Origin of the sequence: Lysinibacillus sp. CNPSo 3705, from assembly GCF_028674935.1 — a bacterium.
Classification (GTDB): domain Bacteria; phylum Bacillota; class Bacilli; order Bacillales_A; family Planococcaceae; genus Lysinibacillus.
The window spans coordinates 1-89,805 of the sequence record NZ_JAQZSD010000011.1; the positions used below are offsets into that span (position 1 = coordinate 1).

Here is an 89,805-nt window from a genome sequence, read left to right on the forward strand (position 1 = left end):
TATAAAGGAAAGCGTGACTAAAATAATAGTGTGATACATTGCGTTGTTTGGAGAAGCATCGCTCGACTCCTGCGGGAAAGCGAGACAGACGAGACCCCGTACGAAGCGAAGCGTAGGAGGAGGCTCGGCGCTCGCCCGCGGAAAGCGAGCGGAATGCTTCGGAAAACAACAGTAGAGGCATAGTGCAAATGAAAAAAGCGAGGTATTCAACGAATTAATCGTTGAATACCTCGCAATGTGAGAAGATATAGACTTTTTCAGTGCCTTAGGGCATCCCAACTGTTTTTTTATTCACTTTATACGACCATATCCAGCAAAGTGTGATTTCCAATAAGAGCTATTTAAATTAGCAACAGAAACACCACCGTCACTTGCACTAATCATTTGACTATTTCCAATATAAATGCCTACATGAGAAATACCAGCTTTATATGTATTAGCGAAGAATACTAAATCACCTACTTGAGGTGAACTTACTTTTTTAGCTGAACTGTAAAAACCTGCTGCAGACTTACGAGCTGTAGAAATACCAGCATTATTATACACATAAGTGACGTAGCCTGAGCAATCAAAACCTGTACTCGGCTTACTTCCACCAAATGTATATTTTACGCCTAATTGTTTTTTAGCAACTTGCACTAGATTAGTAGTTGGTTTAGGTGTAACTGTTGGTTTAGGTGCAGCTGTTGGCTTAGGTGTAGGTGTTGATATTGTTGCTGATGTGAGTGGGGTATTGAGGTTTAACTTTTGTCCAACGCGAATTGTCGTAGAAGATAAGTTATTCCATTTCATCAATGTTTGATAAGTAACACCGTACTGATTGGCAATCTTCCATAAAGAATCACCAGATTTTACTGTATAAGTTGCTGCTGATGCTGTGTCAATTGTTGAAAAAAGTACAGTTGAACTTAAAGCCAATGTAGCTAATTTCCATCCCCATCTATACTTTTTATTCTTTTTCATAATATGTATCCTCCTAAAAACCTTAAAACTTAATATATATATGATATTATCATTGTAATATTACAAAAGTATGTCAATAAAATAACATTCGGGATACAAATTATACTAATAATAATTGGAAAATATATTGTTTTATGGCTCATCATCAAAAATCAGGGGGGATATTTATATATATATGCCATGTATGTAAGTTAATTGGATGATGACTTGGCGATTGCAATGTATTGCTTATGAGCACGGTATACATTTTGTTTATATATGAAGAATGATAAAAATGAAATATTGGGGGATAGTAAGTATCTGAATGAAGGAAGGGAGGAGACCGACTCTTGGCAAGGCAAGGGACAGTCCCCATTGTTTAATTTTTTTCTTTTTGAATCGCTTTACGTGCAAGTGCATCTGCCGCTTTATTTTGTGTATCTGGGACCCATTTAATGAAAAATAAATCGAAGCTATTTGCAAGTGTAAGTGCCTGCTCAAAATAAGGTTTAAATTCCTCATTTTTCACATATTCTTTTTCCATAGAGGCTACAACAATTTTTGAATCAGAGCGCACTGAGACTATGTTTGAACCAAGCTTTTGTGCTTCCTCAAGACCGCGTACTAAGGCAGTAAATTCGGCAATGTGGTTATTGGTTTGCCCTATATACTCACTGATTTGTATATGGTGGCCTTCTCCTTTAATAAATATCCCAATACCACTGGGGCCAGGATTTCCTGCACTAGCAGCATCGATATATACTTCTAACATAAAATCCCTACTTTTTGATTTAGATTATACATTAATTGTACATCAATAGTGCTTTTTCACAATATAATTATACCTTGGCATAATTTTAGTGGCATCTGCCAGAGGCTTTACTTTTTTCAGCGAGGTTTAGACACCTGCTGAAAAGAAAGTAGCTCAAATCCGCTTGTATCTTTCTACCTAAAAAGATGGGAAACGTACCTGTCGCTATGCTTTCGGTACAAAAGGCATTTTGTAACTACAAAAGCACCTGTGCCTGCCGATACAAGAGAGATTTGCAGAAAGATGTTAAATGGATAAACAAAATAGTTGCTTGTTCAAAATGTTCACTTCATAATAGTAGGAAGCGAAATTTGGACGTGAAAGGAGCGAGAGTTCGATTTGGATAAAGTGACGGTTATGAAAGATATTGACGAACTACATGATACGTATTGTGCCGATTGCTTAGTGATAAAGCAATTACGAAAAGATCGTGGTAAACCTGGAGCTCACCGCTTTTGTATTGAAGCGTGCACCGTAGGAGAGCGACTACAATTTCTTGGAGAAGAGCTCTTGAAGGTGTATAGTAAATAATGTTTTTAACCAGTACAGAAATGTCGCAAAGTAATCATAGGAACTAAACAGACTATGTTTAAATAAAATAAAGCTTATTTCATTTTTGCTCAATAAATAATCATATTTACTAATTTCGATGCATAAATAACAATATGTTCGGAAATAATAGTATTGGTTGGTTACCATAGAAAAAAAGCTACTTTGTTGTTGGCTCATTGCCGATAATAAAAGTAGCTTTTTTTTATGGTAACTAAAATGCGCCACACACTCTCTCCTCCAGAGTGTGTGGCGCTATTTTAAGCATTATTTAGTTGCAGCATAGCTACTTAAGTCTTGGTAGTATTTTGTGAGAGAGGAAGCTGAAATATCGAACGTCGCCGCAATTTCTTTTACAGTGAGTGATAACGGCTCGAATAGCTCTTTTTCTTGACCGTATCGAATCGCGCCGGCAGCAATAGCAGCCTCTTTGCGCGCAGATGGTTGTCCTTCAATTAAATAGTCCTCTAAAAGCTCTAACAAAGGAGCTGTTTCACGCTCATTTTGCTCAAGGAAATCTTTAACCTGAGTGATTACATTGCTCTCAAAGTTCGTGAACTCCTCGCCTTTATAACCGTTTGACACAAGTAGTTCCCAGAAGGATAAATGCTCTTCTTTTAGGAATGCTCCAGCCTTCTTCTCAGAAGCATCAAAAGTTTTCTTAAATTGCTCAAATACTTTAGCATGATCTTCTGGGAAGAAGATAAGCGTTGATACAGCTAAATAATGTTCTGATTTTTTTGTACCATCTGGTAAGATGAATGCAAAGACATGCATACCTTCAGGGATTGGTTTGTCATTTTCACGACGAATATGAATCTCTTCATTTGTTAACACATGTGTGGCCTTGAAATATTTTTCTTCTACAACTGACACGGAACCAATAAATAGACGGGGTTGTGACCAGCCTTCTAACACTTTTACCGTAGAAGGCCTTACCGTTTTTTTCTTTGTTTTCTTTAAGTAACCTTTCCAAATAGATGGTTCTTGATGGAAGAAGAAGTCGTCTAACGCGATCGCCTCGATCAGCTCTCTTTGTAGTACGCTCTCTAATTTAGGTTGCCATGTACCTACATGCTCTATATAGGCACGAACATCTTTACGTTCTGGATATTCTAAGTAAAATGTTTGTAGTACACGCTCTAATTCTTCGATTGCTACAGCTTCTACGGTAACCTGTTGTTTACCTTCACAACATTTTTTATATTTTTTGCCGCTACCGCATGGGCATGGATCATTACGTTTTACCATAATTAGAAACACTTCCTTTGAAAATTGTTAGTAGAATTTTGCTAAATAAATTGCATACAATTAATAATAACGGTACATTTGTACGAAGGAAAATGATTGTCTATTTAGAAATATCAAAAAACATTAGAGGGGCGGCTTGATTCTAGTATATGTATATATTTCCCTGCTTAGAACTAAAAAACCATCTACGCTTTAAAAATAGCATAGATGGTTCTTGCTTTGTTTAGCCTTTGACAGCTTCCATTTCTATCGTTAATCTTTCGAGCTCATCAATAAGGTGACCAATATAAGCAATCGTATCTCGAAGCGGCTGATCTGTTGTAACATCGACACCCGCCATTTGAGCTAGCTCCACAGGTGATTTCGTACCTCCAGCTTGAAGGACTGCTAACCATTCATCTACAGCCGTCTTCCCTTCTTTTAAGATACGCTTAGATACTTGTGTGGAAATTGTTAACCCAGCGCTATATGTGTATGGATATAGGCCCATATAATAGTGTGGTTGGCGCATCCAAGTAAGCTCTGCTCCCTCCGTGATATCGACGGTGTCACCCCAGAAATCTTCTAATACAGAGCGTTTTAAGTGATTTAAAACAGTAGCATTCACAGCTTCTCCAGCATCGATTAATTCATATACTTTTCGTTGATAAGCAGCCTCTAGTAAGTGTGTGACGAAATTATGATAATACGTTTTGGATACAATATTTGAAATTACCCAACGTTTGAAGCGAAGATCGTCGTTATGGGTTAATAAATAATTGGCTAGCAGCATTTCATTCATTGTTGATGGTGCCTCGATAAAGTATAACGACGGACGACTGTTAAAATAGGATTGATGGCTATGTGCATTCACAAAATGACCTGCGTGTCCAAGCTCATGAATTAAAGTGAATACCTCATTCATACGTTCATTCCAAGACATTAAAATATACGGATGACTACCATATGGACTTGAGCAGAATGCCCCAGTCGATTTTCCTTTGTTTGGTGCATAATCAATCCAGCGTTCGTTAAAGGCCTTTTCGAGCATCTCTTTGTAACCTTCACCCATAACGTCTAATGCTTTTTCAACATATTCTTTTGCTTCAGCCATTGTTAATTTCGGATCATAGTCTGGATCAAGGGCAATCTTTAGATCGGCAAATGTCATTTTTTCAATGCCGTTTGCTTGTTGAATAAGCTTTGCGTAACGGCGCATATGTGGAGCAAGCTCTTTCGTAATCAGATCTATTTGACGATTATAAAGCGTACGATCAACATCTTGATCAAATAATAAATAGTCAATAACAGAATCAAAACCTCGTAAATCAGCCATCGTTTTTTCCTGTTGAATATGTGTGTTATAAATTTTTGCAGTTGTGTGCTGATAATCGCGCAACTTATTCGAAAATGCTTGGAAAGCTGCACGGCGAACATTTGTATCGGCGTCAAACTCCCAATCATTCTCGTATAATACAAAACTAAGTGGATGTTTTTCGCCATTGGCATCAAATTCTCCAAAATGCATATCTACAAGCTTTGTCGTATTATACGTTTCATACGGTGCATCAAAAGTAGAGCTAAATGCAGCTAGTGCTTTTTCTACCTCTGGATGTAGCTGATGCGGCTTTTGTTTTAATAATTCCTCTATATAGACTTTATAATTAGGGCTTAATGTAGCAGCTTCCTCTAAAATTGACTCATCTAGTGCTAGTAATTCACTGCGTACAAAAGAAATTGTACTACTTATTTTTCCGACTGCCGTACCATATTTTGCAGCACGCATTTGAGCTTCGTTATTTGTATGGTCAGCCTGATTATTTAAGCTTGCATAAGTACCAATAGGAACTATGCTTTCATATAGTGCTTCATAAGCTTTTAAAACATCTATTACCTTTTGAGCACCCGTAATTGTACCTTGATACGTGCTTTCGAAATTTATTGCATCTTCCACAAGCTGCGCTAAAACACGTTCAAAATCCGCGTCATTTTTAAGTAAATCTGTTAAATCCCATGTTTGTTCTACTGGTACATCTTTTCGTAATGGTAATACCTCCATTAATGAACACCCCTTTTTAGTAAGTAATTCCATTATAACGAAACTATTTCGGAAAGTGAAATAATTATAAGGAATAGTTTCAATGTTCTTAAAAATGTAATAATAGTGTAGAAACACATGTTCGTAATAGCTATAATGTAAGGTAAGGGGGATGTAAGAGAGGATTGCTAAGTTTCAAAGCTTTCGGTGACAAAGATAAAAGAAATTCGTAAGGAACTAAAGTATACAATCTATTTTTAGTTTTTATGATGTTTAAACGTCCAATTGATGGTATCCATTTGTTTATTAGGACTGGCTATGTACGGAAAATGTTTTAGTTTTGTATTTATTATCTACAGATGACCTTAGAATTTTTTCTAATGAGAAAAATGTGTGTATAGCTAGCATACTTTGCAACGCATACTAATGACTAGAATAACTGGCACATTGGAGGAGAAATAATGTCACAAAACTTAAACAAACAATTAAATAAACTTGTCGCTACATGGTCTGTACTTTATACGAAATTGCACAATTATCATTGGTATGTGACGGGGAAAGCTTTCTTTACACTACATGCAAAATTTGAAGAATTATATAATGAAACAACGTTAAATCTAGACGAAATTGCAGAACGTATTCTTTCAAAAGATGGAAAACCAGTTGCTACGTTAAAAGAGCATCTTGAGCTATCCTTTATAGAGGAAGCTGCAGGGAATGAGACGACAGAGGAAATGGTTGCAACAATCATAGCAGATTTCCAAAAACTTATGAAGGCTTTGAATTCGACGATGGAGCTTGCGGCAGAAGAAGGAGACGATCGAACAGAGGATATACTAAATGCTATGTATCAGTCGTTAGAAAAGCATACATGGATGTTGAAGGCATTCCTTGGGCATTAAAAAACCAATTAAATGATAGGCAAAGGGGGCTATGATGTACTTCCATTGCCTATTTTTTTAATATTTCATAAAAGTATTAGACCATTGTTTCAAAAGGTGAACATGGATCACAGAGATATTTCAAATATTAAAGTTCGTTAAAAGAATGGGTAAAATGGATTTATTTCTTGAATAGGAAGGTAAGATACTTAGTAAGCCATAAAAATTAGGAGGAATTGAGCATGATAAATGAGCAAAACCCACAAATTGAAGTGGCCCATACGAGGGAAGAAATGCTCCATATTTTAGAAAGTTTGCGTTTAGAGGCATGTCAAATAGAGGACATTTATGTTATTGCAAAGGATCCAAGCAAATTTGATGGAGTAAAATGGGATGCTAATGTTAAAACCCATGAGGTAGGGAATTGGGTTGATCAAATTAAGTCTTGGTTTACTGGTGAATCGGCTGTAAAAGAAGGATTTAAGCGATTTGATCTTACGGAAGGTCAAACAGCTTACTATGCTCATCTCGTTGAACAGGGTGTTATCGTATTATTCGCTGAGCAGTCAGCTGAACCTATGACGACATAATATATACTTTGATGATAATTGCTATTTGTCTTGATTCACCTTTAACAAGGTGAGTTTTAAAAAACAGAGTGAGTGCACATGCACCACTCTGAATTAATGTATAGCTTTTTCTTGTTCATGTTTTTTAATAAAGCGTAAAACATGGAGATGCTCTAATTGGGCAACAAGATTACCAATTAGAATAAAGCTACCACCTATTACTATTTTTACTGTTATTCCTTCACCAATAAACAGCATGGCAAACATCGCTGCGAAAATTGGCTCTAAGGAAAATATTAGTCCTGTATGTGTAGCGGAGGTAAACTGTTGTGCAACAGTTTGACCTACGAAGCAAAATGCACTACAAATGACACCAAGCCCTATAATAGCGATCCAAGAAGTCATTGTATTTGGAAGTGTTGGTGTTTCGAAAATAAATGTTAATACAAGTGCATAAAGTCCAGCAAAACCGAGCTGGTAAACGCCATAAGAAATTGATTCAACGCTCCGTGTAAATGAGCTGTTTAATAGTAAGTAAAACGAATAACATAGTGCAGCAATGGCTACTAGAATATCTCCTTTTTGAAAGGTAAATGAGCCATGTGCCGTTAAAATTGTAATCCCAATCATTGTGCAAATAATCGCAAAGCTAACTGCTCTTGAAGGTAATTTCTTGTCAATAAAACTGCTGAAAATAGGTACTAAGATAACTGTTAGACTTAAAATAAAACCAGCATTTGATACCGATGTCGTTTCTAGTCCGAATAAGCTTAGAACGAACACAATGAATAATATAAACCCTTGTATAGCTGCATATTTTAGTGTCTTCACATCGACTTTAATCATGCGTTTATAAAAGATAATACCAGCTACGAAAAATGCGATGATACAACGCAATGCCACCACATTATAAACAGCCAATGTTTCAAGCCCCATTACCATAAAAGTATAAGATAAGCCCCAAAACATTGTCACAATAACCATCAATAAATTTGCTTTTCCTTGGATACTCATTATGCTCACCTACAATCTGTGTACTAAAACAGTTTTTATTCTAAAATTTACTATAAATCTTGTATTGTGATTAGTAAAACGAATGTTTATAATGGTTGGTATTAAAAAAATTCATGTATATAGAGGACAAGGCGATGAGTTTAGTCAAATATGAGATTTTGAATAAAGTGGCTGAGGTAGCTAGCTTTACAAAAGCAGCAGATGCATTGGGATTAACCCAATCTGCTGTAAGTCATGCTGTTTCAAGCTTAGAAAAGGAGTTCGGCTTTGCACTCATTCACAGAAGTCGAGCTGGTGTCACGTTAACGAGTGAAGGGAATACAATGCTGAGGGCAATGAGACATGTCCTCGATGCACAAGAACTATTACAGCAAGAAGCTGCACACATACTTGGCGTTACGAGAGGAAAAGTAAGAATTGGTGTAATTTCAAGTATTTCTTCGAACTGGATGCCGGAAATTGTTCGTATTATGGACAATCAATTTCCTGGTATACAAGTCGAATTGCGTGAGGGAGATTATTATGAAATTGAACAATGGCTATTGAGTGGAGAGGTTGATGCGGGATTTTTAAATGGTCAAAAGTCTAAACAGTATCATTTTACCGAACTTCAGCAGGATCCGTTGCTGTGTATTGTCTCCGATAAAAGTCCACTTTATCATAAAGCCGAAATTGATATTGTTGAACTAGAAAACATGCCATTTATCATGACTTCATATAAAGGGACAAATGATGTAAAAGTGCTGTTAGAGCAATATCACGTGAAGCCTAATATTCGCTTTGAACTATCGGAAGAGGTAGGGATCATTTCAATGATTGCTCACCAGCTTGGCATTAGTATTTTACCGAAATTAGTGACGTATAACTTACCTCCTACGATAAAAGCCATACCTTTAAAACAAGGTGGCTATCGCACAATCGGAATTGCGATGAAACATCATGCTTCACCAGTGACCAAGAAATTTGCTGAGATATTAAGTTCCTGGTTACAAGAGCAAAATAGGAAATAGTATTAAGTTAACGCCAACCTTATAAAAACAACATTGAAGCATAACATAGCATTACGATAAAATAGTAATTGTATATTTTCTAGAAAAAGGTGAGTGTATGGGGACATTACGAGGTAAGACCGTACTCATTACAAGTGGGGGAACACTTGAAAAATGGGATCGTGTGCGTGGACATACGAATTTATCGAAAGGGTCGATGGGCTGTTATTTAGCTGAAGCGGCACTAGAGGCTGGGGCAAACGTATTGTATATGCACGGTTATTTTGCACAGCTTCCGGCGAACAAAGACAAAATGCGTACCATTCGATTTGAAGGTATTGAAGATTTAGGCGACAAAGTTCGACATGCTGTTCAGGAAGAGCATGTGGATATCGTTATTATGGCAGCCGCAGGTTCTGATTGGCTTATTGACAAAGTGTATGACCAATCTGGGAATTTAATGGAGGAAGCAGGTAAAATGCCATCTGATGAGCCACCTATCATTCACTTTAAAAAGGCGCCTAAAGTATTAGGTCAAATAAAAGGGTGGCAGCCTAAAGTAACTTTAGTAGGCTTTAAACTCGAGGCAACAGATGACGAGGAATTTTTACTATCCCGTGCACGTCTACGGATGGAATCTGCCAACGCTCAGTTTATGGTAGCTAATAGCTCACAATCTTTATATGGTGGAGATGAGCCACACTGGATTGTACCGGCTAAAGGAAAACCGATGAAGGTTATGGGCAAGCAAAAGACAGCGACAGCACTAATGGATTGCCTACAAAATGGATAATAAAAAACTGTGTAGAGGTAAATAAATCTACACAGTTTTTGTTTTGGTGTTTTTTCGGTTTTAATTCCTTAGTAAACAAATAAGTTTTATAATATTTATGATTGACAATCGGTTTTCAGAATTATAGAATTATTCCAAAGAAGCGAAATACCTACAACTTGGCCTAAAAAGAAGCTTTGATAAATATAGTAGGTCAAATCCAAAGAGCTATATAGGATAAGTGGCTATAATTAATGTTTTGGCCTCAAATATGTTAAAAGAAGGGGTGTATCGAATGACTCAACAGGCAAAGGTAAATGACAATAAACTAGAGGCAATTGCAAAGGCAATTCAAAATTTGGAATTTGGAGAAGTACACATTACGATTCAAGATGGTGTCATTGTGCAAATTAACAGACTTGAAAAACAAAGATTTCCGCAGAAAAAATAAAAGTATAGGGGATAATTCGATTGTTTAGGTTGGCTATTTATGTTTAGGAACTGATGAGCGCTCCATAACAACAGCATAGATTATGTTAAAGAGTTAGCTATTTTAACTAATGTGTAAGGTGTATCAGTGTTAGTTACCTCTTTATAAATACCTAGTAAATATTGCAAATTGTTTTTTTCAAAGACAAAAAAGTTAAATAGTTGGTCTTCAAAATAAATTGCTTTTGTATCATCTAGAAGAGTATATTCTTTACCTTTTAAGTTTAATTTGTCTTTAAAGTTTATTTTATGCTCTATTGATCGAATCTCAATTTTATAAATATTTTCTTTTATTTCTTTATTAACAAACATAATACTCAATGCATCATTCACGTTATATTTTTTATCTTCGTAAAATTTCCCAAATTGATGTGTGAAGGAAATCGGTGGCATAAATTGAGGTAACTTTACCTTGCACTTACAATGATATTCAAATTCCTTAACGGCCTTTTCCACGGATATATATCCACCTTCAGCAAATTTTTCTTCAAACGAAGGAGGGGCGGTATGAAAATTTGCAGTTACCCATTTATTAGCCGAAAGTAAAAAAATAATAGGTAACATGTAAAGGGATTTTTTTAACATTTGTCATTCACCTCATTAATTATTGTTTCATCAATCAAACTTATTATTTCGATAAAGAGCGGAAAAATACGTCAAAAAAACAGGGTGATTACGACGAATCATCCTGTTTTTTTGCGTCTATATTTTCTTGCAATAGCCTATTCATAAAAACTATTTGGGATTTCACCAATATGCCTGCGATGATATAGTAAGGGTTCCTTCTGTGAATTCTCAATCTCTAGAACCTGCCCGATAAATATCGTATGATCTCCAGCATCGATTTGCTGAGATGTTGTGCATTGCAAAATGGCCGCAGTATCATGTAAAACCGGTAGACCTAAAGCAGAAGTTGACCATTTAGCCTGGGCGAAACGATCTGGGATTTTACTTGAAAATAGCGTACATAAGTGGTCTTGATTGCTCGCTAAAATATTGACAGCAAACTTTCGAGTCGTTGTAAAATATGGATATAACTGTGACTTTTTATCGAGCGACCATAAAATAAGGAGTGGGACTATGGAAACTGACGCAAAGGAATTGACAGTTAAGCCAATAGGTTCACCTACGTCATTACAAGCAGTAACAACGGTAACACCTGTTGGATAATTACCTAATGCCAGTTTAAAAGCAGCTACTTTGTCTGTCATTTTAATCACCTCTTTATTGTTTTTTTATGAACTACTAGATCAAAATCCTTTTGTTGCTAATATCGTAAAATAGCAGCTTTTAATAATTATAATATTCTAAATTTTATTTTAAACCAACAAAACTAACAGGTAAAGTATATAATAGAGAAAAAAAGGGGGTTCAGTCATGACTTTATATTTTGACCATCTAGTTCATCAAGTTCAATCACCAGAAAATACAAAGGTTTTTTTAAATAAACGTAATATCCATACAGTTAACGGTGGTCAACATACAATGTGGGGGACATACAATACGTTAAGCTATTTTGGATTAAACTATATTGAGCAAATAGCGATTTATGATCGTACTTTATTTGAAAATGCAGTGAAATTACCGTATTCCCTACATTATACGTTTAAACGTGCTAACGAGCGCTATGGTTTTTCAAGAATTGCATTACGGACAAAAAATATAGAAGAAGAGGCACAACGTTTACGTGCGCTTGGATTTGAAGTATATGGGCCTGATGCTTGTAGTCGTACAAGACCAGATGGCTCTGTTGTAGAATGGAAGCTATTGCATTTTGGGAAGCCAGAGCAGGCAATTGATTTTCCATTTTTGATTGAGTGGACTGATACAGATGAGGAACGTGTTGCACAATTAAAAGCAAATGGAGCCATTGATACGAATCAAACAATATCGATGGAATCTGTCCAATTTTATGTGGAAGATGTGCAAGCAACAGTGAGTTTATGGAAGGAAGTATTACAACTACCAGAGCCTGAACAACATGAGCAATTTATCTCCTTACATCTACCCAATATTCGACTGGATTTTTATGACGAAGTGACTGCGGCAGCTATGACACTAGGTCATTTACATGAAGGGGCGTTTGGGGTTACTCTTATAGATACTAATAGAACGAAGGAAACGCTAGTTTTTCCTGGAGCTTTTTATTGGATCAATCGCTGAAGTTATAATGTTATAAAGCAGCGTTAATTTCAGCATTTGAAAAAAAAGGAGCCGTTCATCCACCGAACAGCTCCTTTGAGTTTATACTTTCACTACATTTGACGCCTGTGGGCCTCTATTACCTTCCACCACTTCAAATGATACCTTTTGACCTTCATCAAGTGTACGGAAGCCTTCCTCTTGGATTCCCGTAAAATGTACAAATACATCTTCTCCATCATCACATTCAATAAAGCCATAACCTTTTTCATTATTGAACCACTTTACGATTCCCTGTTGCATAAGCATTCGCCTCCCATGCGCTTGAATGTAGAATAAAATCAATTAAGTCGTGACATAAATTGTGAAAATGTGAAAAAATGCATTTTCATTTAGAACATACATGAATTGTGCAATGTTGTCAATCGATTGTCGAAATACTTGAATAACTTACTATGATTTTTTTCACAATAAAGTCTATAATGGAATTAACTTCTTTCAGCAAATTCCTGCTGAAAAAAGTTAAGGCCTCCGGCGGATGTCCAAGAATCGGAAAAGCAGTCTTAGAGGATGTTAGCCTAAATGCGATAACGGCTAACTGACCTGCATCGGTAAAAACGCCATGTCTTGTGGCATTATCGAAATGACCGACATCGTGTCGGCCCTCATGCAGGCCTTAGCACAAAGCCGATTCAGGACGCAATTATGCCGAGGCATAATTGACCGACATAGAAAGTAGGATGCCAAATGACAACGAAAAAACAACAACCTTTGACAGATTTAGAAATCGCTAATCAAGCGGTTATGCAACCTATTACTGAAATAGCGAAAGCAGCAGGTATTCCAGAAGATTCACTTGAACAGTATGGTCGCTACAAAGCAAAAATTGATCCATTAAAAATTACAGCACATGGTGAGGATGCAAAGGTTGTATTAGTAACAGCTATTAGTCCAACGCCAGCTGGTGAAGGGAAATCAACTGTAACGGTTGGGCTTGCTGATGCACTTCATCAATTAAATAAAAAAGTTGTTGTTGCTTTACGTGAGCCATCACTTGGCCCTGTAATGGGTGTAAAAGGTGGCGCAACAGGTGGTGGATATGCACAGGTTGTACCAATGGAAGATATTAACTTGCATTTCACTGGTGACCTTCATGCGATAACGACTGCGAATAATGCATTATCAGCTTTTATTGATAATCATATCCATCAAGGAAATGCTTTAAACATTGATCCTCGCCGTATAATTTGGAAGCGTGTAATGGATTTAAATGATCGCGCCCTACGTAAAGTTGTTGTGGGTCTAGGTGGTCCTGTTCAAGGGATGCCACGTGAGGATGGCTTTGACATTACTGTTGCATCAGAAATTATGGCCGTTTTCTGTTTAGCTACAAGTATTGAAGATTTACGTGAACGTTTATCAAGTATCGTCATCGGTTATACATTTGATCGTGAGCCTGTATTCGTCCGTGATCTTCAAGTAGAAGGGGCCTTAACATTGTTATTAAAAGATGCCTTCAAACCAAACTTAGTGCAAACGCTTGAAGGGACACCTGCCATTATTCACGGTGGACCATTTGCTAACATCGCACACGGCTGTAACTCGATTATGGCGACACAAACAGCTCGTAAGCTCGCAGATATCGTTGTGACGGAAGCAGGCTTTGGTTCAGATTTAGGTGCTGAAAAATTTATGAATATTAAAGCGCGTAAAGGAGGCTTTAAGCCAAGTGCAGTTGTAATCGTAGCTACAATTCGTGCATTAAAAATGCATGGCGGTGTAGCGAAAACGGAACTAGTTGGCGAAAATGTAGAGGCACTTTTACAAGGAATTGAAAATTTAGCCAAGCACGTTGAGACGATTCGTACATTTGGCGTTGAGCCGATTATCGCTTTAAATCGTTTTATCACGGACACAGAGGCTGAGCTAGAAGCAGTCCTGAATTGGTGTCAAGAAAATCATGTTCGTATCGCACGTACAAATGTCTGGGAGGAAGGCGGAAAAGGTGGTCTAGGCTTAGCAGAACAAGTGCTAGCTGTTCTTGATGAAGACAACAATTTCTCACCTTTATATGATGTAACAGAATCTATTGAGGAAAAAGTACGTACAATTGTGCAAAAAGTTTATGGTGGGAAAGATGTGCAATTTACCGACCAAGCGAAAAAACAAATTGCCCAAATTGAAAAATTCGGTTGGGATTCTCTACCGATTTGTATGGCGAAAACGCAATACTCTTTATCAGACCAACCAAGTCTTTTAGGACGTCCAGAAGGCTTTACAATCACTATTCGCGAAGTCATTCCAAAACTTGGTGCTGGCTTCTTAGTATGCTTAACTGGAGATATTATGACAATGCCAGGTTTACCAAAAGCACCAGCCGCTTTGCGTATGAATGTTGATAATGAAGGACATGCGGTAGGGTTGTTCTAGAGTGAAAGAAGTACAAAAGACTATATAACTGAAAAAAGCTGCTCCTATAAGTTATGAAGGGCAGCTTTTTCAGTTACAACCGCTAAAAACTAAAAAAGGGAAGAGAAAATTAATAGCCCGGACTGGATATTGATTTTTTAATCTGTATAGCGAATCGAAATCCAAGAGGCAAATTCAAAATCGTGAAAATAATAACAAAAAAGGCAATAAGGCTTGTCGTGACCCTAAAATTTCCCATGTTCAAAATTTCTCCCTTAGGAATGTCTCATAGGGGGATACGGAATAGCAAGTAGAGATAGGAGATATATGTGTTTAAAATGGGCATTGAAGAAACAATAAAAGCTGCCAGCATCTACAAGAAATAAGATGGGCAGCTTTTATTGTTTCTTCAGCGGGTTGGTATTACATAACATAACTATCGTTCCTACTTCCTTCTAATACTTACGGCTTCAATAAAACTCATAAAAATCGTTGCCTAAAAAAGAATTCTCTAGTCTTGTTAGCACAACTCTGATGATTTGACTTTTCGCAAAATGTTGGCAAGAAACTGGTATGCTATTTGCCATTAATGGGAGGAGTTACGTTCACACATATTCAAGATAATGAATAGAAGAAGGTAACGTCGATTAATGATAAAAATATCACACGCTTGCTACATATGCTCAAAGCTTTCTCGGTTGTGAAAATAAAATAATTGTTTGTTCACTTATCTCGTCATGTACATTCACTATGCGGGTTAAAACAAAGAATTTCTAAGGGAAAGTGTTCACTTTTATTTGTTTAGATGATTGGTTTTCACTATACGCACGTCATCTTTCAACACAGTATTCAATTGTAAAGCCCGCTGAAGTTGTTTAATCTGTTCAAAACATAGTTGTTGTACATCACTGAAATAGTAAACCTACAGAACAAAAATAGTTGTTCTGTTCATTTATCATACAATATTCTGTAAAATCAGTCAATTGAAAACAACTTCCCAATTTTTTTAAGCCTAGACGTTACTTAATTACCAACTATTCTAAGAGATACCGTATAATAAAGCATGAAGGGACTGAACTAAAAATATGAACAATTTAATGGACAAAGTACGAGGGATTTACGAGCAATTTGATGCTAGTCATGATTTTCAACATATTGAACGTGTATATCAAAATGCGTTAACGATATTACAAACAGAACCAGAAGCCGATGCAGAGGTCGTGAAAATGGCTGTACTGTTGCATGATGTTAGTGATAAAAAGTATACCGATAGTAAGGAGCAAGAGAATAAGCTAATTGCTGAGCTGTCATTAAGCGAGGAGAAGAAGCAACATATTCGAGATTGCATAGCACAAGTATCGTTTAATGGTGGCAATGAGCTTGAAATAACTTCTCTAGAAGCAAAAATAGTACGAGATGCCGATCGTTTAGATGCGATTGGAGCAATCGGTATTGCGCGCACATTTGCTTATGGTGGAGCTAAGGGTCGAAAGCTTTACGATCAGGAAGAGGATGCACGTAATGATATGACAGAGGATGAGTATCGCAATAAAAATACATCCTCAGTTACGCATTTTTATGAGAAGCTATTATTGCTGAAGGATTTAATGATTACCGGGAAGGGTAAACAAATGGCCAAAGAGCGCCATCAATTTATGGTACAGTTTTTAGAGCAATTACAAAATGAAATAGGTGAGTAATACCTCACGTTACTAAAAAATCCGTTGTCTATTTCAATAGATAACGGGTTTTTTTAGGGCTAATAGGTTGATTCATTTACTTGGGAAGGAGAAAAAACATGTAAGTTATTGCGATATATTCAAATGTGAAAGTTAGGTTACCTTTACTACATAAAAAGTAGAGCATCATTATACCCTCATGCTTGAAAAAATTGTATAAGACATTTTACATTTTGAATAATCTTTCGTTTGTTTGGATACCATATTATTATCATAATATTATAATTAGTAGAAGAAGTAGCGAACATAGTCGAAAAGATTAAAAAATCACGAATGGCAGTGCTTATTATGACCAGTAGTTCCTGTTGTAATTAGGCGAGGAGACTTAGGAGTTAAAAGTGCCATTTATAATTTTAAGAGGAGGAAAATGATGACAAACGATTTTTACACTACACTTAAAGAAAGACGTACCTACTATGGAATTAATAAAGAGGTAAAAATATCGGATGAAAAAATTAAAGAAATTGTAGAATTTGCTGTGAAATATACCCCGTCAGCATTCAACTCTCAAACTGCACGTATTGTTGTATTATCAGGTGAGCCACATAATAAACTGTGGGATATTACGACTGAAGTATTAAGAAAAGTCGTTGGAGATAGAGATTTTTCTGGTACTCAACAAAAAATGGATTCCTTTAAAGCAGGTTATGGCACAGTTTTATTCTTAGAAGATGAGGCTGTAGTTAAATCGCTTCAAGAGCAATTTGCTGCATATGCTGAGAACTTTCCAATTTGGTCAAATCAAGCATCAGGTATGCACCAATTAGTTGTGTGGGCAGCATTGGAAGCAGAGGGATTAGGAGCTTCTTTACAACATTATAATCCATTAATTGATGATGAAGTGAAACAAGAATGGAATATCCCTGAAAATTGGAAGCTCATTGCGCAAATGCCCTTTGGCAATCCAACGGTAACACCAGGCGAAAAAGAATTCCAACCACTTGAAGATCGAGTGAAATTTTACAAATAATTATCTGCATTTTTTAACAGTAAGAAAATACTATTTATAGCCAGTTACGGTATTGAACCAGTGACTGGTTATTGTTTAATTCGTTTTATCTAGATTTCTAAGCGTTGTTAGAAATGGGGAAATTATCTCGGAAACGGGCAGTGCGCTGCAAATTTGCATTTTCCTGACGGTACCTTTATAGCATCATATTTAGAATCCATTTTGAACGAATGTTCACATGGATTCTTCTTTATTTTAAAGTAACGTTTTTCAATGGTATAAAAGTTTTGCTTCGTTCCATATTATTATTATGTTTTAAGAAAGTGGAAACCCGGTGGGCAGATTTTTTCATAGGTGAGAAAAAAACAAAACGACAACTTATAGTAATTTTCATTGGGATTAATGTTATGTCGCTGTTGGATTTATGGTAGGAATGGCGAAAGTATAAGGAGGAGAACTTTAGATGTATCCAGATTTAGAGGGAAAAGTTATTGTTATTACAGGTGCTTCAACAGGATTGGGAAAAGCAATGGCATTACGCTTTGGCGAGGAGAAAGCAAAAGTTATCGTAAATTTTCGCTCAAATGAAAAAGAGGCAAATGCTGTTGTTGAAGGAGTGAAAAAAGCAGGAGGGGAAGCGATAGCTGTAAAAGGAGATGTGTCTATCGAAAGTGATGTTATCAATCTCGTCCAGACAGCCGTGAGTAAGTTCGGAACACTCGATGTGATGATTAATAACGCTGGTATAGAAAATCCAGTACCCTCACATGAAATGCCACTTGAAGATTGGACTAAAGTAATCAATACGAATTTAACAGGTGCATTTTTAGGCAGTAGGGAAGCAATTAAGTATTTCGTCGAACATGATATTAAAGGTACCGTGATCAATATGTCCAGTGTTCACGAAGTTATTCCATGGCCTTTGTTTGTTCACTATGCTGCTAGTAAAGGAGGCATTAAACTAATGACACAAACATTAGCATTAGAATATGCCCCAAAAGGAATTCGTGTCAATAATATCGGGCCTGGTGCGATTAATACCCCTATTAATGCTGAGAAATTTGCCGATCCTGAAAAACGTGCAGATGTTGAAAGTATGGTTCCGATGGGTTATATCGGAAAACCAGAGGAAATTGCAGCAACAGCAGCATGGCTTGCTTCATCCCAGGCTAGTTACGTAACAGGAATCACTCTATTTGCTGATGGTGGAATGACTTTATATCCTTCTTTTCAAGCAGGTCGTGGGTAACGGCAACGAAAATATAATTAATTCCCGCATTCAGTACAGTTAAATTCATGGATTGCACTTGCTGATTTAATTAAAAACTAGCGTAAATAAAAACTGGCATTGGAAGCTATCAGATATTTTCCCCTTCCCGATGCCTTTTTTTATGTTCTAGGAAAAAGAGAAATAATAGGAGTATCACCCACTTTAAACCTGGTCTTTGTTCTTGAATGAATGGTGATATCAAATTAGCGAAAGTCATAAACTTAAATGTCAAAGACTAACACGAAAGGACGTGTATTATGTGGGTTTATCCAAATAATTGGATCCCGACTAAATCGCTGGAGGATATGGCCAATACGAACTATGATGTTCTAATCGTCGGAAGTGGAGCAGGTGGTGGGGCAACGCTTTACCGTTTATGCGAAATGTGGAAGCATCAAGGGGCTAAGCGAATCGGTATTTTAGAGAAAGGAACGAAACTATTTCATTCACATGCGCTGAATATTCCCACAATGAATGTCGATCGAATGCGCGATCAGCTATGGCCTGACAATTCTACTCCTGTAGGAGAAAGTTTACCAGAATTTTCAGGTGCAAGATTAACATTTGCACTGGGTGGCAGGACATTGTTTTGGAATGCTGCCTGTCCGAGACCTGCTCAGTTTCATCTTCAGAATTGGCCTGTGCATCCAGATGAATTAGATGTATATTTCAGAATGGCAGAGCGTGTCTTGAATTGTACAACATCCTATGCAGATGGATCTTCAATGCAACGGATTCTTATGAATCGGCTTCACGCTGGTGGTATTCTAGAGGCCACGAATATGCCTCTTGCCATTGATATGAGAGGACCACGCATGGGGGAAATTTACTCTAACGCATGGTTTAGTTCAATCAAATTTCTTGCGTATGCCTTCAATGATAGACCATTTGATCTTGCGTTAAATGCTTATACGACGCGAGTATTGGTTCAAAACGGAAGAACTGTTGGGGTAAGTGTTGCATCAACACAAGACAAAAAAACTTACACTATTCGGGCCAAAAATGTGGTTGTTTCTGCAAGTACATTAGAGACACCTCGAATTTTGCTAAATTCCGGTATTGATGGTCCAGCTATAGGGCGCTATTTAACTAATCATTCATTTGTATTAGGTACGGGAAAAATAAGTCGCAAGCAGTTCTCAGAGAATATCGGTAATTTAGCAATTTTGAAACGTGAAACAAGGCAATTTCCTTATCAAATACAAATATTAGGTCCTAATCAATATTTTTCTTACCAACAGTTTGAAGATAAGGTACTTCCTAACCAAGTTAGTGTTGTCTATGCAACTTTCGGTTTGGTAGAGCCTCGAAGAGAGAACAGGGTTTTCTTAGATCCTAACCAACGAGACGAATATGGTGTTCCACTAGGGCAAGTAAACTTTTCTTATAGTGAAAGGGATAAGGTTGTTATTAATCAAATGCGTGAGGGAATCATTCAATCTGCTACTGCGATGGGAGTTACATTAGATGGTGAGCCTACCTTAATGCCACCAGGAAGTGACGTTCATGAATCCTGTACATGTCGGATGGGTACCGACCCATCTACTTCGGCAACCAATTCCTATGGAGAAATTCATGGTGTCTCAGGTCTGTATGTAGCAGACAACAGTGTAATACCTTTTCTTGCTGCAGCAAACCCGACAAACTCAACGGTTGCACTTGCGATACGAATGGCAGATAATATTATTCGTAGAAACCCATAAACCCATAATGGGTAGCGATAACTGGAAAAAATCCAAAGGAAGACCGGGGGAAAATGCGGATGTAGCAGCATGGTTTGCTTCATCCCAAGCTAGTTATGGAACAGGGATCATTCTAATTGCTCATGGTGTAATGACTTTAAACCTTTCTTTCCAAACAGGCTGTGGATAAGTAACGCGACGAAAATATTAAATAAATAAATAAATAAATAAAAACTGGCATTGGAAGCTAATGGGCATTGCAACCACTTCCATGCCTTTTGAATTATATTAATCGATACTTGGTTAATCTGCTGGTCTTGGACCTCTATCGTCCTGTGTATTTTCTAGTGTTAAAATTGGCCGAACAGTAATGTCTCCTATTACACGAATTTGACAAGATAGCCTTAAACAGTCTTCATATAAATTCTCATCAATATTTTTTATAGCGAAGGCGTGTTTTTCTATTTTTGAAATGTCCTTATATTCACCCGCTAATACCTCCACTCTACAAGTTGTACATTTTGCTATTCCGCCACACTTATGCAAAATGTTTATATTATTATCTTCAAGAGCTAATACTAATTTTTTTCCTTCTTCTACTTCAAAAGTTTTTCCTCCAAATATGGTGACAAATGGCATCTATGAATACTCCTTTTATAATTTTCTAATTGATAAATACTATCAGTTTGTAATAATCCAGCAATTCTTATACGAAGAAATCTTAAAAAATTTTACATAACGAGGACTTATTCAAAGTACAGCATTTTTATTAAGCTTGCATATTATCTGGGAGAACCTCAAAATAAGCTTTTGAGAAAATAGTCATTCTATCATCAGGAGCTTACGAGATAATTGAGCCTTGTAGAATATTACATTGTATTCTAATGACAGGCCGTGAGATGATTAATTTTTTTACTGTATGAAATGAAAGAGGATTGATCCCCGACATATAAGTTGATATAAACATTGTGTGTATCTTTTTAATGGATTGTGCACATGCTAATTTTAATGAATTGATAAAAAGTAACTTTTTCCCAATAATATTAACAAAAAGGGAAATATTTCTGAAGCGAGATCATTTTTTTCTTAGTAATGAGTTAAAAATCTTTTCATTCATTACATAAAGCATATATAATTACTTATGTTTTTCGACAAAGGGAATCTTGAATTAGGTCTATTTTTCATTATAATTAGTAGATCGTGGGAGAAATCTCCTTTTAAATACATTGGGGTAATAGTCAAAGGAGTTTTAACATCATGAAAGAAGCAAAAAGCGCAGTCAAATGGATTCCTTTCTTCATATCCCTTGCTGTTGGTGTGGCTATCTGGTTTTGTCCAGTACCTTCAGGAGTAGATGAAAAAGCGTGGCACTTGTTCGCTATTTTTGTTGCGACCATTATAGGTTTTATAACGAAACCGTTGCCAATGGGAGCAATATCATTTATTGCTATGGCTATGATTGCCATAACAAATACATTAACGATTGAAGAGACATTAAGCGGTTTTGGTAATTCAACGATTTGGCTAATTGTTATTGCCTTCTTTATTTCTCGTGGATTTATAAAAACGGGACTAGGGGAACGCATTGCCTATGTATTTGTTCGTCTTTTTGGGAAAAAAACATTGAGTCTGTCTTATTCTTTACTAGCGAGTGATCTAATATTGGCACCTGCTATTCCTAGTAATACAGCTCGTGCAGGTGGTGTTATATTCCCGATTATCCAGTCATTATCTCATACTTTCGGATCTAAACCAGATGACGGGACAGAGCGTAAGATGGGGGCCTTTCTTTTAAAGGTAGGCTTTCAAGGTAATTTAATAACATCAGCTATGTTTATGACAGCCATGGCAGCGAATCCTTTAATTGTTAAGCTAGCAAGTGATTCAGCTGGAGTAACTATTACTTGGTTTGGTTGGGCAATGGCTATGATTGTCCCTGGATTAACGGCTTTAATCGTTGTTCCTTATGTTATTTATAAAATCTATCCACCTCAAATCAAAGAAACACCAGAGGCAGCAGCGATCGCTAAAAAGAAGCTGGATGAATTTGGTCCACTGAAAAGTTCTGAAAAACGAATGATCGTTGTATTTGTTGCTGTGTTGTCATTATGGATTGGTGGAGATTACTTAGGCATTAGTGCAACAACGGCAGCTCTTATAGGTCTTTCATTGCTGTTATTGTTAGATGTATTAACATGGGCAGATATTAAAAAGGAAGAAGGAGCATGGGATACACTAATCTGGTTTGCAACGCTATTTATGATGGCATCTTTTATGAACAAACTAGGGCTGATTCCATGGTTTAGTAATGAAGTAGGTGGACTTGTATCTGGGTATAGTTGGATATGGGCTGTTGTCATATTAGCTTTAGTCTATTTCTATTCTCATTATTTCTTTGCGAGTTCCACTGCACATATTAGTGCGATGTATGCAGCATTTTTATCTGTTATGTTGCAAGCGGGTGCACCTGCTATGTTGGCAGCTATATTATTAGCGGCATTTAGTAATTTATTTGGCGCCACTACTCATTACGGTTCTGGTCCAGCACCGGTCTTCTTTGGTGCAGGTTATATTGATCAAAAAAAATGGTGGACAGTTGGATTTGTCGTTTCCATTGTTACCATCCTGATTTTTGTCATAGTAGGAGGACTATGGTGGAAGGCTCTTGGTTATTGGTAAAATAATTAGCGTCTGTATCCGGATAGAAATATTTCTATCCGGATATTTTTTTTGGATTTTTAAGAAGTTTTTTTACATGGTTTTTTTACATACTCTCTCTCTTCTTCAATTTACAATTCATGAGAGAGCGTTTTTTGTTTATCACCAAAAGTTGTGGATGACTTAACGTCTACTATGTGAATAAGTTGATTGGAGTGGAGGCTAGGCGACTCCTTGGGGATTAGCAATAGAGGAACGAAGGCTAAAAGCATCACATCCTGTGATAACGCCTTCGTGACCAACATCGGTGCTGCTGCCGCTTCGCTTTCGCGCAAAAAACATCTGTTGGCCCGAGACCCTGGAGCGAGCATCGCGAGTGAAACGGCTCATCGGACGCCCGCTGGTAAGCGCCCAGCCGGAACGGAGATCAACCACACGTTTCGGTGAGGATCCGTTTTTTAGATAGGTCAGAAGAGTTTGTTGTCCTTTGTTTACCTGTCATTTGGTGTTATGATAAAAATGGATATCTATAATAAACTACATATTAAAAGTAGTATGGACATTAAACAACCCTTAAATGAAAGAGATGGACAAGTGTAATGAGTCATTTAATAGTACAAAATTTAACGAAAACAGTGGGCGATAAAACGCTCTTTCAAAATATTGAATTTACGATTTATGAAGGGGAGCGAGCTGGGTTAATTGGTATTAATGGTACTGGTAAATCCACATTGCTTTCTATGTTAGCTGGTGAAATCGAAGCGGATTCAATGGAAGTAGACCGCCCAAATAAATATCGTGTTGCCTATTTACCACAGGAGCCTACTTTTCAAAGTGGAGAAACAGTGTTACAAGCAGTGTTTGCAGGGGATTCCCCTATATTAAAACTGAATCGTGAATATGAAGAAACCGTTGCTGCACTTGCGTTAAATCCGACTTCAGAAAGTTTACAAAAAACGCTATTTAGCTTGCAGCATCGTATGGATGAGGAGCAGGCGTGGGATGTCAATGCACTTGCTAAGACGGCGCTTACGAAGCTTGGCATTGAAATGTTTGATAAAGAGGTTTTAACATTGTCAGGCGGTCAGCAAAAGCGTGTTGCTTTAGCTAAAGTATTAATTGAGCCGGCAGATTTATATTTATTGGACGAGCCTACCAACCATTTAGATGTGCAGTCTACAGAGTGGCTGCAGGAAATGGTGTTACGATTAAAGGGAGCAGTTATATTTATTACCCATGATCGTTACTTCTTAGATGAGCTCTCTACTCATATTTACGAGCTAGCTGATCAAACCTTATACCGACATACTGGGAATTATGGGGATTATTTAGAAGCACGTGCTATTCGTGAGGAAATGAAAGCAGCCTCCGCACAAAAGGACCGCAACCGCTATCGCTCAGAATTAAAATGGATTCGTCGTGGAGCGAAAGCGCGTTCTACGAAGCAAAAGGCACGTATCCAGCGCTTCGAGCAGTTAGAGGATAACTTAGAGCGTAAATCGGAGGATATTTCTCTTGACATGGGCCTAGCAACAACTCGTCTTGGCCGGAAAGTTTTAGAGGCTGAAAATATTTCAAAGGCTTTTGGCCATCAAAAAATTCTCGAAAGCTTTTCATTTTTACTGCAACAGGGCGACCGTATTGGCATTATCGGAGCAAATGGTGTAGGAAAATCAACATTAATGAACATGTTATCAGGAGAGCTTACACCAGATGTTGGTGAAATTCTTGTTGGATCGACAGTGAAGTTAGCGCATTTTAAACAAACTTTACCAAAAATGAATGAAAACGAGCGCATGATTGAATATATCCGAGAAGCTTCCAATGATATCACAGATGCGGAGGGTGTACGTTATTCGGCAGCACAAATGCTGGAGCGTTTCTTATTCCCACTTCATGCACACGGTACACCTATCGGTAAACTATCGGGTGGTGAGCGTAAACGTCTGCATTTATTACGATTATTAATGGAGCAACCAAACGTACTGTTACTGGATGAGCCTACAAATGATTTGGATATTGAAACATTAGGTGTACTCGAGGATTTCATTGAGCATTTCCCTGGAGTTGTTATCACTATATCTCACGATCGCTTTTTCTTAGATCGTATTGCGAAAAAGCTATGGATTTTAGATGGTCTTGGGCATGTTAATGAGACGCTTGATATTTACAGTGAATATTTACAAAAGCGTAACCAGGAATCCGCTGTAAAGGTAGAATCGCCAAAAGTCGAAAAAACTAAGGTCGAAAAGCCTAAATCGGACAAGAAAAAGTTATCCTTTAAAGAGCAGAAAGAATGGGAAACAATTGCTGATGAAATAGAAAAGACAGAAACAGCGATTATGGAGACGGAAGAAGGTATCGCCAACGCTGGTGCTGATTTTACAAAACTACAGGAATTAACGGCGAAGCTAGATGAGCTAAATGCACAATATGAACACCTTATTGAAAGATGGTCCTATTTAGATGAAATCGTAAATGGATAAGGAGCGATAGACATGAAGATTATGACAATTGAACCGACACCAAGTCCTAATTCTATGAAGATTGTCGTTGATACAGAGTTACCTTTTGGCAAAAGCTATAATTTTACAAAAGATAATAAAGATGAAGCAACTGGTGAAGTAGCAGCGATTTTAGCAATCGAAGGTGTTAAAGGTGTTTACCATGTAGCGGATTTCTTCGCTGTTGAGCGTAACGCAAAGTATGCATGGGAAGGTATTTTAGCAAGCATTCGCCAAGCGCTAGGTGAAGATATACAGGAAGAGAACAAAGAACAAGTAGCCAATGAATTTTATGGGGAAGTGTACGTTCATGTGCAATTTTATAAGCAAGTACCACTGCAAGTAAAGGTATTTGATAATCAACGAGAGTACCGTGTAAGCTGTGGTGAGCGCTTTGTGGAAGCTTTCAATAAAATTCTTGAAACAGCAGTGGATGAGAATTATATTTTCCAACGTAAATGGATCGATTATGGCGTACGTTACGGAGAGCTTGAGGAAATTGCGGAAGCAGTAAAACAAGAAATCGATGTGACATATTCTGAGGAACGTTTAACGGAGATTGTTGCAACGATTAATGATTCAGAGAAAACTATTCAGAAGCCAGCTAAACTAAAAATTACTGTTGAACAGTTTAAGCGACCAGAATGGGAAAAACGTTTCCAATTGCTTGACCAAATGGCAGATCCAGAGCTAGAGGATTTACCGCTTTTAGATTTGGCGTTACAAGATGAGCAAATGTCTATCCGTCGACTGGCAACCGTTTATTTAGGAATGATTGAAGATGTGGCAGTCGTGCCATATTTGGAAAAGGCATTACAGGACAAAAGTGCAGCGGTCCGTCGAACTGCCGGAGATTGTATGAGTGACCTCGGCTTTGTGGAATTTGAAGACGTGATGCAACAAGCATTACAGGATAAAAACAAACTTGTTCGTTGGCGTGCAGCTATGTACTTATATGAGGTTGGCACTGATAATTCATTAGCAGCATTAAAGGCTGCTGCAGAAGATAAAGAGTTTGAAGTGAAGCTACAAGTAAAAATGGCGATTGCCCGCATCGAACAGGGTGAGGAAGCAAAAGGTTCTGTTTGGAAGCAAATGACAGAATCTCGCCAGCAATAAAGAGTTTTAATAGTGACCCGATAATGTGGATAAAAGAAATAAACCAGCTCTCTGTTATGAATGTAGTTCAACAGAGACGCTGGTTTTTTATTACCATTTCACACTTTTCCAGCTGGCCAAATGACGAACAGGAAGTCTCTAGCATGACTATTCTTTTGGAAGTTCCAATTTGTCTTAAGTCTTCCGATGTCGAAGCGCAATGTTTTTAAAACTAGGCTGTTTTCTCCAAGTTGGTTATCAAACCAAAAATTAATAAATTACGGTAAGTTGTTTTTCGTTTGAAAGTTCTACTTTTTTATTAAATTACTAGGAAGATAGATTTAATCTATATTTGATAAACTGATACTAATTATCAATATTTCGGAATATTCAAATATCGGGATACTCGGAATAGTTTTCTTGTGATAAATTGGAAATATCACACTAAACTGAAAAGTGTGACAATTAAAGGCAGGGGAGGAATTGAGATTTGAAAAAGTTTAAGTTTACGAAGTTCTTAAGTAGTATTCTAGCTTTCTTTATGGTGCTTTCTCTATTGGTTCCATTGTCGAGTGCTCATGCTGAAGAATCAAAACTATTCAAGCAGGATAGTCAAAGTGAAAGTATCATGCAACTAAAGGCGGCTATCGCTGAACAGCTAAGCTTGTCTAAAGATGGACCAACTCTTCACGAAAGCTTACAAAATGTATCAGGCAATCAAGATATTGCAGTCATCGTTCATTTATCTGAAAAGCCTGTGGCACTTGAGCAAGGAATAAGCCAAGTCAAAGGCCAAAAATTCTCTAATGCCCAAGCAAATGAAGTTCGTTCAAATGTAAAAGCACAGCAAGCAGAAGTTAAAAAAGAGTTAGCTGCTAAAAAAGTTCAGATGACTCAAGGATACTCATTTGACACTGTCTTAAACGGTTTTGCGGCAACTGTGAAAGCAAACGATCTCCCGAAATTGCTTACAGTGGAAGGAATTACATTAATCGAACCTGATGCAATTGTTTACGCATCAGAAGATAAGCCGATGAAATCATCGGAACTTAAGAAGGAAGATCCATTAGAAGCACGAATGAATACAAGTAATTCTTTCCTTGGCATCGAACAGCTTTGGAAGGAAGGAATTGAAGGACAAGGAATAAAAGTAGCAGTATTAGATACTGGTATTGATGCAGATCATCCTGAGTTCGCTGGAATTTACAAAGGTGGGAAAAACTTCATTCCGAATTCAGCAACTTACACGAAGCCTCGGGCAGATGACGACGCATCGGAAACATTGCCTTCGGAGCGTCCTGCCGGAACACCTGAAATTAATGAAAAAGGAAGCTCGTTCTACACTTCTCACGGTACACATGTTGCTGGAATAATTGCAGCAATCGGAGCTAACGAATTCGGTATAAAAGGAATTGCTCCAAAAGTAGACCTTTATGCTTACCGTGTTCTTGGGGCGTACGGAAGTGGAGCTACATCTGGTATTATTAAAGCAATTGAAACTGCTGTAAAAGAAAAAATGGACGTTATCAACCTTTCACTTGGCGGGGGCGCAAACTCTGAAACGGATGCAGGCTCATTTGCTATTAATAATGCAATGATGGCTGGAACAATCGGAGTAATTGCAACAGGGAACGAAGGTCCAAATCGCGGAACAATAGGCACGCCTGCAACGGCCCGTTTAGGAATTGCTGTTGGTAACACAACAAATCCTGAAACAATGTATAACGGGGAAGTGAATGTTACAGTTGGCAACTACAATTTAACAAAGCAGCTTCCGTTAATGGGCACGACTTTTGGGAAAAATTTAGCAACACAGCTTCAAGGAGAATTTGACCTAGTTGCTGTTCCTGGGAACGGGGAAGTAAAAGACTTCGAAGGAATTAATGTAAAAGGTAAAGTGGCATTGATTTCCCGTGGCAGTATCGCATTCGTTGATAAAATTGCGAATGCAAAGGCAAATGGAGCAGTCGCAACAATTATTCATAACTTTGCTGGTGGAACGAATGCACCGAACATTTCAGGCACATTCCTTGGTGATGCATTTGATTTTCTGCCAACATTTGATATGTCACAAACGGATGGCGATGCAATTCGCGCTGCATTAGCAGGTGGAACTGGAAAAGTAAGCTTTAGTAAATTTGCATCCTCAAAGACACTGGGAGATGATGTAAACTCTTCAAGTTCACGTGGACCATCTACACCAAATTTTGATATTAAACCAGATGTAAGTGCACCTGGAACAAACATTATGTCAACGATTCCGATGTATAAAAAAGATTTCCCTGCTGTTGATTATAGGGAAGCATATGCTCGTAAAACAGGAACTTCTATGGCAACACCGCATATTACAGGTATTGTTGCATTAGTTAAACAAGCAAATCCTGATTGGAACGCCTTCGATGTAAAAGTGGCGCTTTCTAATACAGCAATGGTTTTAGATAAAACAAAATACGATGTGTTTTCTCAAGGTGCAGGGCGTGTAAATGCTTATGCAGCAGCTCATCCGGAAATTCTTGCCTATGCACTTGATAGCGCAATTTTAGATGGAACTGGTGCAGTTGCAGAAAACTTGAAAGGTACAGTTACTTTCGGTCCCCAATCTCTTAAAGACCGGGATATTTCTGTAACGAAACAAGTTTTAGTAAAAGATATTAAAGGGAACGGCGGCAATTATAACGTATCAATTGATGTGACAAAAACATTTGGTGATGCAACTGTTACTGTCGATCAGCCGACATTTAATCTAGTCGGAGAGCAAGTTTTAAATATTACATTAACTGCTTCGCAAGCTACGGCACCAAAAGGCTCTGAAATACTAGGGTATATTTATATCAGCAGTGGAGATACAGAAATTTCATTGCCATTCGCAGCTGACTTTGGTAGCGCGGCAGCAACTGAAATTAAAGATTTTAAGATTACAGAAACAGACCTATCCTTTAACGGAGATGGGGTAAAAGATTCAGCTGTACTGTCATTCACATTAACTGGAGATGTAACAACTAACTATATCGAGCTTTGGGATATTATGAATCCTAAAGGTGGAGAATACGGAGACGGCTACATTGGTTATCTACATGCTGGTACTGCACTAGGAAAAGGCTCTTATACGCTAAATATTGCTGGGCAGTACAAACCATGGGGAACAGCACCTGCCACAAAGATTCCAGATGGTCTGTATACAATTGACTTCACCGGTCTTGCAGCATCAGGAGTAGTTTCCGATTATGTTGGACCAATTATCGTGAAAACGACTAAACCAGAAATTACTGGTTCAGTAGCTAAAGGTGTCGCTACAGGACAAGTAACAGATAAATATATCGATTACAATGAAGAGCTATATTTATACGGTTTAGATTACAATTTAAATGATAAATTAAAAGCTTCCTATATTTCGACGATAAATGGCGAAGTACAAGCGCCAGTAGCTTTTGAATTAAATCAAGACGGTAGCTTCACATTCCCAGTAACAGCAGAAACAAATGCTGTTTCAGTAATCATTAAAGATGCTGCCGGGAATGTTGGTGAAGCGAAGATATATGAAAAAGAAGTAGTAGAACCAGTAATAGCACTTTCTGTAAATCCAACTAAGCTAGACTTAACAGCTGGTGAAACTGCACAACTTACGGTAACAGAAACGACAACGCCTGCAGAAGGTGCTGCAACAGAGAAAGACGTAACTTCAAAAGCTACTTATGTTGTTGGAGATGAAAATGTTGCAACAATAGTAAATGGATTAGTAACTGCTGTAGGTGAGGGCACGACGACAATAACTATTTCATATGGTGATAATGAAGTACCTATAAATGTTACAGTTAAAGCACCTGTTGTAAAAGAACCAATAGTAACACTAGAAATTGACCAAGCTCAGGTGGAAACTAGAATAGGTAAAGAAGTTCCAGTTAAAATTACTGAAGTAACTACTTTTGATGGTAAAACAACAGAAAAAGATGTTACAAAGCTTGCAACCTACGAAGTAGAGAATGATAAAATAGCTACTGTAAAAGCAGGGGCTGTAAAAGGAAAAGGTCAAGGTAATACGACGGTTAGAGTAAAGTATGGTGAGCACACACTAACATTTGATGTGTTGGTTGTGAAGCCAGGCAATGGTAACGGCAATGGCAACGGCAACGGTAATGGCAATGGTAATGGTAATAAAAATAATAATGAAGTTATCGAGGATGAGTTATAATTAATTTCAGTTTAAGCCTCAAGAGAAATTGCATAGCGCAATTTCTCTTGGTATTTATTATAAAGAAATAACTATGACATATTCTTTCTGATTTTCTTGCCATTAAGCAGTTCCTCTTTTTTATTCTTCTTGTAGTACATATTTATCATTACTTGGATGTCATTTTTTCAACTTTTCATTAAGTTTAATTATTGTTTCTTCATATCCTAAATCACTATTAGATTTATTGGAGCAATTTCTCCAAAACTTCCTCATACTTTCCAAAAAGAACAACTCTCCTTACATAATTTCTTAAAGCTTAAAAAAATATGCCCGTCTACGATTACGGCAGTACTTCCGCAATGAAGACAACCTAAATCAGACGAAAAGCGAGACTCCTTGATCATAGGAAGTAATTTTTGCATTTTATTTTCTTCTTTTGGATATAGATCTTGTTTCATTGCCTTAAATAAGGCTAGTTGATCTGCTTTTCCCAATTCTCCGACTGCTTCATACACATATCTCCACATTATTGAACAATACTCAACCGTAATTAGTATTTTCAAGAGAGCAGAATCTATATGAAAACAGCCTTTCGAAAACAGCTTAAAATGGAAAAGCTAGTTATTTTTTTATCACCTAAAAATGAGGTGGTATTTTGATAAAACCTACGACATGCGAATAGGTTGATTGTTGTGAAAATCGAACTTCCTCGGAAAGAGCTCAATAGAACGGAAATGCATCCCACATTATGGTAAATGTCTGAGCTTTTATTATCGAAAAACAACATAAGATAGATAATTTTGTTGTTTTCTAACTTTTTACTACTAAACAAAAAGTTAATAGCATTTTATGTATTATTAACAAAGTGTCTAATACTTGTCTAATAGGACAATGTTAAAGCTTCCAGCGGATGTCACGGAATCGGAAAGGAGTTCACTTAGGACGTTAGCCTAAAATGATTGCATCCATGCGATAACGGCTAACTGACCTGCATCGGTAAAAGCGCCACGTCCTGTGGCATTACGGAAATGACCGACATCGCGTCGGCCCTCGTGCAGGCCTAAGCACAAAGCCGATTCCGAACGCTATTATTTCGAGGCATCATTGATTTCTAGAATATTCTAAAAACAAGGGGGCATTTGAATGGCAGTAACAAGTTTAAAGACAACGGAATCTTATATGCGCGACCGACAAGCAGTTATCGAGCTAACACAAAAGCTAGTACGAATAGATAGCGTTTATCGAGAAGGTGATCCAAATGGCAATGAACAACAAGTTGCGAATTTTGTCGCTCAATATTTACGTGATATTGGGATAGAAACACATGTAGAGGAGGTTATGCCCGGAAGGCCGAATGTTATTGGTATTATTGATTCGGGTAAGCCAGGAAAAACACTACTCTTTGAAGGACACACAGATGTCGTTACAGAAGGAAATCGTGAGGCATGGACGTACGATCCATTCAGTGCAGAAATTATTGATGGTCGAATGTATGGCCGAGGCACAAATGATACAAAAGGAAATCTTGCTTGTATGATTACAGCTTGTCAGTCGTTGTTACTGAACCAGGAGGAATTTACAGGCAAGATTATTTTATGTATTCCATGTGATGAAGAAGGAATGATGCTTGGGATTAAACACTTTATAAAAAATGGCTGGGCAGATGATGTGGATGGGGCGATTATTTGTGAGCCAGAGGAAAACAATGTTTGTATTGCACAGCGTGGCGCAATACGTTTGAAAGTAGATATTTTCGGTAAAATGGCGCACGGTGCAATTTCTTGGAGTGGCATTAATCCGAACTGGCGCATGGCACGTTTTATTGTAGAGCTTGAAAAATTAGAAAAAGAAGAGCAAGCACGTTTAGGACGTGATCCGATGCTCCATTGGCCATCTATTACACCAACGATTTTACGAGCACCTGTAAAAGGAGATGCCCAAATTAATGTCATCCCTGATCATTGTATGACAACACTTGATATTCGTACAGTCCCTGCACAGGATCATGATGAGCTTCTCGGTAAAATTGATGCCATTATTAAACGTCTGCAAGCAGATGATCCAGATTTTAAAGTTGAGCTAACAGTGCTAGATAATCGTCCTGCAACAGCAACAGCGAAGGAGGATCCTGTTGTACAAGCCATTTATGAGGCAGTCGCTGAGGTAACGGGAAAAGAGCCAAAATATAACGGTGTTCCAGGGGCTACGGATGGAACGTTCCTTCATGTACATGGAGTACCAATCGTTACCGTTGGAGCGGGTGATCGTGATATTCCTCATCAAATTGACGAATATGTCGATATTGAAGAATTAGCAGAAACAACAGCCATTTACCGTTTGGCAGCACTAAATTTTTTAGCAGGTGATGCACAATGACTTACACAAAAATCGCAATCATTCCAGGCGATGGCATTGGAAAGGAAGTTATGGTGGAAGCATTAAAGGTACTGAATTCTCTTCAGGAACATGATTCATCTTTACAAATAGCAACAACCATTTTTCCTTGGAGCTCCGATTACTACCTCAAGCACGGTCGTATGATGCCAGACAATGCATTAGACATATTAAAAGCATACGATGCGATTTTATTCGGGGCAATTGGAGATGCTCGTGTTCCGGATAATGTGACTGTATGGGAATTAATTATGCCGATACGAAAAAGCTTCCAGCAATATGTTAATTTCCGTCCGATTAAATCATTACCTGGCATAGCCTCACCGCTTGCTAACGGAAGGGATATTGATTTTGTGATTTTCCGGGAAAATACGGAGGGGGAATATTCCGATAGTGGTGGGCGGGTTTATCATAATCAACCGCAGGAAATGACGATTCAAAATACGATTATGACACGTATCGGTATTGAAAAAATTGTCCAAGCCGCCTGTGATTATGCCTATAAAAATGGCAAAACCAAAATTACGAGTGCGACAAAATCGAATGCCATTATCCATTCCATGAAGTTTTGGGATGAGCATGCTAATAGAGTTCTAGCACAAAGCTCACCTGCGCTAGGGTTTGAATCTATCTATATCGATGCTTTAGTAGCTTATTTCGTAGAGCGACCACAAGATTTTCAGGTTGTCGTTGCCTCCAATTTATTTGGAGATATTTTATCAGATTTAGGGTCAGCTATTGTTGGTGGTCTTGGGTTGTCACCATCAGCTAATTTAAATCCGGAGAAAAAATTTCCGTCTATGTTTGAGCCTGTGCATGGGTCAGCACCAAATATCGCCGGGAAGGGCATAGCAAACCCGATCGCACAAATTTGGTCACTTGCTTTGTTACTTGGACATATTGGGAGACCAGATATAGAACAGTTAATTGTGAGTGCGATTGAGAAGGTGCTTCGAGATGGTGTTGTGAAAACTGCAGATATTGGTGGACAGGCGACAACAGCGCAAATGGGAGATGCCATTTGTCAGGAAATTATCAAAATGAATTTAGCGGCAAGGGGTGTATAGCATGGCAGTAGAACAACAGGTCATTATCGTTACAGGTGCAGGGGGTGGTATGGGGAAAGCCATTATTCAGGAACAACTTGCGCAGGGCAATATAGTAATTGGGCTAGATTTATCAATAGCTTCGTTAAGTGATTTAGCGCAGGATACTTTACAGTGCTTTGAAATCAATGTCTTACAAGAGCAGTGTGTGAACGAAGTGTTCAAGCAGGTTTTTGACAAGTATGGACGCATTGATGGACTTGTCAATGCGCTTGGTATAGCGCAAGCAGCAACACCGCTTGAGCAAGTAACGATGGACGAATGGAACCGGTTAATGGATGTCAATGTTAAAAGTTTGTTTATTACAACAAAGGCAGTCGTTCCGTACATGAAAGAGCTGCACAAAGGTTCAATTATTACGATCGCTTCCATTTCTGCTGTACGCCCACGCCCAGGGTTACAAGCTTATATTGCTTCTAAAGGGGCGGCGGAAAGTTTTACACGTGCTTTGGCTCTTGAGCTAGCACCTTGCCAAATACGTGTTAACACGATTCACCCAGGGCCAGCCGATACTCAGATGCTCGGCCAATTTACGCCACAAGGAGCAGACATCGAGCAAACAACGCAAAGTGTTTTTGTTCAATCGATCCCCCTTGGACGCTTAGTGAATCCATCAGACATTGCGGGAGCAGTAAGTTATTTACTTTCTGATGCAGCGGGTATGGTTACTGGAACGACATTACATGTAGACGGTGGTCGCGGACTTTAGGAGGGATAAAGTGAAAAAAATTCCGATGTTTATAAATGGTGAGTGGGTTTACGGTGCTATGGACGAGGCCGTATTAGATATTATGAACCCCTCTACTGGTGAAGTCATGGCTCAGATTACGAATGCGAGTAAAACGCATGTCGACGAGGCTGTACGTGCTGCACGTGTAGCGTTTGAAAGTGAAGAGTGGAGGAAAATAAAGGCATATGAACGGGGACAGCTACTTGTTGAACTTGCACGCTATATACGCAAGCATGCAGAGGAATGGAGTTTATTAGAATGTCGTGACGTTGGTAAGCCATTAACACAAGCAAGAGCCGATATTGAAGCGGCAGCTCGCTATTTTGAGTTTTATGGGGGAGCTGCTGATAAAGTAATGGGGGACACGATTCCCATTGAAGACGGCATTTTAAATGCGGTAGTGTTAGAGCCTGTTGGAATTACCGTACATATCGTGCCTTGGAATTATCCTATTCAAATCACAGCGAGAAGTGTAGCAGCTGCAATTGCTACTGGCAATGCAGTAATTGTCAAAAGTGCGGAAGATACGCCATTAACTACGCACGCTATAACGGAATGGTTTGCTGATAAATTGCCGAGAGGTATTTTTCAGCATATTACAGGCTTAGGTCGCGATGTAGGGCCGTATTTAACATCTCATCCTGATATCAATCATATTACATTTACAGGCTCTGTACCAACAGGAATTGCAGTGATGAAATCAGCTGCTGAAAATGTTGTACCTGTTACGTTAGAGCTTGGTGGGAAATCACCAAATATTGTTTTTGCGGATGCCAACATGGAGCAAGCACTTGAGGGTGTTGTACGTGCCATTATTCAGAATGCCGGGCAAACATGCTCTGCAGGAGCTAGATTACTGATTGAAGAAAGTGCTAAAGAAAAATTCATTGCTCAGTTAGTGCAGAAATTTCAAGCTTTAAGAGTTGGTCCAGGTGAGGCAGACGTTGATATGGGTCCACTTCTTAATGAACGACAATATACGAAAATTTCAACACTGCTGCAAAAGGCGAAAGAAGATGGTTACGTGATTACTGGTGGAGAGACACTGACGATTGCGGGCTATGAAAAAGGATACTATGTTGAACCAACAATACTTGCAGGAGTAGCAGCTAACGATGCACTTGCACAGGAGGAAATTTTCGGGCCGGTGTTGACGGTATTGACGTTTAATACCGTTGAGGAAGCAATTACTTTAGCGAACAGTACAGATTATGGTTTAGTTGCAGGCGTTTGGTCGAAGGATTTAGATACTACGCATTATGTTGCAAACCGTATAAAAGCAGGACAAGTATTTGTTAATAACTATGGTGCAGCAGGCGGTATTCAAATGCCGTTTGGTGGCTATAAAAAGAGCGGCATTGGCCGGGAAAAAGGTTTTGTCGCGTTGAGAAATTATACACAAATGAAAAATATCGCGATACGCTATGCACCACCAAATCAAATGTGAGATGGAGGAATGCATATGGATCAGTCAAGAGAAAATCAAGTGCTCTTAGAGGTAAATCATTTAAAAATTAAATTCCATTTAAAAAATGGTAAAGAGGCAAAAGTTGTTGATGATGTAAGCTTTACGATTCGTAAAGGAGAAACCGTTGCGCTTGTAGGGGAGTCTGGAAGCGGTAAAAGTATTACATCGTTATCGATAATGCGATTACTGCCCATACCGCCAGGAGAAATGACAGCTAGTACGATTAAATTAAATGGTAAAAATCTCTTAGACTATAAAAATAAAGAGATGAGCAATATAAGAGGCAATGAAATTAGTATGATTTTTCAAGAACCGATGACATCATTAGATCCTGTGTTTACAATCGGTAATCAAATAATAGAAGGTATTCGTAGACATCAAAGGATTTCAAAAAAAGAGGCGAGAGAGAAATCTCTCCAGTTGTTAAAAGAAGTCGGTATTGCGAATGCGGAAAAGATTATTGCTGAATATCCCCACCAATTATCAGGTGGAATGCGCCAGCGTGTCATGATTGCTATTGCCATGTCCAATAACCCTCAGCTGCTGATTGCGGATGAGCCCACAACGGCACTTGATGTAACCGTACAGGCACAAATTTTAAAGCTTATGATAAAGATGAAGGAAAAACATCGTTCGGCTATATTATTTATTACACATGATATGAGCGTCGTAGCAGAAACGGCAGACCGCGTTTTGGTTATGTATGCAGGACAAATCGTAGAAGAAGCATCTGTGCGAGAGCTTTTTATGAATCCAAAGCATCCGTATACAGCTGCTCTTTTAAAAACAATGCCTAATTTAGAGACAGTTGTTAAAAGGTTGCCGTCAATCCCTGGCGCGGTTCCACCAGCTTATGCTTTACCAGAGGGCTGTCGCTTTGCACCACGCTGTCCGTTTGCGATGGCACAATGTCATAACGTGCAGCCGGAGGTAATCCATATTCAAGACGAGCATAAAGTGCGCTGTCATTTATTTATGGAGAAAGGGGTGCTTGATCATGACGAAGAAAGAAGTTTTGCTTGAAATTAATCATTTAAAAGCCTACTTTCCTGTGAAACGTAAGTCGATGAAGGAAGAGAAAAAAGTCATTAAAGCAGTCGATGATATTTCGCTTGAAATTTTCCGCGGCGAGACGCTTGGCATTGTAGGAGAATCCGGCTCCGGAAAATCAACGTTTGGCCGAACTATTTTAAAACTCGTCGAACCAACCGAGGGAGAAATTTTATATAAAGGACAGCCCATTCAACAGTTAAAGGGGAGTAAGTTGCAAACTTTTCGCAATCAAATGCAAATGATTTTTCAGGATCCTTTTGCATCACTCAATCCTCGTATGCGAATAGGTGCCATTATCGAAGAACCGATGAAACTGCAATTAACAATAACGAAAGAGCAACGTAAAGAACGTGTCAAGGAGCTTTTACAAAAGGTAGGTCTACCAGAAGATGTTATGCAAAAGTTCCCGCATGAATTTTCTGGCGGTCAAAGACAACGAATCGGGATTGCTCGGGCTCTTGCTATTCATCCAGCGTTCATTATTGCGGATGAGCCTGTATCTGCACTAGATGTTTCGGTCCAGTCACAGGTCTTAAACTTAATGATGGATTTACAGGATGAATTTCATTTGACCTATTTATTTATTTCACATGATTTAAGCGTTGTAAAACATATTAGCGATCGAGTGGCTGTGTTGTATTTAGGGAGGGTAGTAGAAATAGGCACGAAGAAGGAGTTATATGCGAATCCTCTGCATCCATATACGCAGGCTTTACTATCAGCCATTCCAGTTATCAATTTTAATCAACCGAAACAAGAAATACCGTTACAAGGTGAATTGCCAAGCCCGATGAATCCGCCTGTAGGCTGTGCGTTTCATACACGTTGTCCCTATGTGATGAACAGATGTCATCAAGAACGGCCTGTGCTTCAGGAAGAAAATAACCATCAACGGGTAGCGTGCTTTTTATATGAAAAATAGCCGAAAAATCAGTCTACTAAGCTAAGCGAGGTGTGTACGATGTTTGGAAATATTACAGATGTGCCTGGCGTTAAAGTTGGGCATGCAGAACATAGTGATGGCATTACAGGCTGTACAGCGATTTTAGTGGAAGATGGTGCTGTTTGCGGTGTCGATGTAAGAGGCTCAGCACCAGGCACTCGAGAGACTGATGCACTTGATCCTATTAATGAAATTGATCATGCTCATGGGATTTGCTTGTCAGGAGGAAGTGCATTCGGATTGGATGCTGCTACAGGAGTTACGCGATTTTTAGAGGAGCAGGGAGTTGGAGTAAAGGTAGGTGTTGCTACGATTCCAATAGTTCCTAGTGCGGTGCTGTTCGATTTATTTATCGGTGATCCCAAGACAAGACCTACTGCTTTAATGGGCTATAAAGCGGCAAAGAGTGCGGTTGTTGGTCCATTGGCAAATGGTAATACAGGAGCTGGTTATGGTGCGACTGTAGGGAAATTGGCAGGTCCTCAATATTGTATGAAAGGGGGACTAGGTAGCGCCTCTATAGCCGGCAAAGAGGGGGTTGTAGTGGGTGCTATTGTTGCTGTTAACGCTGTTGGGGATGTAAAAGATCCTAATACAAGAGAAACGCTAGCAGGTGCAAGGAATCTACAAGCAGGAGAATGGCTTGATTGTTGTGCTTATTTAGAGAAGCATATGCAATCGGAAGGATTACCTGGTACGAATACGACAATTGGTGTTATTGCAATGAATGCCAAGCTGACAAAAGTAGAGGCAAAAAAAATAGCCCAGCTTACACAAAATGCACTCGCGCGAACAATCTATCCTGTACACACAATGCTGGATGGGGATACGATTTTCGTGCTTGGCACGGGGGATAAAAGATACCCAGTTGACTATTTGGGCCATTTGGCTACAAGAGCTATGGAGGAAGCGATCATTACTGGCATTAAAGCTGCTGATAAATTAGCTGGAGTAGAAAGCTATAAAAGCATTCAAATAAGCACATAGGGAATAGGGGGAAATAACGTGAGTCTGAAGAACAATTGGTTGAGGCTGTTGTTGACATTGATAGTAGTTTTACTCGTTAGTGCCTGTTCAAATGATGACAAAAAAGATGCAAGTTCTGGAGGAAAAACAGTAGCAGATTTACCTCAAGACATCGTAGTACGTATAAATGATGACCCAGATTTTTTAGATCCACATAAAGCAACAGCATCTATATCTTACCAAATGATACTCAATATTTTTGAGGGACTTATGGCACCAGAAACAGATGGTACTTTAAAAGAAGGGCTAGCCGAAAGCTATTCATTATCTGACGATGGTTTAACATATACATTCAAAATTCGTCCGGGTGTTAAATTTCATAATGGTGAGGATTTAACGGTTGAGGATATTCAATATTCATTTGATCGTTTAATGGGGAAAAACGGTGGCGAAAAGATGTCAAATAGTTTTGATAATGTTGCGTCAACAGAAGCACCTGATGCCAATACATTTGTGATCAAGCTAAAAGAGCCGAACTCCAACTTCTTATATTCATGTACTGCTCGACAATCAGCCATCTTACCAAAAAGTAATGATGGAAAACATAATGAAAATCCAATAGGTACTGGGCCATTTGCTTATGTTAAATATTCTCCGGGTTCTAATTTAGAATTGAAGAAAAATGAACACTATTGGCAGGAAGGGTTACCATACTTGAATAAAGTGACATTTACCTTCCAATCGGATGATCAAGCGGCGATTATGAGTTTAATGGCCAATGAAGTCGATTTAACGAGTGTACCTTGGCAGCGCGTAAGTGAAGTAGAAAATAACTATAACTTATCTCATCAAAATAATAACTCATCATTAATCGTTACATTTAATGAAATGAAAGCTCCTTTTAATAATGTAAAGGTCCGTCAAGCAATTAACTACGCTGTTAATAAGTCCGACATTATCGATTCAGTATTTGCAGGCTATGCTGTACCACTTGGTTCAAATATGAGTCCAGCGATGGGGGATTATCAAAAGAAAGGTTTGGAAAATAAGTATAAGCGAGATGTGGAAAAAGCCAAAGCATTATTAGCAGAAGCAGGCTATCCTAATGGCTTTAAAACAAAAATTACAGTATCTTCGCATAATGATATGTATTCAAATATCGCGCAAATCGTAGCGGCTAATTTAAAGGAAATTGGTATTGATGTGGAAATTGAAGTAGTAGAGTGGGGCATTTGGCTAGACCGAGTTTACTTTGGTCGCGACTATCAAATGACAACAATCGATTTAACAGGTCGTGCCTCTGCCTATGATATTTTAAATGATTACATTTCAACAAATGAAAGTGAAAACTTCTTCAAATTTAAAAATGCTGAATACGACAAAATTATGGAAAATGTTTTAAAGGAAAGAGATCCGGCAAAACAAATTGACTATTATTATCGTGCACAGGAAATTTTAGCTGAGCAGGCAGCAGCGGTTTACATCGCAGATTATCAGATTGTTTGGGGTTCTAATAAAAAAGTTACCGGATTAAAGAGCTACCCATTCTGGTACCATGATATGTCTGAGGTTAAATTTTCTAACTAGAAAGGGATGAGTGCTAGATGATGTATATAGTACGTCGATTCATTCTGTTACTAACAACCATCCTTCTAGTATCGATCATTACATTCGGTGTTTTTCAAATTTTACCTGGTGATCCGGTTCGGACAATGTTAGGCACGGAAGCGGATCCTACACAAATTGAAAATATGCGATCAGAGCTTGGCTTAAATCGCCCCCTTTACGAGCAATATACAGATTGGATGAAGGGATTATTGACAGGGGAATTAGGAAGTTCCATTCGTTTTTCGATGCCAGTAAAAGATTTACTGTTCGACAGACTACCTGTAACGATGTCATTGGCTGGGCTCACGCTCTTAATTGTGCTACTCATTTCCTTACCATTGGGGATGTTTGCAGCGAGAAGACAAAATAAGCTTAGTGATGTCTCGTTGTCGACAGTGACACAAGTTGGCATGGCCATTCCTTCTTTCTGGCTTGGGATGATTCTTATTTTGTATATTGGCATGCAATTCAGCTTCTTTAAAATAAGTGGGTATATTCCGTGGACGCAAAGTGTAACAGGAGCGTTAAGTACACTTGTTCTGCCAGCGTTAACAATAGCGATTCCACAAATTGCGGTCAATTTCCGCTATGTGCGTTCGGCTATTTTAGAGCAAAATCAGCTCGATTATGTACGTACGGTTCGTAGTAAAGGGATGTCTGAGCAAAATGTTATGTATAAGCATGTCTTAAAAAATTCGATGATTCCAATATTAACGGTATTTGGATTAATCATGGCTGAAGTTGTAGCAGGGACAATTATTGTGGAGCAAGTATTTTCACTACCGGGTGTCGGTCAACTCCTCATCACGGCTATTAGTAATCGTGACTTTCCATTAGTACAGGGAATCGTTATGTATATTACAGTAGCGGTAGTCATGATCAATTTTATGGTCGATATTTTATATTCTGTGTTAGATCCTAGAATCCGGTTACGATGAGAGGGGATACGATGAAGAATAGACAAAGGTACAGAAAAAATATCAATTTAATCATTGGTCTACTAGTCATTGTCGGTTTTCTAATTGTAATGATTATCAGCTTTTTTTATACACCACATGATGTGAACTCGATGAATATACCTCAAAAATTACGAAGTCCAAGTAGTGATTATCTTTTTGGTACGGATGAATTTGGTCGGGATATTTTTAGCCGTATGATGAAAGGAACACAAACGGCGTTTGCAGTCGGTCTACTAACTGTATCTATCGGAACAATTTTAGGTATTTTAATTGGTGGTATAGCGGGGTATGTGGGTGGCTGGATTGATGAAATCTTTATGCGCATAATGGATGCATTAATGGCTTTTCCAGGTATAATTTTAGCTTTAATGCTCGTTGCGGTATTTGGACCGGGGATTGTTAATACAGCTATTGCATTAGGCATTATCGCCATACCAGCCATTGCTAGAATTACACGTAGTGGTTTCGTCCAACATCGTAACAATGAATATGTATTAGCAGCAAAGTTAATCGGCGTAAAACCCTATAGCATCATGTTTCGCCATATACTACCCAATATTTCATCGCAAATTATCGTCGCTGCAACTGTAACATTTGCGACTGCGATGCTTGCTGAAGCGGCACTAAGTTATTTAGGGCTTGGCGTGCAGCCTCCAAATCCTAGTTGGGGACGAATGCTAAAAGATTCACAAGCTTATTTAGTTGGAGCACCTTGGTACACTTATGCACCAGGTGGAGCCATTACAATACTTGTATTAGGTTTGTATATGCTTAGTAATGCGTTACGCGATTTTTTCGATCCACGTTCAAAAGCGTAAAAATAGCAGGTGCTGTTTTTTTAATAATTCAAAAGCCTATTGAGACGATGTGGGGCCCGCAAAAGATCAGCACCTAATCAATTCAATTATAGAGTGTGTTTGAATGATTTTTTCAGCAGTATCATTTTTGGCACCAATGCATGCTAAATAAACACGTTCGATCAATCAACAGTAAAATGGTGAAAAGATGGGAGCACAATTTGACATTTATAGATCGCTAAAAAGGTATTCTTCGCAAAGGAAGGCGATCCCAAATGCTCAGAAGCGCATGGAATCGCCTTTAATAATTTCGTGTATGTCCTTTCTTTACATATTCCCAATCAGTTTCAATATTTTGACGAATACGTATTAATAAGTCATGAATACTGTCAATTTCTTTAGACGAAAAACCATTTAATGCTCTAGCATTTGAGTAGTCTTCTTCTCGCTTTAACAATGAATAAATTTTGAGACTTTTCTCTGTCGGGAAAAGCTGTTTGTTTTTCTTATTGCCCATTTCATTACGCTTTTCTATAAAACCTTTTGTCTCCAACTTTTGAATTGCTCGGGAGGCTGTTGTGCGATCTACCTTCAATAGTTCAGCTACCTTTTCCTGAATAATACCAGGGTTTTCACAGATACGAGTGACATACAAATATTGTCCCTTTGTTAAATCAAGTTCTTTAAACTCTATATTACTAATGGAATCAAGTGCCCGCGCAATCGCACCAATATCTCGCAAAATTTCCTTCATTTATTGCCTCCGAAAAAATTATTGTATTTGCAATAAAAAATGCTCTATACTATATATTATCATCCATGCAAGGAAATTTCACTTCATAATATCTACAGGTGGAGGTTCCGCACGCACAGCGTCTTTAGCGGCGGAAAAAGTGGTTTTAGCAGCGAAAATGATGTGTCTACCGGCGGAAGAAGAAGTTTTAGCGGCGCAATAGCCGAATATAGCGGCGGAAAAAGCAGTTTTACCGGAAAAGTAGACGGCTTAACTAGCGGAGGAAAACAAGGTTCTACCAACGGAGAGTACGTCCCTAACAGCAAAAAACGAGGAGGAATATAAAGATGAACACGAAAAAAATTACACATAAACAAGATTTACAAACAGCATTTGCCATTCGTCAAAAAGTTTTTATAGAGGAGCAGCAGGTACCAGAGGAAGAAGAATTTGATGAATTCGACACACTAGATGCAGCATGTGATCATATTCTTGTATACTATAACGAACAACCTGTTGGCACTGGCAGACTGCGAGTTGTAGATGGCTATGGCAAACTAGAGCGTATCTGCATATTAATAGAATTCCGCAAATTTGGTTTAGGAAAAGTAATTATCCAAAGTTTAGAGGAAATTGCACTTGAACAAGGTTTAACAAAATATAAATTAAACGCACAATCTTATGCAGAGGGTTTTTATGAAAAATTAGGCTATAAGCGTGAAGGCGAAGAATTTATGGATTGTGGCATCCCACATATTTTAATGAAAAAAACAATTTAATAGGGTGTAGTGGTGGTGGTATTTATTTTTCATTTTAAAAAATAGCAAACCAATGTTAGTTTGCTATTTTGTTTTAATGTAATAGCGCTTTTATTTTTCCCCAAAAGGGCTTAATTTTTTCTTTATTCGGCACATTTTCAAAAATCCAATCTGATTCATTGCTGAAGGCGTTCACTAATTTTTTTACTGCCAATTCATGAGTTTCAAGGCTCAAACAATTCATAATATCGACTATTTCATGCAATGGGTCAGTGGGTAATGAATTAGATAACGTTTTAAGTCCAAGTAAAGCCCGCTCAGGACAATACTTATGCAGTAGTACTTTGGCGAAGTGTTCTAAACTATTCCTCAGTAAATGAACACTCCAAATCACATTTCCACGTTGGGCACCCCAATAATATTGATACAAATACCAGACAGTATCATCTACAGCATCTTGAAATTCGAGTGGAGTTAATGACAAAGTAGTATTCTTTTGTTTAGCTGAAAGGAGTCCATTTGGATCAAATAATATTTTAATAGCATCTTTTTCACTAATTTCTGTGAGCGTTACTGTAAATAAATCGATATGAATCATATCTTCATATACGACTAATAGCTGAGGTGCAATAATATAAATATCATCAATGAAACAAGTTTTCTTATAAGCTTCAATATGTTGGACGCGATTCGGCAAAAAAGCTGCGACATTTTCTTCATTCACAACGCAATAAATATCGATATCTGAAAATTCATCATGCTCCTCTCTAGCCATCGATCCTCTTAAAAATACAGCTTCAATATATTGATCATCCTTTAGACTTTCAAGTAAAACTTCAACAACATGATCTAATTTCAAGTGTATCCTCTCCTTCAAAATAAAACAGGCTACCTAAGTTATTTTTTGAGTAGCCTGTTTTTTTGCTAGATTTCCTTAACAATAGTGCTTGAGAAGCTATCGTGGGGAAGAAATTTTCCATTATGTTATTCGATTTCTTTTGGACTTTTCAAGTAATCTAATATGCTAATTGAGTCGGTTAGTCATTCATTTTCATAATTTAAGTGGAAGTCTGCCTAGTCCCATTTTCAGCCAAAATTTTCAAAAGATCATATTGTATTTAAAAGGCAATTCACGCTTCGTAAGGTAAGATGCAATAGCACCATGCTTTTCGGTCGAAGCTCCTGCATAGCGATTTGCAAAAGTAAGAAGGGGGATAGCTTGCTCCTTACAAAATTCGACTAGATTGATCGCTGTAATCTGCTCGTTAAGAAGAATAGCTAACAATGCTCCTATAAAGGCATCGCCTGCTCCAGTAGTATCAATCGCATCAACGTTGTCAGCTGGTACCTTTACATGATGCTTTTTAGTATAAAGACTTGCACCTTCTGCGCCACGAGTAATTAGGAGTACTTGTACTTTCCCTTGAAATAATGAATGGACTGCTGTTTCTTCATCCTCACTTGCTGTTAAAAATAAAAGCTCCTCCTCGGACAATTTAACGATATGTGCCTTTGGTAAAAATTCTAAAATAGTTCGACGACATGCCTTCTCATCTTTCCATAGTGGCAAGCGAACATTGGGATCAAAGGAAACAAGACTACCTACCTGATGGGCCTGTTCAATCAATGCTACATGTGCATGTTTCATAGGGCTTTCCACTAAATTAACTGAACAAAAATGAAGAATATCGTGATCTGTTAATAAATTAGGTGGGAGTTGTTCTTTGGTGTAAAGTAAATCTGCTGCGTGGCGACGATAAAATAAGAAATCTCGACCTCCATCACTTGTCAGGGAAACAAAGGCTAGACTTGTTTCACCCTTATCTGTTTGAACAATATAGTTCGTATCGACATCGGCTTTTTTTAACGTTTCTACGAGAAAATCTCCGAAAGCATCCTGACCTACCTGTGTAATGAGGGCAGCTTGTTGCTCGAGTTTTGCACAAACAGCGGCAACATTGGCAGGAGCCCCACCAGCATTTTTAGTAAATTGCTCAACTGTAGCAAGGGAAGCATTTTGTTCAGTAGGTGTAAAATCAATTAATAATTCACCAATTGCATAAAGTTTACTCACGGGGAAATCTCCTTTAAATAAAATATTACTGTCGCTTCGCTTTCGCACAGAAAAATTGCTACAGGTCGTGGGCTTTCCTGTCGCTCTGCGCAATGCATCCGTCGTTTTGTCAGGCCGCTGCTAACAAGCTTTTTAGCGATTCAAGCAGCGATGTTCGCGGTTTTATCAGCGATGTTTGTGGTTTTATCAGCGATGTTCGCGATTCAAGCAGTGGAAGGTAGGCAGGCTATCCACGACATTGGCGGCTCTCTCCGTCACTTTGACCTTTCTATCTGTCGCTCTGCACAATGCATCCGTCGCTCAGCATGACCGTTCCGTCAAGTACTTAGACTGAGTTCCTTATTTCAGTAGATGTTTAGATATCACCTGAAAAGGAACCATACCTTCCGTCTTTTCACCTTTAGAGGTGGGTGGGGTCTGTAGCTGACGCTTCGCTTCTGCTACGAGGCACACGCTTTTTCTTCGGTACGTAAATTGTGTAAAAAATCCCACCAAAAATTAATACAATACCAGCTGTTTGCATGAAGCTCGGCATAAAATCAAGCAATAGCATATCAAGCAATATAGCCACAACTGGGTCAACAAATACTAATACTGAAACTAGAATGGTAGAAAGGCTACGAATACTATCAAAAAATAAATAGTAAACAAATCCTGTATGAATAAAGCCCGTCCCTAAAATATATAGCCAGTTTGTTGTCGTTAAGCTCTCAAATAATGAAAAATTAACAAATGGCAATAGTATGATAATTCCGACTGTGGTTTGGATATATGTTAAGGCATAGGAGCTAAGCTTTGTGATCGTTTTACTTGTGAGCATCGTAAACGCGTAAAACAATGCAGACAGTAATGCCCAAATAAAACCTGACTTCATAAATTCAGAGAGTGACATAAAATTATTTAAACCGATAATGAGCATACTGCCTATAAAGCAGGTTACTGTTGCTAGCAATGCTTGAATAGTCATCTTTTCTTTTAAAAACAATGCGCCAAATATTAATACGAATATTGGTGCTAAATTATAGATTGAAATGGCAATGGAAATTGACATTTCTTCAAAGGCTTTAAATAAAAATACCCAGTTTAAGACAATAAAGACACCGCATAGAAGTGTGCGTGATATTTCTTTTTTATCCCATATCTCTGTTTTATGACCACCTGTGATCAGCCACATTCCTCCTAAAAAGAGGGTAGCGCAAATACATCTAACAAATACTAGCTCGGTAGCAGGTACGCCAGTATGAACGGTAAAAAACCCAATAGAGCCAAAAAGGGCCATTGATACAGTTAGTTTGATAATCGCTGAAATGTTCATCCAAAACCTTCTTTCTATAAAATTATGATAGGGGGAAACTTAACGTCTCCGTTTTCAAAGTTTTCCCTTAGGTAGAGTTAGTAACTGCTCGGCTAATAGAAGATCTGCGCAGGTTTAGATTCAAACTGCCTCATCTTGGAGATTACTAGAAAGAAGGCCGACAGTTGACACACGCTGCCGACTCTTCATTAATAGTTTTGCAATTATTCCCGGATTTGGCCGTTACCGTGAATGAAATACTTTGTTGATGTTAATGCTGGTAAACCCATTGGACCCCGAGCGTGTAATTTTTGCGTACTAATGCCGATTTCTGCACCGTAGCCAAATTCAAAACCGTCTGTGAAGCGAGTGGAGGCATTGTGATAAACAGCTGCAGCATCCACGCTATTTAAGAACGTATCTGCTACTAACTGATCCTCAGTCATGATGGCTTCAGAGTGGTTCGTGCCGTATTTATTAATGTGTTCGATTGCTTCATAAACGTTTTCCACAATTTTAACGCTGATCTTTAAATCTAAATATTCAGTTGCATAGTCTTCAGCTGTTGCTAGTTGAGCGAATTCAAGAGCTTGACAAACAGTTTCATCACCAATAATTGTCACACCTGCTTGATGCATAGCATTTAGTAGCTGTTTGCCGTGCTCCTTAAACCAATCAGGATGAATAAGTAAGCTTTCCGCTGCATTACAAACCGATGGGCGTTGCGTTTTCGCATTGATACAAATTTTTTCTGTTTTTATGTAATCGGCCGAATGGTCCACATAAATATGACAGTTGCCAGCACCTGTCTCTAGCACTGGTACAGTGGCTTCATTTACTACTAAATCAATAAGTGCTTTTCCGCCACGAGGGATTAATACATCTAAGTATTCTTTTAAATGGAATAATTCTTTAACAGTTTCACGATTCGTATCCTCGATTAATTGTACAGCGTCCACAGGGATAGACGTTTTGCTAAGTGCACGATGTATACTTGCCACAAGTGCTACATTAGAAAATTTGGCAGAAGAGCTGCCACGTAAAATGACTGCATTACCTGTTTTCAATGATAATGTTGCCGCATCCACTGTCACATTAGGTCGCGCCTCGTAAATCATCCCGATAACGCCAATTGGCACTTGACGTTTTTCAATCAATAGTCCATTATCTTTTTCTATTCTCTCTAGAAGACTACCTACTGGATCATTTAATTCAACAAGTAACTGAATAGCACTTGACATAGCTTCCACTCGTTCTTTATTTAGCATGATGCGATCAAGTGTAGAAGCAGGCATTCCCTGTTTCTCACCATGAGCTAAATCCTTTGCATTTTCAACAATGATAGTGTCTTGGTCAATGATTAATTGCTCAGCAATTTTTGTGAGAGCCTCATTTTTTTCGCAAGTTGTTTTAATATTTAAAATATAGCTGGCGGCTTTTGCTAGCTTTCCTTTTTGTTGAACTTCACTTGTCATGTGAATTCCTCCTTAGTTTGTTTGAATTTTTAGCCATTTATCTCGGTGAATGACCTCAATAGGATAATTCGCTAACTCATCTGTACGTTTTCCCATCGCATGTGCTAACTCTAGGGAAGAATATAAAACCTCACCACGCCCAAGCAGTCCCTTGTCACTGTGTACCTCGACAACGTCTCCATTTTCGAAGTCGCCTTCAACACGGTATACACCAGCGGGTAACAAGCTTTTTCCATTTGCCAATAAGGCATGCTCAGCACCGCTATCTATAAAAATTTTACCAGATACTTCCGTGAGTGCAATCCACTGTTTATTATTTGTTAAAACAGCCAGCGCATCATGCTCAACGTATGTACCATCACCATGTCCTTTCAAGATGTCGACAAGCTTTTTAGCACCGTGCCCAGTCCCAATAAATACTTTGACACCTGCATTTAATGCTGCTCGGGCTGCCAGTAATTTGGATTCCATACCACCTGTACCGACCTTCGAGCCTGCACCGTCTGCAAAACCAAGCATCTCATCAGATACCTCTGTTAAACGATCAATTCGTTTGGCATGTGGGTTTTTAGTTGGATTGGCGTTATACAAACCATTGATGTCTGTTAAGATAATGAGCTGATCGGCATGAACAAGGCCACTTACTAGTGCCGATAACATGTCGTTATCTCCAAAGGTTAATTCGCTAACAGATACTGTATCGTTTTCGTTAACGATTGGTAGTATGGAGCGCTCAAATAATTCTTCAAATGTAGCATAGGCATTTTTATAGCGCTCCTTTTTTGAAAAATCAGTACGCGTTAATAAAATTTGAGCAGGTACAATATCATATATGCTAAATAGCGCATTGTAAATTTGAATAAGTAAACTTTGGCCAACTGCTGCCGCAGCCTGCTTTCCTTTTACTGTGACGGGACGAGAAGGGTACCCTAGCTGTTTAAAGCCTGCTGCAACTGCACCTGATGAAACAAGCAATACTTCATGACCGTCTTTTTTTAATTCAGCTATCGCTTGAACATGGTCCATTAAACGTATTTTATCAATTTCACCTTTTGCATTTGTTAAGGAGCTACTCCCAATTTTGACGACGATTCTTTTTCTTTCCATTGCAATACCTCCAATTCGCCATTACATTTGCATTATGATTTAAACATTAAGATTCGCTAAAAATAAAAAAACCTTTTCATCCTAATAATTAGGACGAAAAGGTTTGCTTTCCGTGGTACCACCTACATTGAACGTCATTGACATTCCACTTTACTCATAACGCTTGAGACTGCGCCTAGGTTAGCTAGGACGTATTACGAAGTAGGTTCTTTAGTCTTTCTTGTGCAATGCCTTACAGCCGATGGGCATCGCTCTCTGATCAAGTAGTTTCTAGGTACTAGTCTTCGCCGCTTTTATTTTTATAATTGAAAATCTTTTTTGAATGATGTTTCATTCCTCAAAAAGTAATTGAATAAAGAATGCACTACTTTCACAAGTCTGTCAAGCTGATTAGGAATGTTAATAAAAAGTTTCGAAAATAAGTAGGTAATACTGAACAATCGAGGGTACGTGAAGAGGGAAGCACAACTTTGTTTAATTGTACCACCAGATTGCGACTAATAGTGGGAGCATCGCTATAACAATTACGAAAAAGCTCCATAATAATTGCTTTCCTGAAGACATATTTTTAGGTTTTATACTCATTTGTTCATATAGTTCGTTGATGGCACGTTGTTCTTTAGCATATAGCATAGTTTGAAATTCATCGTAATCTTGAATATAACTTGAAGGGGTGCGAGGGCTAAAACGTAAACTTCGAATATCATCAGTAATCTCTTTGTCACCCATAAAGTAAGTAATAACTGGCGCTAACCCTGAATTTTGTGTAGCTTGTACCTCGATATCATGTGTTTTCATTTTATAATAGACATTTCCCTGCTCGTCTTCATATTGCTTTACAATATCACTTACTGCCAACGACAAACACCTCTTTCTCCAAAACGATACGACCTTTACGTAATGATAATATCCATTATAATGTATTAAAAGAGAAAAGTGTTGCATAAGCGAGCATAATTGGTTAGACATTTTTTGTGAAAATTGAGAAATAGAGAATCGTCGTGTAGTATAATGGAAATAAAACCACATTATAATAGTTCTTTTCTAAAAGTAATTGTTTATTACGGAAAGTCGGGTGTGACATTTTGGTAAAATATTATGAGCCTATTTAAAAGTAATGGAAAGAAGGGGTAGTATTGACGTTTTCAACGTTATTGGCGTTTTTAGGAGCAGCAATTATTTTAACATTAATGCCTGGGCCAGATAATTTATTTGTTCTTGCGCAAAGTATTACACAGGATAAAAAGGCTGGTATAGCAACATCACTTGGTCTTTGCACAGGTTTGCTCGTTCATATAGGAGCGGCTGTTCTAGGAATCTCAGCGATTATTTATCAATCAACAGTAATTTTTTCTATTGTTAAGTTTGCAGGAGCAGCGTATTTATTGTATTTAGCTTGGCAATCGTTTCGTGCGAAAGGTGATCCATTTACATTGGAACAGCAAAATGAACAAGCCTATATAACGTTATATCGAAAAGGCATTTTAATGAATATTTTAAATCCAAAAGTTTCTTTATTTTTCTTAGCACTATTGCCACAGTTTGTAAATCCTTCTAATGGCCATGTAGGTTTACAAATGTTAATTTTGGGTTTTGTATTTTTAGTACAAGCGCTTTTACTATTTTCATTATTTAGCATTTTTGCCGGTAAAGTAAGGGAGATGATTATTGGTAAGCCTGCAATTGCTAAACGATTAAATATGATTCAAGGCGTACTTTTCACTTTTATTGGGATACAAATAGCGCTGAGTAAACAGTAAATTGGGGGATTTTTATGGCGATTTTACATATAACGTTTAGCTTATCTACACAAGGTTCGATAAAGCATGCAATACGACAGCATCATTTACAACGAGATGAATCAGTGCTTAGTGTCCATGAGATTTTCTCGATTGGTCCACTAAGCAGCCCAGAAGAACGAAAAAACTGGTTAGAAGCCTATATCTTTAGGGACAATGAAGAACGTGAGTTGTACGAGGATCTTCAACAAGTATGGAAGAAAAAAATTGCAGCTTTACCGTGCGATGTCGATGTCTGGGTTTGGTACAGCCAAAGTACCCATGAAGCGATTGGGTTACGTCTTGTTATGAGCGAATTGATCAATAAATGTAGTATGGTATATGGGATTGATGCTACAGAGGGCCTAAAGCGTGTACAGCCAAACTTGAGGATCCGTCAATCAGGTGAACTTTCAGCAGATTTGCTCATGAAACTCCGTTCTGAGGCAAAGCGCTTTTCTATTGATGAGTGTCAGCAACTTGCAAAGGAATGGGAAGAGCTGAAACAAAACCATAGTACACTGCGAATTTGGCAAGATGGAATTGTACATGTTGCGGAAGACGCATTGGATCCAATTATTATGGAATGTGCGAAAAGAGCCCATGCCGAACTAAATGAAGAATGGCTTATACCGATGCGTATCATCGGTGAAACACTCGGCGCAATTGATGACTATTTAAGTGAAGAGTTTGTGGAGAAACGCCTGCTGACCCTTGCAAAGCAGGGGCTTTTTGAGCTTAATGGAGATACGACAGATATGTATTCGTATCAATTAAAATATGTAGTGAAATAAAGTAGCATCTTTACAGTAACCACCTTTTTATTTGGAGAAGGTGGTTTATTGTTGTGATCTTTATGGAACGCTCTTCGTAAATAAAAAAAGCGAGTAACCATTGTTACTCACTTGGGTACAAATTTAATGACTAGCCATTACTTTTCGTAAAAATTGAATACAAATTGTTGAAATTGCCTTGCTGAAGGTGGAAGATATCGATTTTCAATCCAAGCCATACCTATTATCCGTTCACAAACCATATCCTCTACACGAATTTTAGCTAATTTATTTGGATTCAAATCTTCATCCACAGGTAGCAACGAGACGCCAAGCCCAGCACCTACAAAACCAGCAACTGTTGATACCTCATCACCTTCAAAAGTAATCTTCGGTTTAATACCTGCAGCATTTAATAATTTATCAGCTGTACGGCGCAATGCGTAACCCTTTTTCATTAGAACAAAATTCTCATGCTCAAGTTCCTTCATTTTAATACTCGTCCGGTTAGCGAATGGATGGTCGATCGGCACCATAATAAAAAGCTCATCACGCCACAGCTCCTTCCAGCAAACAGGCGGCTCCGTGTCAATCGATGCAAGTAAACAAAGGTCTAACTCTCCCGCAAGTAATTGCTTAAGCTGAGAATGTGAGTAATTTTGTGTAAAGTGAAAGCGTATATGTGGATGATTCTGTCGGAAAGCGCGAATCAAGTCAGGTACGATGCTAGTCCCTAGTGTATGTAAAAAACCGAGTGATACATCTCCTAGCTCTGGATTATTGAGCTCCTGTAATTCTAAAACGGCTTTTTCATACTCTTTACGCATACGTTGGACACGGTACAAAAAAAGCTCGCCATATCGGTTAAGCATAATCGAACGTCCTTGACGGTCGAACAAGGGTACGCCTAATTCCTCTTCAAGCTTTGAAATCGAACGACTTAATGCCGGTTGAGATATCGCTAATGCTTCAGCTGCACGAGTCATATGCTCAAGCTTTGCTACTGTAGCAAAGTATTCCAATTGCTGCCATTCCATTATTTCACCTCTATTCCCGTTATTTTTGAGTTAACAGCATTATAACGGTAAAAGAGTAGGAAGTATAGGCACATAAAGTGAAACTTTTTCCCACTCAATAATTAATCTTCACCAATCGCGCTTTTTGGGCAGTTTATCCCTCACCTAACTTCTTTGAAATCACAAAATTTTGACTTCTTTTTTGCTACAGATAAGTTAGGCCAGTTAATGCTAGAAAAAAGATTTTAATAACTTTGCTCTTGAAAAATGAAATGCAAAAATAAAAGGTACAAAAAGCGTTATATAACAGTCATTAACCTCACATCGTTAATGCATGAAACACATTAATATGATAAAAACTATAAATTGTACATTATGAATAAACGGTGTTAAGATAGACACATAAATTACACAATTACAAATTTCCGTGAAGGGGATACTATAAAATGAATTTAACTAAGCCACAACCTCTAACTATTGAGGGAGGCAAAAAAGCCGTACTATTATTGCATGGATTCACAGGTAGCACAAAAGATGTGAAAAAGCTAGGAGAATTTTTATCAAAACGTGGTTATACGGTTCATGCACCGATTTATAGTGGGCATGGTGTAGAACCAGAAGCGTTACTTGAAACAAGACCAGAAGACTGGTGGAACGATGTTGTGGAAGGTTATAACTTCTTAAAAAGTAAAGGCTATGAGGAAATTGCTGTAGCAGGGATTTCACTTGGCGGTGTATTTTCTTTAAAAGTAGCGGAGACGTTTCCAGTTAAAGCAGTTGTTGCAATGTGTGCACCGATAACACGCGACAATTCTAAAGGTTTATTTACTCGACTTTATCATTACGCTCGTTTATATAAACATTTTGAAAATAAATCAAAAGATCAAATTATTTCTGAATTACATGAACTACGTATTACACCAAAGGATTCATTAGACGGTGTTACTCGTTTAACTACAGAAACACGCGATGAATTATCTACAATTAAAGCACCTACATTAGTATTACAAGGTTCATTAGATGATGAACTTTATCAAGAAAGTGCACCATTCATTTTAGATACTGTAGAAACTGATGATAAAGAGATTATTTGGTATGAAAATTCAGGTCATATTATAACTTTAGATAAAGAACGTGAAAAAGTGTATGAGGACGTATACAAGTTTTTAGATCACATAGATTGGTCTGTAGCAAACTAAGGAGCTGTCAGCAGACAGCTCTTTTTAGTTTTCTCTATTCACACCCGAAAGAAGTTCTCACTTCCACGTGAAGGTGTATGACAGCACCAGTGAAAAGTTTAAAAGGAAAAAACAACTATTGTTTTTTAAATAAATGCTATGTTAATATAGTGGAATTGTAATGAGAAATCTCTTCATATAAATTGTATGCAATGGTTAAATACATCTAAGGAGTACATCAAAATGCAACAGAAAATACCTTTTTCAACATATGCAGTCATTGGTACAATGCTTTTCGGACTGTATTTTGGAGCAGGCAATCTTATTTTTCCAATTCAGCTTGGACAATTAGCAGGGACTAACTTTTGGTTTGGCTTAATTGGATTTTTAGTAACAGCTATCGGTTTACCGTTTTTAGGCATTCTAGCTATCGGTTTATCAGGTAGTAACGGTTTGCGTGACTTAGCGAGCCGTGTTCACCCATTATTCGGCGTCATCTTTTCATTAGCCCTCTATTTAACGATTGGTCCTTTTTTTGCGATTCCACGTACAGCGACAGTTCCGTTTGTTGTTGGCTTTGAACCGTATATACAAGCGGAGCATACAACACTTTTACTTGCTTTATTTAGCTTCGTATTTTTTGCCATCGTTTTTTATTTCTCATTGAATCCAGCGAAAATTATGGATTATATCGGAAAATATTTAACACCAGCATTTTTGATTGTGTTATTTATTTTAATTATTATTAGTATTGTAAAACCGATGGGCCATTTCCAGCAGCCAATCGGAGATTATATTGATTCGGCATTTATGACAGGCTTTAAAGAAGGCTATAACACAATGGATGCTTTAGCCTCATTAGCTTTTGGTATCGTTGTAATTAACGCAATTAAAAGCGCAGGGATATCAGATAGAAAGGAAATTGCTAAAGCAACGTGGAAATCTGGTATTTTCGCCATGGCATTAATGACGTTAATATACGGTTTAATAACGTATATGGGGGCATCGAGTATTGAAGCTATTGGTACATTTGATAACGGTGGCTTAATATTTGCCGCAGTGGCCGATCACTATTTTGGATCATACGGGGCTATTTTATTAGCAGTTATAATTGTCCTTGCTTGTTTAAAGACAAGTATTGGCTTAATCACATCTTGTAGTGAATTTTTCCACGAAGTGTTCCCGAAATTAAGCTATAAATGGTTTGTTTTTTTATTGTGCGTTGTGTCATTTACAATCGCCAACTTCGGATTAACGAATATTATAAAGTTTGCTATTCCAGTGCTGATGTTCTTATATCCGCTAGCAATTGTCTTAATTGTCCTTGCATTATGCTCATCACTATTTAAAAATAAGCAAACAGTATATGCAATTACTATGATTTTCACAATTTTTATTAGTGTAATTGATGGTTATAAAGCGTTAGTGGGTAGCATTCCTGCCGCGAAATTGGGTATTTTTGATGCGATTGAAAAAGCTTATTCCAACTTATTACCTTTTTACGATATGGGCTTAGGATGGATATTACCAGCGTTAATTGGTGCTTTTATAGGATGCTTATTCCCAGCAAGAAGAGCAGATGAAAATTTAAATATAAAATAATCAAAAGCACGCACAATGGATTTTATGTGCGTGCTTTTTCGTATGGTGAAGCTTAGTAAGCTGTCCAGCCACCATCTACAGTAATTACTTGTCCGTTGACAAAACTTGCCTCTTCTGAGCCAAGGAATATAGCGAGCTGAGCAATTTCCTCAGGTTGTCCTGCACGTGGGTTAATAGCTAAACCTAGTGCTTGGCGAGCTGCACCTGTTTGACTCACATTTGTCATGGAAGAGGCTATGTTTGTGATCACTGCACCTGGAGCGATACCATTACAGCGAATATTTTTATCTGCATACATAAATGCTGTATTTTTTGTTAGACCAACAACAGCATGCTTAGAAGCAGTATAGGCAGCCCCAGCACGAGCGCCATATAAACCACCAGCAGAGATATTGTTTACAATGACTCCATGTCCTTGGGCAAGGAAAATCTCTGTTGCCATACGCATCGAACGCATTACGGCAGTTGTATTCACCGCGAATACTTTGTCCCAACGTTCATCAGAAACTTCACCGACTGGTTCCATGCCATCCATAATACCAGCATTATTCACTAGAATATCTAATTTGCCATAAGCGTTTTTTGTTTCATCAAATAAGCGTTGTAGGTCTTCTGTTGAGGTAACATTCGTTTGAATAGCGATCGCTGAGCCACCAGTTGCTTGGATACCCGCAACAACTGCTTGTGCACCTTCTAAATTTAAGTCAGAAACTACGACCTTTGCTCCTTCTTTGGCATAGCCCTCTGCAATTGCTTTACCCATACCTGACGCTGCACCTGTTACGATGGCTACTTTATCGTCTAATCTCATCTCAAAAACCTCCTATAATTTATGTTCTTGCACCAGCGTTTGTTCCAGTGAATTCGAGGATATAAAATGTTAAATATTGAACATGTGTTCATTAAAATAATATAATAATTTTGTAAGCGATTTCAATGCGCAAAATACTAGGAACTGTTCAGTAATCAACACATCTAAAAAATCTGTTTAGTAAGGGGGAAAAAATTTGGGCGCTAACGATTTAAGAGTTGTCAAAACGAAGCAAGCATTACATAATGCTTTACTAACGTTATTGAGTGAGAAGCCTTTAGAAAACATTACAATCGCAGAAATTTGTCGGGTCGCAAAGTTAAATAGGGGTACTTTCTACTTGCACTATGAGCAAAAGGAAGGCCTATTTGAGGAATACTTTCAGGAAATTATGAGGGATTTGAATAATTCCTATGAAGAACCGTACCGTGCAGTAACAACATTGGATAAAAATCAAATAGATCCAAATACTATTCGTATTTTTCATCATATTGAGCGCTTTAAAATGTTCTATCGTATTGTTTTTTCCAAGAATGTACCGCTGACATACTATTACATGTTATTTGATGGCATTTTTGCTCTACTAAAAAGAGATATCGCACTCCATAATAAAGTACATGATGAGATATCCATTGAGTATTATAGTGCGTATCAAGCAAACGCAATCATTGGCCTAATCATTCAATGGTATCGTCAAGATTTTGTAGATAGCGTAAGTACCTTAAATAAACAACTTGCCGGTATTTTGCGAATTGGTGAAAATTGATGAAGGGTTGATTAGAAGTGTAGAATAAATAGGTGAATAGCACTCATTTATCAAAACTAGTATGAATTAATTTGTCATATTAATGTACAGCTCTTTTGCAAAACGAGGGGTTGATTTCCGTTCTGACTGAGTGCTTTGGTTTTAGCCTTCGTTCATCTATATCGCTAATCTCCAAGGAGTCGCTCAGTCTCCACTCCAATCAAGCACTTCGCAAAATAGTGTCTTCTTATGTTGATGGGTAAGCCTGGAACGAAAATCATCTTCATTTTAGGTCTATAATATACATAAATATATCCTTTACCATTTTATTTTTAACTCTAAAAGCGATGTACTGATTCGTTCATTAGTACATCGCTTTTTTTTTGACCTAATTATTGAATAGTAGCAGGGACTATCTGCTCGCGTTCGCTTTGTACTTTTGATTTTTTTAAAGCAACGACGATAGTAGAAATGGTCAATGTTACAGCAATGATCATTCCTAACGAGCTACAATCACTCATTAAATTATCAGTGCTTCCACCAAAAATAATGGTGAAATAGCCATCAGCTCCATAAGTAGCTGGAAGAAGCGACGCTAGTTTATTGTAAAAATCAGATAGCATTGCTTGTGGAACTAGAGCTCCTGAAGTAACAAGCTGCATAGAAAGAGCGCAAATATTAAAAATCATACCCAGATTACCAAAAATGATGATAAAGGCTTGTGCTAGGCAGAGGAAAGCCCAGAACATTAATGCTTGCAAAAGATATACTGATAAAAAATTTACTTGACTTGAAATATTAAATAGATGCATTAAGGCAATCGTTAATAGTGGAAGGGCAAAGGCAACACCAATATTAATAAGCTGTCTCGCTCGGAACAATTGCCACTTCGAAATTGTATGTTGCACAAGTTGTGCAGCCTGCTGATGCTGCATAATCATGACCATTGCACCAACAAATGACGAAATAATAACCATCAATGGCACAAAATTTGCAGCAAACGCTTCAACATTATTCGTTTTAATAATAGTAGAATTTATCGCACGATCCTTGACACTCATAATTGTGGTAGCAACGGCTTCATTAATTTGCGCAGTATTTTGTTCCATTGGAAGCTGTGAGAACTTTTGAGAAAATGCTTCAATGGTTTTGCCCTGTTGTAAAGGGTAAATATTATGGTTAATTTCCTCGGTTACTTGTTTGGCTATTCCTTCCATCATGTTTTTTGCGATACTAGCATTCGCTTGATTAATAGCGTAAATTATTTCAGCCTCTTTACCGGCTTGTAATTGACTCGTAAAATCGCTTGGAATATGGATAATCATATGGATATCACGTCGATTTAATGCTTGCTCAGCTTTGTCAAGAGAAGTGTAATTTTCTAATGTGAAAGGTAGGGTGGCTGTTATTTCATTTACTACTTGTTGCCCCATCTCTGTATCTTCACTAATTAGTCCAATCTTTAAATTGTCTGTTCTGTCATTGATACCATCATAGGCGGTCATCCATACGGAAAAGAAAATAATCTGAAATGCAATTGTGATGACGATGCCAATATAAGTTTCTCGAACTTTAAATAAAGCTTGTAAACCATTCATAAATAGACCTCCGATATAAGTAAGTACTTACTTGCATTGATAGGAAAAATTTTTTCTAGGGAGTCAATCCCCTAGAAAAAATTGAAATACTTGTTTTTAATAAATCTTCAGATGGCATATGAGAAACATTTGTTCCTAAGCGTGCACGTGACATGAAATGACCAAAATTTACAGCAATAAGAGATAACGCTGTTGCTTCAAAGTCAATTTCTCTCATTTTCCCTCTTTCATGCATTTCCTGAAAATAATGAATAAGCTCGTTTTTAATATGCAGTGGGATGTTAGCAATCTCTTCATTAATCTCAGGAAACTGCATGGCTTCTTTAAAGCCGATCATGACAAAGTCTTTAATAGACATTAAAAAGTTAAAATGCTTGATGGAGAAGTTTAGTAAATCCGTTTCCAAATCCCACGTAACATTTTTATTGATCTCTTGCTGTAAAAGAGGGAAATAGGAAAATTGCTCAATAATGGCTTTCAAAATACCACGCTTGTTTCCGAAGTGGCGAAAAATTGTTACTTCATTGACCCCTGCTAATTCAGCGATAGCTTTCGTTGTCGCCGCAGTATAGCCCTTCTCACTAATGAGTTGTAAAGCTGCTTCAGTGATTCGTTCTACGGTGCTTTTTGTTGACAATAGCGTTCTTCCTTTCATGCAAGTAATTACTTACATGCTAGCATATAACAATTTCATACGCAATATAAATATTGAAGGACAGGCGAAATTAGGAAACGTTTAGATGACCGGATTGCCTTGTTAATGCCAAGAACTGCTGAAATGTTCGGGTATCTTAGGAAACTCAAAGAGAATCAAAATATATTGCTTCACTACGTACACGAAAAGCTAGCAGGTGTCGTGCCACACCCGCTGAATAGAGGAACTCATTCTAAGAACGTCACATCCTGTGGCAACGACTGAGTGACCAATGTCGTGTTGGCTAAAAGCTTCCGAAAGCAATTATGCCGGAGTATAATTGAATAACTTTTTATGGAAAAAATAATGTTGACAACTATATCGCCAGCTGATATATTTTAATTGTATCAGCTGACGATATATTGTTGGACGATATAAAAAAGGGGGATTTGTATGACGCAAGAGCACCCGCCATTAACAGAAGGCGTTTATTATATTTTATTAGCTTTATTTAATGCAAGACATGGTTACGGCATCATGCAATTGGTAGAGGAAATGAGTGATGGTCGTGTTCGGCTTGGAGCGGGGACGATTTATGGAGCTATTAAAACTTTACTCGAGCGAGGATGGATTGAGGCGCTTGACGGTGATGGACGAAAAAAGGAGTACATCATTACAGAGAGTGGAAAAAAAGTCGTTGAATACGAAATTTTGAGATTAAGGGAACTTTTTGACAACGGCATCCGTATAACGAGGGAGGATGGAACAAATGAATAAATATCGATTGGCTGTTAACCCGTATGATATTGAGAAATGGGTTAACGATATGGCAAGACAAGGTTGGCATTTAAAAAAGTTCGCTTGGATACGTTTCACATTCGAACGTGGGGAACCAGGTAGCTATATTTATCGGCATGATGAATTAGAGCGCTACGGTGCTTCGTATGAAGACGAATACTTTGAATTTCTGAGGTCCTCAGGAATTGAACAGGTAGATCGTTCTGGCAATCTCGTCTTCTTTAGGAAACTAGCAAATGATGGACCTTTTGAACTTTACTCTGATAAGAAAAATAAAGTTAATAAGCTGTCCCAAAGAATTTCCTTGCTACTATCGCTTATCCTTCTTAATTTGGTTATAGGACTAATTGGTCTGAGTGGGGTTTTTTCAACACACGCAATAGACTGGATGAAATTATCAATGAATATCACTAATATTCTTGTAGTCGTGTTTTTTTCAATTCCATTATTAAAACTTGTTCGTGTGCGCAATAAATTGAAGAAGGATTTAGATCTGTATACAGATTAGTATAGGAGACTGTTCCATTAATGCCAATTAGAAAGCTACATAAGTATGGGATTTCGTATTTGCCTCATAATTATTTTCTGGGAAATCAGAAAAAATAATTAATAGACGATTATCAAAGCGCATATTTAACCAGGAGTTCGCATCAGTTTTATACGATTAAAGATTGGAGGTGGGACTTTATGAAAAAAAGAGTGTATCGTTTTTTTCTCGATTATGAAAAGGAAGAAGCGTGGGTAAATGATATGGCGGAACAAGGTTGGCATCTAAAGCGTACAATGGTGGGATGTTTTATTTTTGAAAAAGGGGAACCTGGTCAATATATTTATCGCAATGAACTAGTCAAAGGCAAAAACCAGGATTACTATGATTTTTTAGATACGATGAATATTGAGTTTGTTTCAAAATTTGGCGTATGGGCTTATTACCGTAAAAAGAAATCAGAAGGTCCATTTGAATTATTTTCAGATAGTTCTTCGAAAATAAAGTATTTAAAATCAATAAGTCGTCTTTTTATATCCGTCGCATTTCTTAATCTATTAATTGGATTTATCAATCTTTATATTGGACTTGGTGAATCAACGGAAAGATTCTTAAATACGGGATTATCATTTATAAATTTTGTAGTCGTAATAATTCTGTGTATGCAAATTTTGAAGGTTGAAAGACGTAAAAAAGGACTACAACAGGAAATACATATATTCGAAGCGTAGGAGGAAAAAGGATGACATTACAATTAGAGCGTGTCACGAAGAAATACAAAGACTTCACAGCAGTGGACAACTTAAATTTCACCATTGAAAAAGGAGAGATTTTTGGGCTGATAGGACAAAACGGAGCGGGTAAAACAACGACGTTCCGAATGATTCTAGATTTACAGGAGACAACGGCGGGTACAATTACGTGGGATGGCAAACCCGTTAATGCCATCAACCGTGATGTACTTGGCTATTTACCTGAGGAACGAGGCATTTTTCCGACGATGAAGGTAGAGGATCAGCTTTACTTTTTTGGCGAGCTACGTGGCATGAAGAAGTCGATGTTAAAGAAGGAGATTGATTATTGGATTAACCGCTTTGAGCTCGAAGAAAGACGGAAAGATAAGGCTGAAACTTTGTCAAAAGGGAACCAGCAAAAAGTACAACTGATTGCTAGCTTTATTCATAAACCGCAGTTCTTAATACTAGACGAACCATTCAGTGGACTTGATCCTGTGAATAAAGATTTACTGAAAGATGCAATATTGCATTTAAAAGAACAGGGCACAACGATTTTGTTCTCTAGTCACCAGATGGATAATGTAGAGGAGCTATGCGATCATCTTTGTCTATTAAAACGAGGAGTCTCTCTGTTTTCAGGTAGTCTACTAGATTTAAAGAAACAATACGGAAAAACTAGATTGGCAGTACGTACAGAATGGTCGACAACTCAATTGTTAACGCTTGAGGGAGTCAAAGATGTTCGTGTGGAGAAAGAGCAAACAGTGCTCACTCTAGAGGATGAGAGCTATGCACAAAGCATTTTCGAGAAGCTTTCCAATGGTAAATATATAGAAAAATTCAGCTTAGATTATTTATCGTTAAATGAAATCTTTAAAGATAAGGTAGGTGGCAACGTTGTCGAAGTTTAATTTGTTAATGAAACAGCTTTACACATCAAAAATAAAATCAAAATCCTTTGTTGTAATGACATGCATTTATATACTTGGGATGTCTGTTGCAGTTTTCTGGTCAGATATTAAAGAGCTTTTTACGGGTGATGATCAAGCGCAACAAATTGCAATCGTCAATGAAACGACAGCTGATTTAAGTGGTCTCTTTGTATCGAATGGCGATATGGAATTTATACAAAATGAATCGAATATATCGAAGCTAGAGAAAAAGGTCAAAGACGAAAAGCTAGATGCAATCGTTACAATAACAGATCAAGATGGACAGCTTCATGCTGAAATTGCCACTTTCACTCCGTTGAAATTAAATGATCAAGGTGCGATAAATTCGATTCTGCAACTTGCTGGTCAAAATTATGCTGTACAACAGTTATCATTAACGCCTGAACAAGCAACTCAAGTTATGGATGCCAAAACGATTATTACTGATAAAAACTTAAATACAGAGTCTACAGGTGGTAAAAGCGAAGAAGAAAAACAATCAGGACAATTTGTATCTTATGCAGTAGGTATTTTAATTTATTTCTTTATTTCTACATTCCTATCTATGATTACAACGGAAATTGCGACTGAAAAAGGTTCACGTGCAATGGAAATGCTACTAGTAAGTGTAAAACCAGCTACCCATTTTAAAGCAAAAATTGCTGGTGTATTATTACTCGCATTAACACAGATGGGTATTATTATAGTTGTCTTCCTAATCTATGCGAAATTTGCGAAAAACGGTGTTATTTGGGATATGGCATCTAGTATCGTTAGTGAATTATCGATTAGTTATGTGATATATGCCGTGCTATTCTTACTATTAACAATTATTCTTTATTTAATTGTTGGTGCATTATTCGGCTCTTTAGTGTCTAAAGTTGAAGAAGCAGGTCAAGTATTAATGCCAGCCATGATGATTACATTAATTGGTTTCTATGTTATGTTATCGGGAATGGGAAATCCGGATACTCTTATCATTAAGATATTCTCTTATATTCCATTTACATCTGGCATGATTATGCCGATGCGTATCGGGGCTACTGATATTGGCGTAATGGTACCACTTCTATCGTTAGGTATTTTAATAGCGACAATTATTGTTGCTTATTTATTCAGTATTTCATTCTATAAACGCAGCGTACTAACATATAGTTCAGGTGGCGTTATTAAGAAAATTAAAACGGTCCTTAAAGTGACTACATGATGAAAGCAGCTATTCTCTGTAAGATTAAGTACAAGTAATTGTACATTAGGTCTTATAGTGTTTCACTTATAATGTTACACATTTAATAAAAAAGCACATTACTAAATTTAATTTTAGTGATGTGCTTTTTATGTGCGCCCGGCATGTTATTACATTTAACAAAGAAAGCCATGGTAGTAAAATCAATTTTTAACGTTCTAGTAAAGACACGGTAAAAAGATTCTTTCATTATATAGAGACTGAGAGAAAATCTTTTGATAAAAATCAGGTTCATCACCAAAAGTTGTGGATGACTTTTGTTAAAACGTCTACTATGTAAATAGTAGATTGGAGTGAGCGACTTCTCGGGGATCAGTAATAGAGGAACGAAGGCTAAAAGCATCACATCCTGTGATAATGCCTTCGTGACCAACATCGTGTTGGCCCGAGACCCCGCAGCGAAGCGGATGTTTTCTGTGCGAAAGCGTAGCGACAGCAACACCAAAAGCGGCTCATCGGACAACCCCAGGAAGCTTTGCTCTGTGCGAAAGCGAAGCGGCAGCAACAAATGTTTTTTCTGTGCGAAAGCGAAGCGGCAGCAACAAATGTTTTTTCTGTGTGAAAGCGAAGCGGCAGTAACAAATGTTTTTTCTGTGCGAAAGCGAAGCGGCAGCAACAAATGTTTTTTCTGTGCGAAAGCGAAGCGGCAGCAACAAATGTTTTTTCTGTGCGAAAGCGAAGCGGCAGTAACAAATGTTTTTTCTGTGCGAAAGCGAAGCGGCAGCAACAAAGTGCCCAGTCGGAACGGAAATCAACCACACACTTGAATTTCCAACAATTACTAAACGGTGCCTCTATTTTCTTAACAACGAATAGCATATTGTAGTTCTGATACAGATTTTAAATAATAATAGGGCATGAATATTGAATAGGAAATAAAATAAATAAGGGAAAGACAAACGTGGTTCAAATTGTCCTTTTTCTTGACATAGACTAGTATGTGCCACATTCCTTTTAAAATATTTTTTTAAAAGAAGGTTTCCATTCTGACAAATCCTGATAAACAAACGTTAAATTGTCACATATTTTATCTGCAACTTCGTACATATGTTTTATATCATTAGCTGTAAATAATATATATCCTTTGCGGTGAGTGCTGTCTACAATAGTTGGTATGGTGTCACCTTCTTTTACTAAAAGATCAATCGATACGACCTCGGATATGTTAGCTAACCCTTTAAACTTGATTTCTTTTAAGCAACCTGGTTTTGGAATTAAGCTTAAAGACATAGCTTGACATTTTGAAGGCACACATTTAAATTCATCTATATTTTTAGTAACCAATGCATCAAAATAGTATCCAAATTGAGATATACCGGTTGTTAGTTCTACCATTTTCCAAATATTACCCCCACCTATCCTAACTTGAGACTCGATGATAATAGGCCTATTTTGTTTGTCTACCTTTACTTCTGTATGAGTAATGCCATTTTCTAGTTGTATGTCGTCCAAGAATAACATTACTTTCTCAATGATTAATTTTTTTTGAGATTCATCTATAGGTGCCGGCATAATAGTATAGTTTATTAAAAACGTATCCGCTTTAAATATTTCAGCTGATATGGCTAGTATAGAATGTTTTTTGTTATAAGAAACGGCTTCGACCGTATAAACTACGTCACCTTCAACGTACTCTTCCCCTAAAATAGGTAGTTGAATATCGTTATCTTTAATAAATACCTCTACGTCATCTCCTATGTCTAGCTTTAACACCCCTTTACCACCTACGCCAATTGGAGGTTTTATTATAATACTATCTTTTTTATGCAAAAATTCATCAATGTCTTTTATGTTGTTGCAAATTATCGAATCGATCGAATAGTCTTTGCCTACTAGAAGTTCACGCATCATGTTTTTATTGCGGGTTATCATATTAGCGTTGTAAGAAAATCCTTTAACATTAAAAATCTTTCCAATAATGCTTGCAGTATCCAAGGCTACCTCGTTGAAAGATACAACTAGATCAAATGGTTTCTCCTTGAACAATTCTTCAGCATAGTAGACACACACGGGTATGTTTGTTGTATCTATTTCTTTTTTATAGAAACACTTTTCTAAGATAGTTCCATCGAAATATATGTGTTTAGTGTAAGAGCCTAAATAGGAAACATTATACCCCCTGTCTAAAGCATCTTGTATAGGCTTTGTCCATCCTCCTATAAATAAAATGTGTGGTGTATTTTCAATGTCAGTTCCTTTTGATACTTTATACATCATAATCATCTCCTCTAAATTGAACTCATATATTCAATGTTGGTTCCTTTTGATACGCCTCGCCTTAACAACACTATTAAACACAATGTTGTTCCAAAGCCCCCTATAAAGAACGTAGTTTGAAGCCCAAATATTGAAACTAAAAATGCACTAGCAAAACTTCCTAATGCCCAAGCTCCCCAATTAAGCGTACGCTGTACAGCATTTACTCTGCCCAGCATGTGATTTGGTGAGACGAGTTGTCGTATGGTTGCAGCGTAAGGACCAAATACACCTTCTCCCATACCATGTATAATACTTGCTGCTACTATACCGAATACGGTTCCCAAATATCCCATTATCGGTATTAAGGACAGACCTATAACTGATACAGTAGCGCTATAAACAAGCATTCTTGTGTTATTAATTTGTTGACTTTTTTTGACGAGTATCGTATTACCTATTAAAAATCCTATAGCTGCCGAGCCTATAACAAAGCCTATTTCAAGTTCAGATAGACCCATTATCTTATATAGGAATATTACTAAAATGCTATTTAGTATATATTTAAAAAAACCGTAAACTGCGCCACAGCTTACAATTGGTTCCAATACGGGGTGGCTTTTGAAATATATCAAGCCTTCATATATGTTTATATATATCGTTTTTATATTTACGTTTTTTAAAGAGCCTTCTGTATGCGGTTTAAACCTTGAAATAAATAGTACACACACAAAACAAACAAAATACGTTACCGCGTCAACAGTGAATATGCCTGTTAATCCAACTAGAGTAATTACGATTCCTGCTAGCATAGGACCGATTACTATAGAAAGTGACTCCGAAAGGGCTAGTTGCGCATTTCCTTTTTTTAAGTTGTCTTTATCTGTTAATATTTCAGGTAAGAAAGTAGGAATTGTAATGTTGTAAAAAGTGGTGAATATACCATTTAAGAACATGAGAAACACCAATAAAGGGAACGTTATTATATTTGATACAGTCAGTATGAATACTGATAAAAATAAAAAGCCTTGGCATATACTACAAATTAGCAAAACCTTTTTTCTATGAAGGATGTCTATCAAAGCACCTGCTACTAATCCGAAAATTAGGTAAGGTACGAATATAATCCCACGAAGCAAGGCAGCATTCGCCTCACTTGTTTCTAGCACCTCTAATGCAAAAAGAGGCAAAGCTACTATTGTAAACTGGGTACCTAACAAACTGATAGACTGTCCTAGCCAAAGCTTGTAAAAATTAAAATGATTGTTATTTTTCATAAAATACCTCCATTAATCAATTTCAGCACTCATCTTTTGTTCAGCAGACAAAACTCCTCTCTTTTCCTCGATCGCTTTGGCTTATTTTGTTTTCTCATGTCATCACCTCCACGGAAAACTAGTATAAACCCAAAATTCATTATTTGTACGGATTTGGGAATATAAGAGCAAGATTACAAAATCAACTAAAAGCAAATTATGAAAGTTACGTATGACAGAACAGGAGGAATTTCATGACTTATCTAAAAAGTAACTCTATTTTGATCAATCTTTTTTCAAAATGGAGTTTTTGCAGTTGCTAATTGTTAAGGATTGAGGGATAACACATAAAGAAGTTATGTACTTCGTTTCGAATTACAATAAAAGGTTTAACATATTTCAATGGATTTTGTTGAACGCTTGACTTTTAATAAAACAGTAAGTAGCTGCTTTTTTCATTGTTATGGCGCCCAGTTGGAGCAGGAATTAACCCTATGTCACGAGGTAAGTCCTAAAATACACTAGTGTTAGAAAACTATGTAAAATATTTCGTGGTTTCAGTCGAATTTCCAAATGAAACAAGCTATAATTTATAGAATAGGGTGTAGTTTTGTTAATCAAGAATGATTGAAGATTAAAAAAATCACCTAGTCAACGCCTAGCGATACAAGAGGAGAGAGAACAGTTCTTTGTGAAACATGAGCAGCAGCTACCTATGCGTAAATGAGTTGGCAAAAGTCTTAAATGATCTTGAGCAATTAAAGCTTTTTGTCAATAGTTCAATCACTCTTATTTTGTAAAACTTGACTAAAATGAAACTTTTTCAGCTTGGAATCGTATGTAAATAAAAGAGATAAATCGCAGGGGGTAAAACTTTTATGTCTGAATTCGACAACGACCTATTAAAATCAAAGGATCCATTTGCATCAGAAAATCCATTATTACAACCTAATCCATTATTACAGGTGGAGCAAGAGCCAAAACCCGTACTTGTTTCTGAGCAAGAGCTATCACAAATTGCACAGAATCAACTTAAATTAAAGCAAGATCCTGAGGTTCATGCATTAGCACAAAAAATTGATGTGAAAGACCAAATTGCTATGCTAGAGCTTGGAAAAGAAACTGCGAATGGTATTTCTACTTTTTCAGATAAAATGCTAGCCACGATGAAAACAAGCAAGCTTGAGGAATCGAGTGTATTATTAAATAATTTAAATAGAATTATGGATAAATTTGATCCTCAAGATTTTGAAGAGGATAAAAAAGGTGGCTTCCTTACGAAGCTGTTTAATAAAGGAAAGGAACAATTAGAAAAGTTTCTATCCAAATATGACAGCATGAACAAGGAAGTGGATGTCATTTTCCGCGAGGTTCAAAAATACGAAGGTGAAATGAAACGTAATACCATTGATCTTGAAAATTTATATGATCAAAACTTAAATTACTTCCAAACTTTAAGTAAATTTATCGCGGCAATTGAAGTGAAAACAGATGAAGTACGTTCATCCTTACCAGCACTTGAACAAAAAGCACAAACTGGTGATCAATTAGCGGCAATGGAATATGAAACGATGGTACGTGCCGTTGATTTACTAGAACAGCGTCGTTATGATTTAGAAATGGCGCAACAAGTTTCATTCCAATCTGCTCCACAAATTCGATTAATGCAGCAAGGGAATAACCATTTAATTGCTAAAATTAACTCTGCGTTTGTGACGACAATTCCTATATTTAAGCAAGGGCTTATCCATGCGGTGACGTTAAAACGCCAAAAGCTTATTTCAGATTCAATGAGTGAATTAGACCGTCGTACGAATGAAATGCTTGTACGAAATGCAGAAAATATTAGTAAAAATAGTGTTAATATCGCGCGTGCGGCTGGTAGCCCAAGCATTAAAATCGAAACAATTGAAACGACATGGCAAACAATTATGTCTGGTATTCAAGAAACGAAGCAAATTCAAGCAGAAACAGCAAGAAATCGAGAGGAAGGCCGTAAACGTATCGAACGTCTGCAGCTTGAATATGAAAAACTGAAAAAAATGTAATCGTAAAGCTTCTTGCATCTTACTTTGCAAGAAGCTTTTTTTGACAAAATAGAAATTCCTCATTATGATAAGGTAAATGAGAATGATTATCAAAGAAGAGGGAAGAGGAAAGATGCTAAACAATGCAATTCGATTACATAAAATAATCAATCATGGGGTTAAAAGATGATGAGCAAAATGAATCCTACTTCATTATCATGTGAACGTTTAAAGGATGGAGCGCTAGCAATCAATACGACAGAAAACCTAATGCTCGTGTTAAAAAGTCGCTACCAAGAATTAATGCAAATAGAAGAGCTGTACAATGCCATGAACATAGATTTAGATGAAAAGCACACTGTTTTAGAGCAAGAGAGAAAAGTGTTAAAGAAGAAAAATATGGAGCTTGTGGAAGACATGCAAAAAATAAAGCAGCAAAACACCGTCTTACAAAAAAAGCTAACAGAATATAATTGTGTCGTAAATGAGCTAAAGGAGATTCGCCGACAAAATACAGAGCTATTAATTGAATTAAGTAAATATACTGCTCTGTCAAAGGAATCTCTGTCAGGTCCTTTAAAATCTATGATTCGCGATATGCGTGAGCAGGGAGTTGGCATTAAAGAAATCCACATTCGCATAAAACGACAAATTAATCCTGATATTAGCTATAGTACGGTACGCAAATATATTTCTGAGCTTGAATCTGAAATGAAAGAGTAATTTTGTTTATGCCAATTTATTAAAACTTGGCATTTACAGTTCCCATTCAAAGTCCTATAATAAGTCTATTCTTTAAATGGTAATATTAAGTATGTCGTATAGATTTATATGGAGTAGGAGAGTTAGAGGCAATGTCAAATGAGAAAAAAGGGGTTTTGGCGGCATTTTTAGCCTATGCTTTTTGGGGTGCATTTCCGCTTTATTGGAAATTGCTTGAGCATGTCCCTAGTATGGAAATTTTATTATCGCGTGTCATTTGGTCCTTCGTCTTTACAGTACTAGCAGTAATAGTATTTGGAATGCGCAAAAATCTTATCGCAGACTTGAAATATTTGTGGTCACACCAAAAGCATTTTTGGCAGCTTGCAGGAGCTTCCTTTGTTATTTCAATGAACTGGTATTTATATATTTGGGCAGTTACCCATAATCACTTAATTGAAACGAGCTTAGGCTATTATATTAATCCTTTACTGTCAGTTATTTTTGGCGTTATTTTCTTTAAAGAAGCACTTAGTCGTGCGCAATGGGCAGCTACCGGAATTGCCTTTATCGCTGTAATTATTTTAACGATTAATTATGGGTCAATCCCATGGGTAGCACTTCTTATTGCTTTATCCTTCGCCATTTATGGTGTACTGAAAAAGAAAATTAAGCTTGATGCGACAAGAGGTCTAGCTATTGAAACGTTATTTATTGTACCGTTTGCATTAGGCTACTATATTTACCTTTTTACAACGAATCAAGCCTCATTTTTACATGTTGATGTGACAACAGACAGCCTCATGATTGTCAGTGGTATCGTGACAGCAGTGCCATTAATTTTATTTGCAAAAGGTGCACAAAATATTCCACTCTATTTATTAGGCTTTATTCAATACGTATCGCCAACAATAGTATTAATTTTAGGAATCGTGCTTTATAAAGAACCGTTTAGTCAAATAGAGCTATTAGCATTTAGCATTATTTGGGCAGCGTTACTACTATTTTCAGGCTCGAAAATCATTGAAACGAGAAGGGCTCATCAGAAATCTGCTTAAAAAAAGGGCTTGTAGAAATTTTTTACAGGTCTTTTTTTCATGGATTAATATATTTTGGGGGATTTTAAGAGGATCCTGCTAAACATTACCATATAACGATGAAATAGTTGTATGGTAATATATTTTTGGTATTTTAAACTAGGAAATCATACAAATAAAAGGAGATTAAAATGAATCACCCATATAAAAAGTATGAAACCACAGAATTATGGCACATTATTTCCGAAGCTATTGGAGAACTAGTAGCTAATCAAGATATAGAAGAAATGACAAGTAGAGAATATAGAGTTGGTTATCTTTGTGCAAAACTAAGTCATGTGGAAGAAGATGAAGCAAAGAACGGATAGTTATATAGAAAAGAAATATTCAATGACGGCTTTAGTTATATTGCTGGGAAAGATACAGGGGGTATTTTAAATAAAAAATTTACCAAAAGATAAAGCATCAAGAGCATATAATCGCATTGTCAAAAAAGCTAATCTATATGATGTTTTTTTTATGAAACATAAAGCGATTAATATTATGATGAATGCTTTGAAACTACCATTTACTCCTAAGGAAATATCAAGTGCCTATATTTATATTGGGCTATTATACTCAGAATTAAAAATGTATAAAGAGGCTTCCCATAATTTTCATAAAGGAATGACTATCGTAGAGTGTGAAGAATTTCAATACAGCCCTCATTTTAAAAAAATTATAAAAGTTTTTATGAAGAATGGTGACTTGGAAAAAGCAACTTTCTGGCTAGATAATTTAAATAATAGAATATGGTACGATAAAAAATTTAAAAAATTAGGTCATATTAGTTCTTATGTAAAGAAGGAAAAATTTTTTTGTATTAAAAATAAAGAGGTAAAAAAGCTTAGGTAGGATAGTAGTACATGAAGATGAAGGCTTTGGTCAAGTGGGTCTATTCTATGGAGCACTTTGGTTAGATAAATACCTAATTAGGTTACTAAAATAATAATTTACCAATTGCTTGGAACAGTTTGCTTAATTGTTGGTTTGTCCATTTATAGGTTAATTATTGTTAGACAAAAATAAGCAACTTTACTTTTTTGTCAACATATAGTAATATAACGTCAATCAATTAGATAACAATGATGAATATTATAAATTAATGAGAGGTGCTTTTGATGAGTGCGGTAGGTTCTAAATAGGAACAACTTAATGAAATAAATGGAATGACGACAGGGGATTTAGTCATAGAAGTGACCCCTTATTTAGTCATGGTTTTATTTCGATACCTATGAAGATACCTACAATACTTTATAAAGCGTGTAATGCTCTGAAAAATACTTCCCTGTTAATAGCGGCTAGAGGATCTCCGTCTAAAAACGCCACGTCCTATGGCAATGACGGAGTGACCAACATCGTGTTGGTCTAAAGCCTCCAAATGCAATTATGCCGACGCATAATGGATTGAAGTTTTTTTCGCGATACTTTTTTACACATGCCTTGTAATGTAAAAGCTGTGGGATCCCCACAGCTTTTTTCTCTTTTGTAATTGCATAAAAAATCATTGCTATCTATTGAGTAGGTATCTTCATGAATGATTATGGAAAAATCATAGTGAGGAGACATTAACAATGAATCATACTACTTTTGAGAAGTTACAATACAATGAATTGAAGGAAATCGTTAAATCATACTGTGTCAGTGGATTAGGTAAACAGTTATTAGATAAATTAACGCCGAGCCCAATTATGACAGTTGTTAAAAATCGTTTAAATGAAACGACTGAGGCACGAGCAATTTTAGATGCGGAAGGTCATGTTCCGTTTTTAGGAGTATCAAATATTGACAATACGATTAAAAAGCTTGAAAAGGGGATAATTTTAGACCCTAGTGAATTAGTTAGCATTTCAGACTTTTTAAGAGGCTGTAGAAAAATTAAAAAATTTATGCTGGAGAAGGAATTTTTTGCGCCCGTACTTGCATCCTATGCTAATTCGATGGCTGAATTTAAAAGTGTGGAAGAGGAGATAAACTTTGCGGTTAAAGCCAATCGTGTAGATTCAGCCGCTAGTAGAGATTTAAAGCGTATCCGCAATCATATCGAGACAACAGAGGAAAAAATTAAAGACCGCTTAGTAAAATTTTTAAATAATAGTGCCAATAAAACATATATCCAGGAGTTCTTTATTAGTAAAAAGGATGATCGATACACGATTCCCATTAAGGCTTCCTATAAAAATCATGTGCAAGGAACTATTGTAGAAATTTCATCTAAAGGTGCAACGGTCTTTATGGAGCCTAGTACAGTAGCAAAACTAAATGTGGAATTGGCTACTTTGAAAGCTGAGGAAGCGGTGGAGGAATATCAGATTTTGGCGACATTATCAGGCCTGCTCTTGGAAAATATCCGTGAAATCAATATCAACATGGAGTTAATTAGCCAATATGATATGGTCTTTGCCAAAGCTAAGTTTAGCAAGCATATTGGAGGAGTAGAACCGGGCTTAAATGATGTTGGCTATATTAAACTCGTTAATTGTACGCATCCACTGTTAACAGGTAATGCGGTGGCACTTCATTTTGAAATTGGTAAAGACTATCGTAGCTTGATCATTACAGGACCGAATGCAGGTGGTAAAACCGTTGTTCTCAAAACGATTGGCTTGTTAACATTGGCTACAATGTCAGGCTTCCATATTGTTGCAGATAAAGGTACTGAAATAGCTGTGTTTGATCAAGTTTTTGTAGACATTGGTGACAATCAAAGTATTGAAAATGCACTTAGTACGTTTTCTTCCCATATGAAAAATCTTTCGGATATTATGAGAGCATCCAATAATAATACTCTTTTACTATTTGATGAAATAGGAAGTGGTACGGAGCCAAATGAAGGAGCGGCGCTGGCGATTTCCATTTTAGAGGAGTTCTATCATATGGGCTGCATGACAGTAGCAACTACCCATTATGGAGAAATTAAGCGTTTCTCTGAAATGCATAGTGATTTTATGAATGCTGCTATGCGTTTTAATAGTGAAACATTAGAGCCGTTATATCAATTAGTCATCGGAACATCAGGAGAGAGTAATGCTTTATGGATTTCTAAGAAAATGAATATCCGTGAAAGCGTTTTGCAAAGAGCGAAGGACTATATCGACAATAAGGATTATTTCCTAGAACGAGTAGATGATAGTAAAATCAGAAAGCCGAAGTTTGAGCAAGCGAGAGCTAAAGTAAAGTATGACTTTAAAAAGGGAGATCGTGTAAAGTTGTTAGATCATGCTGACGTTGGAATCGTTTATCAAGAAATGGATAATTTCTATAATGTTGTCGTGTTTTATGAGGGAGAATTCGTAAAGGTAAATGTTAAACGACTGGCATTAGAGATACCGGCAACAGAATTATACCCAGAAGGATATGATTTAGAGACATTGTTTGTAGATTATAAAGAACGCAAGCTTCAGCATGATATAGAGCGCGGTTCGAAAAAAGCCCTTCGCAACATTCAGAAGGAAATGAAGAAAAATAAATCGAGCTAAAAGTCAAAAAGGGATTGCCCATAAATTTTAAAATGTGCAATCTCTTTTATTTATTGAACCGAATTTATTTGTGCTTTAATTGAATAATACGTTTCTTCAATTTTTTGTTTATAGGGCAGATCAATTAAATCCTGAGAATCGATATAGGCCATTTTGGCAATTTCGTAGGCGGTTGTTAACTCACCGAAATGTGCATAGCAAAGTGCTTTATAGGAAAAGCACTCATTTAAGCCTAGAATATCAAATGGATGTAAGATGAATGGGGGAACATTTGTAAAATGTTCAAAAGCTTCCTTTGCTTCTTCATAACGACCTAATAAATATAAGGATTTCCCCTTTTCAGAATAATATAGGTTTTCATCAAATTTAACCGATCCCAAATCCATAAGTGGACGAAAGTGCTCTATTTCTTCTAATGCCTTTTCATAATCATGAGTGAAATTATTATAGTAATGTGCTCGTAATGTGAAAATAAAAGCATCTACATCCACTTGTTCTGCAAAAACTCGATACTGTTCTAGCTTCTTGATCAAATGTTCTGCATGCTCAAAATCATTGTCAATCATGGCACAAAACGCTGCAATACGGTACATATCATCGATATAAGAGTAAAATTGATTTTTATGTGCGTTGGCAATGGTCTCTTTAACGAGTTGTTTACCTGCTTCATGTTCTCCTATTGCTAATTGATAAACACTAATAAAATAAGCCATTTTTCCAGCATCTCGTGAATCTAATTGATAATTTTCTTGCTCAGCCTCTTTTTTAGCCTGTAAGATACAGGAATAAGCCATTTTATAGTTTCGATCTTCCATGAATATCGCGGACTGTAATATAAACGTTTCAAACCAATGACTTAGTAAATTAATTTCTTTAAACATAAAGCGTGCTTGTTGAAGCGGCGATTCCCATGTCGTTAATCCCGCTTGATATTGAGCTACAGCATATATATAAAGTAAACGGCCAGCTTCATAGCTTAGAGGAAGCTGTTCTACATAAGGCATAATCATCTCTTTGATTTGCTGTAAATTTTCTGTATTCTTACCTAGCCCTACTTCTGCATATAATATTTCCACCTGCTCTAAAAGGTGACGTATCGTAGAAGGGGCTATTTCTTCAAGTAATTCACTTGTTTTTACATGTAAACGCTCTGCAATATATTCTAGACTCTCCATCGAAGGCTTGGCCTTATCATTTTCAATTTGGCTTAACATTCCTTTTGTTAGACGATCACCGGCAAGTGCCTCTAATGTTAATTTTTGTTCCTTCCTTAATTTGCGAATTCTTGCGCCTAAAGAGTTCATTGCCTCGCCTCCTTTTTCATTAAAAGTGGTAATATCATTTTGTTTAATTATATTAAACTTTTTCTTGCGTGAAAAGTAGGAGCTATGTTATATTTTGTTTAATTAAATTAAACTTTTTAAAATAATTAAAAATATGGAGGGGTTTTAGATGGATGAAGCGCAAAAGTATAAAAAGGCGACGTACCATTTATGGACATTCACAACTAGTAAAATGATTTCGTTGTTAGGGTCACATGTATTGTCATTTGGGATAGGTTTATATATTTTGGCACTGACAGGGTCAGCGATGAGTTTTGCTACTACTATGATATGTTCCATTTTGCCTCGTGCATTAGTCGCGCCTCTGGCAGGGTATGTAGCTGATAATTATTCAAAGAAACGCACGATTTTATTCGCACAGGCAGGTACGATATTGACCGTTTCGGGGTTACTACTCTATACAGAAATGGTCGGTTTGTCGGTTTATGCTATTTATATAGCAACTGTATTTAATACAATTTGCTCGGCCTTTTCAGGTGTAACATTTTCTTCCTCAATCGCTACTCTAGTAAATCCAGAACGCCTACAGAAAGCAATGTCATTCAATCAAATGTCAGTGTCATTGGCAGCAATTGGTGGACCAGTAATCGGCGGAATGATGTATGGATTTTTCTCTATGAAAGCCTTTTTGCTTGTACATATGGTGGCCTATGTAATTGCTTTTTGCTTAGAAGCGACAATGAATTTTACTCTCTATAGTACAAGAGAACCTATTTTAGAAAAGGAAAAGATATGGGCGGGGCTTGCTAGTGGCTTTCGTTATATTAAGCAACAAAAAGTTGTTAAAACAATCATGTGGATTTCATTATGGATTAATTTGTTTTTCTCTGCCATCGTTGTAGGGGGGACCTATATTATTATTGAATTACTAAAAGTAAAATCAACGCATTTTGGTTTTATAGAGGCTTCGGGTGCAGTTGGTATGCTTATAGCTTCCCTCGTTTTCGCAACACGTAAAGAGGTTAAGGCGCCACTACGTTTTTCTAAAATTAGCTTATTGCTGTTGGCTAGCAGTTTAGGACTGGCGGTTGTTCCATTAATAACGAATTTATCCTATCTAGCTATTGTAATCTTTTATATTGTAATCTACTTTATTTTCGCTATTTTTGAGATGGGGGTCAACATGCCAATTATGGTTTATATGCAAAAGTTAATTTCAGAAGAATATCGTGGACGCGTATTGGGATTAATGGAAACAATGGCGATGTCAATGATGCCGATTGGTATGGTCGTATACGGCATCTTGTACGATACATTCCCAGCAACGGTTATTTTACTTGTCACGAGTGTCATTATCGTGACGATAGCACTAGTAATGCTACGAACATCTGTCTTAAAAGAAGCACATCCAGAGTTTTATGAACAAAAGAAGATAGTAACTGAGGGTGTAGCAAATTAATGTAACACAGAGAATTAATCGGTGATTATTGAAAGTTTATCAGTGATTAACTTAACGAAATATTATAGAAACAGATAAAACCAGGCATTTCTTCGTGTTGAAGCATGCCTGGTTGATCGGTTTTACAAATCTTCAATCACAATATAAGTAGCTTTAATTGGTCCATGTACACCAACGATCAGAATCATTTCGATATCCGCAGAATTACTTGGTCCCGTTATAAAGTTGATACAAGAGGCAATTTGCTCGCCACGTCTGACTTTTTCATGAATAAAGCGGGCTGCTTGCGTCATGCGTGGAACAATAGTACTTTTAGGAATTAAAATTATAGACTTCTCTGGTAAAAAGCTAACTGATCTACCTTTATCCTTATCACTAAAAAGTACTGCAGTTCCTGATTCTGCTAATGTAATTTCACTTATCGTAATGCCAATGTTAGCTTTTTCAGCTTGTCGAATATTTTCCTGTGGCTGCTCAGAATGCCATTCGTACAGTTGAATCTTTTCTTGAGGCCATTGCTCAGTCATTAATGTTCCTAGGCCATAGTTTTCAAAACGCTCATCTTTCCATGTTATAACAGTTTGACCGCCATAATTTCCAACTACTTTTTGTAAATCTGCAGGAAGATTAGCTGTATTTGTAATGACAATATCCGTATGAATATTTTTGCATTGTTCAACTAAAACCTCTAGTAACTCATCTTGTGTAGCATCATTTAGGACGCGATCTTGAGGGGTATATTGCCATGTAGGTCGTACGATTTCTGTTTTTGGTGCACGTCCAAGCTGTTTTGCAATTTTCGTTAAAAATACATCTCTATTTTCAATTGTACCTGTCATTATTCATCGCCTCCTTTTTGTCGGTGTTTAAACCAGTCACGGAAATTATCTTTATTGGGGGCTGGAAAATCCCTTGCTTCCGTCCATGCTTTTAGTGGGCCAGGACCATTCGCAATTTTCTGATCCCTTGTAAATGGAGCCATCGCTGGTGAAGCTATTTTTGTCGCCATTTTATATAGGGCAGGGGAGGAAGCACCTAGACCAAAGGCCTTCATTAATAACTTTTCCGATACAGGTGCCTTTCCTTCGTTTTCGACAATTACTTGGCGATGTCTATGAATAAGCTGATGTAATGGTATTTTGACAGGACAAGCATCTGTGCAGGCACCGCATAATGTGGAGGCATATGGCAACTCTTTAAAATCCTCATAGCCACCTAATAATGGTGAAAGAACGACACCTACTGGCCCAGAATAAATAGATCCATAAGCATGACCGCCAACATGTCGATAAACAGGACATGCGTTAACACAAGCTGCACAGCGTATACATTGTAAAATAGGCTGGAATTCACTGCCTAAAATATCAGAACGTCCATTATCAACAATGACTAAATGGAATTCCTCTGGTCCATCTGTGTCACCTTCATCTTTGATCCCCGTTAATGTCGTAATATAGCTTGTTAGCTTTTGCCCAACCGCGCTTCTTGTTAATAAGCTTACAAGTACTTCCATCTCTTCAAATGTAGGCACAATTCTTTCCATTCCCATTACCGTAATTTGTGTTTTCGGTAAGGCTGTTACTAAATCTGCGTTTCCTTCATTTGTCACGAGTGTAATCGAGCCGCTCTCCGCAATAGCAAAGTTACAGCCTGTAATGCCAATGTCTGCTGTTAAATAATCATTTCTTAATTTTTCACGTACATATAGAGCTAGTTCTTCAGGCTTTTCGGTTTTTTCATAACCTTGTTTTTCTTTAAAAATGTCACGAATCTGTTCCTTATTTTTATGCAAGGCTGGAGCAATGATATGAGAGGGTGGCTCATGATCATCTACTTGTAAAATGTACTCTCCTAGATCCGTTTCAATGACCTCACACCCGAGCTTTTCTAAAGCGGCGTTTAAATCAATTTCCTCGGTCACCATAGATTTTGATTTTACAATTTTAGCAGCATTCTTCTTTTTCGCGATACTTTGAATATAGTCTGTCGCTTCTTTCGCTGTTTGCGCAAAGTAAACATGTCCACCTCTTTTAGAGACGTTTTCACTTAGCTGATATAAGTAATAATCTAAGTTCGCTAGCACATGCTTTCGAATTTCTTCGCCGTGAGAGCGCCATTCCTCCCAATGTCCGAGCTCATCAGCTTGTTGTAGCCGCCGTGTTTGTAAGCGCTCCTGTGCGCTTGATACTGCTCCGCGCATAAACATATTTTCTAATTCTTTCGTTACACGATGATCAAAGCGTTCATCACTTGTTTTCATGGACATTTCTTTTATCCCCCTCTTAGTGACAATTTAATACTTCCGCAATATGCATGACTTTAATAGGCTTACCTTGTCGATTAATTCGACCACCAATATTGATTAAGCAACCAGCATCTGCACCGATTAAAATGTCTGCTCCCGTTTCTTCAACATTTTGTACTTTCTCATTGACCATTTCTCCAGAAATATTGCCCATTTTTACTGAAAATGTTCCGCCAAACCCACAGCATCTTTCTTTTCCTGGGAGTTCTACATACTGTAAGCCTTTCACTTGATTTAATAGTTTAAACGGTGAATCTGTAACACCGAGTAGACGTGTCATATGACAGGAGGTATGATAAGTAGCCTTGCCCTCTAAATGTGCTCCTACATCCTCGACTTTTAATATATCTACAATAAACTCAGTAAATTCATATGTTTTATCTGCCAATGCTTGCGCTTTTGGCTCCCAAACTGGATCTCCCTTAAACACTTTTGGGTATTCCTTAAACATATAAGCGCAGGAACCAGAAGGGGAGACAACATATTGGGCATGTTCAAAGGCGGTAATCATTTTTTTCATAGCATTTTTAGAGTCTTTTACGTAGCCACTATTATAGGCAGGTTGTCCACAGCAAATTTGATTTTCAGGAAAATCTAGGTCGCAGCCGAGCCTTTCTAAAACTTCCACAACAGCTTTTCCTACATCCCCTTGAAACATATCAACTAAACAAGTCGCAAAAAGTGTTACTTTCATGAGAATCGCTCCTTTTTGTCTCTATTATTCTCTAAATAACTAATCAACAGGTCATCTGATGACTTAATGATAAATATATTGTTTTTATAATACTACAACTGTCCAGATGAATAAAAGATGTTTTTTGTTAATTTTCAAAAAATTCGAAGAGAGTGGGGCAAACTAAATAGTTCCTTCGTAAGCAAAATAATCTCGAAATTAACAAAACACGATAAAAAGAAAAACGAACTATTCCGCAACACTCTCATAGCCGTTTCGTTGGATAGTTCGGTATTTTAGTTGGCTAAAAACGCTTTTGTCTCAGCTTCACTGTTATTTCATAGATTTAGTTGTTTCAAAATATTGCATTAAGACCTTTTCCACATTACTTAAATGTGAAGCCATAGCATGTTTGGCAAGCTCTTCATTTTGCTGTTTAATCGCAAGGAAGATTTGCATATGTTCATCATACAGCTTTTCGCTCGTAATTTTTTTAGAGTACAACCAAATTCGACGTGTCTCTTTCATCGTTGCGATCATTAAACCTGAAACCTGGTCCAATATAGTTGTAAGTAGGGGGTTTTTAGAAGCTGCAGAAATGGCCGTGTGAAATTGAAAATCTACTTTTTCTCCTAGCTCTCCATCTCCTTGTACTCGTTTCATCTCATCTAAAATTTGCATCATTGACTGTATGTCTTCTTCTGTTCGATGAATGGCTGCGCTCGCTGCAGCGCCAACTTCGATAATTTTACGTACTTCTAACAAATGTGAGATATCTTGCTTATTTGTTAGAATCGCAGTGGATAAGGGGAAATCAAGTTGATTGGATTGATTACTTTTAACAAATGTACCTGAGCCTTGTTTTATTTCAATAAGCCCCATTGCTTTTAAAGCGGAAAGAGCTTCTCGAATGGCAGATCTGCTTACTTGTAATTGTTCAGCAAGTTGTTCTACTGAATCAAGTCGGTCACCTGGCTTCAGTTCGCCAGTTCTAATTTTTTCATATATTATTTCAGATACTTCCTCATATATTTTTTTCGGTTTAATTTTTCTTAATTCCAAGGACTACACCTCATTTATGCTATCAATGCTCTATTGTTTTTTAATTATACATGAAGAAAGTTAATTTTCGAACTATTAACAGTAAATAAAAAAGGGTACTACAACTCTGCAAGGCGGGTAATGGCTGCTTTACAATAGCCTACAAAAAGCTCTGTTGCTAATGTCTTTTGAGACAAAACTCAAAGTACAGAATTATGGTGAATTTTATTGACAGATAATATAAGGGGAGCGCATAATGCAAAAGTACATTAGCAAATACACGTTGATTTAATAAGGTCTGAAAATTAATTTGTATGATAATATGATGGAACTTCACTTTTTAAACACCTTTTTGCCATGAAACGTTCACAAACAGGAAGGGCGCAATTTACAGTGATTTTTGGTACGATGGAGACAGTAACTGTAAGGAGCGAGTGAGAAAATATGGAAACTGATATTAACGTATTTTTAGCTTTAGGTGCAGGGTTTTTAAGCTTTATTTCACCATGTACTCTACCGCTGTATCCAGCATTTTTATCATACATAACAGGTATGTCGTTAGATGAGCTAAAATCGGAACGAGGTATGATGCAAAAGCGTGCAGTTTTGCATACCCTCTTCTTTTTACTAGGATTTTCAATTATCTTTATTATGATTGGACTAGGAACATCATTAGCCGCCAAGTTCTTCCTTAATTATCACACATTATTACGTCAAGTTGGTGCCATCCTAATCGTTGTATTTGGTTTAATGATTGTGGGTTTACTACAAATTGACTTTTTAATGAAAGATCGAAAATTCCAATTTAAAAATCGACCTTCTGGTTATTTTGGATCAGTATTAATCGGTATAGCCTTTGCGGCTGGTTGGACGCCTTGTACAGGTCCAATTTTAGCATCGATTATTACATTGGCTGGTGCAAATCCAAGCGCAGGCATTAGCTATATGTTGGCTTATTATTTAGGCTTTGCGATTCCGTTTTTCGTGTTATCTTTCTTTATAGCACGTATGACTTGGATTCGTACACATAGCCAAAAAATTGTAAAAATCGGCGGTTATATTATGATTGTCGTTGGTGTAATGTTATTCTTCGACGGTTTATCGTATTTAACACGCATTTTACAGCCTATTTTTGGTGGATTTACAGGCTTCTAATCTGCTAAACTAAAGAAGCCATACTGTACTATTACGTGGGGGGAGATGAACAGGTGCCTACAGTTTTAGTAGTGGATGATACGCTCTTTATGCGTGTTGCAATCAGTAATATGTTTACTGAATGGGGTTATGAGGTAGTCGGCAATGCAGGAAATGGTAAAGAAGCTGTGGCGATGTATCGTGAGTTACAACCAGATCTAGTAACGATGGATGTAACAATGCCCGTAATGACCGGTATAGAAGCAGTAAAAGAAATCATCCCCGAATTTCCAGATGCAAAAATAATTATGATTACAGCTTTAGGACAACAAAAGTTAATCGTAGAAGCAATTGAAAGTGGCGCAAAGGATTTTATTACAAAACCTTTCGAGCCAGAAAGATTAAAGGCTGTAGTTGATCAATTACTTGGACAAAATTGTCAATGACATTAGAGGAGGAATTTTTATGTTTAGCAATATCCCTTCTCAATATTATGTAATAGGTTCGACCATAATGGCCATTTTTATGGGTACCTTTGTCATGGTTTTACGTATGCGAGCATCTAAGAAACCGACAAATGAGAAGAAAATTATCATTCCACCAATTGCAATGTCTTCAGGTGCGTTAATGTTTTTATTTGAACAATTTCGAGTACCACCTATGCAAATCCTTGAAGCGGCAGCAGTCGGAATGGTGTTCTCAACAATCTTAATTGCCACTTCTAAATTTGAAGTAAAAGGCCAAGATATTTATTTAAAGCGTTCAAAAGCATTCTTTTTTATATTAATCGGACTTTTAGTATTCCGGGTAATTGCAAAAATGATATTAAGTAGCTCCATTGACGTTGGTGAGTTAGCAGGAATGTTTTGGATTTTAGCGTTCGCTATGTTACTTCCTTGGCGAATCGCAATGCTTATTCAATTTATTAAAATCAAAAAAACAATTCCGCTGAAAAATATTTAATGGGAAAACTACACTAGAAATTTCATCTAGTGTAGTTTTTTTGTTGCGCCCAGTTTGGCTGATGGAAAGAGCGATTCGAGCTATTGAGAGGCTTGGCAGAGGTGACAGAAAGCGTCACTTGAATGGCGGAATGAAAGACAGAAGCAATGGATGGGAGCTAAAGTATAACGGATAGAAGAGTCAAAATGAAAGGATAGAACTCTGGGCGACGGATAGGATTGCTGAAGTGACGGAAAGAACTGTCCAAGCGACGGAAAGAAGAGTCGAAATGAAGGATAGAATGCAGGGCGACGGATAGAATTGCCAGAGCGACGGAAAGAGCCGTCCAAGTGACGGAAAGAAGAGACAAAATGAAGGGTAGAACTCAGAGCGACGGATAGGATTGCTGAAGTGACGGAAAGAGCTGTCCAAGCGACGGAAAGAAGAGACAAAATGAAGGATAGAACGCAGGTCGACGGATAGGATTGCAGAAGTGACGGAAAGAGCTGTCCAAGCGACGGAAAGAAGAGTCGAAATGAAGGATAGAATGCAGGGCGACGGATAGAATAGCCGGAGCGACGGAAAGAAGAGATAAAATGAAGGATAGACGCAGGTCGACGGATAGGATTGCTGAAGTGACGGAAAGAGTTGTTCAAGTGACGGATCAACTCCCCCTGTACTAGCAGAGAATATATGATGAAACTTATCTAAGGTCAGTAAAAACGCTGCACAAATCATTGTGCAGCGTACCATTAATCAAACAAATGCTCATATGGAGCAATGTCAATTTGCATTTCATCTAACTTTTTACGTAAAAATTTATGGTCGCGCTTTGGCGTTGCTTGGATATAGCCTCGAATAATTAAATCTTGGCTAATGGCAGGTGCTTTTTCCTCTAAAGCTAGTTCGCCAATTTTTCCTGCAATTTTTTCCTTTGCTACTTGTCGAAATAACTCAGGTACAGGGCTTACAAGTTCATATAAAAGCTCCTTCTCAGGTTGTCCCCATAAATGAATCGTTTTATCTAAATAATATTCTTGCCAATCTAAATCAGATTTACCGTCCTGTTTCGGTAATGCCTTTAAAAATTTACGGAACATGAAAAATCCGCCTATCGCCATAAACGAAATAAGCACAACTACCCAAAATAGGATAAACCATAAAAACCAACCAGTTAACAAATCGTTCACCTCTTTGCCTTCTCTTACTCTATTATAAAAGCTTGCAGAAAAAAATCCATCCTAAATGTCCCTTTTTTAGCAATAAGTCAGTATATATTGTAAAAGGAGGTGACGCTCATGGCAAAAGTCAATTTCATAGGTGCTTCATTGCGCTTAAAGTATATTACTGGACAGAATGCACAAAACGAGCCCATATTTACATTTAAAACGTACCGCAATTTAAACGGCTCGCATACAGCAGAGGATTTAGTAGACGTAGCAAAGGCTATTGCAAGTCTATCTTCACACGCACTAGATAGCATTGAAAAACAAGAAACAACAGATTTATCCTAAGGGGGGAGAAAGCAATGACACAAGTTTTAGAGCTGCAATTTGAGACAGCGGCAGGGAAAACGACAACGATTGCGATTGATGCACCGAAGCCAAATGTAACAGCGGAGGAAATTCAACAGGTTATGCAAACGATCATCGCTAAAAATGTTTTTGATAGACAAGCTAGTGCTTTGGTGGGAATGACTAAGGCTCGCATCGTTGATCGACAAGTAAGAGAATTTGAATTAGGGATCGAATAGTTATGAAATGGTCTTTGCGGGATTTTCTGCAAGGACCATTTTAGCAATAGTATTTATGATAACCTTAGTAAAGGAGGGGCCATATGGAACAGTGGTTAAACATGATATCGGATATCGGTTTTCCTATCTTAGTGTCGTTTTATTTACTACATCGAGTAGAAGTTAAATTAGATGCAATTCATGATGCACTTGTTTCCTTAAAGTGAAATCGATTTCACAAAGATGTACGAAAGCTGTCACTTGAGTGTCCTTGCCAATATTTACATCGTACGATAGGATGGGGATAGTGTTAGTAGGGAGCGTGTTAAAGATGAGAAATAAAATAATGGGGCTTGTTCTACTGTTTGCATTAGCTGCAGTGCTCAGTGCATGTGGAAATACAAAATTTAAAGCAGATTATAGCTTGGAGTTACCGGATTTTGAACATGTTAATCAACGCGGAGAAAAAGTTTCTTTAGAGAGTTTAAAAGGGAAACCATGGATTGGTATGTATATTTTCACAAATTGTACATCGATTTGTCCACCAATGACCTTTAATATGACGCAAGTTCAAGAAAAGCTGAAGAAAAAAGGTGTGGAAGATTATAATATTGTCGCGTTTTCAATTGATCCTGATGTAGATAAGCCGGAAATATTAGCTAATTATTTGGGCAAATATAACGTTCCGGATGAATCAAAATGGAATCTTCTTACTGGATATTCACAAAAATATATTGAGCAGTTCGCTGTAAAATCAACTAAAATATGGGTAAAAGATGATCCTAGCAGCGACCAAGTGTTACACGGAAATCAATTTTTCTTAGTTGATAAAGATGGCAAAATCGTAAAAATGTATTCTGGATTTGCAGATAATGCCGAGGATGTCCCTATTGACACAATTGCATCAGATATAGAAACATATATTGATGAAAATTTATAATAGATAGAATGAAACCGTCTCAATAGTATGAAGAGACGGTTTTTTTGTTCAAATTTAATCCTTTATAATTTTAGCCTCGTTTATAGTGTATTTGTTTGAAATAAAATATTTATAGTAGCTAATGGAACAAAGGGGGTTTTCATGAATGAGCATGGAGCAGACTTACTTAAACGTTGTTCAGAAAAGGTTTAAAAGTGTGAAAGAACAAGGTGATAAAACACTTTTACAATTGGATAATGAACAACTGCATTGGGCTTTTAATGAAGAATCCAATAGCATTGCTGTTATCGTAAAACATGTGAGCGGTAATATGCTATCGAGATGGACTGACTTTCTAACGACAGATGGTGAGAAGGAAACGAGAAATCGTGACGATGAATTTACCGATAGCCTTCAGACAAAAGAAGAGATTATGATGGTATGGGAAAAGGGCTGGCAAGTATTTTTAGATGCTTTACTAGGTTTAAAGGAAACTGATTTACAAAGGTATGTAACGATAAGAGGAGAACGGCATTCCGTCATAGACGCTATCGAAAGACAAATGTCCCACTATTCACAGCATGTCGGTCAAATCGTTTTCATCGCTAAACAACTAAAGGGCTCTGATTGGCAAACATTAAGTATTCCAAAGGGACAATCTCAGATTTTTACAGAGTCAATGATAAAAAAACAGCAACAATAATTAAGAAATAGGCTGTGACATAACTAAATGGTTCCTCCATAAGGCCATATAATCTCTAATTAACAAAACACGATAACTAGAAAAACCGAACTATTTTGAAACAACTCATTAGAGTTTCATTAGATAGTTCGGTATTTTTGTTGTCTACAACACATTTATCCCAGCCTCTTCGGATTTATCTGCTATGCAAAATAAAGCTGATACATTGAAGTTTCCTCGTCAATCGATTTTGCGAGTTCTAAGGCTTCCTGCTGTGTTCGCTTATTGGCAATGATTTCGTACATAAATCTTATAAGAAACATTAAATTTGCATTCCCATCTATATAATCATTCGGGCCTAAATATGAATGGCAACCACTTTTTAAAAAGGCATTTGCTAGCTGTTTTTCACCTAAAGTACAGCCAGAGGCAATTACCTTCACATCTTTTAATTTACAATAATTCGAGATCTCTTGAGGACCGAAAAATTCACCTCTTGGTTCATTTAACTCATAAACTTCGGGGCCTAGCTCTGGCATGCAAAAGCGTCCTTCATCCCCGTGAAAGTTTAAAATTAAATAATCTATTTGATCATTCAAATCTTCTCCTGATAAAACATCTATAAAATCATTTGGTCTTCCTATTAAATGAAGTGTTACTCGAACACCAAATGACTCAAGTACTGAGCGTAATGCAAGAGATTCGATATCACAATTAGAGCCTACTACTAAACTCACATACAAATTTGGCCTACTCATTTTCTATTATTCTCCTTTTCTTATTTTTATATTAATATTATACCTAAAATTGGGTGTTGTGCCCAAATAGATAACGAAAGCGTAGTGAATGTTTTTTCTTAAATCAAAAATATTGATCAGTTCCATAACGAGAGGGTGGCTTCCTTAACGGCTGGTAGCTTTGTGCGGACGCACAGAGATATCGAAAAACTTGTAAAAGAAATCTACTACATTAGCGAAGTATCTATGAAATCAAGTAGCAATGTTCAAAGTGTTGCGGCATCCTCTGAGGAACAAAATGCAGCGATGGAAGAAGTAGCAGCAGCCTCTACACATTTGGTAAAAATGGCGGTTGACCTACAGGAATCGATTCAAGCATTTAAATACTTACAACCATAGTCCCTATGCATCATAGTTAAAACGTGATTCATAGGGATTTTGTGTTTTACTACATATTGAAGTTGTGTCAAGAATAGAAGAATTTATGTTAAGAAAATCAAAAAAATGAAAAAAGGGGTTTGAATTTAAGTATTTCGTCCGATAAAAGTAAGTATAGGAAGAAATTTTAATCGATAAGAGAAGGGAAGGTTGCGAACCGAGGCGGTTTTCTTTTTTTGAAACCTAAAATCGGAAAAACATATTTTAAAAACTTGTGAAAACAAAGGAGAGCTAATGCATGAAACGATTATTTGGAAGCTTTAAGGGTAAGCTCTACACATTATTTGCTCTTATCTTACTAATCCCAGTTATTTCTGTAGGAAGCTTATCGTATCTTTCAGCAAAAAATTCGATAAAAGAAGAAATACTTTTTAGTGCAAATGAAAGTGTAAATATTTTAAATACGTTAATTGATAAAACAATTAGCGAAAAAGAAAACGACATCAATGTGTTTAGCGAGGAAATAGATTCTTCTATGTATGATCAGCAGGGATCTGCAGTACATACAAAATTTCAACAATATATTAAGCTACATCCGGATGTTTTGAGCATTTATATTGGAACAAATGAGGGCTCATTATTTCTAGAACCTAAATCAAATAGCGCTGATTATAATCTTTTGGAACGAGACTGGTATAAAAAGGCTACAGCATTAAAGGGAGAAGTTTTAATTACGAAACCTTATATTGATGCTGGTACTGGAGATATGGTCGTAACTATTGCTCGTCAGGTAAAAGATAAATCTGCGGTAGTTGCTATTGATATAAAATTGACTAATCTTCAAAAAATATCCAATTCTATTAATATTGGAAAAAATGGATATTCTTCTATTTTTGATGAAGATAAATTGGTTATTTCACATCCGACTATTGAACCGGGTAGCGAAATAAAAGAAAGCTTCATGGACAAAATGTACGATAGCAAATCGGGCACGTATGATTATGTCTTTGACGGTGATGACCGAATTCTGTTCTTTACAACGAATGAACTGACAAATTGGAAAATCACAGGGACAATT

General features: G+C 37.3%; 85 protein-coding genes and 1 pseudogene. 55 read left to right on the top strand and 31 right to left on the bottom strand.

Translation table 11 applies throughout. The features are described from left to right. Nucleotides 1-291 precede the first annotated feature (291 nt). Nucleotides 292-963: a C40 family peptidase gene (locus PVA17_RS06890; RefSeq protein WP_274067259.1), complete on the bottom strand. Its 672-nt coding sequence runs from the start codon at nt 961-963 to the stop codon at nt 292-294. Nucleotides 964-1,321: 358 nt separating this feature from the next. Next, nucleotides 1,322-1,714 carry a ribonuclease HI family protein gene (locus PVA17_RS06895; RefSeq protein WP_132358912.1) on the bottom strand — a complete coding sequence of 131 codons (393 nt, stop codon included), beginning with the start codon at nt 1,712-1,714 and terminating at the stop codon, nt 1,322-1,324. 378 nt (nt 1,715-2,092) lie between these two features. On the opposite strand from PVA17_RS06895, the gene PVA17_RS06900 reads away from it, so the two are divergent. Next, nucleotides 2,093-2,284, top strand: a complete 192-nt coding sequence (locus tag PVA17_RS06900; protein WP_132358910.1) for a zinc-finger domain-containing protein — start codon at nt 2,093-2,095, stop codon at nt 2,282-2,284. Nucleotides 2,285-2,569: 285 nt separating this feature from the next. Here PVA17_RS06900 and PVA17_RS06905 read toward each other — a convergent pair whose 3' ends face one another. Continuing rightward, nucleotides 2,570-3,553 carry an SEC-C domain-containing protein gene (locus PVA17_RS06905; protein WP_132358907.1) on the bottom strand — a complete coding sequence of 328 codons (984 nt, stop codon included), beginning with the start codon at nt 3,551-3,553 and terminating at the stop codon, nt 2,570-2,572. A gap of 223 nt (nt 3,554-3,776) precedes the next feature. Further along, the gene (pepF, locus tag PVA17_RS06910) at nt 3,777-5,591 is read right to left on the bottom strand and encodes an oligoendopeptidase F (protein ID WP_132358905.1); all 1,815 of its coding nucleotides are present in this window, start codon (nt 5,589-5,591) and stop codon (nt 3,777-3,779) included. Nucleotides 5,592-6,031: 440 nt separating this feature from the next. On the opposite strand from pepF, the gene PVA17_RS06915 reads away from it, so the two are divergent. Further along, nucleotides 6,032-6,472: a Dps family protein gene (locus PVA17_RS06915; RefSeq protein ID WP_248718566.1), complete on the top strand. Its 441-nt coding sequence runs from the start codon at nt 6,032-6,034 to the stop codon at nt 6,470-6,472. A gap of 221 nt (nt 6,473-6,693) precedes the next feature. Beyond that, nucleotides 6,694-7,041, top strand: coding sequence for a general stress protein (locus PVA17_RS06920; protein WP_132358900.1), 348 nt, complete (start codon nt 6,694-6,696; stop codon nt 7,039-7,041). A 93-nt stretch (nt 7,042-7,134) separates the two neighbouring features. Here the strand turns inward: PVA17_RS06920 and PVA17_RS06925 are convergent, their stop codons facing one another. Beyond that, nucleotides 7,135-8,034, bottom strand: coding sequence for a DMT family transporter (locus PVA17_RS06925; RefSeq protein WP_132358898.1), 900 nt, complete (start codon nt 8,032-8,034; stop codon nt 7,135-7,137). Between the two features lie 134 nt (nt 8,035-8,168). On the opposite strand from PVA17_RS06925, the gene PVA17_RS06930 reads away from it, so the two are divergent. The 3 genes from PVA17_RS06930 to PVA17_RS06940 all read left to right on the top strand — a co-directional run bounded on the left by PVA17_RS06930 (nt 8,169) and on the right by PVA17_RS06940 (nt 10,246). Continuing rightward, complete coding sequence (locus PVA17_RS06930) at nt 8,169-9,044, top strand: LysR family transcriptional regulator (RefSeq protein WP_132358896.1); 876 nt, start codon at nt 8,169-8,171, stop codon at nt 9,042-9,044. 97 nt (nt 9,045-9,141) lie between these two features. Then, on the top strand, nt 9,142-9,816 hold the full coding sequence (locus PVA17_RS06935) for a phosphopantothenoylcysteine decarboxylase domain-containing protein (RefSeq protein ID WP_132358894.1): 675 nt from the start codon (nt 9,142-9,144) through the stop codon (nt 9,814-9,816). 274 nt (nt 9,817-10,090) lie between these two features. Further along, nucleotides 10,091-10,246, top strand: coding sequence for a YezD family protein (locus PVA17_RS06940; RefSeq protein WP_132358892.1), 156 nt, complete (start codon nt 10,091-10,093; stop codon nt 10,244-10,246). Between the two features lie 80 nt (nt 10,247-10,326). On the opposite strand, the gene PVA17_RS06945 is transcribed toward PVA17_RS06940, so the two are convergent. Continuing rightward, nucleotides 10,327-10,869, bottom strand: a complete 543-nt coding sequence (locus PVA17_RS06945; RefSeq protein WP_274067260.1) for a carbon monoxide dehydrogenase — start codon at nt 10,867-10,869, stop codon at nt 10,327-10,329. A gap of 137 nt (nt 10,870-11,006) precedes the next feature. Next, nucleotides 11,007-11,495, bottom strand: a complete 489-nt coding sequence (locus tag PVA17_RS06950) for a flavin reductase family protein (RefSeq protein WP_274067261.1) — start codon at nt 11,493-11,495, stop codon at nt 11,007-11,009. A gap of 166 nt (nt 11,496-11,661) precedes the next feature. On the opposite strand from PVA17_RS06950, the gene PVA17_RS06955 reads away from it, so the two are divergent. Continuing rightward, a complete protein-coding gene (locus PVA17_RS06955; RefSeq protein ID WP_274067262.1) occupies nt 11,662-12,447 on the top strand; it encodes a VOC family protein in 786 nt (261 codons plus the stop codon). Nucleotides 12,448-12,528: 81 nt separating this feature from the next. Here PVA17_RS06955 and PVA17_RS06960 read toward each other — a convergent pair whose 3' ends face one another. Further along, a complete protein-coding gene (locus tag PVA17_RS06960; RefSeq protein WP_274067263.1) occupies nt 12,529-12,729 on the bottom strand; it encodes a cold-shock protein in 201 nt (66 codons plus the stop codon). Between the two features lie 444 nt (nt 12,730-13,173). Between PVA17_RS06960 and PVA17_RS06965 the strand changes: the two genes are divergently transcribed. The 6 genes and pseudogenes from PVA17_RS06965 to PVA17_RS06990 form a co-directional block, all read left to right on the top strand. Then, nucleotides 13,174-14,856 carry a formate--tetrahydrofolate ligase gene (locus tag PVA17_RS06965; RefSeq protein ID WP_274067264.1) on the top strand — a complete coding sequence of 561 codons (1,683 nt, stop codon included), beginning with the start codon at nt 13,174-13,176 and terminating at the stop codon, nt 14,854-14,856. A gap of 1,064 nt (nt 14,857-15,920) precedes the next feature. Beyond that, a complete protein-coding gene (locus PVA17_RS06970) occupies nt 15,921-16,535 on the top strand; it encodes an HD domain-containing protein (protein WP_132358880.1) in 615 nt (204 codons plus the stop codon). Between the two features lie 409 nt (nt 16,536-16,944). Further along, on the top strand, nt 16,945-17,544 hold the full coding sequence (locus PVA17_RS06975) for a nitroreductase family protein (RefSeq protein ID WP_274067303.1): 600 nt from the start codon (nt 16,945-16,947) through the stop codon (nt 17,542-17,544). Between the two features lie 442 nt (nt 17,545-17,986). Continuing rightward, nucleotides 17,987-18,772, top strand: coding sequence for a glucose 1-dehydrogenase (gdh, locus tag PVA17_RS06980; protein WP_274067265.1), 786 nt, complete (start codon nt 17,987-17,989; stop codon nt 18,770-18,772). 278 nt (nt 18,773-19,050) lie between these two features. Beyond that, nucleotides 19,051-20,496 carry a GMC oxidoreductase gene (locus PVA17_RS06985; protein WP_274067266.1) on the top strand — a complete coding sequence of 482 codons (1,446 nt, stop codon included), beginning with the start codon at nt 19,051-19,053 and terminating at the stop codon, nt 20,494-20,496. Nucleotides 20,497-20,533: 37 nt separating this feature from the next. Beyond that, a pseudogene (locus tag PVA17_RS06990) lies at nt 20,534-20,665 on the top strand (glucose-1-dehydrogenase); the annotation flags it as partial. 113 nt (nt 20,666-20,778) lie between these two features. On the opposite strand, the gene PVA17_RS06995 reads toward PVA17_RS06990, so the two are convergent. Continuing rightward, nucleotides 20,779-21,114, bottom strand: coding sequence for a 2Fe-2S iron-sulfur cluster-binding protein (locus PVA17_RS06995; protein WP_132358874.1), 336 nt, complete (start codon nt 21,112-21,114; stop codon nt 20,779-20,781). 618 nt (nt 21,115-21,732) lie between these two features. Here PVA17_RS06995 and PVA17_RS07000 point away from each other — a divergent pair. The 4 genes from PVA17_RS07000 (at nt 21,733) to PVA17_RS07015 (ending at nt 30,924) form a co-directional block, all read left to right on the top strand. Further along, entirely contained in the window at nt 21,733-23,154 is a 1,422-nt protein-coding gene (locus PVA17_RS07000) for an anion permease (RefSeq protein ID WP_132358872.1), read from the top strand. A gap of 578 nt (nt 23,155-23,732) precedes the next feature. Continuing rightward, a complete protein-coding gene (locus tag PVA17_RS07005) occupies nt 23,733-25,619 on the top strand; it encodes an ABC-F family ATP-binding cassette domain-containing protein (RefSeq protein WP_132358870.1) in 1,887 nt (628 codons plus the stop codon). 12 nt (nt 25,620-25,631) lie between these two features. Further along, nucleotides 25,632-26,756 carry a conserved virulence factor C family protein gene (locus PVA17_RS07010; RefSeq protein WP_132358868.1) on the top strand — a complete coding sequence of 375 codons (1,125 nt, stop codon included), beginning with the start codon at nt 25,632-25,634 and terminating at the stop codon, nt 26,754-26,756. Between the two features lie 469 nt (nt 26,757-27,225). Beyond that, nucleotides 27,226-30,924 (top strand): S8 family serine peptidase, encoded by a 3,699-nt coding sequence (locus PVA17_RS07015; protein WP_274067267.1) that lies wholly within the window; start codon nt 27,226-27,228, stop codon nt 30,922-30,924. Nucleotides 30,925-31,175: 251 nt separating this feature from the next. Here PVA17_RS07015 and PVA17_RS07020 read toward each other — a convergent pair whose 3' ends face one another. Then, on the bottom strand, nt 31,176-31,400 hold the full coding sequence (locus PVA17_RS07020) for a hypothetical protein (RefSeq protein ID WP_274067268.1): 225 nt from the start codon (nt 31,398-31,400) through the stop codon (nt 31,176-31,178). 649 nt (nt 31,401-32,049) lie between these two features. Here PVA17_RS07020 and PVA17_RS07025 point away from each other — a divergent pair. From PVA17_RS07025 to PVA17_RS07070, 10 genes are read left to right on the top strand one after another with little or no spacing between them, the layout of a single operon-like run. Then, nucleotides 32,050-33,282 (top strand): M20 family metallopeptidase, encoded by a 1,233-nt coding sequence (locus PVA17_RS07025; protein WP_274067269.1) that lies wholly within the window; start codon nt 32,050-32,052, stop codon nt 33,280-33,282. Next, nucleotides 33,279-34,367 carry a tartrate dehydrogenase gene (locus PVA17_RS07030; protein WP_274067270.1) on the top strand — a complete coding sequence of 363 codons (1,089 nt, stop codon included), beginning with the start codon at nt 33,279-33,281 and terminating at the stop codon, nt 34,365-34,367. Before PVA17_RS07025 ends, PVA17_RS07030 begins: the two co-directional genes overlap by 4 nt. Nucleotide 34,368: 1 nt before the next feature. Then, a complete protein-coding gene (locus PVA17_RS07035) occupies nt 34,369-35,115 on the top strand; it encodes an SDR family NAD(P)-dependent oxidoreductase (RefSeq protein ID WP_274067271.1) in 747 nt (248 codons plus the stop codon). A 10-nt stretch (nt 35,116-35,125) separates the two neighbouring features. Then, a complete protein-coding gene (locus PVA17_RS07040) occupies nt 35,126-36,583 on the top strand; it encodes an aldehyde dehydrogenase family protein (RefSeq protein ID WP_274067272.1) in 1,458 nt (485 codons plus the stop codon). A gap of 15 nt (nt 36,584-36,598) precedes the next feature. Next, complete coding sequence (locus PVA17_RS07045) at nt 36,599-37,627, top strand: ABC transporter ATP-binding protein (protein ID WP_274067273.1); 1,029 nt, start codon at nt 36,599-36,601, stop codon at nt 37,625-37,627. Continuing rightward, a complete protein-coding gene (locus tag PVA17_RS07050; RefSeq protein ID WP_274067274.1) occupies nt 37,602-38,579 on the top strand; it encodes an ABC transporter ATP-binding protein in 978 nt (325 codons plus the stop codon). Before PVA17_RS07045 ends, PVA17_RS07050 begins: the two co-directional genes overlap by 26 nt. A 39-nt stretch (nt 38,580-38,618) precedes the next feature. Further along, complete coding sequence (locus PVA17_RS07055; RefSeq protein WP_274067275.1) at nt 38,619-39,587, top strand: P1 family peptidase; 969 nt, start codon at nt 38,619-38,621, stop codon at nt 39,585-39,587. 24 nt (nt 39,588-39,611) lie between these two features. After that, on the top strand, nt 39,612-41,153 hold the full coding sequence (locus PVA17_RS07060) for an ABC transporter substrate-binding protein (protein ID WP_483308011.1): 1,542 nt from the start codon (nt 39,612-39,614) through the stop codon (nt 41,151-41,153). Between the two features lie 17 nt (nt 41,154-41,170). Continuing rightward, nucleotides 41,171-42,112 (top strand): ABC transporter permease, encoded by a 942-nt coding sequence (locus PVA17_RS07065; protein WP_274067277.1) that lies wholly within the window; start codon nt 41,171-41,173, stop codon nt 42,110-42,112. 11 nt (nt 42,113-42,123) lie between these two features. After that, the gene (locus PVA17_RS07070) at nt 42,124-42,951 is read left to right on the top strand and encodes an ABC transporter permease (RefSeq protein WP_132358844.1); all 828 of its coding nucleotides are present in this window, start codon (nt 42,124-42,126) and stop codon (nt 42,949-42,951) included. Between the two features lie 280 nt (nt 42,952-43,231). On the opposite strand, the gene PVA17_RS07075 is transcribed toward PVA17_RS07070, so the two are convergent. Continuing rightward, nucleotides 43,232-43,684, bottom strand: coding sequence for a MarR family winged helix-turn-helix transcriptional regulator (locus PVA17_RS07075; RefSeq protein ID WP_132358842.1), 453 nt, complete (start codon nt 43,682-43,684; stop codon nt 43,232-43,234). A gap of 326 nt (nt 43,685-44,010) precedes the next feature. Here PVA17_RS07075 and PVA17_RS07080 point away from each other — a divergent pair, with 326 nt between their 5' ends. After that, nucleotides 44,011-44,442 carry a GNAT family N-acetyltransferase gene (locus PVA17_RS07080; protein ID WP_132358840.1) on the top strand — a complete coding sequence of 144 codons (432 nt, stop codon included), beginning with the start codon at nt 44,011-44,013 and terminating at the stop codon, nt 44,440-44,442. Nucleotides 44,443-44,515: 73 nt separating this feature from the next. On the opposite strand, the gene PVA17_RS07085 is transcribed toward PVA17_RS07080, so the two are convergent. The 6 genes from PVA17_RS07085 to PVA17_RS07110 form a co-directional block, all read right to left on the bottom strand. Further along, the gene (locus tag PVA17_RS07085) at nt 44,516-45,280 is read right to left on the bottom strand and encodes a nucleotidyltransferase domain-containing protein (protein WP_274067278.1); all 765 of its coding nucleotides are present in this window, start codon (nt 45,278-45,280) and stop codon (nt 44,516-44,518) included. 240 nt (nt 45,281-45,520) lie between these two features. Further along, complete coding sequence (locus PVA17_RS07090) at nt 45,521-46,495, bottom strand: carbohydrate kinase family protein (RefSeq protein ID WP_274067279.1); 975 nt, start codon at nt 46,493-46,495, stop codon at nt 45,521-45,523. Between the two features lie 400 nt (nt 46,496-46,895). Beyond that, entirely contained in the window at nt 46,896-47,810 is a 915-nt protein-coding gene (locus tag PVA17_RS07095; protein WP_132358834.1) for a DMT family transporter, read from the bottom strand. A 203-nt stretch (nt 47,811-48,013) separates the two neighbouring features. Next, nucleotides 48,014-49,264: a glutamate-5-semialdehyde dehydrogenase gene (locus tag PVA17_RS07100; RefSeq protein ID WP_274067280.1), complete on the bottom strand. Its 1,251-nt coding sequence runs from the start codon at nt 49,262-49,264 to the stop codon at nt 48,014-48,016. A gap of 12 nt (nt 49,265-49,276) precedes the next feature. Continuing rightward, a complete protein-coding gene (gene proB / locus PVA17_RS07105) occupies nt 49,277-50,371 on the bottom strand; it encodes a glutamate 5-kinase (protein ID WP_132358830.1) in 1,095 nt (364 codons plus the stop codon). A 474-nt stretch (nt 50,372-50,845) separates the two neighbouring features. Beyond that, nucleotides 50,846-51,229, bottom strand: a complete 384-nt coding sequence (locus PVA17_RS07110) for a sodium:proton antiporter (RefSeq protein WP_132358828.1) — start codon at nt 51,227-51,229, stop codon at nt 50,846-50,848. Nucleotides 51,230-51,507: 278 nt separating this feature from the next. Here PVA17_RS07110 and PVA17_RS07115 point away from each other — a divergent pair, with 278 nt between their 5' ends. Together PVA17_RS07115 and PVA17_RS07120 are read left to right on the top strand one after the other, a co-directional pair. After that, a complete protein-coding gene (locus PVA17_RS07115) occupies nt 51,508-52,131 on the top strand; it encodes a LysE family translocator (protein ID WP_132358826.1) in 624 nt (207 codons plus the stop codon). A gap of 14 nt (nt 52,132-52,145) precedes the next feature. Then, nucleotides 52,146-52,943, top strand: coding sequence for a DUF1835 domain-containing protein (locus tag PVA17_RS07120; RefSeq protein ID WP_132358824.1), 798 nt, complete (start codon nt 52,146-52,148; stop codon nt 52,941-52,943). Nucleotides 52,944-53,080: 137 nt separating this feature from the next. Here the strand turns inward: PVA17_RS07120 and PVA17_RS07125 are convergent, their stop codons facing one another. Beyond that, nucleotides 53,081-53,959, bottom strand: a complete 879-nt coding sequence (locus PVA17_RS07125; RefSeq protein WP_132358822.1) for a LysR family transcriptional regulator — start codon at nt 53,957-53,959, stop codon at nt 53,081-53,083. A 425-nt stretch (nt 53,960-54,384) separates the two neighbouring features. On the opposite strand from PVA17_RS07125, the gene PVA17_RS07130 reads away from it, so the two are divergent. Next, nucleotides 54,385-55,137 (top strand): alpha/beta hydrolase, encoded by a 753-nt coding sequence (locus tag PVA17_RS07130; protein ID WP_132358820.1) that lies wholly within the window; start codon nt 54,385-54,387, stop codon nt 55,135-55,137. Between the two features lie 222 nt (nt 55,138-55,359). Further along, a complete protein-coding gene (brnQ, locus tag PVA17_RS07135) occupies nt 55,360-56,718 on the top strand; it encodes a branched-chain amino acid transport system II carrier protein (RefSeq protein WP_132358818.1) in 1,359 nt (452 codons plus the stop codon). Nucleotides 56,719-56,770: 52 nt separating this feature from the next. Here the strand turns inward: brnQ and PVA17_RS07140 are convergent, their stop codons facing one another. Further along, entirely contained in the window at nt 56,771-57,529 is a 759-nt protein-coding gene (locus PVA17_RS07140) for an SDR family oxidoreductase (RefSeq protein WP_132358816.1), read from the bottom strand. Between the two features lie 196 nt (nt 57,530-57,725). On the opposite strand from PVA17_RS07140, the gene PVA17_RS07145 reads away from it, so the two are divergent. Next, on the top strand, nt 57,726-58,295 hold the full coding sequence (locus PVA17_RS07145) for a TetR/AcrR family transcriptional regulator (protein ID WP_274067281.1): 570 nt from the start codon (nt 57,726-57,728) through the stop codon (nt 58,293-58,295). A gap of 371 nt (nt 58,296-58,666) precedes the next feature. Here the strand turns inward: PVA17_RS07145 and PVA17_RS07150 are convergent, their stop codons facing one another. Further along, nucleotides 58,667-59,872: a YhgE/Pip domain-containing protein gene (locus PVA17_RS07150; protein ID WP_132358812.1), complete on the bottom strand. Its 1,206-nt coding sequence runs from the start codon at nt 59,870-59,872 to the stop codon at nt 58,667-58,669. 55 nt (nt 59,873-59,927) lie between these two features. Next, nucleotides 59,928-60,509, bottom strand: a complete 582-nt coding sequence (locus PVA17_RS07155; RefSeq protein WP_132358810.1) for a TetR/AcrR family transcriptional regulator — start codon at nt 60,507-60,509, stop codon at nt 59,928-59,930. A gap of 450 nt (nt 60,510-60,959) precedes the next feature. On the opposite strand from PVA17_RS07155, the gene PVA17_RS07160 reads away from it, so the two are divergent. The 5 genes from PVA17_RS07160 (at nt 60,960) to PVA17_RS07180 (ending at nt 64,667) form a co-directional block, all read left to right on the top strand. Further along, on the top strand, nt 60,960-61,283 hold the full coding sequence (locus tag PVA17_RS07160; RefSeq protein ID WP_132358807.1) for a PadR family transcriptional regulator: 324 nt from the start codon (nt 60,960-60,962) through the stop codon (nt 61,281-61,283). Then, on the top strand, nt 61,276-61,812 hold the full coding sequence (locus PVA17_RS07165; protein WP_274067282.1) for a DUF2812 domain-containing protein: 537 nt from the start codon (nt 61,276-61,278) through the stop codon (nt 61,810-61,812). Before PVA17_RS07160 ends, PVA17_RS07165 begins: the two co-directional genes overlap by 8 nt. A gap of 179 nt (nt 61,813-61,991) precedes the next feature. Continuing rightward, nucleotides 61,992-62,522: a DUF2812 domain-containing protein gene (locus PVA17_RS07170; protein WP_274067283.1), complete on the top strand. Its 531-nt coding sequence runs from the start codon at nt 61,992-61,994 to the stop codon at nt 62,520-62,522. An 11-nt stretch (nt 62,523-62,533) separates the two neighbouring features. Next, on the top strand, nt 62,534-63,439 hold the full coding sequence (locus PVA17_RS07175) for an ABC transporter ATP-binding protein (RefSeq protein WP_274067284.1): 906 nt from the start codon (nt 62,534-62,536) through the stop codon (nt 63,437-63,439). After that, on the top strand, nt 63,417-64,667 hold the full coding sequence (locus PVA17_RS07180; RefSeq protein ID WP_274067285.1) for an ABC transporter permease: 1,251 nt from the start codon (nt 63,417-63,419) through the stop codon (nt 64,665-64,667). Before PVA17_RS07175 ends, PVA17_RS07180 begins: the two co-directional genes overlap by 23 nt. A gap of 82 nt (nt 64,668-64,749) precedes the next feature. Here the strand turns inward: PVA17_RS07180 and PVA17_RS07185 are convergent, their stop codons facing one another. From PVA17_RS07185 to PVA17_RS07195, 3 genes are all read right to left on the bottom strand, one after another. Then, nucleotides 64,750-65,433: a hypothetical protein gene (locus PVA17_RS07185; protein ID WP_274067286.1), complete on the bottom strand. Its 684-nt coding sequence runs from the start codon at nt 65,431-65,433 to the stop codon at nt 64,750-64,752. A gap of 227 nt (nt 65,434-65,660) precedes the next feature. Continuing rightward, nucleotides 65,661-66,920, bottom strand: coding sequence for an ATP-grasp domain-containing protein (locus tag PVA17_RS07190; protein ID WP_274067304.1), 1,260 nt, complete (start codon nt 66,918-66,920; stop codon nt 65,661-65,663). Between the two features lie 14 nt (nt 66,921-66,934). Beyond that, entirely contained in the window at nt 66,935-68,179 is a 1,245-nt protein-coding gene (locus tag PVA17_RS07195) for an MFS transporter (RefSeq protein WP_274067287.1), read from the bottom strand. Nucleotides 68,180-69,036: 857 nt separating this feature from the next. Between PVA17_RS07195 and PVA17_RS07200 the strand changes: the two genes are divergently transcribed. The 6 genes from PVA17_RS07200 (at nt 69,037) to PVA17_RS07225 (ending at nt 75,442) form a co-directional block, all read left to right on the top strand. Continuing rightward, nucleotides 69,037-70,206, top strand: a complete 1,170-nt coding sequence (locus PVA17_RS07200) for a toxic anion resistance protein (protein ID WP_274067288.1) — start codon at nt 69,037-69,039, stop codon at nt 70,204-70,206. Nucleotides 70,207-70,371: 165 nt separating this feature from the next. After that, nucleotides 70,372-70,908 (top strand): hypothetical protein, encoded by a 537-nt coding sequence (locus tag PVA17_RS07205; protein WP_274067289.1) that lies wholly within the window; start codon nt 70,372-70,374, stop codon nt 70,906-70,908. 131 nt (nt 70,909-71,039) lie between these two features. Then, on the top strand, nt 71,040-71,945 hold the full coding sequence (gene rarD, locus PVA17_RS07210) for an EamA family transporter RarD (protein ID WP_274067290.1): 906 nt from the start codon (nt 71,040-71,042) through the stop codon (nt 71,943-71,945). Between the two features lie 170 nt (nt 71,946-72,115). Further along, a complete protein-coding gene (locus PVA17_RS07215; RefSeq protein ID WP_274067291.1) occupies nt 72,116-72,292 on the top strand; it encodes a hypothetical protein in 177 nt (58 codons plus the stop codon). Nucleotides 72,293-72,443: 151 nt separating this feature from the next. After that, nucleotides 72,444-72,818 (top strand): hypothetical protein, encoded by a 375-nt coding sequence (locus tag PVA17_RS07220; RefSeq protein WP_274067292.1) that lies wholly within the window; start codon nt 72,444-72,446, stop codon nt 72,816-72,818. 719 nt (nt 72,819-73,537) lie between these two features. Continuing rightward, nucleotides 73,538-75,442, top strand: coding sequence for an endonuclease MutS2 (locus tag PVA17_RS07225; protein ID WP_274067293.1), 1,905 nt, complete (start codon nt 73,538-73,540; stop codon nt 75,440-75,442). Between the two features lie 50 nt (nt 75,443-75,492). Here PVA17_RS07225 and PVA17_RS07230 read toward each other — a convergent pair whose 3' ends face one another. After that, nucleotides 75,493-76,746, bottom strand: coding sequence for a helix-turn-helix domain-containing protein (locus PVA17_RS07230; protein ID WP_274067294.1), 1,254 nt, complete (start codon nt 76,744-76,746; stop codon nt 75,493-75,495). Between the two features lie 148 nt (nt 76,747-76,894). Here PVA17_RS07230 and PVA17_RS07235 point away from each other — a divergent pair, with 148 nt between their 5' ends. Then, on the top strand, nt 76,895-78,184 hold the full coding sequence (locus tag PVA17_RS07235; RefSeq protein WP_274067295.1) for an MFS transporter: 1,290 nt from the start codon (nt 76,895-76,897) through the stop codon (nt 78,182-78,184). A gap of 122 nt (nt 78,185-78,306) precedes the next feature. Here the strand turns inward: PVA17_RS07235 and PVA17_RS07240 are convergent, their stop codons facing one another. From PVA17_RS07240 to PVA17_RS07255, 4 genes are all read right to left on the bottom strand, one after another. After that, on the bottom strand, nt 78,307-79,023 hold the full coding sequence (locus tag PVA17_RS07240; RefSeq protein ID WP_274067296.1) for a LutC/YkgG family protein: 717 nt from the start codon (nt 79,021-79,023) through the stop codon (nt 78,307-78,309). Beyond that, nucleotides 79,023-80,450 carry a LutB/LldF family L-lactate oxidation iron-sulfur protein gene (locus PVA17_RS07245; protein WP_274067297.1) on the bottom strand — a complete coding sequence of 476 codons (1,428 nt, stop codon included), beginning with the start codon at nt 80,448-80,450 and terminating at the stop codon, nt 79,023-79,025. Before PVA17_RS07245 ends, PVA17_RS07240 begins: the two co-directional genes overlap by 1 nt. A 16-nt stretch (nt 80,451-80,466) precedes the next feature. Beyond that, a complete protein-coding gene (locus PVA17_RS07250; RefSeq protein ID WP_274067298.1) occupies nt 80,467-81,183 on the bottom strand; it encodes a (Fe-S)-binding protein in 717 nt (238 codons plus the stop codon). 312 nt (nt 81,184-81,495) lie between these two features. Next, the gene (locus tag PVA17_RS07255) at nt 81,496-82,224 is read right to left on the bottom strand and encodes a FadR/GntR family transcriptional regulator (RefSeq protein ID WP_132358781.1); all 729 of its coding nucleotides are present in this window, start codon (nt 82,222-82,224) and stop codon (nt 81,496-81,498) included. 423 nt (nt 82,225-82,647) lie between these two features. Here PVA17_RS07255 and PVA17_RS07260 point away from each other — a divergent pair, with 423 nt between their 5' ends. Genes PVA17_RS07260 through PVA17_RS07270 form a run of 3 tightly spaced genes read left to right on the top strand, consistent with a single transcriptional unit; the run spans nt 82,648 to nt 84,300 of the window. Further along, nucleotides 82,648-83,358, top strand: a complete 711-nt coding sequence (locus PVA17_RS07260) for a cytochrome c biogenesis CcdA family protein (protein ID WP_132358779.1) — start codon at nt 82,648-82,650, stop codon at nt 83,356-83,358. Between the two features lie 53 nt (nt 83,359-83,411). Continuing rightward, nucleotides 83,412-83,783, top strand: coding sequence for a response regulator (locus PVA17_RS07265; RefSeq protein ID WP_274067299.1), 372 nt, complete (start codon nt 83,412-83,414; stop codon nt 83,781-83,783). 19 nt (nt 83,784-83,802) lie between these two features. Then, a complete protein-coding gene (locus PVA17_RS07270) occupies nt 83,803-84,300 on the top strand; it encodes a CcdC family protein (protein ID WP_274067300.1) in 498 nt (165 codons plus the stop codon). 731 nt (nt 84,301-85,031) lie between these two features. Here PVA17_RS07270 and PVA17_RS07275 read toward each other — a convergent pair. Then, nucleotides 85,032-85,460, bottom strand: a complete 429-nt coding sequence (locus PVA17_RS07275; protein WP_132359427.1) for a DUF2621 domain-containing protein — start codon at nt 85,458-85,460, stop codon at nt 85,032-85,034. A gap of 117 nt (nt 85,461-85,577) precedes the next feature. Between PVA17_RS07275 and PVA17_RS07280 the strand changes: the two genes are divergently transcribed. The 5 genes from PVA17_RS07280 to PVA17_RS07300 all read left to right on the top strand — a co-directional run bounded on the left by PVA17_RS07280 (nt 85,578) and on the right by PVA17_RS07300 (nt 87,633). Continuing rightward, entirely contained in the window at nt 85,578-85,793 is a 216-nt protein-coding gene (locus tag PVA17_RS07280) for a DUF1659 domain-containing protein (protein ID WP_132358773.1), read from the top strand. Between the two features lie 14 nt (nt 85,794-85,807). Further along, nucleotides 85,808-86,032 carry a DUF2922 domain-containing protein gene (locus PVA17_RS07285; RefSeq protein ID WP_132358771.1) on the top strand — a complete coding sequence of 75 codons (225 nt, stop codon included), beginning with the start codon at nt 85,808-85,810 and terminating at the stop codon, nt 86,030-86,032. 83 nt (nt 86,033-86,115) lie between these two features. Beyond that, nucleotides 86,116-86,238: a YvrJ family protein gene (locus PVA17_RS07290; RefSeq protein ID WP_082337366.1), complete on the top strand. Its 123-nt coding sequence runs from the start codon at nt 86,116-86,118 to the stop codon at nt 86,236-86,238. A 104-nt stretch (nt 86,239-86,342) separates the two neighbouring features. Beyond that, nucleotides 86,343-86,951 (top strand): SCO family protein, encoded by a 609-nt coding sequence (locus PVA17_RS07295; protein ID WP_132358769.1) that lies wholly within the window; start codon nt 86,343-86,345, stop codon nt 86,949-86,951. Nucleotides 86,952-87,096: 145 nt separating this feature from the next. Next, on the top strand, nt 87,097-87,633 hold the full coding sequence (locus tag PVA17_RS07300) for a DUF1572 family protein (RefSeq protein WP_132358767.1): 537 nt from the start codon (nt 87,097-87,099) through the stop codon (nt 87,631-87,633). Nucleotides 87,634-87,815: 182 nt separating this feature from the next. On the opposite strand, the gene PVA17_RS07305 is transcribed toward PVA17_RS07300, so the two are convergent. Further along, nucleotides 87,816-88,370 (bottom strand): delta-aminolevulinic acid dehydratase, encoded by a 555-nt coding sequence (locus PVA17_RS07305; RefSeq protein WP_132358765.1) that lies wholly within the window; start codon nt 88,368-88,370, stop codon nt 87,816-87,818. 135 nt (nt 88,371-88,505) lie between these two features. Between PVA17_RS07305 and PVA17_RS07310 the strand changes: the two genes are divergently transcribed. Together PVA17_RS07310 and PVA17_RS07315 are read left to right on the top strand one after the other, a co-directional pair. Continuing rightward, nucleotides 88,506-88,748, top strand: a complete 243-nt coding sequence (locus PVA17_RS07310; RefSeq protein WP_274067301.1) for a hypothetical protein — start codon at nt 88,506-88,508, stop codon at nt 88,746-88,748. 277 nt (nt 88,749-89,025) lie between these two features. Then, the coding region (locus PVA17_RS07315; RefSeq protein ID WP_274067302.1) for a cache domain-containing protein at nt 89,026-89,805 on the top strand (780 nt) is incomplete at its 3' end.

Bases quoted from the DNA above. Each gene is read 5' to 3' on its own strand.
- PVA17_RS06890 (WP_274067259.1), bottom strand. From the start codon at position 963: ATGAAAAAGAATAAAAAGTATAGATGGGGATGGAAATTAGCTACATTG.
- PVA17_RS06895 (WP_132358912.1), bottom strand. From the start codon at position 1,714: ATGTTAGAAGTATATATCGATGCTGCTAGTGCAGGAAATCCTGGCCCC.
- PVA17_RS06905 (WP_132358907.1), bottom strand. From the start codon at position 3,553: ATGGTAAAACGTAATGATCCATGCCCATGCGGTAGCGGCAAAAAATAT.
- pepF (WP_132358905.1), bottom strand. From the start codon at position 5,591: ATGGAGGTATTACCATTACGAAAAGATGTACCAGTAGAACAAACATGG.
- PVA17_RS06915 (WP_248718566.1), top strand. From the start codon at position 6,032: ATGTCACAAAACTTAAACAAACAATTAAATAAACTTGTCGCTACATGG.
- PVA17_RS06920 (WP_132358900.1), top strand. From the start codon at position 6,694: ATGATAAATGAGCAAAACCCACAAATTGAAGTGGCCCATACGAGGGAA.
- PVA17_RS06925 (WP_132358898.1), bottom strand. From the start codon at position 8,034: ATGAGTATCCAAGGAAAAGCAAATTTATTGATGGTTATTGTGACAATG.
- PVA17_RS06930 (WP_132358896.1), top strand. From the start codon at position 8,169: ATGAGTTTAGTCAAATATGAGATTTTGAATAAAGTGGCTGAGGTAGCT.
- PVA17_RS06935 (WP_132358894.1), top strand. From the start codon at position 9,142: ATGGGGACATTACGAGGTAAGACCGTACTCATTACAAGTGGGGGAACA.
- PVA17_RS06940 (WP_132358892.1), top strand. From the start codon at position 10,091: ATGACTCAACAGGCAAAGGTAAATGACAATAAACTAGAGGCAATTGCA.
- PVA17_RS06945 (WP_274067260.1), bottom strand. From the start codon at position 10,869: ATGTTAAAAAAATCCCTTTACATGTTACCTATTATTTTTTTACTTTCG.
- PVA17_RS06950 (WP_274067261.1), bottom strand. From the start codon at position 11,495: ATGACAGACAAAGTAGCTGCTTTTAAACTGGCATTAGGTAATTATCCA.
- PVA17_RS06955 (WP_274067262.1), top strand. From the start codon at position 11,662: ATGACTTTATATTTTGACCATCTAGTTCATCAAGTTCAATCACCAGAA.
- PVA17_RS06960 (WP_274067263.1), bottom strand. From the start codon at position 12,729: ATGCAACAGGGAATCGTAAAGTGGTTCAATAATGAAAAAGGTTATGGC.
- PVA17_RS06965 (WP_274067264.1), top strand. From the start codon at position 13,174: ATGACAACGAAAAAACAACAACCTTTGACAGATTTAGAAATCGCTAAT.
- PVA17_RS06970 (WP_132358880.1), top strand. From the start codon at position 15,921: ATGAACAATTTAATGGACAAAGTACGAGGGATTTACGAGCAATTTGAT.
- PVA17_RS06975 (WP_274067303.1), top strand. From the start codon at position 16,945: ATGACAAACGATTTTTACACTACACTTAAAGAAAGACGTACCTACTAT.
- gdh (WP_274067265.1), top strand. From the start codon at position 17,987: ATGTATCCAGATTTAGAGGGAAAAGTTATTGTTATTACAGGTGCTTCA.
- PVA17_RS06985 (WP_274067266.1), top strand. From the start codon at position 19,051: ATGTGGGTTTATCCAAATAATTGGATCCCGACTAAATCGCTGGAGGAT.
- PVA17_RS06995 (WP_132358874.1), bottom strand. From the start codon at position 21,114: ATGCCATTTGTCACCATATTTGGAGGAAAAACTTTTGAAGTAGAAGAA.
- PVA17_RS07000 (WP_132358872.1), top strand. From the start codon at position 21,733: ATGAAAGAAGCAAAAAGCGCAGTCAAATGGATTCCTTTCTTCATATCC.
- PVA17_RS07005 (WP_132358870.1), top strand. From the start codon at position 23,733: ATGAGTCATTTAATAGTACAAAATTTAACGAAAACAGTGGGCGATAAA.
- PVA17_RS07010 (WP_132358868.1), top strand. From the start codon at position 25,632: ATGAAGATTATGACAATTGAACCGACACCAAGTCCTAATTCTATGAAG.
- PVA17_RS07025 (WP_274067269.1), top strand. From the start codon at position 32,050: ATGGCAGTAACAAGTTTAAAGACAACGGAATCTTATATGCGCGACCGA.
- PVA17_RS07030 (WP_274067270.1), top strand. From the start codon at position 33,279: ATGACTTACACAAAAATCGCAATCATTCCAGGCGATGGCATTGGAAAG.
- PVA17_RS07035 (WP_274067271.1), top strand. From the start codon at position 34,369: ATGGCAGTAGAACAACAGGTCATTATCGTTACAGGTGCAGGGGGTGGT.
- PVA17_RS07045 (WP_274067273.1), top strand. From the start codon at position 36,599: ATGGATCAGTCAAGAGAAAATCAAGTGCTCTTAGAGGTAAATCATTTA.
- PVA17_RS07050 (WP_274067274.1), top strand. From the start codon at position 37,602: ATGACGAAGAAAGAAGTTTTGCTTGAAATTAATCATTTAAAAGCCTAC.
- PVA17_RS07055 (WP_274067275.1), top strand. From the start codon at position 38,619: ATGTTTGGAAATATTACAGATGTGCCTGGCGTTAAAGTTGGGCATGCA.
- PVA17_RS07065 (WP_274067277.1), top strand. From the start codon at position 41,171: ATGATGTATATAGTACGTCGATTCATTCTGTTACTAACAACCATCCTT.
- PVA17_RS07070 (WP_132358844.1), top strand. From the start codon at position 42,124: ATGAAGAATAGACAAAGGTACAGAAAAAATATCAATTTAATCATTGGT.
- PVA17_RS07075 (WP_132358842.1), bottom strand. From the start codon at position 43,684: ATGAAGGAAATTTTGCGAGATATTGGTGCGATTGCGCGGGCACTTGAT.
- PVA17_RS07080 (WP_132358840.1), top strand. From the start codon at position 44,011: ATGAACACGAAAAAAATTACACATAAACAAGATTTACAAACAGCATTT.
- PVA17_RS07095 (WP_132358834.1), bottom strand. From the start codon at position 47,810: ATGAACATTTCAGCGATTATCAAACTAACTGTATCAATGGCCCTTTTT.
- PVA17_RS07100 (WP_274067280.1), bottom strand. From the start codon at position 49,264: ATGACAAGTGAAGTTCAACAAAAAGGAAAGCTAGCAAAAGCCGCCAGC.
- proB (WP_132358830.1), bottom strand. From the start codon at position 50,371: ATGGAAAGAAAAAGAATCGTCGTCAAAATTGGGAGTAGCTCCTTAACA.
- PVA17_RS07120 (WP_132358824.1), top strand. From the start codon at position 52,146: ATGGCGATTTTACATATAACGTTTAGCTTATCTACACAAGGTTCGATA.
- PVA17_RS07125 (WP_132358822.1), bottom strand. From the start codon at position 53,959: ATGGAATGGCAGCAATTGGAATACTTTGCTACAGTAGCAAAGCTTGAG.
- PVA17_RS07130 (WP_132358820.1), top strand. From the start codon at position 54,385: ATGAATTTAACTAAGCCACAACCTCTAACTATTGAGGGAGGCAAAAAA.
- brnQ (WP_132358818.1), top strand. From the start codon at position 55,360: ATGCAACAGAAAATACCTTTTTCAACATATGCAGTCATTGGTACAATG.
- PVA17_RS07140 (WP_132358816.1), bottom strand. From the start codon at position 57,529: ATGAGATTAGACGATAAAGTAGCCATCGTAACAGGTGCAGCGTCAGGT.
- PVA17_RS07150 (WP_132358812.1), bottom strand. From the start codon at position 59,872: ATGAATGGTTTACAAGCTTTATTTAAAGTTCGAGAAACTTATATTGGC.
- PVA17_RS07160 (WP_132358807.1), top strand. From the start codon at position 60,960: ATGACGCAAGAGCACCCGCCATTAACAGAAGGCGTTTATTATATTTTA.
- PVA17_RS07165 (WP_274067282.1), top strand. From the start codon at position 61,276: ATGAATAAATATCGATTGGCTGTTAACCCGTATGATATTGAGAAATGG.
- PVA17_RS07170 (WP_274067283.1), top strand. From the start codon at position 61,992: ATGAAAAAAAGAGTGTATCGTTTTTTTCTCGATTATGAAAAGGAAGAA.
- PVA17_RS07175 (WP_274067284.1), top strand. From the start codon at position 62,534: ATGACATTACAATTAGAGCGTGTCACGAAGAAATACAAAGACTTCACA.
- PVA17_RS07190 (WP_274067304.1), bottom strand. From the start codon at position 66,920: ATGTATAAAGTATCAAAAGGAACTGACATTGAAAATACACCACACATT.
- PVA17_RS07195 (WP_274067287.1), bottom strand. From the start codon at position 68,179: ATGAAAAATAACAATCATTTTAATTTTTACAAGCTTTGGCTAGGACAG.
- PVA17_RS07200 (WP_274067288.1), top strand. From the start codon at position 69,037: ATGTCTGAATTCGACAACGACCTATTAAAATCAAAGGATCCATTTGCA.
- PVA17_RS07205 (WP_274067289.1), top strand. From the start codon at position 70,372: ATGATGAGCAAAATGAATCCTACTTCATTATCATGTGAACGTTTAAAG.
- rarD (WP_274067290.1), top strand. From the start codon at position 71,040: ATGTCAAATGAGAAAAAAGGGGTTTTGGCGGCATTTTTAGCCTATGCT.
- PVA17_RS07215 (WP_274067291.1), top strand. From the start codon at position 72,116: ATGAATCACCCATATAAAAAGTATGAAACCACAGAATTATGGCACATT.
- PVA17_RS07220 (WP_274067292.1), top strand. From the start codon at position 72,444: ATGAAACATAAAGCGATTAATATTATGATGAATGCTTTGAAACTACCA.
- PVA17_RS07225 (WP_274067293.1), top strand. From the start codon at position 73,538: ATGAATCATACTACTTTTGAGAAGTTACAATACAATGAATTGAAGGAA.
- PVA17_RS07230 (WP_274067294.1), bottom strand. From the start codon at position 76,746: ATGAACTCTTTAGGCGCAAGAATTCGCAAATTAAGGAAGGAACAAAAA.
- PVA17_RS07235 (WP_274067295.1), top strand. From the start codon at position 76,895: ATGGATGAAGCGCAAAAGTATAAAAAGGCGACGTACCATTTATGGACA.
- PVA17_RS07240 (WP_274067296.1), bottom strand. From the start codon at position 79,023: ATGACAGGTACAATTGAAAATAGAGATGTATTTTTAACGAAAATTGCA.
- PVA17_RS07245 (WP_274067297.1), bottom strand. From the start codon at position 80,450: ATGTCCATGAAAACAAGTGATGAACGCTTTGATCATCGTGTAACGAAA.
- PVA17_RS07250 (WP_274067298.1), bottom strand. From the start codon at position 81,183: ATGAAAGTAACACTTTTTGCGACTTGTTTAGTTGATATGTTTCAAGGG.
- PVA17_RS07260 (WP_132358779.1), top strand. From the start codon at position 82,648: ATGGAAACTGATATTAACGTATTTTTAGCTTTAGGTGCAGGGTTTTTA.
- PVA17_RS07270 (WP_274067300.1), top strand. From the start codon at position 83,803: ATGTTTAGCAATATCCCTTCTCAATATTATGTAATAGGTTCGACCATA.
- PVA17_RS07280 (WP_132358773.1), top strand. From the start codon at position 85,578: ATGGCAAAAGTCAATTTCATAGGTGCTTCATTGCGCTTAAAGTATATT.
- PVA17_RS07285 (WP_132358771.1), top strand. From the start codon at position 85,808: ATGACACAAGTTTTAGAGCTGCAATTTGAGACAGCGGCAGGGAAAACG.
- PVA17_RS07290 (WP_082337366.1), top strand. From the start codon at position 86,116: ATGGAACAGTGGTTAAACATGATATCGGATATCGGTTTTCCTATCTTA.
- PVA17_RS07295 (WP_132358769.1), top strand. From the start codon at position 86,343: ATGAGAAATAAAATAATGGGGCTTGTTCTACTGTTTGCATTAGCTGCA.
- PVA17_RS07300 (WP_132358767.1), top strand. From the start codon at position 87,097: ATGAGCATGGAGCAGACTTACTTAAACGTTGTTCAGAAAAGGTTTAAA.
- PVA17_RS07305 (WP_132358765.1), bottom strand. From the start codon at position 88,370: ATGAGTAGGCCAAATTTGTATGTGAGTTTAGTAGTAGGCTCTAATTGT.